Origin of the sequence: Paractinoplanes rhizophilus (assembly GCF_042664765.1) — a bacterium.
Classification (GTDB): Bacteria; Actinomycetota; Actinomycetes; order Mycobacteriales; family Micromonosporaceae; genus Actinoplanes; species Actinoplanes rhizophilus.
This window is the reverse complement of the sequence record NZ_JBHTBJ010000016.1, coordinates 1-111677: the sequence shown is the minus strand read 5'-3', so window position 1 is coordinate 111677 and position 111677 is coordinate 1. Positions and strand designations below refer to the sequence as shown.

Below are 111677 nucleotides of genomic sequence, written 5' to 3'. Positions count from 1 at the left end.
GCCCCACGACGGATCGGGCGGAACGGCGGCACCCTGGTCACCCCAGGGGTCGGCCGGTTCGCCATAGGACTCGTCGGAGTTCCCGTGCTTCCATGGCGGGCCGGAATGAGGGCCGTTCTGCGACATGGGGGATTTCCTCCCGATGCGGTTTGCGCTGCCTGCCACCGTAGCGTGCGGGGGTGACACAAACCCGTACGGAATCGCCGCCGTTGTCGGCAACACGACCCGCGCGGCGTGCCGCCGACCGATACCGTCCACGGTCGTGTCACCACTCCTCGTGATCTTCGCGGCGGCGTTCGGCGCCGCTTCCGCCGCGTTTCTTCCCCGGCTCGCCCACCGGCTCGCCGTCGGCTACGCCGACGAGCCTCGAAGCGCCTGCGCGGTTTGCTCACGGCCGTTCAACCCGGGCATTTCCGGATGGGTACGGGTCGGAGCACCGTGTTCCTGTTCGGGTGGCTACGCGTGGACGGTTCTGTCGGGCGCGACGGCCGGCGGGGCGCTGGCCGTGGTGATCGGGCCGTCGCCGTTGCTCCCGGCGTATCTGGTGGCCGTCGTGCCGGGAGTGCTGCTCGCGGCGATCGACCTGCGGTGCCTGCGCCTGCCCGATCGGTTGGTCGGGCTCGTCGCGGTGACGGCGGTGCCGTTGGCCGTGCTGCGACCGGCGAGGATCGGGCCCGCGCTGGTGGCGGCGGGAGCCGTGCTGACCGCGTACGCAATCTTGGCTGGTCTCGGCGGTCTTGGGCTCGGCGACCTGAAGCTCGCCGCGGTGCTCGCCCTCATCCTGGGTTTCGCCGGCTGGCCGGCGGTGATCGCCGGCGTGCTCGCGCCACACCTGATCAATGGGCCGATCGCGCTGTTCCTGCTGGTCACGCGGCGCCGGACGGTGCTGCCGTTCGGTCCGGCGCTGCTGGCCGGGGCACTGATCGGGCTTACAGCAGCCTGAGCTGCCGGTCCTTCGGGCGGGCCGGGACGGTGTCGCCCAGGCGCTCGAACAGGCCCGAGTCGATCGCGTCGAGGAACGGCGTGGCGCTCTGCTCGCGCTCGCTGCCGTGCCGGAACCGCCGCGCCGCATGGCTGAGATAGAGGCGGTCCTGTGCGCGGGTCAGGCCGACGAAGAACAGGCGGCGCTCCTCGGCGATCTCGTCGTCGGCCGGGGCGCTGCCCGGCCAGCGCAGCGGCAGCAGGCCGTCCTCGCAGCCCACCAGGAAGACGACCGGGAACTCCAGGCCCTTGGCCGCGTGCAGGGTGAGCAGGTTGACCGCCTCGGCCCGCGGATCCAGCGCGTCCACCTCGGCGCCGGTCTCGATCTCCTGCAGCAGGCCCGGCATGTCGTCGCCCAGGCGATGGGCCAGCGGCATGAGCAGGTCGGCGGCGGTCCAGATGTCCTCGGGGTCGAGCTGCTCGGCGTCCAGGGTCGGCGCGGCGAACCGCTGGGCCAGCACCTGGGCGGCCAGCTTGACCCGGGCGGCGAGCGAGCCGCCGAGGCCGCCGGCGTGCCGCAGCTCGCGGGCGATGACCTGCACGCCGGCGCGGTCGCGAAGGCGGTTGTGCGAGCGTTTCTGCACCGGGACGCCGGCCCGGGACAGCGCCTCGACGATCGGCCCGGACTGGGCGTCGGTGCGGTAGAGCACCGCGATGTCCGAAAAGGACAGGTTGCCGGCGGCGGCCGACCGGGAGTCGACGCGGCCCGAGTCCAGCGAGCGGTGCGACAGGCCACCGACCAGCTCGTCGATCGTGCGGACCACGAAGTCGGCCTCGTCGGCGACGCTTCCGGCCGGGTAGCGGCCGACCAGCGGGGACTCGGGGTCCAGCCGGGCGGGGTCGAGGCGGCGGCCGCTGACCAGGGTCGACGGCGCGATGGCCTGGACGGCGGCGGCGAGGATCGGGGCGCTCGAGCGGTAATTGCGGGTCAGGCGGACCAGCCGGGCGTCGACGAAGTCCTCGTTGAAGCGCAGGAAGTACTTCACGTCGGCGCCGCGGAACGAGTAGATCGCCTGGTCGGGGTCGCCGATCGCGCACAGGTTGCCGTCGGCCGGGCTGAGCAGCCGGAGCAGCTCGTACTGAACCTCGTCGACGTCCTGATACTCGTCCACGAAGATCCACTGCCACTGCTTGCGGTACTTCTCGACCAGCGCCGGCTCGTCCCTGAGGAGGTCGACCGGCATCGTGATCAGGTCGTCGAGATCCACCAGGTCCTGCTGGCGGAGCAATTTCTTGTACGCCAGGTCGTCCGCGCCGGCGTATTCGCGGGCTTCCTTCTGTTCCTTGTCGTCGGCGATGCGCCAGTGGGGGCCGAGGCCGGCTGCCTTGGCGTTCTCCTTGAGGATGGTCAGGCCGATCGAGTGGAACGTGCCCACCGTGATGTCGTCGGCGCCGTCGCCCATCAGGGCGTCGAGACGTTCCTTCAGCTCGGCGGCGGCGCGCCGGGTGAAGGTGATGGCGAGGCATCGGTGCGGAAAGACGCCCATCTCGGCGCAAAGGTAGGCGATGCGGTGGGTCAGGGTGCGGGTCTTGCCTGTTCCCGGGCCGGCCACGATGAGGAGGGGACCACCCGGCGCGCTGGCCGCTACTCGTTGCATGGCGTCGAGGCGGTCGAGGAGGCCGGTACCCACCTCTTCCATGCCGGCGAGCATGGGCTCGAATGGCTCGTGCGGGCTGGCGGGCACGGCGAGCGGCGGTGGCGGAGCCACATTCTTCGGCTCTTTGGCCGATTTAACGGCCTTTTTCGGGAGGGCCTTTTCCGGCTTCCGCTGCTGCGGGACGTCGAACATGGCGAGGTCGAACAGCGCCTCGGTCTGCGGTGCCCTGTTCCGCAGCTCGCCCGGTTCGAAGAGGGTGATGACGCCGTACTCGCCGTCGTAGCCGGGGATGCGGCGGACGTCGCCGCGCCGCAGCCGGCCGATCGCCTCCTCGAGCTCGTCGCCGCCCGCCTGCCCGATCTCGTCGAGCGGCACCTTGCGGAGGATGTCCAGCTCGGCCCCGAGCGTCGCGACCAGGTGGTTGAGCTGCGCCTCCACCGTCTTCGACTTCGGGCCGACGCCGTTGATCTCGCCGAGGATCTCGTGCAGCTGGATGAGATGCTCGACGTGGCCGTCGTTGCGGTGGCCGAGCGGCCGGTCGGCCAGGTCCTCGACCCGGCTCAGCACGCCCACGGTCAGCGGCTTGCCGCACTCGGGGCAGCGGCCGCCGGCCTCGCGGGTGCGCCGCGGCTCCCAGTTGACCCCGCAGGCCCGGTGGCCGTCGGCGTGGTACTTGCCCTCCTCCGGGAAGAACTCGAGGGTTCCGGCTATGCCGAGGCCATCTTTGACCTTCTGGTAGTCGGGCTCGCCGGTGAACAGGGTCGCCTCGCGGGCCAGCGCGGCCGGGGAGTGCGCGTCCGAGTTCGAGACCAGGCGGTATCGGTCCAGGCTGGACACCCGCCAGTTCATCTCGGGGTCGGAGGACAGGCCGGTCTCCACGGCGGTGACGTGTTCGGCGAGATCGGCGTAGCAGTCCGCGATCGCGTCGAAGCCCGATTTCGAGCCGAGCGCCGAGAACCACGGCGTCCAGATGTGCGCCGGAATCAGATATCCGCCGGCTTCCAGGGCGATCTCCAGCAGGTCGCGGGAGTCGAGGCCGAGGATCGGCCGGCCGTCGGCGGTGAGGTTGCCGATGCGGCCCAGCGCGGTGTTGAACCGTCCCGCCGCCGCGAAGTCCGGCATGTAGATGAGGTGGTGCACCTTGCGGGTGCGGTCGTCCCGCTTGTAGATCGTCGAGATCTCGACGCTGAGCATGAACTTCGCTGCCTCGGTCGCCTGGAGCGAGCCGGGCAGGCGCTTGGTGACCTCGTCCTCGTCGTTGTACCGGAAGAGGCCGGCACCGTCCTCGGCCAGGCTGTCCCGCAGGTGGTCGAACCACGCCGGGTGGGTGAAGTCGCCGGTGCCCAGCAGCGCTATTCCCTTGCGGCGCGCCCACCAGGCCAGGTTGGGCAGCGTCAGGTCGCGGCTGCAGGCGCGCGAGAACCGGGAGTGGATGTGCAGATCCGCGACGTATGTGTCCGCGGCGACCGAGGACCCTGCGTTGTCCGAGGGCACGCGCTGCATCCTGTCATGCCCTCCGGTTCCACTACCAATCGCCACGCTCGGACAAACTTACGGATCTTGATGCCTGGGTTTCACATCGCCCGCAATTCGACGACGGTTACTTGCGGCGGTGCGCCGACCCGCACTGGCGGGCCCCAGAAGCCGGCGCCGTTGGTCACGTAGACCGGCACGCCGTCCACGTTCCCGTAGCCGGAGACCACCGGTTGGTCCAGCTTGACCAGCAAATTGAACGGTGCCATCTGGCCGCCGTGCGTGTGCCCGGAAAGCTGCAGATCGACCCCGAACGGGGCGGCGTCGCGCGCGGCGGCGGGCTGGTGGGCCATCAGGACGACCGGTCGCGAGGCATCCCGGTCGCCGAGGGCCTTGGCGAAGTCGGGGCCGTCGTCGAACGGGGCGCCGCCGAGGTCGTTGACGCCGGCCAGGTCGAGGCCGTCGATCTCGACGCGCTCGTTGCGCAGCGGGCGGAGGCCCAGCCGCGTGACCTCCTCGATCCACGGCTCGTATCCCGAGTAGTACTCGTGGTTCCCGGTCACGAAATACGCCCCATGCCGCGACTCGATGTCGGCCAGCGGTGTCGCGAACCGCCCCAGCTCCGCCACGGTCCCGTCAACCAGATCCCCGACGACGCACACGATGTCCGCCTGCACCGAATTGATCAGGTCGACGATCCGGCCCACGTGCCGGGTGCCGGTCAGCGGGCCGAGGTGGATGTCGGAGACGACGGCCAGGCGGAGGCCGTCCATCGTGCGCGGGAGTTTCGCCATCGGCATGCTCCAGCGGTCGAGCTGGGGTGGGCCGAGAGCCGTCCGGACCCCGTAGCCGGTGATGCCGGCGGCGGTGAGGCCCGCGAAGATCGCCGCGCCGCGGGCGAGAAGCAACCGCCGCTCGATGCCTGCTTTCTCGTCCGGTTCCTCTGCGGCTGGTGTTTCCGTTCTGGCCGGCGCGCCCGCTCCGGCCGGCTCGAGCACTTTGGTCTTCGCCGAGGACCGCCACCACAGCCGGATGGCTGCTCGGGGAATCTCCAGCATGGCCAGCGTCACCAGCAGGTAGAACATCAGCGCCAGCCAGAGATAGCCCGGCCAGGCGAGCCACTCGGCGTGCCCGGTCCGGGTCCCGATCAGCGTCGCCGGCACCAGCAGGGCCAGGACGACGGCGAGGATCGCGCCCACCCGCCGGGCCCTTCCGGGCCGCAGCGGATCCCGGGCGAGCCGCTTCCAGAGATAGAAATGGATCAGGCCGATCACCACGAAGATCAGCCCCACGAAGACGAGCAAGGGTCAGCCGCCCGCGAACGGTGGCAGCACGTCGACCGTCACCCCGGCCGGAAGCGGCCCCTGCCGGTCGTGACAGCTGAGCCCGTCGACCAGAAAGCTCGCCGACTTGAGCACCAGCCCCAGCCGCTCCCCGTGACGTTCGGTGAGCAGCTCGATGAGATGTTCCAGCGACGCCGCCTCGGCCGCCTCGGACGACACGCCGCCCACCGCGGCGCGCGCTCCCGCGAAGTAGCGCACGGTAATCACGTCAGCCCCCGATCGCCGACATCGGTCGCGCCGGCTGCAGGAAGCTCGGATCGTCGATCCCGTGCCCCGCCCGCTTGCCCCGCATCGCCGCCCGCCACGCCTCGGCGATCTCCGCGTCCGACCCGCCCGAGCGCAGCAGCTTGCGGAGATCGCTTTCCTCGGTGGCGAACAGGCAGTTGCGGATCTGCCCGTCCGCGGTCAGCCGGGTGCGGTCGCAGTCACCGCAGAACGGCCTGGTCACGCTGCCGATGACCCCCACCCGGGCCGGCTCGCCGGCGGCGTCGACGTGTCCCGGCACCAGCCAGGTCTCGGCCGGGGCGGTTCCACGTGAAACGGGGTCGGGCCGCAAGCCGAACGGCGCCAGCGCGGCCAGGATCTCCTCGGCGGTCACCATCGTGTGCCGGTCCCACTGATGCTGAGCGTCGAGCGGCATCTGCTCGATGAACCGCAGTTGATACCCGTAGGTCAGCGCGAACTTCATCAGCTGCGGCGCCTCGTCCTCATTGATGCCCCGCATCAGCACCGTGTTGATTTTCACCGGCGTCAGCCCGGCCGCGGCCGCCGCCTCGAGCCCGCGCAACACGTCATCCAGCCGATCCCGGCGGGTCAGCTCCTTGAACCGATCGGCGTCGAGCGTGTCCAGCGAGACGTTGACCCGGTCGAGGCCCGCCTCCTTGAGCGCTCCGGCGATCTTTTCGAGCCCGATGCCGTTGGTCGTCAGCTTCAGCGAGGGCCGCGGGGTCAGTCGGGCCGCCGCCCCCACTATGCCGAGCAGCCCGCGCCGCAGCAGCGGCTCGCCGCCCGTGAACCGCACCTCACGAATCCCGAGCTCCGCCACCCCGATGCGGATGAGCCGACCCACCTCGTCGTCGGTGAGCTGCTCATCACGCGGGAGCCAGGCCAGCCCCTCGGCGGGCATGCAGTAGCTGCAGCGCAGATTGCATCGATCGGTGAGCGACACCCGAAGATCGGTTGCCACCCGCCCAAATCGGTCAACGAGGCCAGTCACCAGCGACTCCCCGTCGCCCAGCCCGACCTCGTCGCATCTGCCACCCTCCGAATCTAGCCGTTCCCGAGCCGACCTGCCGCAGCGGTTTTCGCCCAGTGGACGATCGTCACTCCCGTCGTGGTCGGAATTGGTTTGATCGGGTGGGGCGGCGTTGGCAGGGTCGGAGCATGGCGACGTTCGAAGAGCTGCTGGCCGAGGGCCGCTCGGCTCCGGTCGAGGGATGGGATTTCTCCTGGTTCGCGGGCCGCGCCACCGAGCAGCGGCCATCCTGGGGCTACGCCCGCCTCATGGGTGCCCGCATGGCGCGGGCCGACCGGGCGCTCGACCTCCAGACCGGCGGCGGCGAGGTGCTGGCGTCCATCCCCCGCGCCCCGCGGACGCTCGTCGCCACCGAGGGCTGGCCGCCCAACGCCGAGCTGGCCCGCCGGCGCCTGGCCCCGCTGGGCGGCCGCGTGGTCGAGGCCGGCGAGGACGACGACCTGCCGTTCCCCGACGGTTCGTTCGACCTGGTGGTCAGCCGCCACCCGGTGACGGTTCACTGGTCCGAGATCGCGCGGGTGCTGGCTCCCGGCGGCACCTATCTGTCGCAGCAGGTGGGCGCCGGTTCGCTCCGCGAGCTGATCGACTTCATGATGGGCCCCCAGCCGATCGGCGACGCCCGAGCCCCCGAACGAGCCCGCCGAGAAGCCACATCCGCCGGCCTGACCGTGACAGACCTCCGCAGCGAGGCCCTCCGTATCGAGTTCTTCGACGTAGCGGCCGTCATCGTCTTCCTCCGAAAGGTCATCTGGACGGTCCCCAGCTTCACCGTCGACGCCTACCGCCCCCGCCTCGAAGCCCTCCACACCCAGATCGAATCCACCGGGCCGTTCGTGGCCCACTCCCAGCGGTTCCTGATCGAGGCCCACAAGCCGTCCTAGCCGGGCCGCTGGGCCGTCGGTCGCGGACGGCCCTGAGTTGCAGGTCGCCGGGGCGCTGCGGCGGGTGGTGGCTGATGCGGTTGGGTACTCCCTTCCTCGTACCTCATGTGGGTTAAGTGATCGCCCGCAGTGCCGCCTCCGCGGCCGTGACCACCGCGTTTCGGTAGGCGGCGCCGAAGGCGGCGGTGTGCACCAGCAGCAGGTGCAGCTGGTGGAGCGGGATGCGGGAGCGCCAGCCGTCCGCGAGAGGGTGGGCCTCGTGGTAGGCGGCCAGGATGCGCTCCAGGTGCGGGGCGCCGCCGAAGAGGGCCAGCTCGGCCAGATCTGTTTCGCGGTGGGCGCCCTGAGCGGCCGGGTCTATGAGGTAGGCGCGGGTGGGGGACCAGAGGATGTTGCCGGGCCAGAGGTCGCCGTGGGTGCGGCTCGGGGGCTCGGGGTCGCGGTATTGGGTCAAGGCGGTCAGGACATCGTCGACGAGCGCGGCGTCGGCGGAGGTCAGGGCGGCTCGGTCGACGGAGAGTTTGAGGTAGGGGAGCAGGCGGTAGGTCGCGAACCATGGGGGCCACGGGCCGGCGGACTCGGTGTTGTCCAGGGGGAGCGGGCCGATGAAGCCGCGCCACGGCGCGCCGAAGGAGGGGGCGCCGGAGCGGTGCAGGGCGGCCAGGTCTCGCCCGAGGCGATCGGCGGAGCCGGGGGTGGGGTCGGCGTGGTCGACCCAGGCGGTGGCGAGGAGCTGGGGGAGGGCGACGAAGAGCTCGGGTACGGGTGCTCCGGCCTCCGCGAGCCATCGCAGGCCAGCGGCCTCGGCCTCGAAGAATCCGGCGGGGGGATCGCCGGCGGGCCAGGTCTTGGCGAAGAGGGAGGTGCCGTCGTCAAGCGTGAGCCGGCTCGCCTTGGCGACGCTGCCTCCGCCCACCGGAGTCTCGCGGATGCGCTGGTGGGTGAGAAATGTCGGGAGATGCTCGGGGTGCGCGCGTAAGTACGCCTGGTCCACGGGCTTATCTTCCACTTCGGCTTACGGACGTCCGGAATCGGAGTCAAAATGTCGGCATGAGCCCTGTCACAGTCCGTTCGTACCGTCCGAGTGACCACTCCGCGGGTCGTCGACTGTGGGCCGACCTCACCAACCAGCACAACCGGATGTACGGAGAGCCCACCGTCGACGGGGGCGAAGGGTTCGAGGAGTACCTCACTCGGCTCGATCTCTGCGGGCTGTGGGTCGCCGATCATGCCGACGACGGGGTGATCGGGCTGGTGGGTCTGACCATCCGTGGGCGGACCGGCGTCGTCGAGCCGATCGTGGTGGCCGTCTCTCATCGGCACAAGGGGGTCGGCCGCAAGCTGCTGCGGCACGTCGCCACCGAGGCGCGTAAGCGCAACATGACGGCCCTGACGGTCTCGCCGGCCTCGCGGAACGTGGACGCCATCCGCAGTCTGCATGCGGCGGGGTATGACGTGGTGTCGTCCATCGAGCTCACCCTCGATCTTGAGCGGAACCCTCATGAATGGCAGGAGGAGGGGTTGGAGCTGCACGATATGCAGTTCCGTTCCTAGATCGAGCAGGTTTTTCGGCGCCTGTGGATAACCCCGCGGGAGCGAATCAAGGGTTCGGTTATCCACAGGCGGGAGCGTTGGCACTCGCGCGGAGCGCCGGCGAGGCCACCATCTCGGGCATGAACCAGCACTGCTCGATCACCGCATCCACCCCGGCCGAGGCCGTCGCCGTGGCGCCCTACCTTCTGGGGTTCCATCCCACCGACAGCTTCGTCGTGCTCGGCCTGATCGGTCACACGGTCGATTTCGCCGTGCGCTATGACCTGCCGCCGCCGGGGCCGGTCGACTTCGACGAGACGGCGGTGCTGATCGCGAGGCAGGGTGTCGAGCGGGTGCTGCTTCTCGGCTATGGCTCGCCGAGGCGGGTCACATCGGCGGTGCTCCAGGCCGGCTATTCGTTGCGGGTGGCCGGGGTGCGGATCGCCGATGTGATCCGGGTGGCGGACGGGCGGTGGTGGTCCTATCTCGGCGGCCCGGCGGACGGCACACCGTGTGCGCCCGGTCTCGCCGCCGAGGCCGTCTTCCAGGGCATGGTCGCCCTGCCCGACCGGAAGGCGCTGGTGGCCAAGGTGGCGCCGGTCGAGGGCGAGGCCCGCGAGCGGGTGACGGCCGCCACCGGGCGGGCGCGGGCGCGGGCCACCGACCTGGCGGCCGGCGATCTGAAGGCCGGCCGGTCCGGGTCGTGGATGCGCCGGGCCGGGCGGGAGGCGGTGCGGCAGGCGGAGACGGCGGCTCGGGCGGGGCGTGCGCTCGGCCCCGATCAGGTCGCCTGGCTGGGGGTGCTGCTGGTCAACCAGGTGGTGCTCGACTATGCGATCGATCGGTCGGGTCCGGAGTTGTGGCGGCTTCGACTGTGGAACGAGGTGACCCGCTGGGTGGATCCGTCGCTGGCGGCGGGGCCGGCGTGTCTGCTCGCGTTCGCGGCCTGGCAGGCGGGGGACGGGTCGCTGGCGCGGGTCGCGGTGGATCGGGCGTTGCGGGAGGACGTGGGCCATCGGCTGGCGGGGACGCTCGATCGGCTGCTGGCGGCGGGGATCCGGCCGCGTCCGCTGGAACGGCTCGTGCCGAGGCCGGCGCCGCAGGGACGGTCGGCGCGATCCGAAGGCCCGGACGGCGCCGGGGCGGGCGCAGGAACCGATGTGGGTGCTGCGAGAGGGCGGAGCAAGAGGCCGGGGACCGGCGACGGGCGGCGTAGCGGCGGCCGCGGCACCCGGCGGCGGTCGCTCTGAGGGGTGGGGAGGCGGGCTTCGCTCAGACGGTGACGCGCTCCGCGGCGGTGTAGACGTTCATGGTCTCGCCGCGGAGGAAGCCGACCAGCGTCATGCCCGCCTCCTCGGCGAGCGAAGCGGCCAGCGTGCTCGGGGCTGACACGGCCGCGAGCATCGGGATGCCGGCCATCCACGCCTTCTGCGCCAGCTCGAAACTCGCCCGCCCGGACACCAGCAGCACGTGTCCGGCCAGCGGCAGCCGCCCCTCGCGCGCGGCCCAGCCGATCACCTTGTCGACCGCGTTGTGCCGGCCGACGTCCTCCCGCAGCGCCACCAGCTCGCCGTCGGCGGTGAAGAGGCCGGCCGCGTGCAGACCGCCGGTGCGGTCGAAGGTGCGCTGCGCCGCCCGCAGCCGGTCGGGCAACGCCGCGAGCACGCTGGCCGGCACCGAAAGGGGGTCACCCGCCACGTCGAACACCGACCTGGTGCGCACCGCGTCGATGCTCGCCTTCCCGCAGACGCCGCACGAGCTGGTGGTGTAGAAGTTCCGGCTCGGATCGGTCACCGGCGGAGGCACCGCCTCGCCGAGCACCACGTCGACCACGTTGTACGTGTTCGGCGCGTCCGTTCCCGCACACAGCTGGGCGGTCACCACGTCGTCGGCTGACGTGATGATGCCCTCGCTGAGCAGGAAACCCATGGCGAGGTCGATGTCGTGTCCCGGCGTTCGCATGGTCACCGCGAGCGGCCGCTTGCGCACCCGGATCTCGAGGGGCTCCTCGGCCGCGAGCTCGTCCGGCCGGCGCCGGGGCTCCCCCGCCGCGAGGTTGATCTTCAAGACCGGTCGCCGGGTGGTGGTGCGAGCCATGACGGAAGCCTATGCCCGCGTCCGGGAAACGGCTCAGGGCCGATGGTGACCGTCAAGCGCGAACGGAGCGCCGGGTAGTGATCTTCGACCGCGAAGTGAGCGCGCGGTCACGCTCGACACGTGCTCGGGATACGGTACGTACGTGGGAGGGTTTGCGGCGGTGGTGCTGGCCGGTGGTGCGGCACGGCGGATGGGCGGCGCGGACAAGCCGACGCTGCCCGTCGGTGGTCAGTCCATGCTGACCCGCGTGCTGGCCGCGGTGCATGACGCCGATCCGCGCATCGTCGTCGGCCCGGTGCCGGCCGATCTCCCGGTGCCCGTCCACTCGACCCGGGAGGAGCCGCCCGGCAGCGGCCCGGTGGCGGCGACCTCGGCCGGGCTCGCGCTCGTGCCGGCGGACGTGACCTTCACCGCGCTGCTCGCCGCCGACCTGCCGCTGCTGACCGGCGAGGCGATCGACGTGCTGCGGCTGACCGCCGAGTCCGCGCCGATGCAGGGCGCGGTCTACCGCGACGCCGAGGGTCGTCGGCAGATGCTGTGCGGGGTGTGGCGCACCAAGGCGCTGCGCGAGGCGGTCGACCGCCTCGAGGAGAGCCGTGGCGACCTGCGCGGCGCGTCGGTCCGCGAGCTCATGGACTTCCTGCGCGTGGCCGAGGTGTCCTGGCGCCGCCCAGGCCCGCCACCGTGGTTCGACTGCGACACCGACGACGACCTGCGCGCGGCGGAGGAGTGGGCCCGATGAGCCGCCAACAAGCAAGGCGGAGAGTAGCCCGATGACCGACGACGAGCTGCTCAAAGCTTGGGTCGAGGTGGCCGGCCGCGAGCTCGGCCTGGACCCCGCCGAGGTGCCCACCAACGCCGTCCTCGACCTCGCCCGCGACGTGGCGCGCGGTGTGGTCCGGCCGGGCGCGCCGGTCACGGCGTACCTCATGGGGTTGGCCGTGGGCCGCGGCGCGGATCCCGCCGACGTGGCCGATCGTCTCACCGAGCTGGCGCTGTCTTGGCCGACACCGGCCCCCGGATGACGCTCGATAGGGTGACGGGGACGGAGGTGCGATCATGACGGCAAACAGCCCCGCGGGCGAGCCGAACGACAACATCCTGCTCGACGAGCCGAGCACGGCCGACCTGCGGGCCAAGGTGACCGAGGCCTGGCGGGAGTTCGCCGGCGCCCTCGCCGGACTGCTGCCGACGCTCGCGCCGGGCGCGCACATCGACATGACGCTCGACCCGACCGCGTCGGGCACCGGCATGGCGGTCTACTCGGTGAGCATCCGGGTGCTGCCCGAGGGCGTCGTCGAGGCGCTCGCGGTCGGCAACGCCGGCCTTCCCGAGGGATACCGGATGGATCGCGCCGCGGTCGCCGATCTGGTCGCTCTGGGCTGGTCGCCGCCGGGCGTGCTGCCCGGCTCCGGCGACTCGTTCGGCCTGCGCTCCAGCCAGGACAAGGCGAACAGCCTGGCCACCATCATCTCCCGCACGCTGCGCGACGTTTACGGCGCGCCGCACCCGGCCTTCCTGGTCTACCTCGTGCACGACGAGGACGACGAGCCGATCGAGGCCGCTCCCCTGGCCACGGCCCGGCACGAGCCCGGCATCGGCGAGGTGCTCGACCTCGACGACCTCGACGCCGACGGCGAGTTGTCGGCGGCGCTGGCCTCGGCGGCCGAGGACGTGCCGCTGGAGGAGAGGGTGCGCACGGTGGTCGCCACGATGACGAAGACCGAGGTGGACCAGCTCCAGGTCGACACCGACGGCGACATCGGCATCCGGGCCGGTTCGGCCATGGTGTTCGTCCGGGTTCGCGACAATCCGCCGCTGGTGGACGTCTTCTCGCCGGTCCTCACCGAGGTCGAACCAACGGAGGAGCTCTACGTCAAGCTCTCCGAGCTGACCAACCGCATGCCGATCGGCCGCCTCTACTGCGCACAGGACACGGTCTGGGCGTCTATCCCGGTCTTCGGCCGCAACTTCCAGGCCACCCACCTCATGCTCGCGGTGCAGGTGATGACCGGCCTCGCCGACGAGCTCGACGACCGGCTGCACGGCGAGTTCGGCGGCAAGCGCTTCTTCGGCGAGGGCGACAAGCCGGTGCCGGCCAAGCAGAGCACCGACGATCACCGCACCGGCATGTACCTCTAGGTCAACGGCAACCACCCGATCCGCTCCAAGGTGGACAGGTTCGCCACCCCGAGGCCGGAGTCGCCGAGCGTCCAGAGCTGATCGCCGATCACCAGCGAGCGGCGGACCGGCTCGCCGGCCAGGTTGCCGGCCGCCCGGATTGTTCCGTTCTGCACGTGTACGGCCACGGCGCCGTTGGCCTTTCCGTTGACCGGCACCACCAGCAGCCGCGTCGCGGGCCACCAGAGCAGCGCGTGCGGGTCGAACTCCACCTCCGATGTGGAGTCGGCCACGACGTGCTGGGCGAGTCGCCGCGGCTGGGCCGGATCTTCGACGTCGAAGAGCGAGATCAACAGTCCTTCGCGTACGCCTTCAGCACTGGCTTCCTGGCCCACGCCGACCACGAGATCGTCCCCGACCGGCTGCAGGTGCGCCGAATAGCCCGTGATCTTCAGCTCGCCGGCGACGGCGGGCCGGGCCGGGTTCGACAGGTCGAGCGTGTACAGCGGATCGACCTGACGGAAGGTCACCACGTATCCGCGATCCCCGATGAACCGTACGGCGTAGATCCGCTCCCCCTTCCCGAGCCCCGTCACCTTGCCGATCTCCTGGAGCTTCCCGCCGCGCTGCTCGAGAACCCGTACCGCGGACTCCCGCTCCGCAAGGTCGGTCGTCGCCACTCGCAGGCGACCGTCCCATTCGGACAGCGAGTACTGGTTGAGCAGCCGGCCGGGCACCGCGCCGCTCGCCTCGAACACCGGCTTGCCCGCCGCCGGCAGCGCGAACTTGAAGATCTCGGTGTCCGGGGCGCTCCTTCCGCCGATGGCGTCAATTCGCCAGCGCTGGTCGTTCGCGATGTAGAGGCTGGTCGGCGTGCCGTACACGATGTCACCGTCGGCCACGACCGACACCGGGCTCCCGTCGGTCAGCGCCGGCGCCGTCAGGTCGAAGGTGAGCACGGTCAGCATCGCGGATCCCGTGAACGAATCCGGCCGGCTCACCGCGCCGCAGTCGGTCCGCCCCTCGGTCGTCGTCCCGCTCGTGGTGACCTCCCACGTCGGCAGCCAGGCGTCGACCTTCGCGCGGTTCACCACCCGCTTGTTCCGCTGGAGCCGGCTCTTGTCGTCACCGTCGACGTACGGGAAATCCAGTTTCGTCGCGGTGCTCAGCACGACCCGGGCCACATTGCCGGTCTGCCGCGCGTCGACCAGCCGGCCGTCGCCGCGGTACCGGCTGATGATCCTCGGCGGGCCGGACAGGTCGACGAGGATCACGCCGGCCCCCATGCTCGGGTACGCCAACCGGGACGTCTTCCTCTCGCTGTAGCCCAGCACCAGCGCGCGATCGCCGGAGAGCAGCAGCTGGGCGCCGCCGTGCAGGCCGAGCGCGAGCCGGCCGGTCTCGCGGCGGCCGACGGCGTCGATCACGTGCAGCGTGCCGCCGCTGATCGTGACGATCCGGCGCCCGTCGGTCTTCACGATGTCCGGCTCGTCGGCGCCCGCCTCGTGCACGTTGGTCCCGGAGTACGCCGGCGCCGCGGCGGGCGGCGCGGCCGCGGCGTCCACGGCGCCCGCGCCTGCCATGTCCCGGGCCGCGTAAGCCGCCTCGGGCACGGCGCCGGGCAGGCCGTACGGGGTCAGCCCGCGCAACGTCGCGGCCCGCAGCTCCTTGAGCAGCTGATCGCACGAGTCGAAGGCGACGAGCTTGATGGGCGGAGCCGGAACGGGACTCCGCGCGGGCGGGGGAGTCGGCCTTTCCGCGGCGGACGTGCAGCCGGCGAGCGGCAACACCGAGAACATGACGCAGAGCCAGAGACGACGGCGCATGAGCGGTTGGACGACCTCCGCCCCAGGCCGGTTCCCTACGTCGGCGCCGGGACCACGGTCGGGGTCTCGACCAGCCGGGAGAGCACGATCATGCTGTGCGTCGAGGTCACGAACGGCTCGGCCCGCAGCCGCTCGAGGGCCTGTTCGAGGTGCGCGATGTCGGCGGCGCGCAGGTGCACGAGCGCGTCCGCCTGCCCGGAGACCGTGTACGCCCCGACGACCTCGGGATGCCGCCGGGTCGCCACGGTGATCTGGGCCGGCGTGGTGCGCCCGGTGCAGTACAGCTCGACGAACGCCTCGGTGGTCCAGCCGACGGCGGCCGGGTCGATCACCGCGGTGAATCCCTTGATGACCCCGATCGATCGAAGGCGGTCGACGCGCCGCTTCACCGCGGGCGCGGACAACGCGACCTTTGACCCGATCTCGGCGTACGACGCGCGAGCGTCCGCCACCAGCAGCGCAACGATTCGCTGGTCGACCGCGTCCATCTGCAACGATTCACCTCCAACACACAAGATTTCTCGCTGTTTCGTGCACCGAAGCCTACCTACGCTCTTCCTCATGAGCGACACGGAGCGCATGCCGCGAGTCAGGACATATCTGATGTGTCCGCCCGAGCACTTCACCGTCGAGTACGCCATCAACCCGTGGATGGACACCACTGTCCCGGTCGATGCCGCGCTCGCGGGGAAGCAGTGGGAGCTGCTGCGCACCACCCTGATCGACCTCGGGCACACCGTGCACGTTCTCGACCCGGTCGAGGGCCTGCCCGACATGGTCTACGCGGCCAACGGCGCCTTCTCGGTCGATGGCCGCGTCTACGGCGCCCGGTTCCGCCATCCCCAGCGCTCCGCCGAGGCGGCCGCGCACCGCGAGTTCTACACCGGGTGGCAGTTCATCGAGCCCGAGCACGTCAACGAGGGCGAGGGCGACTTCGCTTACCTGCCCGGCGCGTACGGCGGCGTGATCCTGGCCGGCCATGGCTTCCGCACCGAGCTGCCGGCGCACGCCGAGGCCCAGGAGGCCCTCGGCCGCCCGGTCATCTCGCTCCGCCTGGTCGATCCGGCCTTCTACCACCTCGACACGGCCCTGGCCGCGCTCGACGACCACAACATCACCTACTACCCCGAGGCGTTCTCGCCCTCGGCGCGGCGGGTGCTGGCTCAGCTCTTCCCGGACGCGGTGATCGCCGACCGGGCCGACGCCGAGGCCTTCGGGCTCAACCTGGTCAGCGACGGCCGGCATGTGATCCTCAACACCGAGGCCACCGCCATGGGCGAAAAGGTGCGTGCCGCGGGCTACACCCCGGTGCACGTGGAGCTCGCCGAGCTCAAGCGGGGCGGCGGCAGCGTCAAGTGCGCGGTGGCCGAGCTACGCGCCTGACGCCGGGTGCGGGAAGATGGACCGTATGACCGACGACAATCGCACCCCGGAGAACCAGCAGGACGGATCCGTCATCGTGGTCGGGCCCGACGGGCGTCCGATGGGCACGGTCGAACCCGACGGTTCGCTGACCCCCGAGGAGCCGGGCAACCTGATCGAGCAGCCGGCCAAGGTCATGCGGATCGGCAGCATGATCAAGCAGCTCCTCGAGGAGGTGCGGGCCGCGCCCCTCGACGAGGCGAGCCGCGGCCGGCTCCGCGAGATCCACCAGCGGTCGATCACCGAGCTCGAGGACGGTCTCGCGCCCGAGCTGCGCGAGGAGCTGGAGCGCCTGTCGCTGCCGTTCGAGGGCGACACCCCGCCCAGCGAGGCCGAGCTGCGCATCGCCCAGGCGCAGCTGGTGGGCTGGCTCGAGGGCCTTTTCCACGGCATCCAGGCGGCGCTGGTCGCGCAGCAGATGGCGGCCCGGCTCCAGCTCGAGCAGATGCGCGGCGGCGGTGGCCGTCCGGCGCTGCCGATGGGCCCCGGCGCCTTCGGACCGGGCCTGCCCGGCCAGCCGGGGCAGGGCCAGGGCGGTCCCGAGGGCCGCACCGGCCAGTACCTCTGAGGCCCGAGCGGCACTTCGCAAGCCCGAGGCCGGAGAGCTGAGCCGAGCCCGTACCCCTAAAGTCCGAAGACGGTCCGTAAGTGAACCGCCACCCCGTCCTCGTCGTTCGTGCGGCCGATCTCGTCGGCCACCGCGCGGACGGCGGGATGGGCATTGCCCATCGCCACCGAGTGCCCGGCCCAGGTCAGCAGCGGGATGTCGTTCGGCATGTCGCCGAAGGCGATCACCTCGCTCGCCTCGATGCCCTGCCGTTCGCAGAGCCAGGCCAGCCCGGCCGCCTTGGTCACGCCGGTCGCCGAGATCTCCACCAGCGCGCTCTTCGACGAGTGGGTCGTCTCGGCCACCCCGGCCAGGGTCTGGCTGATCAGTTCGAAGAACGGGCCCGGCTCGTGGTTGGCCGAGCGGGCCAGCAGCTTCACCGCCGGCACCGAGGTCAGCTCCTCGGGGGTGGAGAGCACGCGTACGTTGTCGTTGTCCGCCTCCCAGCGGACCGGCCACGTCTCCTCGTACCAGAATTTGCGACCGTCCTCGACCTCCACGGCCAGCGCGACGTCGGGCACCGCCTCGCGCAACCGCTTGCTCACGTCGAGCAGCAGGTCGACCGAGAGCGGATCGGTCCGCAGGATCGTGTCGGTGTCCGGGTCGTAGACGACCGCGCCGTTGGCGCAGACCGCCGGGACCGGCTGCGGCATCTGGTCGTAGAGCTGCCGGAGCCAGCGAACCGGTCGCCCGGTCACGAGCACGAGCGGCACGGGCAGGGCATGGATGACGTCGAGCGTGAGCTTGCCGAGCGTGCCGTCGTCACGGATCAGCGTGCCGTCGATGTCGCTGGCGACAAGGCGATAGGGGAGCTGAGTCGACCCGCGGCGGAAAACCGATGCCAAACCGTTCATTACCTCGACAGTAACTTGTCGAGGTAGACGGCCACCCCGTCCTCGTCGTTGGACAGCGTCACCTCGTCGGCCACCGCCATCAGCGCCGGGTGCGCGTTGGCCACGGCGACGCGACTCCACCCGGCCCAGGCGAACATCGGCAGGTCATTGGGCATGTCGCCGAAGACCAGCACGTCCTGCGGGTCGACGCCGACCGACTCGGCGACCACCGCGAGCCCGGTGCCCTTGTTCACATTGGCCGGGCAGATCTCCACGTAGTCCAGGCCGGCCTGGGTGACCGATGCCACATCCGGCGGCACGATCCGGCGGGCCACCTCGAGCAACTCGTCGACGTGGTAGTCGAAGGAGCGGGCGAACGCCTTGATCACGTCGCCGGTGAGGCACGTGGCGCGGGGCCGCCGCTCGACCACCACCGGATAGCGCCAGGTGGGGTCGTAGTCGCCCCACAGCGGCGCGTCGTCGTGCTCGAGCGCCTCCACCATCACCGACAGTCGGCCCACCTCGACCTCGAGGCGGGTCAGCACATCGGCGAGCATCGGCCCGGGCAGCCGCGACCGCAGCAGGTAGGACGACTCGGTCTGGTCGAGGACCCAGCCGCCCTGGGCGAGGACGAGGAAGTCGGCGACCCGGATGTCGTTCCGCGTGAGCGACGTCAGGCGCGGGCCGCGCCCGGTGGCGCCCACGATCCGGATGCCGGCGGCCCGGACCCGATCGAGGACCTCGTGGGTGTACGCGGACACCGTGTCGTCGTTGCGCACGAGGGTGCCGTCGAGATCCGTCGCGATCAGCTTGGGGAGTCCAGGCTTGACCATCGATACCTCCGAGGGTGGGGCTTACCCCCGCGGAGGGCGGAAGGAAAACGGTACACCCGCGCAACTACCAGCGGCTATGACTTCTGGTGACCGGCGGATGTATTACCCGTTAGCGCGAGGGTTCCAGGACGTCCCGGCCACCGAGGTATGGCTGAAGGGCCTTGGGCACGCGCACCGAGCCGTCCGGTTGCTGGTGGTTCTCCAGGATCGGAATCAGCCAGCGGGTGGTGGCGAGCGTCCCGTTCAGCGTGGCGGCGGTCTGCGGCTTGCCGTCCTCGTCCCGGTATCGGATGTTGAGCCGGCGGGCCTGGAACGTCGTGCAGTTCGACGTCGAGGTGACCTCGCGGTAGCGGCCCTGCGACGGCACCCACGCCTCGCAGTCGTACTTCCGCGACGCGCTCGACCCGAGGTCACCGGCCGCCACGTCGATCACCCGGTAGGGAATCTCGACCTTGGCGAGCATCTCCTCCTCCATCGCGAGCAGCCGCAGGTGCTCGTCGCCGGCGTCCTCGGGCTTGCAGAACGAGAACATCTCCACCTTGTCGAACTGGTGCACCCGCAGGATGCCGCGCACGTCCTTGCCGTACGACCCCGCCTCCCGGCGGTAGCACGACGACCATCCGGCGAAGCGTTCCGGTCCCGCCGCGAGATCCAAGATCTCATTTGAGTGGTACGCCGCCAGCGCGACTTCCGACGTTCCCACGAGATACAGGTCGTCGGCCTCGAGCCGGTAGACCTCGCTCGCGTGCGCGCCGAGGAAGCCGGTGCCCTCCATCGACTCGGGCTTGACGAGGGTCGGGGTGATCGACGGGATGAAGCCGTGCTCGACCGCCTGGGCGATCGCCATCTGCAGCAGGCCGAGCTGCAGCAGCGCGCCCACCCCGGTCAGGAAGTAGAAGCGCGAGCCCGACACCTTGGCGCCGCGCTCGGTGTCGATCGCCCGCAGGCCCTCGCCGATCTCGAGGTGATCCTTCGGGTCGGCGATCTCGGGGCGGTCGCCGACCTCGCGCAGCACGACGAAGTCGTCCTCCCCGCCGGCGGGAACGCCGTCCTGCACTACGTTGGGCACCGCGAGATGGGCCGCGCGCAGCGCCTCGTTGGCCGTGCTCGCCGCCGACTCGGCCGCCTTGACCTCGGCCGCGAGCTCCTTGGTGCGGGCCAGCAGCGCCGCGCGCTCGTCGGGCGACGCCTTCGGGATGCGCTTGCTCAACGAATTCTGCTCGGACCGGAGGGCCTCGAAGCGCTGGGTCGCGGCCCGGCGCTCCTCGTCGGCGCGCAGCAGGTCGTCCACCGCCTCGGTGGGCTCGCCGCGCAGTCGCTGGCTGGCGCGGATCAGCTCGGGGTCCTCGCGGAGCAGACGCAGGTCAATCACGGTGAGGAGCCTACCGGCGGGCCGGGGCCTTCTTCACCCGGATATGCCTCGGCGTCCCGAAGGGCCGGGCTTGTCGCGGTCGTCCCCCAGCGAGGTGAACGGCTTGGCCGGCCCGACCGTCAGCTCGAGTGGCTGGTCGGCCGGGCGCTCCTCGGCGCGCGCGGCCGGTGGGCGGCGCCACCGCCAGGCCGACTCGTCGCCTCCGGCCAGCGCGTCGGCCGCGGTGAAGGCGGCCGGAGCGGGCTGATGCCGGTCGGCGAGGTAGAGGGCGGCCATCGCCAGCAACACCCCGATCACCGCGCACCACAGGCCCCGCCCGTACGCGAACTGCACTTGATCTTGATCGAACTGGAGCTTGTAGAGATCGGGGAGCGGTCGGCTCTGACTGCCCAGGGACGCGGCGGTCGCGAAGAGCAGGCCCAACATCGTGCCGGCGACGCTCATGCCGGTCAGCCGGGCCCAGCGCCGGCCCGCGGCCGGGCCGAACATGGTCAGCACGACCGCGCACACCAGCGGGAAGAGGCCGACCAGGTAACCGGTGCCGAGGGCGCCGAGGTCGGTGACGTCGGTCGCGATCGGATGGGCGCCGACCTCGCCGCCGAACTCCTCGGAGTCCACCGTGGTGATCTGCCACTCGGAGATCAGCGAGGCGAGCACCGCGACCGCGCCGAGAACGGCCGCCAGCGGCACGGTGCGGCGGTCGGTGAGCAGCGATCGGCCGAGGCCGGCCGGGCTCCAGCGACGCCGCGCCGGGCGCGCGTCGCCGCCGAACTCGACCACGTCGTCGGCGGGCGGAGCGGCGGGTGGCAGATCGAGGTCGATCTGCCGATGCTCGGGGGGCATGTGACCCATGATGACCGGTGCCCGGTCGCCCGGCCAGCGGCCGTCCGATGGACTAGCGTTCAGAACATGCCTATTCGCACTGCTACGGCCCGCTGGGAAGGGAACCTCACCGAGGGTTCCGGCACGATGACGACCGGCAAGGGCGGCTACCAGGGGAATTACTCGTTCAAGTCGCGCTTCGAGGAGGGCGAGGGGACGAACCCCGAGGAGCTGATCGCCGCCGCGCACTCCGGGTGCTTCTCGATGGCGTTCTCGAAGGGCCTCGCGGACGCCGGATTCACCCCGACCTCCGTCGAGACCGTCGCGAAGGTCCACCTCGACAAGACCGACGCCGGCTTCGGCGTGACCCGCATCGACCTCGAGACCGTGGGCAACGTCCCCGGCATCGACGACGCCACCTTCCAGAAGATCGCCGAGGGCGCCAAGGAGAACTGCCCGATCTCCCGGCTGCTCTCCCCCGGCGCCCAGATCACGCTGAGCGCCAAGCTCGCCTGATCGGCGCCGCCCGACGGCCGATGCGGCCGGGACTCGACCGCCCCGACCGCATCGGCTCACCCGGCTGTGCCCCGATGTGGGCACAATGGTCGGCGTGCCGGTCGAGATGAGTCGTGAACGCTTCGAGGAGCTCGTCGGCGAGGCGCTCGACGAGGTCCCGATCGAGCTGCTGTCGATGATGAACAACGTGGTGGTGCTCGTCGAGGACGCGCCGCCGGACGGCAGCGACGACCTGCTCGGCCTCTACGAGGGCACGTCGCTGACCGATCGCGGGTGGGACTACGCCGGCGTGCTGCCCGACCGCATCACGATCTACCGGCTGCCGACCCTGCGCATCTGCGAGACCGAGACCGACGTGATCGACGAGGTCGCCATCACGGTGGTGCACGAGATCGCCCACCACTTCGGTATCGACGACCACCGTCTGCACGAGCTGGGTTGGAGTTAGGTCCTACCCTGAGATCAAATTCTTCAGGAGGACATGTCATGCGCAGCGAACTTTTTTCGGCTGAGAACCTCGAGAAGGAGTCGGCCCAGCCCGGTCTTCGGCTGCAGAACTCCAAGCTGCTCAAGGCCGAGCTGAACGGCGAGTTCATGGCCCGGCAGGGCGCGATGGTCGCCTACCAGGGCAACGTCCAATTCGAGGCGCTCGGGTCCGGCGGTCTGGGCAAGTTCATCAAGCAGAAGCTCACCGGCGAGGGCGTGCCGCTGATGCGGGTGCGCGGCCAGGGCGACGTGTTCCTCGCCGACCGGGCCGCCGACGTCCACCTCATCGACCTCGAGCAGGGCGACGCGCTCTCCATCAACGGGACGAACGTCCTCGCCTTCGACTCGACCCTGCAGTACGACGTCAAGATGGTCGGCGGCGCCGGGATGATGTCGAACGCCGGCCTGTTCAACTGCGTCTTCACCGGGTACGGCCGGATCGCCGTGACCACCAAGGGCACGCCCGTGGTGCTCAGCGTCGACCAGCCCACGTACGTGGACCCGCAGGCCGCGATCTGCTGGTCGGCCAACCTGCAGACCGGCTACCACCGCGCCGAGCAGCTCGGCCTGGGCACCCTGCTGGGCCGCACCACCGGCGAGCGCTACACGATGAGCTTCGCCGGCCAGGGCTTCGTCGTCGTGCAGCCCTCCGAGGAGTTCCTCGGCGGCGGCATCGGTGGCGCCGGCGCGGGCCAGCAGTCCGGCCAGAGCGGCGGCCTCCTCGGCAACATCCTCGGAAATTGATGTAGGTAGCTCAGGGGACTGCCCGCAATTGCCCGCGGAGCGAAGCGGAGCCAGCCAGCTCAGTTGCCAGAGCGGAGGCGCGCTAGCCAGGCGGCCGAGTCGGCGAAGTCGGCGTCGGTGAGGCCGGGCACCGACGGCGGCGGGTCCTCCCGGTGCAGGCGGTGGCGGGGGTAGCTGCCGAGGAAGCGGACATCGGCGCAGATGCGGCGCAGCCCCCGCAAGGCCTCGCCCATCCGGGTCTCGGCGACGTGGCCGGTGCAGTCGAGGAAGAAGACGTACGTCCCCAGCTGCTCGCCGGTCGGGCGGGACTCGATGCGGGATAGGTTGATGCCGCGCACCGCGAGCTCGGTGAGCACCGCCAGCAGCGCGCCCACCTGGTCGTGCCGGATCGAGACGGCCAGCGAGGTGACGTCGTCACCGGTCGGCTCGCCCACCGGGCCGGGCCGGCTGAGCAGCGCGAACCGGGTCACCGCGTCGGCGTGGTCGGCCACCTTGTCGGCCAGCACGGTCAGGTTGTTGCGCGGCACCCCGATCGGCGCGCACAGGGCCGCGTCGTGCTCCCCGGCGGCGGCGCTGATCGCGGCGGCGGCGTTGGACAGCACGTCGACCACCACCGCGTCCGGCAAGTGCGCCAGCAGCCAGTTGCGGCACTGGGCCGAGGCCTGCGGGTGCGCGGCCACCGTGCGGATCGAGGCGAGCGGGATGAGCTGCCGGGCGGCCAGCACGAACTCGACCGGGATCACCACCTCGCGGGTGATCACCAGTGGGCTGCCGGTGACCAGCTCGTCGAGGGTGACCGGGACGGCGCCGCCCACCGAGTTCTCCAGCGGGACGAGGGCCGCGTCGGCGTCGCCCGCGCGCACCGCCTCGAGCGCCTCGGGGACGCTGCGCGCGGGCGTGCGCACCCCGCGCTCGGCGGCGGGCAGGGTGCGGAGGGCGGCCTCGGTGAAGGTGCCCTCCGGACCGAGGTAGACGAAGCGTGACGGCGGCGTTCCCGGCATGCGGGCAGTCTAGCGAGCGGGCCCGTCAGCTCCCGCAGGCCAGCACGCGAATGCCCGGCGGCGCGGTGGTCAGCACGCGGTTGGTGCACACGTACGAGCCGACCGCGACCGGCGTCAGCGTGGTGTCCTTGCCGGTGGCCACGACCGCCAACGGCTCGAGCTGATCGTCGTTCGAGCCGGCCACCTTGACCATGGTGAACGACCACTCGCCCGAGCAGTAGGGCCCGGAGTCGACCTGGAGCTTCACCTTCGGGATCCCGTTCATGTCCTTGATCATCGCCAGGATCTGGGCGCCGGTGGGTGAGCCGGTGCAGCGCGCCGCGTGCGACGGAGTGGGCGACGGGGAGGCGGTCGTCGCCGGTGGCGTATACGGAGGGTACGTATAGCCCGGGTATGTATAGGTCGGGTAGGTATAAGCCGGGTATGTCGGGTAGGCGCCGAGGGTGGGAGTCGTGGCCGGCGTGGGGCCGGTCGTGGCCGGGGGCAGCCCGGGCAGGGCCGAAGGCGGCAACGACAGCGGGGCCGCGCTCGGGCTGGCGAGCGGCGGCGACTTGAGCGGCGGCTGTGGTGGGGTGCCACAGGCGCTCAACAGCGTCAGGGCGCCGACGAGAACGCCCAGGGGGATGAGGCGCGTGCGGGGGAACACGCCGCACATGGTAGGCGCGCCCGGGGTCAGGAGGCGATGCGGTGGCCGGCGGCCAGCAGCGTGCCGACCGCCTCCGACAGGCGCACCGCGGGCACCAGCAGGTAGTCGGTCGAGTACGTGGAAAAGGTCACGATGTTGACCCGGGCGTCGGCGAGCGGCCCGATCAGCGAGGCGAGTACCCCGAACAGCGCCAGCTCGACCTGACTGGCCACCCGCAGGCATCGCCAGGCCGTGTCGGCCACCGCGCCGTCCGGCACCCGGTCGGCCGGGCAGATGATCGACAGTTCGTCGGGGGCCCAGCTCAGCGAGATGACGCTCTTCTCGTCGGGACCCGCGGCCAGCGAAGCCGGAATCGGCGAACCGGCCGGCAGCCGGCACACCGCGTACTCCTCCGGTAGCAGATCTAGATCGAGCATGAGGGCAGACTACGTTTCGAGATCAGTCCTTGCCCAACCCCTGGAGGTGCGGTTATCGCCACACCCGCGAAATCAGCGCACCGAGGCGAAGAAAGTCAGCGAGCCGGCCACGCGCTCGCCGAGCAGCAGGGGCGTGGTGATCGCGTCGACGGTCAGCGGGGGCTCGCCGGGGGCGGGCATCGTGCGCAGCAGGCCGCGGGCCAGCCGCTCGCTGCGGATCGCCAGCAGCGGCGGGATCTTTTCCACGTCGGTCTCGTCGAGCTCGCCGGCGCCGGCGGTGAAGTCGATGAGCCGCAGGGCCGAGCCGAGCGGCTGCCCGATCACCTCGGCCGGCTTGCCCAGGCCGAACAGCTCGCAGCACGAGGCCGACACCGCCAGGATCGTGGTGGCGGTGTCGATCACCAGACAGGGCTCGGCGGCCTCGGCCACCGCGGATGTCCACCGGTCGAGACCCGTCATGAACTCGGCCTCGGCCGGTGTGCGCGCCTGGGGCACGAACGCTCCCGACAGGGAGAGCTCGACGTGTGCCACCCGGTCCTCCTCGCTCCTTCGGTTCGGCGGGCGACGCCGCCGCGTCAGCGGCGGCGGCCCGTCGAGTACACCGGAAGGAACGTTACCGGCGTGCTGTCCGCTTGTCAGCGGCCGTTTGTCCGTCGGGGTGCCAGCGGTAGTCGCCGGCCGGGCGATAGGGCGCGTTCGCCCAGGTCCCGGGATGGTTGGCGACGGCCGAGAGCTTGCTGGCGGTGGCCGGCGAGATGCGCGCGCCACCCGCGATGAGCAGGCGGTCGAGCTCCTTGTCGGTCGAGACCAGGACCTCCTTGGGGAGGCCGTGCACGCTGATCACACCGTTGCCGACGAAGGTCAGCACGGGGGTCACCGGCACGGTCAGGCCGACGGCGGCGGACAGCGCCTTGCCGGCGCGGCGGGCCTCACGGCGAGCCTCCGCGATGTACTGCGGACGCTTGCCGTTGATCTGCACGACATCGCCGGCGATCAGCACGCGGGCGCGGCCGTGGTCGGCCACCGTCACGGCGTAGACGCCGCCGGGGCCGATGGCGAGGAAGCCGGCTCGGTCGTCGGCGAGGTCGGGCTCGTAATAGCCCTGCGCGTCGGTACGCGGCCAGTCGACGATGTGCCAGTTGGGGCCCAGCCGATCGAGTCGGGTCAGCGCGCGGTTTCCGGCTGCCTCGAGACGGCGGGCGTCTCGTTCGGCGCGTCGGCGGCGGGCCCAATCGGCGGGCGAAGTGCGAGACGTGTCAATAGCGGTCGAGGCCGCCGGTCGGCGCCCTATCGCGGGGGGCGCCTTGACGGGTACGGGCAGAGCAGGGCGCGGGAAGACAGTCACTGCGACCTCCGGCAAAAGGTCTCTTCGGGCTCTCTAGTCACTACCGTACGTGCTCGCCCCCACACGGAAGCAAGACATCGAGGTGAAAGAGAGGCGAGTGAGTGGGGATGAATCGGACATTCATGCACCGCGACTTCTTGCGGATGGTGCATCTTGCGTCGTCTCCCCGGTTCGGCAGCTTCACGCACAAAGTTAGCCTCACCTTCGCTCTCGTGCACCGATGTCCCATGATCTAGTCAGAACGTCATCGGTCAAACGCGAGGAGTACCGAGATGGTTCCCTACGTCGACAGTGAGGTGAGCCCGCTCCGGACCGTCCTGCTCCACCGGCCCGGAGCCGAACTTGCCCGCCTGACACCTCGCAACAACGACTCCCTGCTCTTCGACGGCATCCCCTGGGTGGGGCGCGCGCAGGAGGAGCACGACGTCTTCGCGTCGGCGCTGCGCGAGCGCGGGGTCGAGGTGCTCTACCTCGGCGATCTGCTGTCCGAAACGCTGACCATCCCCGAGGCGCGGGACGAGCTCACCCAGGCGGTGCTCGACGACCGCCGGCTCGGCGACACCCTGCGCGCGGGGGTCCGGAGCTACCTCGCCGACCAGGACCCGAGCCGGCTCGCCGAGGTGCTGATGGCTGGCCTCGCGCACGGCGAGCTCAAGCCGGGGCCGCGCGGGCTCGTGTACGAGCTCATGGATCCCCATGACTTCGTGATCGACCCGCTGCCCAACCTGCTGTTCACCCGCGACTCCTCGGTCTGGGTGCGCGACCGGGTGGCCGTCACCAGCCTCGCCATGCCGGCCCGCGCCCGCGAGACCACCCTCACCAGGGCGATCTACCGCTACCACCCGCGCTTCGCCGGGGTCGAGCTGCTGTACGACCCGGCGCTCGAGCATGTGGAGGGCGGGGACGTGCTGGTGCTGGCCCCCGACGTGCTGGCCATCGGGGTCGGCGAGCGCACCACTCCGGCCGGGGCCGAGCGCCTCGCCCGGCGGGTCTTCGAGGCGGGCGCGGTCCGCACGATCCTGGTGGTGCCGATCGCTCAGGAGCGGGCCACCATGCATCTCGACACGGTTTGCACGATGGTCGACGTCGACGCCGTCGTGATGTACCCGAACGCGGCCGACTCGCTGCGGGCGTACACGGTCATTGCCGACGCCGACGGTGAGCCGCTCGCCGGACCGCCCCGCCCGTTCCTCGAGGCCGCCGCCGATGCCATGGGCATCGAGCGGCTGCGCACCATCGAGACCGGCCTCGACCCGGTCACCGCCGAACGCGAGCAGTGGGACGACGGCAACAACACCCTCGCGATCGCCCCGCGGCTCTGCGTCGCCTACGAGCGCAACGTCGAGACGAACGCCCAGCTGGAACGCGCCGGCATCGAGGTCGTCCGGATCAGCGGCAGCGAGCTCGGCAGCGGCCGCGGCGGCCCGCGGTGCATGAGCTGCCCGGTCGAGCGCGCACCGCTCAGCTGACGAGCACGTGCGAGACGATCAGCTCAGGCACGGGGAGGCCGGAGCGGTCCAGCCGATCGCCGGTGAACCGCTCCGTGCGCATCAGCGCAAGGTGAGCTGGCGGCCGATCAGGCCCTGCTTGGCGCGGCGGGCGTCGGCGTCGAGCGGGCCGGTTTCGGCCAGCGTGTCGGCGTAGCGCTTGGCGAAGTCGGCGAGCGGCGCCTCCCAGTCGGCGGCCTCGGGCTCGCCCGGGATGTCCCAGACCGGCACCAGCAGGCCGTGCGCGCGGAACATGCCGGCGAACTTGGTGTTCTCGCCCAGCCGCAGGTCGCCGGCGGCGGAGAGCCGCGCCAGGGCGTCCAGCGCCTGGTCCTCGGCCTCGGGGAGTACCCAGCGCACGTGCCCCTTGTCGGGCGCCACGCGGCACCAGTACGCGGCGCGGGCGGCCGACAGGCGCACGGTCGGGTAGATCGAGGCGTTCGCCCGCTCGAGGGACGCCTTCACGGTCGGGTCCTCGGCCTGGTCGGCGTCGAGCCAGTACTCGAAGCCCTCCTGCATGGTCACGTCGAGCGGGCCGTCGTCCAGGATGTCCTGCAGGCGCGGGCCCTCGCCGGGCAGCGCGGGGACGGACACGGTGTCGCCGGGCTCGGTGCGCAGCGCGCTGAGGATCGCCACCGCCAGGTCGCGGGAGACGTCGCCGGACTGCACGTGCCGCTGGAGGCCGATGAACACCCGGCCGTCCGTGCGGGTCATCGCGGGCCACGCCATCGGCAGGACCGTCGACAGGGTGACCGGGCGGTCGCCGTACTCCTCGACGATCTCGGGCTTGAGGGTCAGCGGCGCCGAGGCGGCGGGGACCAGCTCGCGCAGGGCGATCCACTCCGGCTCGTCGGCCAGGCCCTCGAACGGCCGGGCGACGAAGATGTCGCGCACCTTCTCGCGCTTGGGTGCGGTTTGGCGTTGGTTGCGGCGCTTGCTCACGGCGAGACAGCCTAGGCGCTGCGTCGCGAATCGGGCCACTCAGGCGCGCGCAAGCCGGCACTCAGGCGTGCCGCAAGTCGGTGCTCAGGCGCGCGCGAGCCGTACCTCGGCGGTTGTCCCGCCGCCCTCGCGCGGCCGCAGCGAGACCCAGCCCTGCTGGCGCTCCACCAACCGGCGTACGAGATAGAGCCCCAGCCCGGCCCCGGGATGCCGCCGCCGGTCGTCCGCCTCGGCCTGCCAATACCGCTCGAACGCCCGCTCGACGTGCTCGGGCCGGATGCCGATGCCCCGGTCGGACACCCGGAAGCGCAGCGTCTCGCCGTCGGCCCCGGCGCACAGCTCGATCGGGGAGTCGGCCGGCGAGTTCTTCTCGGCATTGGTGGCGAGCTCGGTGAGGATGGTGGCGATCGACTCCCGCTCGCCGTACGCCTTCGGCAGCTCGGCCGGCAGGTTGCCCATCACGATCCGGCGGCGCAGATCCGCCGGCAGCTCCTCCACGGCGTTGCGCAGCGTCTCGGGCAGGTCGAACGGCCCGGCCGTGCCGCCGCCGACCTCGCCGTCGTCGCTGGTGGCCGACAACAGGCGGTCGACCAGCCGGGCCAGCTCGCCGGAACGGGCGCCGATGACGCGTACGGCCTCCTGGCGACCCTGCTCGCCGAGCGACTCCCAATGGTTGGCGAGCGTGTCCGCGTAGCCCTTGATCACGGTGACCGGGGTGCGCAGCTCGTGGCTGGTCACCGCGAGCCAGAGGTCGCGACTTTCCTGGCGCCGGGTCTGGTCGGGGTCGCGCGGCTGGTTCGCGTAGATGTGCCCGAGGTAGCCCGCGAGCAGCTCCAGCACCTCTTCCTGCGACTTGTCCGATGTGCCGGGCAGGTAGACGTGCAGTGAGCCGCCCTCGCTGCGGGCGCCCAGGACGCGGTGGATGTCGCCGCCCGCCACCTGCGTCGCGAAGATCTCGTTGAGCGCGCTGAGCGGGAGCGGATTGCCGGCGACCCGGCGCCCGACCGCCCGGACGCAGGCGCCGCTGGCGGCGACCACGCGGCCGTGATCGGCGGCGTACTCGACGAAGCCCGCGCCGTCCGCGCCCAGCACCTCCTGGGCGAGGTGGACGATGCGCTCCACCAGGGGCAGCCCCACCTCGCCGGCGTTGAGCCGATCCAGGATCGCGATCTGACCACGGGTCAGCGCGGCGTAGTCGGGACGCTCCGGCATGTCTGCGAGTCTGCCTCGCTTCCTCGGTTTTGGGCAGATGGTTGCCTGCGGATCTTGGCGCGATTCACCGTACCGTGTGGTTCGTCACATCTCGGCCAGTCGTTCCAGCACGAACTTGGGCCGATCGGTGATCACGCCGTCCACCTGGTGCTCGAGCACCATCTCGAGATCGGCGGGGCGGTTCACGGTCCAGACGTACACCTGATGGCCGGCCTGTTTGATCGACGGCACCAGGGTGGGCCGGAGGCGGACCAGGCCGACGCCGGGCCCGGCGATGCGCGCGCCGAACGGCAGCCGCCCGCGTCCCACCCCGGGCGGCGGGATCTCCAGCAGGTAGACCGTCGGCACCTCGGGGGCCTGGGCGCGGATGCGGCGCAGGGCGAGCGCGGCGAACGACATCACCGTGACGTGCACCCGCTCGTCGGGCAGGCGGTGCCGGCGGAGCGTCTCGACGAGCTTGCGCTCCACCTCGGCGCCGTACCGTGACGGATGCTTCGTCTCGATGAGTAGCCGCACCGGGCGGCCGCGATCACGCAGCGCTTCCAGCAGCCGGTCGAGCGTGAGCAGCCGGCTCAGGTCGGGCAGCTCCTCGTCGGCGGGGTAGCCCGGGTGCCAGGAGCCGAAGTTCAGCTCGTCGAGCTGCGCGAGGGTCTTGGTGCTGACCAGGCCGCGGCCGTTGCTCGTCCGGTTGAGCCGGCGGTCGTGCACGCAGACGAGGTGCCCGTCGCGGGTGAGCCGCACGTCGCACTCGAGCCCGTCGGCGCCCTCGTCGATCGCCCGGAGGTAGGCCCCGAGGGTGTGCTCGGGAAGCGCGTCCGCGCCGCCGCGGTGCGCGAAGACCAGTGGCCTTTTCATAGAACTTGAGCGGGTTTCCCGTTCTCGCTGACGACCTCGCGCCCGGCGGCGGCCCAAACCTGCATGCCGCCGTCGAGGTTGCGCACGTTGTCCCAGCCGTTGCCCATCAGATACGACACCACCTGGCCGGAGCGCCCGCCGGAGCGGCAGACCACGACGACCTCCTGGTCGGTGGGGATCTCGGCCATCCGGGCCGGGACCTCCATCATCGGCAGGTGGTGGGCGCCGGGGGCGTGGCCGGCCTCCCACTCGTCGGGCTCGCGCACATCCAGGACGTATGCGCCGGGGGCGACCTCGTTGGGGGTCACGCTGGGAACCTGTGGTCCGAACACGGCATCCAGCTTACGAGGTCGGTTTCTTGAGGTTCGCCGCCATCCACTCGCTCATCTTGTCGTCCGCCACCGCCTTGTAGAGGGCGATCGCCTTCTCCCGGTCGGAGACCACGACCGACTGGCCGGAGATGGTCTCGCTGCCCTTGTTGGGGCTGGTGATGAAGGTGAGGTTGCTGCCGCGGATGCTGCGCAGGTCGACGGCCATGTCGCTGAGCGAGAAATCCTGGTCGACGGTGACCGCGGCGGTGACCGACTTGAGGAAGTTGTCGAGCTTGCCGGGGTTCGTGACCGTGCCGGTGCTCGCCGCCTTGTCCATCAGGGCCTTGAGGAACTCCTGCTGGTGCCGCACGCGGTCGAAGTCGCCGCGGGGGAACTGGTACCGCTGGCGCACCCAGTCCAGCGCCTGCGCGCCGTCCATGTGCATCATGCCCTTGGTGAATACGCGGTGCGGCTTGTGGATCGACTTGATGGTCTTGTCCACGTACAGGTCGACGCCGCCGAGCGCGTCGGTGACCTCCTTGAAGCCGCCGAAGTCGATCGCCATGACGTGATCGATCTTCACGTCGGTGAGGCACTCGACCGTGTGCACGGCCCGCGGGAGCCCGCCGAAGGCGAACGAGGCGTTGATCTTGGCGCGGCTGCCGTCGCCGCACGCCGCGCTGTTGCTCTTGGGGACGACCACCCACAGGTCACGCGGGATCGACACCAGCTGGGCCGATTTGTGGTCGGCCGGCACGTGCATGAGGATCAGCGTGTCGGCGCGCCAGGCGTTGGCCTCGTCCTCCTTGGCGTCGGGATCACGCGAGTCGCTGCCCACGAGCAGGATGTTCAGCGCACCCTCGACCGCCTTGGCCGGCCGGTCGCCGGTGAGCCCCGAGAACGCGTTGGTGCGCTTGAGATCGTTGTCCAGGCCGTTGGCGTAGCCGTACAGCGAGATGCCGGCGATCACCGCGATGATCAGCACGGCCAGGCCGCCGAGAAGGGCGATGCGGCCCCAGCGTGGCTTCAGCCGGGGCCGCTTCGCGGGTGGCGGACCGTATGGGGGTGGTGGGTTCACCGAGGCTCGTCCGACGGTCGTAGACATGGAGTCCAGGTTACGGAGCGTCGGCCAATCCGCCGGGTCATCCACTCCCGTTCGGCACAAACGGGGGAGTAATCCGCCTAGTGCGCTCCGTAGCCGGTCAGCGACCGGACCTCGAGCTCGGCGTACTTCTCGGTGTCGTCCTCCTTCGAGATGATCGTGCCGATGTAGCCGCAGAGGAAGCCGATCGGGATCGAGAGGATGCCCGGGTTCGACAGCGGGAACCAGTGCCAGTCGCTGTCCGGGAACATCGCGGTCGGGCTGCCCGAGACGACCGGCGAGAAGAAGACCAGCACCACGGCCGAGATGAGGCCGCCGTAGATGGCCCACATCGCGCCGGAGGTGTTGAACCGCTTCCAGAACAGGCTGTAGAGAATCGCCGGCAGGTTGCCCGAGGCGGCCACGGCGAACGCCAGCGCCACCAGGAACGCCACGTTCAGGCTCTGCGCGAAGATCGACAGCACGATCGCGACGGCGCCGATGACCAGGGCGGAGATCCGGGCGACCCGCACCTCGTCCCGCTCGGAGGCGTTGCCGCGGCGGATCACGTTGGCGTAGAAGTCGTGCGCCACGCTCGACGAGGACGCCAGCGTCAGGCCGGCCACCACCGCGAGGATCGTGGCGAACGCGACCGCCGCGATGATCGCCAGCAGCACCGCGCCGCCGGTCTCACCGCCCAGGTAGTCGATGCCCAGCGCCTGCGCCAACTGCGGCGCCGCGGTGTTGCCGGCCTTGTCCTGCGCGGTGATCGCCTTGCCGCCCACCAGGGCCGCCGCGCCGAAGCCGAGGGCCAGGGTGAACAGGTAGAACGTGCCGATGATGCCGATCGCCCAGATCACGCTCTTGCGGGCGATCCGGCTCGTCGGCACCGTGTAGAAGCGGGTCAGGATGTGCGGCAGGCCGGCCGTGCCCAGCACCAGCGCGATGCCCAGCGAGATCAGGTCCATCTTGCTGTAGAACGTCTTCGCCGCGTCCGCCGTCTCGACGCCGTAGCGCAGGCCCGGTTCGAGGAACGCGGAGCCCTTGCCGGACTGGGTCGCGGCGTCCCCGAGCAGGGACGACAGGTTGAACTTGTAGTGCCACAGCACCAGGAACGTCATCACCAGCGCGCCGAGCATCAGCATGAACGCCTTGACGATCTGCACGTAGGTGGTGCCCTTCATGCCGCCGACCACCACGTAGATGATCATCAGGGCGCCGACCAGGATGATGGTGGCGACCTTGGCGGTGTCGGCGTCCATGCCGAGGAACGTCTGGCCCGGCTTGATGCCCAGCAGCAGCGAGACCAGCGCGCCCGCGCCGACCATCTGGGCGATCAGGTAGAAGATCGACACGACCACCGTGGAGAGGCTCGCGGCCGAGCGCACCGGACGCTGGCGCATCCGGAACGCCAGCACGTCGGCCATCGTGTACCGGCCCGAGTTGCGCAGGAACTCGGCGACCAGCAGCAGCGCCACCAGCCAGGCCACCAGGAAGCCGATCGAGTAGAGGAAGCCGTCGTAGCCGTACAGCGCGATCAGGCCGGCGATGCCCAGGAAGGACGCCGCCGACATGTAGTCGCCGCCGATCGCCATGCCGTTCTGGAAGCCGGAGAACTGCCGGCCGCCGGCGTAGAAGTCGGTGGCCGTCTTGGTCTGGCGGCTGGCCCAGATCGTGATGCCCAGGGTGATGGCCACGAAGACCAGGAACAGCGTGATGGTCAGCCCACGGGAGGTGGAGGTCGAGGCCTCGGCGGCCAGCAGGTGCGACTGCATCACTCAGCACCCTCTTCCAGCTTGTTGCGGATGCTGTCGGCGATCGGGTCGAGCTGGCGGTTGGCGTACCGCGCGTAGTACCAGGCGATCAGGAACGTCGAGACGAACTGCAACAGGCCGAAGATCAGGGCAATGTTGATGTTGCCGACGACCTTGGTGCTCATGAAGCCGCGTGCGTACGCGGAGAGGAATACGTAGAGCAGGTACCAGAGGAAGAACGCAACCGTCATCGGGAAGATGAACTTGCGCAGCTTGGTGCGGAGTCGCTGGAAATCCTCGGACCGCTGGACGGCCTGGTATCTCTCGGTGGAGGACTCGGAAGGCACTTCTGTCGTCACCGGGATTCACCACCTTCGTGGGGATGGGCATTTCCGGCAACGTACGAAGCCGCGGTTCCCGGTGCAGGCGCCCGGTCGGACCCTGCGCCGAGTGGCGGTCTGACTGCGCCGAATAGGTCAGCGGTCGATGTATCGGCCCCGGTAGTGGATCAGCGGCGCGGTGTCCCGAGCGAAGGAGATCGCTTCGATGATGCCCTCGACCAGCAGCGCCCAGCCGCACTCCCGGCTGCTCGCCAGCCGGCAGCCCGCCCACGCGCCGTCGGCGGCGAGCACCGGACCGTACGGCGTGGAGACCCACTCGCCGGCGGCGAAGAGCCCGCCCGGCGCCGGCATCAGCCCGGCGAAACGGTCGGCGAGCTGCCGGTCCTCCGGCCCCAGCGGCATAATGGCGAAATATCCGGACTCGTCGATGGAGTCCCAGAGGTCGCTCTCGGCGTCGATCAGCCCGAGCACCCGTCCCGGATCACCGTCCGCGACGAGCATCGACGACACGGTCAGCCCCTGCGGGCCCGGCGCCGTCCAGAGCGTGACCGGCGCCGCCAGCCGCCCGCGCAACCGCCGCACCGGGGACCGCTCGTCCTCCGGGGTGGCGAAGGGATCGCTCGAGTGAATCCGGCCGCCGGGCGCGTCAGCTGTCACGGTCATCATTCTGGCGCAGTGCCTGGTCGAGATCCGCGTCCGGCGGGTTGGTGATCATCTGGGGGCCGGTGCCGCGGGCGGCCAGCCGATCGGCCGGGTTGATCAGGTTGCATCGCTGCAGCGACAGGCAGCCGCAGCCGATGCACCCGGTGAGCTGGTCGCGCAGCCGCTGCATGAGCCGGATGCGCTCCTCCAGCTTGCCGCGCCAGCGGGCGGACAGCCGGGCCCAGTCCGCCTTGGTCGGCGTCCTGCCCTCCGGCAGCTCCGACAAGGCCTCGCGGATCTCGTCCAGCGACACCCCGACCTGCTGAGTGATCTTGATAAAGGCGACCCGCCGCAACTCGGAACGCAGGTAGCGCCGCTGGTTGCCGGTGGTCCGGGTGGAGCGGATCAAACCCTCGCGCTCGTAGTAGCGCAGTGCGGACGGCGCCACGCCGCTGCGTGCCGCGAGGTCGCCGATGGCTAGCGTCTTCTCCATCACAGGCCTTGAGTTGAAGTGCACTTTAAGTTGCAGCCTATCCGCATGACCGCGACAGCACTTCCCGCCGATGCGCTGCCGAGCCTGATCGCGCGCATGACCGGGGACGAGAAGCACGCGCCCAGCTCGTACTCGACGCTCGACGTGCTCTGGGTGCTCTACGACCGCATCCTGCGGATCGATCCGGCCGCGCCGGACGAGCCGGACCGCGACCGCTTCCTGCTCTCCAAGGGCCACGGCCCGGCCGCCTACTACGCCGTGCTGGCGCAGAAGGGATTTTTCCCGCTCGAGTGGCTCGACACCATGGCCGACTGGGACAGCCCGCTCGGCAATCACCCCGACCGGAAGAACATCCCGGGCGTCGAGATCGGCACCGGCTCGCTGGGCCACGGCCTGGGAATCGGCGTCGGCGTGGCGCTCGGCCTGCGGGCCCAGGGCTACACCGGCTCGCGGGTCTTCGTCCTCCTCGGCGACGCCGAGCTCGACGAGGGCTCGAACCACGAGGCGATCGCCTACGCCGCCGCCACCCACCTGCCGATGACCGCGATCGTGATCGACAACCGGTCCGCGACGCACGGCTGGCCGGGCGGGATCGCCGCGCGCTTCCCCGGCTGGATCACCGCGGTCGTCGACGGCCGGGATCAGGAGCAGATCGAGCACGCCCTGGCCCGCCGCCACCCCGACCGGCCGAACCTGGTCGTCGCCACCGTCGAACCGAAGTGGGGCTGAGCACGATGATGCGGGAAACGTTCGTCGCCACCACCACCGAGCTGCTGGCCGAGGACCCGCGCACCGCGCTCGTGCTCGCCGACATCTCGGCCGACGCGTTCCAGCCGGCCATGCGCCGGCACCCCGACCGGGTCCTGAACGTGGGCATCCGCGAGCAGTTGATGACCGGGGTCGCCGGCGGGCTCGCGCTCACCGGCCTGCGCCCGTTCGTGCACTCGTACGCCCCGTTCGTGGTCGACCGGGCCTACGAGCAGATCAAGCTCGACCTCGGCCACCAGGACGCCGGCGCGGTGCTGGTCAGCATCGGCGCCTCCTACGACGGTGCCGCCTCGGGCTACACACACCAGTCCCCGGGCGACGTCGAGCTCCTCGACACGCTCGAGGGGTGGACCGTGCACGTCCCCGGCCATCGCGACGAGGTGCCACCGCTGCTGCGGGAAGCGGCCCGCCATGACGACCGCGTCTACGTCCGGCTCTCGCTTCAAGAAAATCAGCACGCGTACGCCGACAGCACGCGTCTGTGCGTCATCCGGCGAGGCGGTCCCCTGATCGTGGCGGTCGGCCCGATGCTCGACCCGGTCCTGGAGGCGACCCGCGACCTGGACGTGACCGTGGCGTACACGAACACGCCGCGCCCGCTCGACGCCGAGGGCCTGCGCGCCCTGGCCGAGGGCGAGGTCGTGATGGTCGAGCCGTACCTGAGCGGCACCTCGGCCCGCCAGGTCGCCGAGGCGCTCGGCGGCCGCCCGCATCGGGTGCTGCACCTGGGCGTCGGCCGCGAGGAGGTGCGCCGCTACGGATCGTGGCAGGACCACGCGCGGGCGCACGGCCTCGACGCGGCCGGCCTGCGCGGCCCGATCAGCGAGTTCCTGTGGTGACCGTCAGGCGGCGATCGCCGGGCGCGGTGTGCGGAACACGTGCTGGAGCAGCGCGTCGAGGTGCCACACCGCCTCCGGCTCGGCGACCCGCAGCCGGAACCGCTCGCGGACCCCGTCCACCGCCGTGGCCGCCACCTCGACGGCCGTGCGGGTCAGGTCGGGGCTCCAGGTCACGTTGCTCAGGTGCCGCAGGTTGGCGTTGAGGTGCAGCCGCAGCCGGTGCAAGACCTTCGTCTCCTGGGTGACGACCAGCCGGCGGTAGGTGAGCAGCAGCAGGTACTCGCCGGCCATCGGCGCCTCGGGGCGGGAGCAGCGGCTGACCAGCACGGTGGTGTCGTCCGGCTCGACACACCGGCGGAAGATCGGCATGTGTCGGCTCACGGTCGGGATGGCCACGCCGGCTTCGGCGGCGGCGGGCAAGAACGTACGGGAGAACACGTCCATGTCGCGTTCAACGGCGGCCCCCACCGGCAGGCATCGGCCATCACCCGATGAATGTCGAATTACAGCACCTCGACAAATGTTGCGTCGCCCATTCCGCCTGCCATAGTTGTCCGGTGCAGTGGCGCATCCGGCCGGTCCTGCCGGTCACCAAGCTGATGGGCGCGGTCGCGGTGGTGGTGCTCGCAGTCGCGTTCGCGGGTCGTGACCCGATCCGCTGGGCCATCGCCGGGGTCGCGGCGATCGCGCTCTCGCTGTGGGCGCTGCGCGACCTGATCGCGCCGGTCCGCCTGGCGGCGGACACCACGGGCGTCACGGTGGTCGCGGGATTCGCCCGCCGCCGGCGTCTGTCATGGTCGGAGATCGATCGCGTACGGGTCGACCGCCGCACCCACCGGGGATTGCGCAGCGAGGTCCTCGAGCTCGACACGGGCGACGCGATCTACCTGCTCAGCGCCAACGACCTGGGCGCCCTCCCCGAGGACGTGGCCACCGCGCTGGCCGACCTGCGCTCCGGCTCACCGGCCTGAACGGCTTTTGTCACTCGCCGATGTGGATGATCTTGGCGACGCTGGGCACGCCCTTCGCGTCGAGCGCGAAGAGCATCCAGTTGCCCGGGATCGCGACGCCGTTGTCGGCCGGGATGGTCAGCGTGTAGGCGCCGTCGTTGCCGGTGGACGGCGCCAGCGACAGGCGGCGCTGGTCGGTGTCGACGGTGTGGGTCGCGGTGCCCATGCGGACGATCGAGAAGGCCGTGACCGCGCGGTCGGTGGTGACCGTGACCTTGCCGCCGTTGGCGACCGTCGCGTCCGAGATGCTGGTGATCGACGGGCGAGAGGCGGCGGTGCCGTCCGCGTTGAGCAGGTACGGCGGGGTGAAGGTCTGCCCGTCGAAGTGGTTGGCGGCGCAGCCGGGGCCGCAGAGGCCGCCGCCGGCGCTGAAGACCCGGCCGTCCGGCAGCAGCAGCGCGATGCTGTGGTAATTCCTCGGGACGGCCATCGAGGCCATCGTCGTGAACTGCTCGCTGACCGGGTCCCACAGCTCGGCGCTGAGCACCGCGGTGTTGTCCGAGAACGGCACCGCGAAGTTCTCGCCGCCCACCACCAGGACCTTGCCGTCCGGCAGCACCACGCTGTTCTGGAAGCTGCGGGTGTTCGCCATCGACCCGACGGCCCGGCTGCTCACCGTGCGGTCGGCGTTGATGGTGATCACCCGCGCGTCGGCGGTGGCCTCCGACTGCTCGTAGCTCGGTGCGCCGCCCAGCGTGAGGATCTTGCCGGTGTCGTACATGACGGCGCTGCCGTTCATGGCGTCGTCGCCGCCGCGGGTGCCGGCCGACTCGGTCGAGCCGTCGCCGTCCACCGAGTACCAGTTCATCTTCTTGCTCGGGCCGGCCTGCAGCACCTTGTTGCCCGACCACGCGAACAGCCAGGCGTGGTTGTCCTTGCGGTAGTCGCCGAGCTGGTTGGCGTCGGCGGTGAGCATCGGGGTCACGTCGGCGCCGGGCAGCGCGCGCCAGCCGGAGCCGGCCGACCAGACCTCGCCGCCCTTGTGGCCGACGCCGTCGGTGCCGCCGACCGGGCCGCTCCACGAGCCGCCGATGGTGAAGATCTGGCCGTTGCCGAGGGTGACGCTGGACTGGTAACCGCGGCCCACCGTCATGTCGGCGCCCGCGGTCCACGCGTCCGTGGCCGGGTCGTAGATGCTGGTTTTCTTGTTGGTGTTGCCGCCGGTGACGACCACCCGGCCGTCCGGCAGCACCGAGATGCCGGGGCAGAACATGTCGTGCCCGGTCTCGGTGACCTCGCGCTGGGTGACCACGCCGGTGGCCGGGTCGTAGGTGGCGGTCATGGTCAGGGTGTGCACGCTCGGGTCGGCGTTCGAGAAGGCGTCCGGCTTGTACGCCGACCAGGTCAGCACCTTGCCGTTGGGCAGCAGCGCCGCCGCGACCGGGACCAGCGGGAACCCGACCGGCGCGCTCCACATGCCGCGCTTGGGGGCGACCGAGCCGCTCGCGCCGAGCACGTCGAGCTCGGCGACCGAGGTCCAGGGGCCGCGGTTGCCGGCCTCGCTGGTCGCGATCAGCCGTACGTACTTCGCGTCGACCGGCGGGAAGACGACGGTCTGCAGGGCCGCGCTGTCGGCGAACTTGCCGTCGCCGATGCGGGTGGTCCAGGTGGCGCCGTCCAGCGAGGTCTGGATCTTGTAGGTGCCGATCCGGCCGTTCTTGGAGGCCGACGGGCGCGGCATCATCCACATGCCGCCGACCGCCTGGACCTTGCCCATGTTGATGGTGAGCATGTGCGGCAGCGGCTTGGCCGGCGCCGGGGTGTACTGGCTGTGGTAGAAGGTCGCGTACGGGCCGTCGATCGCGCGGATGGCCCGGCCGTCCTCGTTCTTGGTCTCCTGCGAGTCGGCGCTGATCGTCCAGCCGGTGCGGCTCAGCGTCGGGTTGGCCCGGCCTAGCACGTTGATCTCGGCGGCGCTCGTCCACGGGCCGCGGTTGCCGGCCTCGGTCAGCGCGGTCAGCCGCACGTGGCGCGCGATCTGCGGGGCGAACGTGACCGACTGCGCGGTCCGCTTGGTGGAGCTGAAGCTCCCGGTGGCGACCACCGGAGACCAGACCGTGTTGTTGACGCTGGTCTCGACCCGGTACTTGCCGATCATGCCGTTCGGCGAGGTGTCCTGGCGCGGCAGATAACTCAGGCCGGAGACCAGGTTGATCTTGTGCATGTCGATGGTGATCCAGTGCGGCAGCGGCTTGGGCGGGTTCGAGCTCCAGGCCGAGTGCCAGAACGACTTGGTGTTGCCGTCGATCGCGTTGATCGCCGCGGCCGGCTGCTTGGCGGTCTCCTGGCTGTCGGCGGTGACGGTCCATCCCGTACGCGGCAGGGCCGGGTCGGTGCCGCCGAGCAGGTTGATCTCCGCGGCGGAGACCCAGTTGACCCGGCCGCCGGCCTCGCCGATCGCGGTCAGCCGTACGAAGCGCGTCACCACCGTGCTGACGGTGATCGTCTTGACCACCTCGTCGTCGGCGAACGTGCCGGTGGCGACGTTCGCGCTCCAGGTGGTGCCGTTGTCGCTGATCTGCACGGAGTACTGGCCGATGCGGCCGTTCGCGCCGGCGGAGGGGCGGTAGGTGAGGCCGCTGAGCGCGATCCGGTTGCGCGTGTCGATCGTGATGGTGCGCGGCAGGCCGGCCGCGCTCTTCCACGAGGTGTCCGGGTCGTTGTCCAGCACGTTGGAGGCGGGGGACTGGGCGGTCGGGTCGGTCGCGGTCCAGCCGGTGCGGGGCAGGGGCGCGGCCGTGGTCACCGCGACCGGCACCGCTTCGGCCTCGGGCCGGATGTGGCCGGCGTGCGGGCCGTCGGCCGCGCCGGTGGGTGGCGCCTCGGCGCTGCCCGACTGCTGCTGGTGGAGCACCACGGCGGTTCCGGTGAGGACACACAGGACGGCCGTCGCCGCGGCTCGGGACCAGTGGTGGCCGCGCAGGTGCATGCTTGTTCCCCCATGAGGATTTCCGCCGGAGCGGACACACTCAACGTGGAACCGTCGATCAAGAACATCGACCCGGCGACATGAGAAATCCGCCGTGCGGCCTAGTTACGGCGGCCTCTGCGGTCGATATGGTGTCGCATCCGATCGGGACGTTGTTCTCGGCGTTGAACAAATCGGATTTGTCGGGCGGGGGATGTGACCGTGTCCGCCCGCTCGGCCAGGAATGCCGGTTACGCCGTATTTCATGGAAAGGGGTGACGATTTGGTCACGAGGACGGCATCATCGGCGACGCCGATCGGCCGGTCGCCGCGTGGTCGGGGTCGGCTTCCGCCGCCGCGGGTCGGTCCGCTCTTGCCGCCGCCCGTCGATCGGCTCTTGCCGCCGTGGATCGGTCGGCTCTTGGCGGTCCCGGAGTGCCCGGTGGTGGGGGTCACGTGGGACGGGACCGCCGTGCTGATCCGTCCCGATGGGCATGCGGCCTGGGTGGAGGCGATGAGCGAGGACGCACTTCGGGAGGCGATCGACCGCTGGTGCCCGGCCAGCTTTAACGAGTAAGTTCGACGAGTGACGACCACCGAACTCGACCTTCCCCGGATCGAGCGGGCCAAAGTCGCGGTCGCCGTCTCCTTCGTGAGCAACGGGCTCGCCTTCGCCGGCTGGCTGGCCCGCGCCCCCGCCGTCCGCGACGACCTGCACCTGTCGGCGGCCGGCTTCGGGCTGCTGCTGCTCTGCATCTCGGGCGCCGCGATCGTGTCGATCCCGCTGGCCGGCCCGGTCGTGCAGCGGCTCGGCCCGGCCCGCACGATCATGGTCGCCAGCAGCGCCATGGTGCTCGGCCTGGCCGGCCTCGGCACCGGCACGCTGACCGGCTCGGTCCCGGTCGCCGCGGCCGGCCTGATGCTGGTCGGCGCCGGCAACAGCGCGTGGGACGTCTCGATGAACGTCGAGGGCGCCGATGTCGAGCGCCGCCTCGGCCGCACGATCATGCCGCGCTTCCACGCCGGCTTCAGCCTGGGCACGGTGCTCGGCGCCGGCGCGAGCGCGCTGGCGGCGGCCGCCGGCCTGCCGATCTGGGCGCAGCTCTATCTCACCGCGGCGCTCACGGCCGCCGTGGCGGTCCCGACCGTACGCGCCTTCCTGCCGCACACCCCGCCCGCCGCTTCCTCGTCGGGCGGAGTCAGCGTGAGCCAGGCCTGGCGCGAGCCCCGCACCATCCTGATCGGCCTGATCATGCTGGGCTTCGGCTTCACCGAGGGCACCGCCAACGACTGGTTCGCGATCAGCCTGGTCGACGGCTACGGCGCGAGCGAGACGGTAGGCGCGATCGGCTACGGCAGCTTCGTCACCGCAATGACCTTGTCCCGCCTCTTCGGCGGCGCCGCCATCGAGCGCTGGGGCCGGGTCCGCGTCCTCCGGGTGACCGTCGCCTGCGGCCTGGCCGGCCTGCTGCTGGTGGTGGCCGGCATTGCCGTCCCGCTGGCGTTACTGGGTGGCCTCCTCTGGGGCGCCGGCGCCTCGCTGGGCTTCCCGGTCGGCATGAGCGCCGCCGCCGACGACCCCACCCGCGCCGCCATCCGGGTCTCGGTGGCCGGCTCGATCGGCTACGCCGCCTTCCTGGCCGGCCCGCCGCTGATCGGCGTCCTGGCCCAGCACCTCGGCGTCCTGCAGGCCCTGCTCTGCGTCCTGGGCGCCCTCCTGATCGGCCTGCTGGCATCGGGCGCCGCCAAGCCGCTGCCCACGCGCTGACCCCCGCCGCCCACGTTGATAACTTCCAGCCCACCCCGAGCGCCAAGTCATCAACGATGAGTTGGGGTGCATTGCGCGCGCTAAGTCATCAACGATGAGTTGGGGGTGCACTGGCCGCGCTAAGTCATAAACGATGAGTTGGGGTGCGCTGCGCGCGCTAAGTCATCAACGATGAGTTGCGGAGTGCTGTGAGCGCTTAGTCATCAACGATGAGTTGGGGTGGGCTGCGCGCGGCAAGTCATCAATGGTGAGTTGGGGTGGGGTCCGCGCGGCAAGGTATCAAGGCTCGCGGGGGCGGGGTGGGAGGCTGTCAGGCGAGGATCGCGGCAGTGCGGACGGCGGCCGCTATCAGCAGGAGCAGGAAGAAGGCGCCACTGCCCGCGGCCTGCACGAACGTTCGGCGCTTCGCCGGGGCGTACGCGATGATGAACGCCACTATCGCACCCGCCACCAGACCGCCCAGGTGGCCCGCCACCGAGATGTTCGGCACCGTGAAGGTGAACAGCAGGTTTATCACCAACAGCGGAATCAGCGCGCTGATGTCGAGCTTCAGCCGGCGATTGACGATGATCGCCGCGGCGAAGAGACCGAAGACGGCGGTCGAGGCGCCGGCGGCCGGCTGGTTGGGCGCGGTGAAGACGTAGGCCGCCACGTTGCCGCCCAGGCCGGCCAGCACGTAGAGGCCGATGAATCGGAGCGGGCCCAGCCGGGACTCCAGGTAGCGGCCCAGCTGCCAGAGCACCCACATGTTGAGCAGCAGGTGCAGCACGCCGTAGTGCAGGAACATGGCGGTGAAGAGCCGCCACCACTCGCCGGCGGCGATGCCGTGGACCTCGCCGCCGATCGTGTACGACGCGTAGCCGAGGACCTCGCCCCAGCGTGTCACCGCGGTCTGGGCGCCGAGCAGGCCGAACCACCCGCCGGAGCCGCCGATCGCCCGGGCGCCGCCGACGATGGCCGACAGGATCATCACGGCGACGTTGATGCCGATCAGGGTGCGCGTCGCATATCCAGCGTGGCCGGCGCGACTGCCCCCGAAGGCCGTCCGCGCCGGACGCTGAGTGCGCTTTCCCTCCGCGACGCACTCGGGGCACTGGTGGCCGACCGACGCCTCGTGCATGCAGTCGGGACAGATCGGCCGGTCGCACCGGGTGCAGCGGATGTAAGTCTCCCGCGACGGATGGCGGTAGCAGACCGGTGCCGTCGAGGGAGCCTCACTCATGCATCAAAGGTACTTGGTGCTGCCTCAGTCGTTCACACGCTCGATTTCCACACGCTCGACGACCACGTCCTCGACCGGGCGGTCGCCGGCGGCGGTCTTCGTGGCGGCGATCGAGTCGACGACCTTGGCGGACGCCTCGTCGGCCACCTGGCCGAAGATCGTGTGCCGGCGGTTGAGGTGCGGCGTCGGCGCGACCGTGATGAAGAACTGCGAGCCGTTGGTGCCGGGGCCCGCGTTCGCCATGGCCAGCAGGTACGGCCGGTCGAACGACAGCTGCGGGTGGAACTCGTCGGCGAACTTGAAGCCCGGGCCGCCCCGGCCGGTGCCGGTCGGGTCGCCCATCTGGATCATGAAGCCGGCGATCACGCGGTGCGAGATCGTGCCGTCGAAGTAGGGCTTGCCCTTGCCGGGCTGGCCGGTGCGCGGGTCGACGTAGTCCTTGCTGCCCTCCGCGAGCTCCACGAAGTTGCGCACGGTCGCCGGGGCGTGGTCCGGGAAGAGCTGGAGCCGGATCGGGCCGTGGTTGGTGTGCAGGGTGGCGTAAAGCTTCTCGGCCACGGGTACTCCTGTCTGTGTCGCGGTCGCCCCTGGCGTACCTCGAAGGGGCGATGGGACAGTTTCTTTTGTAGTTCGGATCCTCCCCCATGTGTCTGATCCGGCCACGCCGGGGTACCAGTTGAGGGCACCATGACGGTGGGAGAGAACCACAGGAGGTGGGCACTGGTGTTCGCAACGATGCGCCGCAAGAGCCGGAGCCGGCGGATGAAGAACGAGCTCGGCCAGAGCGTTGACCACTTCAAGCGCGCGGCATCGCTCGCGGCTCAGGAGACCAGCGCGACCGTGGGCCCCCGGGTGGCCGCCGCGGTCGACAAGACGCGCCCCGCGGCCGTGAAGGCCAAGGACGCCGCGTCGAGCAGCTGGGACAGCGCTCTCGCCACGATCACGCCGCTGGTCACCGCCGCGACCGACAACGCGCGGCAGGGTGGCAAGGTCAGCAAGCGGCAGGCCAAGAAGGCCGCGAAGATGAACAAGAAGCAGGCGAAGCAGCTGCGCAAGAAGGTGGGCAAGCGGTCCGACAAGCGCCGCGGCTCGCGCATGCTGGGTTATGCGCTGATCGGCAGCGCCGTCGGCCTGGGCGCGGCCTACATGGCCAAGCGCCGTCGGGCCAGCCAGTGGGACGAGTACGACCCGGCCGCCCCGGCCAGCTCGTCGACGCAGGTCGATGGCGCGGACGACGCGGCGTTCGAGCCGGCCGAGCCCACGGCGTACACGTCGCCGAACGGAACGGTGCCGGACACGGCGCCGCAAACCCCTCGGTAACAGCGGCACGACCATCGGGCGGGCACCCCCACGGGTGACCCGCCCGCTGGCGTGCGCACATCACTGCGCGTCGGCCGGGCCGGCGGGCCGTGACCGACGGACGTGATCAGATTACTGTGCGTCGGCCTGGCGGGCGCGGGCCGGGTCGAGCGACGGGCCGCGGGGGAGCATCGCCACCAGCTCGGACGGGATCTGGGCCGGCTTGACCCCGGGGTACCCCAGCTTGGTGATCAGCGACCGGTTGGCGAGCGGGAAGCTCTGCCCGGTGTCGGTGACGATGCTCACCGTGCCGGTGCCGGCGGGCGCGCTCGGCGAGGCCGCCGCCGTGGCGAGGACGCCCTTGCCGCGCGCGATGTGCACGTAGTCGGCCAGCACGGCGTTGGGCGGGGCGGTGCCGGCCTTGACCCCGACGCCGGACGGCACGGTCGGGTCGATCCGCAGCCCGTCGCCGGATTTCGCGTCCACCGGCAGGGTCATGCAGGCCTGGGCAGGCGTCGAGTCGTGCAGCTTGGGCACGGTGACCGGCAGGCCGTTGGGGTCGCCCTCGTCGCTGATCCGCTTCTTGGACGGCGGCAGCTGGAAGAACGCGTTACCGATCGCCTGCGGCTTTTCCACGCCGGGATTGGCCTGCATGAGTCGGGCCTGCATGTCGGTGAGAGCGGCGGCGCCGTCGGCGAGGATCACCGCGAACTGCTGACCGGAGTCGGTGACCAGATCGCCGACCTGGAAGCCGTCGATCGCGGAGGTGCCGCCCACCTCCGGGATTTCCGGGGCGACCAGGTCGTGCGCGAGCGGGACCGCGTTGGCCCAGGCGGTGGCGACCGTCCAGGGCTCCTTCGACGCCCAGCCGAGCACGCGCAGCGTCGCGACCAGCTCGTCGGCCGGGATCGGATACCGCTTGTTGCCGAAGACCAGCGCGCTGCTGCCCTGCGGATCGCGGATGAGCAGGGCCTCTCCGGTCTTGGCCGCGACCGTGCCGTCGGTGAGCTTGTCGCCGATCAGCAGCGTGCTGCGCGGCGTGTTCTCGTCGCCGCGGTTGTCGGTGCAGATCGACCACCGCTCGGTGAGCAGCGCGCCCTTGGCCGGCAGCGAGTCGGGCGCGTCAGGGATGCCGAGCGGGGCGCCGAGCGGCACGGAGGCCAGCTTGTCCGACGAGATGCTCTTGAGCTCGGGCGCCTCGGCGTTGGCGAGCAGCAGGCCGGAGGCGTAGTTGAGCACCGGGTGGAGGTTTTTGTCGGACTCCAGGTAGACGAACCGGGCGCCGGTGCCCTTTTCCTGGAACACCACGTTGGGGTTGCGCGGATCCACATTGCTGTGTCCGGTGAGGAGGCCGTAGATCGCCGCGCCGCCCACGGCGAGGCTCGCGATCAGCAGGCTGACCAGGGCCGTCGTGCCGGCCCGGCGCAGCGGCGAGCGCGACGGGTCGGGGTCGTGCGTGACCAGCGCGGCTACCACCCGCTGAAGCGAGTACTGGTACGAATGCAGCTGGTCCTGACGCGACGGCACCCTGTCACTCTAGGGCTCGGCGTCGATGTCCAGGGGGCACCCCTACAGCCAGCCGTTGCGGCGGAACGCCCGGTAGAGCACAAAGGAAATCAGCAGGATGATCGCCCACCACGCCGGATAGCCGTACAACCAGTCCAATTCGGGCATGTGCGTGAAGTTCATCCCGTAGATGCCGGCGCCCGCGGCCCAGACCGTGGCGATGCCGGCCCACGCGGCGATCTTGCGCATGTCGTTGTTCTGGTCGACGGTCACCTGGGCGAGTCGCGCCTGGAGGATCGAATTGAGCAGGTCGTCGTAGGAGGAGACCTGCTCGACCGTACGCGTCAAGTGGTCTTGGACGTCACGGAAGTACTTGCCGATCCGCTTGGGCACGATCGCCACGATCGTGGCGAGTGGCCGCTGCAGCGGCACGACGGCCCGGCGGAACTCCACCAGTTCCCGCTTCATCTGGTAGATGGCCTGGATCGGGCTGGCCGCGCCGCGTGAGAAGACGCCTTCCTCGATGATGTCGAGGTCGGCCTCGACCTGGTCGGCGACCAGCAGGTAGTGGTCGACCACCCGGTCGGTCACCGCGTACGCCACCGCCCAGGGCCCCTGCTCGAGCAGGTCGGCCCGGCCGTTCTCGAGGTCGGCGCGGACCGAGCCCAGCTCGGACGCGTCACCGTGGCGCACGGTGATCACGAACTGCTCGCCCACGAAGATCATCATCTGGCCGGTCTCGACCACCTGGGACGTCTCGGTGATCTCGCTGTGCGGCACGTACCGCGCGGTGCGCATGACCAGGAAGTGCACCGCGCCGAAGTTCTCCAGCTTGGGGCGCTGCTCGGCCTTGACCGCGTCCTCGACGGCCAGCTCGTGCAGCCCGTACGTCTGCGCGATCGCCGTCATCTCGGCCTCGCCGGGCTCGTGCAGGCCCAGCCAGACGAAGCCGTCCTCGTGCGAGCAGGCCTCGCGCAGCGCCTCGTCGGGGGAGAACTCGCCGGCCAGCCGCTTGCCGGTCACGTAGACGCCACAGTCGACCACCGAACTGGCGGTCGTGCGGGTGCGGGTGCCGTCCAGATGATCGCCCGGGGTGGCGAAGATGCGGTTCATCGCGCGCCGGGGCGCGGCGAACGCCCGGGACAGCGGCTTGTTCCGGCTCCACGTGCCGGGCTCGCGCTCGCTCATGACAGACCTCCCCACACACACCGCCCGACGGGCCCGCAGCAGGCTAGCTCACGTCACAGGGCGCGCCGGACGGGATCGGGCGAACCCGTCCGGCGTGGCGAGACCCGGACGCTACGCGCGCACTTCGTCGATGGCCGCCGCCAGGCGCCGGACACCCTCGTCGATCTGGTCGGCCGTTACCGCGGAGAACGCCAGGCGAACCGAGCTCTTCCCGCCGTCGAGCAGGAAGTCCGTCCCCTTGACAATAGCCACGCCCTTCTTCATCGCGGCCGGGAAGAGCTTGTCGACGTCCACGTCCTCGGGCAGATCGACCCAGAGGAAGTACCCGCCGTCGGGCTCGGTGAAGGTGGCGCCGGGGATGTGCTTGCGCAGCGAGTCGGCGAGGACCGAGGCGCGCTCGGCCAGGGCCGTGCGGACCGTCTGGATCGAGCGGTCGATGTCGCCCGAGACGCAGAACTGGTGGACGATCGCCTCGGACACCATGCCGGGCGAGATGTAGAGGTTGGTGGCCTTCTTGGCGATCGCGTCGATCAGCGCGGCCGGGCCGACCAGGTAGCCCACGCGCACGCCCGGGCATACCGTCTTGGTGAAGCTGGAGGCGTGGACCACGACGTTGTCAGAGTCCATCGAGAGCATCGAGGGCAGGGCGTCGCCGCGGAACCGGATGTCCACGTACGGGTCGTCCTCGAAGATCGTGAAGCCGTGCTCGACGGCCAGCGCCAGCAGGTCGCGACGCTTCTGCTCGGAGAGCGTGATGCCGGCCGGGTTCTGGTAGTTGGGAATGATGTGCGCGAGCTTGGGGCGGACGCCGGACTCGAGCAGGGCGCGCAGCTCGTCGGTGTCGATGCCGTCCTCGCGCAGCGTGACCTGGTGCACCTTGGCGCCGAGGTTTTGCAGGCTGAGCAGCGTGCGGTCGTAGGTCGGCTTCTCCACGATCACGGTGTCGCCGGGCTGCACGAGGTGGTTGAAGAGGAACGCGTCGGCCTGCAGCGACCCGTTCGTCACGATGACCTGGTCGGCGGAGACGCTGTGCTTCTTCGCGATCCACTCACGCAACGGGACATAGCCGACAGAGGTGCCGTAAGCGGTCACGCCGGCCGGGTCGGCGTCGAAGGCACGCGCGGCGGCGGCCTTGAGGCCCTCGACGTCGATGATGTCCAGCGACGGAGCGCCACGGGCGAAGGAGATCAGCTGCTCAGCGGTCATGGCAACCAGCTTACGAGCAGCCGCCATGCTATTTTCGCGCGCCTCCGCCCGGTAAACGGCCAGGAAGCGAGAGGTTATCCTCGCGGGGCACATCCCTTGACCACGAGGAGCTACTCCATGATCGGACTCGTACTCGCCGCCGGAGCCGGCCGACGGCTGCGTCCGTACACGGACACGCTGCCCAAGGCACTTGTCCCGGTGGACGGCGAAACCACGATCATGGATATCTCGCTGCGCAATCTGGCCGCGGCCGGGCTCACCGACGTGACGATCGTGGTGGGCTATCGCGCCGGCGCGGTCGAGGAACGGGTGCCCGGGTTCCAGGAGAAGTACGGCGTCAAGATCAGCCTGGTGCACAACGGCAAGGCCGAGGAGTGGAACAACGCGTACTCCCTCTGGCTCGCGCGGGACCACTTCGCCCAGGGCGCGTTGATGGTCAACGGCGACACCGTGCATCCGGTGAGCGTCGAGCACACCCTGCTGGCCGATCGCGGTCCGAGCATCCTGCTGGCCATCGACAATCTGAAGAAGCTGGCCGACGAGGAGATGAAGACCGTCTTCGACGAGTCCGGACAGCTCACCAAGATCACGAAGCTGATGGATCCCGCCGAGGCGTTCGGCGAGTACATCGGCGCCAACATCATCGAGCCGTCGACCGCCGGAAAGCTCGCCGACGCCCTCAAGACCACCTGGAAACGCGACCCCAACCTCTACTACGAGGACGGCTTCCAGGAGTTCGCCAACCGCGGCGGCGAGGTCCGGGCGTCGACCATCGGCGAGGTCAGCTGGGTCGAGGTCGACAACCACGACGACCTGGCCAAGGCGCGGGACATCGCATGCCGCTACTAGCCCGCACCATCCAGACGCCGCTGCACTTCGACGTCCGCCGCGGCGCGGTCGCCGACCTCGCCCGCATCCTGGCCGACGGCCGGATCTCGGCGGGCGGTGACGTCGCGGTCGTCGTCGGCCCGGGCCTGGGCGAGCAGGTGGTCAACCTGATCCGCCCGAATCTCGGCTCGGCCGACGTCTACACCACTGCGGGCGGCACCCTCGACGCCGCGCTCGAGCTCGCCGCGAAGCTGCGCGCCCGCAACTACGACGCGGTGGTCGGCATCGGCGGCGGCACCACGATCGACACCGCGAAATACGCGGCCAACCGCTGGGGCCTGCCGATGATCTCGGTGGCGACCAGCCTCGCCAACGACGGCATCGGCTCGCCGGTGGCCAGCCTGATCAACGACGGGATCAAGGGCTCCTACGGCGTCCACATCCCGTTCGGCGTGATCGTCGACCTCGACTTCGTCGACAACGGGTCCGAGCGGGTCAACCGGGGCGGCATCGGCGACGTGATCAGCAACATCAGCGCGCTGGCCGACTGGGAGCTCGCCCGCGAGGTGCGCGGCGAGCCGGTGGACGGCCTGGCCGCGTCGCTGGCCCGGATGGGCGCCGAGGCGATGCTGAGCATGCCGGGCGACATGAGCGACGACGCGTTCGTCACCGTGCTCGCCGAGTCGCTGATCTCCAGCGGCCTCGCCATGGCGGTCTGCGGTAGCAGCCGCCCGGCCAGCGGCGGCTGCCACGAGATCATGCACGCCATCGACTCGCTCTTCCCGGGCACCGGTTCGCACGGCGAGCTGGCCGGGCTCGGCGCGCTGTTCTGCACGTTCCTGCGCGGCGACGAGCGCCGCTTCGCCCAGATGGCCGACTGCCTCGCCCGGCATCAGCTGCCGCGCCTTCCGGAGGACGTGGGCCTGACCGGCGAGCAGTTCGTCGAGGCCGTCTCGTTCGCGCCGCGCACCCGGCCCGACCGCTACACGATCCTGGAGCACCTGGCCATGGCACCCGCACAGATCAGCGGAAAGGTGGCGGAATATGCCGAAGCCATCGCCGACCGCTGACTCCGGCCACGGCCCGGTCGGACCCACGCCCGCGCCGGGTGGTGGGCCCGAGCCGTCGGCGTCCCCTGCGCCCGCTGCGGCTTCCGGTGCGCCCACCGCGGCCGACTATTACGCGGTGAACCGGGGCGGCGGGCTCTTCAGCGAGGCGCTCAGCCAGCGGATCGGCGCCCGGATCGCGGTCGGCGCGCACAAGCGCCGCATCGTGCCCACGGTGCTGACCGTGGTCAACCTCGGCCTCGGATGCCTGGTCTCGTTCGTGGTGATCGCCGCCGCCGGCCCGGTGGCCGACGGCGAGATCTGGGCCTGGCCGATCGGCTTGCTCGCGCTGCTCGGCTGGCAGTTGGCGTACGCGTTCGACTGCGCCGACGGTCAGCTGGCCCGGGTCACCCGCCAGGCCAGCACGGCCGGCGGCCGCCTCGACGTGCTCTGCGACGTCGCGGTGCAGATCTCGCTGGTCTCGGCGCTGGCCGCCACGGCGAAGGCCCAGGTGCCCGACACCCCGGCCTGGCTGCTGGCCGCGTTCGCCGGCACCTGGATGGTCAACCTGGTCACCTCGGTCATGCAGGGCGGCGAGCAGGCCGCCAGCATGGTGACCAGCCGGTCGTTGCCGGTCCGGCTGGTCAAGCTGGTCCGTGATTACGGCGCGGTGATCGCCCTGGCCGGTGTGGTGTTGACTGTCGCGCCACAGTGGACCATTTGGTTCGTGGGGTTGTTCACCCTCGTCAACGCGGGGTTCTTGGCGGCCAGTGTGGTGTTTTCGGCGCGGCAGGCGCTGCGGGGCTGAGCTGGCTGGCGCTGAGCTGGCTGGCGCTGAGCTGGCTGGCGTCGCCTCCGGCGCCGCGGGCAATCGCCCCTGCTCAACAGCGGGGCGATTGCGCGTGTCCCCTGGGTGGGGGTTCACGCAAATTTGGGGTTTTGTACCGGGCTGGAACCGGAGGCGCGGCGGGGGCTGGGCCGGGTTAGACGCGTACCGGGATGGCTGCGGAGGCGCCTAGGACGGTGCCCTTGGCGTCCAAGGCCTCTGCTACCACGTATTCGGGGGTGCCCTGGATCGTGAGGCGGGTTTCGAAGCCTGTTCGGGGGGCCTCGATGGGGGCGTTGGCCAAGGCGCCGGGCTGGGTGCCGGAGCGGGCTCGCCACTTGGCGACCTTTGTGGTGCCGTTCCAGCTGGCGCTGACGACGACGTTGCCGCTCTCGATGTGCAGGCCCAGAGCGGGCTGGTCGAGGGGCACGCCGGTCCAGTCGGTCTTGTAGGCGCGGTAGGACTGGTTGTCCTGGGGGAGGTGGCCGGCCAGCCGGACGGTGCCGTCGGCGTTGTGCTCGGTGAAGTGGGGCATCTGCCCCCAGCCGATGAACGAGCCGCCGTCGGCCAGCTCGCGGAAGCTGCCCTGGGTGGGGGCCGAGAGCTTGTCGGGGTGCACGAACTCGGCCACGAACCGCGCCGTGCGGGCGGCCTCGTCCACCTTCATCACCAGACCGCGGGAGTAGTCGCGGTCCTTGGTGATCCCGGCGCCGTTGTCGAAGACGCTGTAGGTGCCGTCGCGCCGCTGGCGGAAGTCGTGCTGCCAGGAGAACTTGGCATTCTCGTCGATCGTGAAGTCGGATTTCTTGCCCCCGAGGCGCCACATGATCTCGCCCGAGGTCTTATTGATCTTGTACGACGTCCAGGTGTGCCGCGCCGAGATGATGATGTTGCCGTCGGCCGCCAGCCCCACCGAGTTGGCGTGGAAGTAGTCGTACGGCAGGTGGGCCGATTCGCCCTGCGGCAGTGGCGCGTACGACTCGTCCAGTCCGACGTGCTCGCTCGCCCGCCACTGGAACAGCAGCTTGCCGGTCGCGATGTCGACCTCCTGGATCACGCCGTCGTGCAGCACCCCGTCCGGGGGGCCGCCCTGGGCGGTCAGGTCGTGCGGCACCGGGTCGTACACCCAGAACAGCGCCGTGTCCTGCGGGGTGATCACGAAGTCGTGCTGGTCGGCCTGCTCGGAGCCGGCCGCCCGCACCCGGGTGATCTCCCGGTACGACCGGTCGGCGAGCACGAACTCGCCCTGGCCGACGCCCTGCCCGCCGGTGCCGCCGATGGTCCCCTCCCACCAGGTGAGGACCGGCTGATCGCGATAGCGCTGGACCTTGAAGTCGATCGCCACGGTGGCCGGGTCGGGCACCTTTTTGAACCAGACCGGCGAGCCCTTCTCGTCGACCATCAGCGTGCCCCACAGGCCGCTGCCCGCGGCGGGGCTGAGGCAGATGTAGCCGCCGACTGTGCCGTTCGCCGCGGTCGTGATCGTGACGTCGGGCAGGGTGCGGAGGTCGGGGCGGGAGCGGTACTTGGGCGGGCCGGCCTGCGCGGCCTCGGTCGCGCCGGCGGTCTCGTCGGTCGCGGCGGAGCCGTTGTCGTGGCCCAGGGCGTAGCCGAGCCCGCCGCCGACCACGCCGGTGAGGGCGGCCCCGCCCACGCCGAGCAGCAAATTCCTTCGAGAGACGCGGGAAGATTCCGTCACGGGTCCACCTTTCCCTTCCCCGGCCAAGATCTATCTCGGCGTATGGTCAAAATCCGCTGTGATTTCCCGGTAGATGTCCACGAGCTGGGCGGTGAGCACGTCCGGGTGGAAGTCGCGCAGGTAGCGCGCGCGGGCCGACTTCGCGCGCGCGGCGGCCTCGTCGCGGGCGATCGGCAGGGCCGCGGCCAGCGCCGCCGGCTCGGGCTCCACCAGCCAGCCGGCCTCGTCGCCGATCAGGTACGGGATGCCGCCCACCGCGGTGCCCAGCACCGGCCGGCCGTTCGCCATCGCCTCGAGGATCACCGTGGGCAGCACGTCGTTCCAGGTCGGGGGCGCGATCACCACGGCCGACGCGCGCCGCAGCTCGGTCATCTGCTCGCGGTCGAGCACGCCGAGGTACGTGACGTCGTTCCGCTCGGCCGCCGCCCGCTCGGCCAGCGGCCGCAGCTCGCCGTCGCCGGCGATGCGCAGCGGGCCCAGCGCGCCGTCGGGGTGCCGCCGCCACGCGTCCAGCAGCAGCGCCAGCCCCTTCTCGGGGGACAGGCGGGCGCCGTACGCGAAACCCTCACCCACCGCGGAGGGCTCGCCCGGATCGGGAAGTCCGTTGGGTTTTACGGTGATCCGCTCGTCGGGGATGCCGTAGTCCCGCAGGTGCGCGGCGATCCGGTCGGTCAGCGCGATGAACCGGTCGACCGAGCGCCAGGTGGGCCGGTGCACCGCGAGCGTGGTGGCCATCAGCGCGCTCTGTGCCGCCGAGCCGCGATAGCAGCGGTGCTGGATCGCCGGCCAGCCCAGCAGCTTGCCGCGGCAGTCCTGGCAGTTGTGGCCGTCCCGGAAGTACAGGCCGGAGGAGCAGACCTGGCGGTAGTTGTGCACCGTCTGCACCACCGGGACGCCGTGCGCGTGCGCCGTGCGGATCACCCAAGGCGACAGCAGCGGGTAGGGGTTGTGCAGGTGCAGCACATCCGGCCGGTCGGCCGCGAGGAGACGCGAAAGGTCCTGCTGCGCGGCCCGGCCGTAGATGGGAGACAACGGCAAAAGCGCTTTCTGTACGGCCGGGAGCTCGCCGATCGAGTCGGAGCTGCGCTGGAACGGCAGCACCTCGACCCCGGCCGCGCGCAGCTGCGCGATCTCGGTGTCCACGATGACGTTCTCGCCGGAGGGGATGGCTTCCCGATACCGGTTGTGCGCGACGACCACCTTCACGGCAGGAAACGCTACCTTTGAGGGCGTGCCCGAACTCCCCGAGGTCGAGGCGCTCGCGGCCTATCTGCGTGAGCGCGCGGTCGGCCACACCGTGCAGCGCTTCGAGGTGTCCTCGTTCAGCGCGCTGAAGACGTACGATCCGCCCGCCTCCGCCGTCGCCGGGATGCCGGTCCGCGACGCCGGCCGGCACGGAAAGTTCCTGGATATCGGCCTGGGGGATGATTTGCACCTGGTCGTTCACCTCGCGCGGGCCGGTTGGTTGCACTACCGCGACTCGTTCAAGTCGCCGGCCCCGCTCAAGCCGGGTAGCGGGCCGATCGCGCTGCGGATGCGGCTCGACGACGGCTCCGGCTTCGACCTGACCGAGGCCGGCACCCAGAAGTCGCTGGCGGCCTACCTGGTGCGCGACCCGGCCGAGGTGCCCGGGGTGTCCCGGCTCGGCCCCGACGCGCTGGCGGTGACCGAGCCGGAGTTCGCCGAGCGTATTCGGTCGCGGAACGGCCAGATCAAGGGTGTGCTCGTCGATCAGGAGGTGCTGGCCGGCATCGGCAACGCGTACTCCGACGAGATCCTGCACGTGGCCAAGATGTCTCCCTTCGCGCTCACCGGCAAGATCACCGACGAGCAGATGCACGCTCTGTACACGGCGATGCGCGAGGTCGAGACCGACGCGGTGGCCCGTTCGGTCGGCCAGAAGGCGGCCGAGCTCAAGGGGGAGAAGCGGGCCGGCATGCGGGTGCACGCGCGTACCGGCCTGCCTTGCCCGGTCTGTGGCGATACGGTGCGTGAGGTGTCCTTCGCCGACAAGAGCCTGCAGTACTGCGCCACGTGCCAGACCGGCGGCAAACCCCTGGCAGACCGCCGTCTCTCCAAGCTGATTCGATGACGCTCTCGCTTACCGTGCGTGTCTGAGCAACTCGGAGTGGTATAGCCGACCCGACGTACGCTCGCGTACCCGGTTTCCATCGGTATAGTGGCCCGGTCCCAGGCAACCTTCGCGGTGCGGCCGGGCGACGGTCACGGCGGCCGAGACCCGAAGGATCGTGGCGGTGCGTAATCTTTTCCGGATGCGGGAGGACGTAGGCGACGTGACGACAAGCCTGCATCGCCCGGTTACCGACAGCAGCCGGAGCAAACCCGTGCCGTACGACAGCTTCGAGTGGCAGCAGGAGCAGCCGCCGAGCAATGGCGTACCCCGATCAGCGTGGAACCGGACCCACAAGCGCCTGTCGCGCTGGCACCGGCCGTACACGATGGTCCTGGTCCTTTTGGATTTGATCTCCATCCTGTCGGCGAGCTATCTCGCCGCGACCTTCCTGGAGAAGGCGAAGACCGGGTTCCGCAACCGCGACTGGCTCTTCCTGCACGACGCGCAGCTGTTCTACTTCTTCGCCTACGTGGTGCTGCCGCTCGGCTGGCTGATCCTGCTCTGGGCCAACGGCACCTACGACCGGCGCTACCTGGGCCTGGGCAGCGAGGAGTTCAAGCGCGTCGTGCGCTGCTCGGTCACGGTCGTGGCGTGCGTGTCGCTGCTCGCGTTCGCCACCAAGACCCAGCTCTCCCGGGGCACGGTCGCCCTGGTCTCGGTGAGCGCGGTGCTGTTCCTGCTGCTCGGGCGGGTGCTGGCCCGTCAGGTGCTGCATTTCGCCCGCCGCCGCACCGGGCACGGCGCGCATCGGATGATCCTGGTCGGCACGCTGCCCGAGGCGCTCGAGGTCTACACGGCGGTCACCCGCAGCCCGGCGGCCGGCCTGATCCCGGTCGCCATCCACCTGACCGACGGCTTCGCGGCCGCCCGCGGCATCGAGACCCCGGTCCCGGTGTACGCGGCGCGGGACGTGCTCTCGCTGGTGCGCGAGGTGGGCGCCGACACGATCGCGGTCTGCGGCTCGGCCAGCGCCGAGCCCGGCGAGCTGCGCCGGCTGGCCTGGCAGCTCGAGGGCACCGGCGTCGACCTGGTGGTGGCGCCGCAGCTCACCGACATCGCCGGCCCCCGGGTGCACATCCGCCCGATCGAGGGCCTGCCGCTGCTGCACGTCGAGGAGCCGACCCTCTCGGGCCCCGGCTGGCTGGTGAAAAACCTGCTCGACCGGGTGGCCGCCGGCCTCGGCCTGCTCCTGCTCAGCCCGTTCCTGCTGTTCATCGCGCTCGGCATCCGCATCTCCGACCGCGGCCCGGTCTTCTACCGGCAGGCCCGGGTCGGCCACGAGGGCCGCACGTTCCGGGTGTGGAAGTTCCGCACCATGTACGTGGACGCCGAGGAGCGCAAGGCGACGCTGGAGGAGCTCAACGAGTCCGACGGCATGATGTTCAAGATGAAGCAGGATCCCCGGATCTTCTCGTTCGGCGCCAAGCTGCGCGCCACCTCGATGGACGAGCTGCCGCAGCTGATCAACGTGCTCAAGGGCGAGATGTCGCTGGTCGGTCCGCGCCCGCTGCCCGCGGAAGACGGCGACTATCTCGGCGACGTCCGGCGGCGCCTGCTGGTGCGGCCCGGCATGACCGGCCTGTGGCAGGTGTCCGGCCGTTCCGACCTGTCGTGGGACGAGGCGGTCCGCCTCGACCTGTACTACGTCGACAACTGGTCGCTGACGTACGACCTGGGCATCCTCTGGCGCACCATCTGGGTGGTCCTGAAGCGCAAGGGCGCTTACTAGCCTGACCGGCTCCGCTTCGCTCCGCTGGGCAATCGCCCCTTCAAGGCCGATCGCGGGCAGTTCCGGCTACCGTGTTCCCAGCAATACGGGGCTTACTATCTGGCGCATGGCCGGGCAGGTGGGGAGCGCTCTCGCCGTCATCGCGGTGCTCGCCGGGCTCGGCGCCGCGGTGATGGCCGTCCTTCGGCTGCGCGCCCGCCGGGGCATCGCCACCGCCATGCAGCGGGCCACCTACGACGTCCTGCACACCGCGGCGCTCGCCGCCGAACCCCTGCGCGGCGGGCTCACCACGGCCACCGCCGGCAAGGCCATCCGGCACCTGCGCTCGCTCGTCGGCGCGGTCGGCCTGGCCATCGACGACGGCGAGCGGTGCCTCGCCTTCGACGGCAGCGGCAGCCACCACGGCGCCCAGCTCACCGGCGCGGCCCGCCGGGCGCTGACCACCCACCGGTCGGTCGTGCTCGCGGCCGGCGACCTGCCCTGCGACCGAGTCGACTGCATGGTGCGCGGCGCGGTCGTGGCGCCGCTGGCCGGCCCCGACGGTCGCGCGACCGCCGCACTGGTCGCGATCGCCGACGACCAGCCGGTGCCCGGCCTCGTGCAGGCCACCGCCGAGGCCGCCCGCTGGGCCGGGTCGCAGATCGCGCTGGCCGAGCTGGACTCGTCCCGCGAGCGGCTCGCCCGCGCCGAAGTGCGCGCGCTGCGGGCGCAGATCAGCCCGCACTTCATCTACAACGCGCTCACCGCGATCGCGTCGTTCGTGCGGACCGACCCCGAGCGGGCCCGCGAGCTGATCCTCGAGTTCGCCGAGTTCACCCGCTACTCGTTCCGGGCGCACGGCGAATTCACCACGCTCGCCGAGGAGCTGCGCTCGATCGACCGCTACCTGACCATCGAGCGGGCCCGCTTCGGCGACCGCCTCCAGGTGCGCCTGCAGATCGCGCCCGAGGTGCTTCCGGTGGGCCTGCCCTTTCTTTGCCTGCAGCCGCTCGTCGAGAACGCCGTGCGCCACGGACTGTCCCGCAAGCCGGGCGTCGGTATGGTGAGCATCGAAGCTCGGGACGCGGGTGCCGAGTGCCACATCACGGTCGAGGACGACGGCGTCGGGATGGACCCGTCGGTCTTCGCCCCCGGCGGGCCGGAAACCGACGACGGCCAGCACGTCGGCCTCACCAACGTGGACGAGCGGTTGCGCTCGGTCTTCGGCGATCACTTCGGGTTGGTGGTGGAAACCGCGCCGGGAGCGGGTACGAGGGTGAGCATGCGGGTGCCGAAATTCCATCCGGAGGTACGAGCATGAGCGGTCGCTGCGTTGCGAAGGCCGGGTCGACGTGAGCCTGGTTGTCCTGGCAGTGGACGACGAGCCGCCCGCGCTCGACGAGTTGGCCTACCTGCTGAACGCGGACGGCCGGGTCGCGCACGTGCACCGGGCCGGCGACGCCACCGAGGCGCTGCGGGTGCTGCGCGACACCGAGGTGGACGCGGTGTTCCTGGACATCCGCATGCCGGGCCTCGACGGCATGGAGCTGGCCCGCATCCTGCGGCGGTTCGCCCGCCCGCCGGCCATCGTCTTCGTGACCGCGTACGACGACGGCGCGGTGGACGCTTTCGACCTCGGCGTGACCGACTACGTGCGCAAGCCCGTACGGGCCGAGCGGCTCGGCGAGTCGCTGCGCCGGGTTTCCGGCACGCGGCTGCTGCCGGCCCCGGCTCCGGCCGCCCCGACGGACGAGCCGGCGATCCCGGTCGAGCTGGCCGGCACCACCCGGATGCTGCCGCGCTCGTCGGTGCGGTGGGTGGAGGCGCAGGGCGATTACGCGCGGCTGCACACCGCGGACGCGTCGCATCTGGTGCGGGTCTCGCTGGCGACGCTGGCCGAGCGGTGGGCGGATGCGGGGTTCGTGCGGATCCATCGGTCATATCTGGTGCAGATCCGGCTGATCGCCGAGCTGCGCCTGACCGGGTCGGGCTACGTGGTGGCGGTCGACGGGGTCGAGCTGCCGGTGAGCCGGCGGCACACGCGTGAGCTGAAGGACAAGCTGATCAGGGCAGCCAAGCACGACTGGACCCGCTGACGAACGCGCCACGCGGGCCCAAACCGTCACTGCCTACGGCTGCTGAACGGCCTCAGCGCCCGCGGGCTCGGTTGACGCGGGCGCCGCGCAGAGGCCGTACGCGTGGGTGTGGGTTTCTCGGCTCGGGCAGGCGGCGCCAGCCCGGGCGGTCGGGTGGGACGGTGGTCAGCGCGCCGGCGGCCAGCAGGGCCATGCCGTGGGCGTGACGGTGCATCTTCACGTCAAGATCTCCCCGTAGATATTGAACGACCGAGCACGCTACCGGATCTCCGCCGCCGCCGTGGGGTGGCGGCCGTCACGTACGTCCACAGCGTTGTCCACAGGCTCACAGGTTTCTCCACAGAGTTATCCACAGGCAGCCCGGCGGCGGGTGGCATCTCCACAGGTCGTTCACAAACTCGCCGCCCGGTCTGCACGGGTGATCTCTAGGCTCCTCGACCGAAAGGCCGGCCGGTGCGCCACGGGGGCGCACCGGCGGCTTGCCCGCCCCGGGTTAGATGCTGGTGGGGGCAATGCGGGAGGTGGCGGGCGTGGACACAGGGCAGCGGCGGGTGCTCGTCGTGGAGGACGAGCGGACCATCGCCGACGCCGTGATGGCTCGGCTGCGGGCCGAAGGGTTCGCGGTGGAGGTGGCGGTGGACGGCCCGTCGGCGGTGGACGCCGCGCGCCGGGTGCAGCCGGACGCGATCGTGCTCGACGTGATGCTTCCCGGGTTCGACGGGCTCGAGGTATGCCGCCGCATCCAGGCCGAGCGGCCGGTGCCGATCCTCATGCTCACCGCCCGCGACGACGAGACCGACCTGCTGGTCGGGCTGGCGGTCGGCGCGGACGACTACATGGCCAAGCCGTTCTCGATGCGGGAGCTGGCCGCCCGGGTGCACGCGCTGCTGCGGCGGGCGGCCAAGAGCACGCCGGCGCCGGCCGCGCCGCCCACGCTGCGGTTCGGCGACCTCGAGATCAATCAGGCCGAGCGGCGGGTGCTGCGCGGCGGGATCGAGGCGCACCTGACCCCGACCGAGTTCGACCTGCTCGTGCACCTGGCCGCCCACCCGCGGACGGTGCTGCCGCGGGAGCGGCTGCTCGCCGACGTGTGGGGGTGGGCGGACGCGTCCGGCACCCGGACGGTGGACAGCCACATCAAGGGGCTGCGCCGCAAGCTCGGGCCCGACCTGATCCGCACCGTGCACGGCGTCGGGTACGCCCTGGAGGTGCAGAGGTGATCCGGCTTCCGCTGCCCCGGCCGCTCGATCCGGTGCGGTCCATCAAAATCAAGATCGGCATGATCCTGATCGGGGCCGGGGCGGCCGGCATGGCCTGGTTCACCCTGTGGCTCGGCTGGTTCCCGCTCTGGACCTCGGTCACCGCGATCGTCGTCGCGCTGACCACGCTGCAGTTCCTCGCGCACGGCATGACCTCACCGCTGCGCGAGATGACCGCGGCCGCGGGGGCGATGGCGCGCGGCGACTACAGCCGGCGGGTGCGGGCCACCTCGCGCGACGAGGTGGGCCAGCTGGCCGAGGCGTTCAACCGGATGGCGGCCGACCTGCAGGCGGCCGACCACCAGCGGCGCGAGCTCATCGCGAACGTCTCGCACGAATTGCGTACGCCGATCACGGCACTGCAGGGTCTGCTGGAGAACATCGTCGACGGGGTGGCCGGCGCCGATCCTGAGATGATGCAGACCGCGCTCACCCAGACCGAGCGCCTGGGCCGCCTGGTCACCGAGCTGCTCGACCTGTCGCGGGTGGAAGCCGGCGTGACCCCGCTGGTCCGTACCCCGATCGACGTGCCCACGTTCCTCGACGACGTGGTCGCGGAGGCCCGGGTCAACGCGGCCGGCGCGGGCCGCGAGGTGCTTTTCGAGATCCGCACGCCGGCCGTGGTCGTGCCGGGCGACCGGGAGCGGCTGCACCAGGTCTTCGCCAACCTGCTGGACAACGCGGCCCGGCACAGTCCGCCCGGCGGCACCGTGCTGGTGCGCGCCGAGCGCCGCGACAACCATCTGCTGCTCGCGGTGGCCGACCACGGCGACGGCATCCCGCCGGCCGAGCGGGAGCGGGTCTTCGAGCGCTTCACCCGCGGCGAGCGCTCGGCCAGCGGCGGCACCGGGCTGGGCCTGGCGATCGCCCGCTGGGTGGTCCAACTGCACCGCGGCACGATCGCCGTGGTCGACCCCGGCCGCGACCGCCGCGGCTGCCACATCCACGTGACCCTTCCGCTTCAGGCGGCCTGACCGCCGACGCCGCCCTCTTCCCAGCACGACCACCCGGAACGGGTCCGTGCATTTCACTCATGCCCGAAATATGGAGGTATGCCCATGGACAACCCGCCGAGAGTCGAGGCCTACGACCCGCGCCGACCGGCCCGGCCCACCGGACCGGCCACATTGGTGCCGCCGGACCCAACGCCGCCGAACGCAGCGCCGCCGAACCGGCCACCGGTCCATCCCTCGGCGATCCACGGGCCCTGGCCGTCCCTCGCACCCTGGGCCCGGTACTGGCCGGATGCGGGTCGCCCGGCCGGCGCCGTCACCGTCGTCGCGATCGTGGCGGCGGCCTCGGTCGCCGCGCTCAGCCTGCCGCTCGACCGGGCCGGGGCCGGCTGGCCGATCACCGCACTGGCCGCCACCGCGGCGCTGATCGTCGCCCGCGCCGTCCCGGTCCGGCCGCTCCCCGGCGCGCCGGCGCCGCTGGTGGTCCGCCCGCCGGTCCGGGCCGGCTGGGACAGGTACGCGTGGGGCGCCGCCACCGTGGCCCTGCTCGCGGTCGGCGCCGTCCGCTCGGCCGGGTGGCTGTTCCTCCTCTGCCTCGCGACCGCCACGCTCACCGGCGCGCTCGCCCTCACCGGCGGCCGCTCGCTGCGCGGTATCGCGGTCGGCTACACGATGCCGGTCGTCGCCGCGTTCCGCTCGGTGCCCTGGCTGCGGCAAGGCGCGACTCGGCTGCGCCGCCCATCCGGGACCGGTGCGAACGTACGGGTCGCGACCACCATCGCGGTATCGATCGCGCTGCTCGCCGTCTTCGGCGCGCTGTTCGCCTCGGCCGACGCCGCGTTCGCCGATGCGCTCTCGCGGCTGACCCCGAGCATCGGCGTTCCCACGACGGTCCGGTGGATCTTCGTCTTCGGCGTCGCGCTGCTCACCCTCGGCGGCGCCGCGTTCCTGCGCGCCGGCCCGCCCGACCTGTCCCCGCTCGACGCCACCGAGGGCCGCAAGGTCAATCGCTTCGAGTGGGCCGTGCCGCTCGGCCTGCTGGTGCTGCTTTTCGCCTGCTTCGTCGCGGTGCAGTTGACCGTGCTGTTCGGCGGCAACCGGCACGTGCTGCGGACCGAGGGACTGACGTACGCCGCCTACGCGCGCGGCGGATTCTGGCAGCTTGCCTTCGTCACCGGCCTGACCCTCGTGGTGCTGGCCGGCACGGTCCGCTGGGCGCCCCGCGCGACCCCCGCCGACCGGTTGCTGATCCGGGTCATCCTCGGCGCGCTCGCGGCCCTCACCCTGGTCATCGTCGGCTCGGCGCTGTTCCGGATGAACCTGTACGCCGACACGTACGGCCTCACCCGGCTGCGGTTGCTGGTGGCCTGCTGCGAGGGATGGTTCGGCCTGGTCCTGCTGCTGGTGCTGGCCGCGGGCGTACGGATGAGGGCCCGCTGGCTGCCGCGGGTCGCCATCGCCGCGGGGGTGCTGGCGCTGCTCGGTCTTGCCGCCGCCAACCCGGACCGGCTGATCGCGGAGCACAACATCAAGCAGAGCCGCACGGTCGACCTCGCCTACCTGGGCACGCTGTCCCCGGACGCGGCGCCGGGCCTGGACGGTCTCGACCCGGCACGGCGCGCCTGCGTGCTCGGCCGGATGAGCATCCCGCTCCGCCTGCACCCGGACGACTGGCGCGGCTGGAACCTGGGGCGCGAGCGAGCCCGCGAGATCATCGCAGAAAGTCCGCGAGGCAACTGCTATTGACGTTGCCGCCACCGCGCAACTCCGCTCCGGCCCTCGCCGGTCGAGCAGAGCCGCCGCGATACCGGCCGATCAGATAGGTTCACCTCACGGCAGGCGAGCCCGCTCCTCCCTCAAGTCGTTCTACTAATCGCCACACGCCGGTAGAGGGGTTCGAACCAGGCGCGCTGCCGTTTCGCGCGTGCCAATCGTCCAATGCGGCAGCGTTTCGGAGCGCTGTCCCGCGCAAGCCGTTCAGCTGCGTGCAGTCGAGGCTTTTCTCATAGCCTTTCATCTTTCCGCGCAGAATAGTCTTCAGCCGCGCGGCAGTAACGTGCTTTCGGCAACCGTCGAAGTGTAGCGCCGGCCAAAGCTCGAAGCACGGGTTGGAAATCGCCATGTTGATGTGGGATCGTGCGGCGAACCGCACTGTCTCGGCGAGGCGCGCATGCTCGTCTACGTCGCACACGCACCACACCGAGTCATACCGGAGATTTACGTCGCCATCGCGAGTCGCGATGCGAGCCGCCTCGTCCCGGCGCCTTGAGGCTTCGCGCACTAGACGAAGCGGGTCGCCTCGCTCCTTGGCTATCTCAGAAGGAAGCGTTGGCGCACCGTACGATTGCCCCGGCGACGCACCAAGTATTCGGCGCGACTGGGTCTACGCGGAGGCACGATCACCGCCGTAGTTGTGTTTTATAGCTGCGATAGCGAGATCTCTGTCAACGAAGGGGACCCCGCCGTATCGACCTTGGAGGTAACCCCGCTCTAGATTTTCCGCCTTGCGCGGTTTGAAGTCAGTAAGAGGATAAAGCCGGGTAGCACTGTCGCTTCCCTTCTCCGTCAGCCAAACTTCGTCGCGCCGAAGCGGTGAGTCCCCTAGCAGAGCGCCCATCAGAGATGGATCATGTGTATTGAAAATCAGCTGAGCGCCGTTGCGGTTCAGCTGAGGATCATGGAAGAAGCGCACAACTTCGCTGGTTAGCTTGGGGTGAAGGCTGGCGTCGAGCTCATCGACGACGAGGGTCTGCCCGCTCTCGAGAGCTGAAAGCATCGGTCCGATCAGCCCGAGCCAGGCGCGCGTCCCATCCGATTCATCATTTATGCTGAGATAGGACACTCTATTTCCTTCAACGCGATGCTGAAACTGAGTTTCTTGGGAGATCTCATTCCAGTCGACTTCCTCGAAAGTCTGCTCCGGATTGATGGCTCTCATCACGTTCGTAACGCGAACCCTAGTCTCCTCGTCCACCTCGTGATCGACGAAGCGGACGTCTTCGATGCCCAAATCGGCGGACCGCAAGAGGTCGAGAACCTTACGCTTGGAGGGATCCTCCTTGGCTAGCGCAAGCGTCGCTCTGATGCGGATCTGCCGGTCGTCGAAGGTTGCGCGGACGAAGTGATTGTCGAACCACTCGGCCACTGGCGTGAGCTGTTGATGATTGTTCGCGGCTGCCGCTGAGAGAAAGAGACTGTTAGGGCGGGTGAGGTCAGCGATCACCGTTGGACGCCCGCGCAGCGCACGCCCGAACCGAAAAACCACCTCGCGGCTCTCGTCCCGTTCGAAAATCAATCGAGGGCGATTCTTTGGGAAGGAATACAGCCATTCTTCCAGGATCTTTTGATGGTCGAACCGAAAACCGTACTGATAACGCTCGCCCTCAACCAGAATGTCGGCGTCGAACATTGTAGGCTGCCCGTCGTAGGGCTCTACAAAGAATGGCGAATACGGCACGCGGGCGTTCGGCTTCCATTTCTGGTGAGAACTCAGCACCATAGCGGACATCTGCCACATAGCCCGTAGAACGGTTGTCTTGCCGGATGCGTTGGAGCCGAAGATGCCAGCCACCGTACCCACTCTGAGTTCGGCGGCTCCAGGCATCTCGACAGTTGCGTGATCGGTTTCCGCCCAGCTCGGCACCACCATCGACAGCTCGGCCTCGTCCCTGAGCGATCGAAAGTTCTCGACTCGGAAGGAAATCAGCATGTCGTCTCCACCCCTGCGCGCGCAGGTTCACCACGCCGCACTCGCACTGCACCCTCGCTGTGTTCCGTGCGCAAAGTATGCACGGGAAGGCCTGAGCGTGCACGATCATTGTCGGTTGTCCGTCTAGCCGGCCGGGGACCGCGAACCCGTTCGGCAAGCCGTGGCCATGCAACTCCGGTTCAAAGTGAGCCGGCCGGCGATGACACGCGGCCCGGCCGACGAGCTGTTCGCCGGCAATGCGCAGGTGGCATGCGTTGAGCTATTGACATCCCGGCCAGGGTCGGAAGACTCCGGACATGGGCGGGGACGGATCACCGGAGCGTACGCGGGTGGTGCTGGGGGAGATCGCCGCCCGGCGCCGCCCGACCGACCGCACCCGGGCCGACCTCGCGGAACAGACGCCCGTCGGTGAGGCGCTGGTCAAGGGGCTGGTCCGCGCCCAGCTCGCGTTGGCCCTGCGGCTCGCGCTGGTGGTGGTTACCGGGCTGGGCGCGTTGCCGCTGCTGTTCGTGGCCGCGCCCGGGGTCGCCTCGGTGAAGGTGCTCGGGGTCAATCTTCCCTGGGTCCTGCTCGGCGTGCTGTCGTTCCCCTTCCTGGTCGGCGTCGGCTGGGCCTACGTGCGCTGGGCCGAACGCAACGAGCAGGACTTCATCGCGCTGATCCGGAAGCCGGAGCAGTGAACCCGTACGTCGTGCCGGGCCTGGTCCTGGTGGTGCTGGTGACGGTCGGCATCGGCGCGTACGGGCTGCGCTTCGCCCGCACCACCTCGGACTTCCTGGTCGCCTCCCGCTCGGTGAGCCCGTCCTGGAACGCGGCCGCGATCAGCGGCGAGTACCTGTCGGCGGCGTCGTTCCTGGGCGTGGCCGGGCTGATCCTGCGCTACGGCGTCGACGTGCTGTGGTATCCGGTCGGGTTCGCGGCCGGATATCTGGCGTTGCTGCTGTTCGTGGCCGCGCCGCTGCGCCGGTCGGGCGCGTTCACCCTGCCGGACTTCTGCGAGGTGCGGCTGCGCTCGACCACGCTGCGCCGGCTGGCCAGCGTGTTCGTCGTGTTCATCGGCTGCCTCTACTTGGTGCCGCAGTTGCAGGGCGCGGGGCTGACGTTCACGACGGTCACCGGTGGCTCGTACGTGTGGGGCGCGCTGCTGGTCGGCGTGGTCGTCACCGCGAACGTGGCGCTGGGCGGGATGCGGGCGATCACGTTCGTGCAGGCGTTCCAGTACTGGCTCAAGCTGACCGCATTGGCCGTACCCGTGATCTTTTTGGCCCTGCAGTGGCAGTCGGACGGCCGCCCGGCCGTCACCCCACCCGCCGGCGCCGTCTTTCCGGCCGCCACCTCGGTCGTCGTCGAGCAGGACGCGGAGATCGACGGCGTCGAGGTCGCCAAGGGCACGGAACTGCATTTCGACGAGGGCGACCCGGTGCCGCGGGTCAGCACGGTCGACGCCCATTTCGGGCCGGAGTGGCTGCTGCCGGGCGGCGACCGGACCCTGTTCGCGACGTACTCGCTGATCCTCGCGACCTTCCTCGGCACGATGGGGTTGCCGCATGTGCTGGTCCGCTTCTATACCAACCCGGACGGCGCCTCGGCGCGAAGAACGACGCTGGTCGTGCTGGCGCTGGTGGGCCTGTTCTACCTGCTCCCGACGCTGTACGGGGTGCTCGGCCGGGTCTATACGCCGCAGTTGCTGATGACCGGGCGCACCGACGCGGTGGTGCTGACGCTGCCCGAGGCGGCGCTGGGCGGCGGGCATCTCGGCCGGCTGCTCGGCGCGCTGGTCACCGCGGGCGCGCTCGCCGCTTTCCTCTCCACCTCGTCGGGCCTGCTCACCAGCGTGGCCGGGGTGGTCTTCACCGACGTGCTGCGGGCCGGGCGCGGCGGCTCGGTGCGCGACTTCCGGGTGGCGACGCTGCTGGCCGCGATCGTGCCGGTCACGCTGTCGCTCTACGTCTCCAACATGGACGTTTCCCGCGTGGTGGGGCTGGCGTTCGCGGTGGCGGCGTCGAGTTTCTGCCCGCTGCTGGTGCTGGGCATCTGGTGGCGCGGCCTGACCGACCTGGGCGCGGCCGCGGGCATCGTGATCGGGGGCGGGGCGGCGATGGGGGCGGTGCTGATCACCGTGCTCGGGCCGCCGCTGACCGGATGGCCGGCCCAGCTGATCGGGCAGCCGGCGGCCTGGACGGTGCCGCTGGCGTTCCTGGTGATGGTGGCCGGGTCGCTGCTGACCAGTCGCCGGGTGCCGCACGACATCGGCGCCACCATGCTGCGGCTGCATGCTCCCGAATCGCTCCGCATTTAAGGATGTTTAAGGTCAACCCCCGATCCTTCGCGTACGGGCGCCGCGTACTTCCCGGCAACCACCGAGCAAAGGAGCGGGTTCATGAGGCGGTACCGGCGGAACAACATGTCCGGGCGTACGCGGAAGCTGGTGATCGGCGGGGTGGCGCTGGCGATCGCCGGCGGGGCCTTCGCGATCAGCACCGGAGTGAGCAGCGCCGGCGAGAACTGTGTCGGGCTCGACCAGGCGCTCCGGCAGAACCTGCAGTTCATCGCGGGGCAGCGGGCGAACCCGGACGCGCTCTCGGACGCGCGGATCGCGAACCGCCAGGCGGTGGTCGACCTGATCAACCAGCGCCGGCAGGTCGCGGGCTGCAACGCGAACGTGGCCGCCGAGGTGCCCGGCGCGGCGGCTCCGGCGGCTCCGGCCGCGCCGGCCAAACCGCCGGCTTCGGGAAACGGAAATGCCGGAAATGCCGGTAACGCGGGCGAGGTCGTCTGCAAGGGCTCGACCGTCACGCTCTCCGGCGAGGCCGGAGCGCCGTTCGCGTCCAGCGGCACCTTCCCGATCGGCACGATCCTCAAGGTGACGAATCTGGACAACAACAAGAGCATCACGGTCAAGGTGGCGACGCCGTCGGGCAGCTGCGTGCTGCTCAACAACGCGGCGTTCGAGCAGGTCCGCGAGCCGGGCAAGTTCCTGATCCGCCGGGCCGTGATCGAAAAGGTGGGGTGACGGGCTGGCCGGCCCCCGTTACCGTCGGGTCATGACGGTGCCGACGCAACGGACGGACGAGCAGGTCGCGGCCATGTCACTGCGCGGGCTGGTCAAACGGTTCGACGCCAAGCTCGCGGTCTCCGGGGTCAGTCTCGACGTGCCGGCCGGTTCCTTCTACGGCCTGCTCGGCCCCAATGGGGCCGGCAAGACCACGACGTTGTCGATGGCCGTCGGCCTCTTGCGGCCCGATGAGGGTCGCGCTTTCCTGCTGGGGTACGACGTCTGGGCGGATCCCGCGGCGGCCAAGGCCCGTCTCGGGGTCCTGCCCGACGGCGTACGCCTCTTCGACCGGCTCACCGGGCCCGAGCTGCTGGCGTATCACGGGCTGCTGCGCGGCATGGACGCGGCGACCGTCGACCAGCGCGCCCGGGAGCTGCTCGACGTGCTCGAGCTCGGCGTCGGCAACCGCACGCTGGTCGTCGACTACTCGGCCGGCATGAAGAAGAAGATCGGCCTGGCCTGCGCGCTGCTGCACGGGCCGCGCCTGCTGGTGCTGGACGAGCCGTTCGAGGCCGTCGACCCGGTCTCGGCCGCGCTGATCCGCGACATCCTGCAGCGCTTCGTCGCCGGGGGCGGCACCGTGGTCTTCTCCAGCCACGTCATGGAGGTGGTCGAGCGCCTCTGCGACCACGTGGCGATCCTCTCCGACGGCGTGCTCCGGCGGCACGGCACGCTGGCCGAGGTGCGCGGCGACCGCTCGCTGGAAGAGGTGTTCGTGCAGGTCGTCGGCGGCCGGGTGGCCACCGGTTCGGAGCTGGCGTGGCTGTGACCGCGGCGCCTGGCATCGGGCCGTTCGTCCGGCTCAAGCTGCGGCTGATCGCCAACGGGCTGCGCGGGCGCCCCGCCCGGGTGGCCATGTTCGTGGTCGGCGTGCTGTTCTCCGGCTTCTTCGCGGTCGCCGGCTACGCGATCTTCGCCATCCCCGGCGTGGCCGACGACCCGCACGCGGCCGGCATCCTGCTGCCGCTCGGCGGCACGGTCATCGTGCTGGGCTGGCTGTTCCTGCCGCTGGTCTTCTTCGGCGTCGACGAGTCGCTCGACCCGGCCCGCTTCGCGCTGCTTCCGCTGCGCCGCCGCACGCTGGTCCGGGGCATGTTCGCCGCCGCGCTGGTCGGCCTGCCCGCGGTGGCCACGCTGGTCGCCACGGCCGGCATGGTGCAGACCGCGGCCCAGCTAGGTGGGCCGGTCGCGGCGCTCGGCCAGCTCGCCGGCATCGTGTGCGGACTCCTGCTCTGCGTCGCGGTGAGCCGGTCGGTCACCAGCGCGTTCGCCACGGCGCTGCGCTCGCGCCGGTCCCGCGACCTGGCCGCGATCGCGCTCGCGCTGCTCGCGGCGGCGCTCGGTCCGCTGCAGCTGGCGGTGCTCGCCGGCGCCGAACGCGCGGACTGGGACACCGTGGCGACGGTCGCCGACGTGATCGGTTGGACGCCGCTCGGGTCCCCGTACACCATCGGTCTGGAAATCGCCGCGGGGCGTGCGTGGGCCGCCCCGCTGAAGTTGCTGATCGCCCTGGCCGCCATCGGCGGCCTCCTGTGGTGGTGGAGCGCGACCCTCGAGAACGCCATGCTCGGCACGGCCGCCGAAGGCGGACGGCGCGCCACCGGCACCGACCGGACGCCCGTCGACCTGCTGTTGGTCCGGCGGCTGCCGCGTTCCCGGTTCGGCGCGCTCGTCTCCCGCGAGATGCGGTACTGGTGGCGCGAGACCCGGCGGCGGGCCAGCCTGCTCACGTTCTCGATGGTCGCCCTGTTCCTGCCGGTCAGCCTCACGATCGGCTCGGGCTCACCCGGGAGCATGGTCATCTTCGTCGGCGCGCTGGCCGCGCTCGCGCTGGCCAACCAGTTCGGTTTCGACGGCAGCGCCTACGCCACGAACATCACCGCCGGCGTCCCCGGCCGCGTCGAGATCAACTCGCGGGCCGCGGCGCACGCCATCTACACGATCCCGCTGCTCGTCGTGGTTGCGGTGCTGGTCGGTGCGCTGTCCGCTTCGCCGGGCCGGATTCCGGGCACGTTCGGCCTGCTGATTGCGGCCTATGGCGTGGGGCTCGGGCTGGTGCTGCCGGTGTCGGTGCGGGCCGCGTACGCCTTCCCGGCGTCGACGAACCCGTTCGCGATGTCGTCAGGCGGCGGACCGGCGAAGGGCCTGCTCACCTTCGGGGTGCTCTTCGGTGCCGTGCTGGTCAGCCTGCCGCTGCAGATCGTGGCGCTGGCACTCGGGCCGGTGTGGTTGTGGATCGGGCTGCCGGTGGGCATCGCGTACGGTGCGGCGGCCTTTCTCATCGGCTCGGGGATCGCGGCCGATCTGGTGGACAAGAGGGCGCCCGAGCTGCTCGCGGCGGTGTCCCCTCAGCGCTGACCCTTCGTCATGTCGAGGATGCAGATGGCGTTGCCGAACGGATCCTCGAGCACGGCACACCAGCCGATGGCGATCTCGAACGGCGCTTTTCTCACCGCGTGCTGCCACTCCCGGGTCGCCGCCCGGACGTCGTCGACCAGGTAGTGGGTTTCGTACTCGAGGTCGGTGGTGTGCAGCACAACCTCGGCGTCGGTTTCTGGCATGCCGAGGCCGACCGACGTCTCGTCCCGCCAGATCTCGCGGAGGCCGAGCGTGCCGGTATAGAACGCGGCCCCGGCGTCCAGGTCGTCGACCCGGACCATGACGCAGTCAATCTTGCGCAGCACGACCCCCATCTCCCCATCTTCCCGTCGACCGCAAGGTCTTTCAGCGCGCGTTCAGGCCCGGTGGGCGAGGATGGGCTTTTCCGATCCTCCGGAGGCGGCCCATGCGCGTCCTCGTCGTCGACGACGAGAAGAGGCTGGTCCGGTCCCTGCGGGCCGGGCTGGCGGCGGAGGGGTTCGCGGTCGACGTGGCGCACGACGGCGTGGACGGGCTCTGGCTGGCCCGGGAGAACACGTACGACGCGATCGTGCTCGACCTGATGCTTCCGGGGATCAACGGGTACCGGATCTGCGCGACGCTGCGGGCCGAGAAGGACTGGACGCCGATCCTGATGCTGACCGCGAAGGACGGCGAATGGGACCAGGTGGAGGGGCTCGACACCGGCGCCGACGACTACCTGACCAAGCCGTACTCGTTCCCGGTGCTGGTAGCTCGGCTGCGCGCGATCGCGCGGCGCGGCGCCCGCGAGCGCCCCACCCAGCTCGAGGTGGGTGACCTGCGGCTGGATCCGGCGGCCCGGCGGGTCTGGCGCGGCGACGCCGAGATCGAGCTGACTGCGCGGGAGTTCTCGCTGCTCGCCTTCCTGGCCCGGCACCATGGCGACGTGGTCTCGAAACGGCAGATTCTGGACGCGGTGTGGGACACCGACTTCGACGGCGACCCGAACATCGTGGAGGTCTACGTCCGGCACCTCCGCAACAAGATCGACCGCCCGTACGGCCGGGAGTCGATCCAGACCCTGCGCGGCGCCGGGTACCGGCTGGGCAGCGACGGTGGCTGAGGGCCGCGCCTCGGTGCGGCTGCGCACCACCGCCGTCGCGGTGCTGGTGGTCGCGGTCGCCCTGGTCGCCGGCGCGGCCGTGCTCGTGGCGCTGATGCGCGAATCGCTGCGCGACGGGCTGGCGAGCACCGCCGAGCAACGTGCCGCCGCGCTGGCCGAGCAGATCGAGACGTCCGGGCTGCCGCCCGCCGAACCGGCCGACGCCGACGACGACACCGATCTGGTCTGGCAGGTCTTCGACGAAAGCGGTGCCGTCGTACGCTCCTCGGCGCCGCTTCGCGAGCCGCTGCCGCTCGACGGCGCGGAGACGGTGCGACCGTCCGGCGCCGACCACCCGTACGCGGTGGCAACCGAGGACGCCGGCGAGCACACCGTCTCGGTGGCCGTCTCCCTCGAGGAGGTCGACGACTCGACGGCGGCCCTCGCGACCCCGCTGCTGGCCGGCCTGCCGCTGGTGCTCCTGCTGGTCGGCGCGACGACCTGGGTGGTGACCGGGCGGGCGCTGGCCCCGGTGGAACGCATCCGGCGCGAGGTCGAGGAGATCACCGGCGACCGGCTCGACCGGCGGGTGCCCGAGCCGCCGTCCCGCGACGAGATCCACCGGCTCGCGCGCACCATGAACCGGATGCTGGCCCGGCTGGAGGGGGCGCGCGCGAGCCAGCAGCAGTTCGTCGCCGACGCCTCGCACGAGCTGCGGTCGCCGCTGGCCAGCCTGCGGCAGGCGGCCGAGGTGACCCGCGACCACCCCGAGGCGCTGCCGGAGGGGGAACTGGCCGAGGCGGTGCTGGAGGAGACGGCTCGCCTGCAGCGGCTGGTCGAGCAACTGCTCCTGCTGACCCGGGCCGACGGCGCGGCCGGGACGCCCCGGCCGCACGATGTGGACCTCGACGACCTGGCCCTGACCGAGGCGCGCCGGGCCGGCCGCCCCGGGCTGCGGGTCGACACGTCCGGCATCGGCGCCGGCCGGGTCCGGGGCGAGCCGACCACCCTCGCCCAGGTGGTGCGCAACCTGGTCGACAACGCCGCCCGGCACGCCGGCGGCACGGTAGCGGTGGCGGTGCGCGAGGCCGGTGGCGCGGTGGAGCTCATCGTCGAGGACGACGGCGCCGGCATTCCGGAGGACCAGCGGGACCGGGTCTTCGAACGATTCGTCCGGCTCGACGAGGCCCGCGCTCGCGACGCCGGTGGCAGCGGCCTCGGCCTGGCGATCGTGCGGAAGATCGTCACCGCGCACGGCGGCACGGTCGAGGTGACGTCGTCGGCGCTGGGCGGTGCGCGGTTCGTCGTACGGCTGCCTGGCTGAACGCGTTTTCAGGCGGATTCAGGCGAGGTTCAGCGCCGCCGGCGCAGGGTGTGGGCAGTCCGATCCCGTACCAGAAAGGCCACCCATCATGCGGAAGCTTCGCACCAAGCGCGTCATCATCCCGGCCGCGGTCTTCGTCGCCGCCCTCGGCGCCGGCAGCGTCGCGTGGGCCACCTCGGCCGGCGCCGACATCGGCGGCGGCATCGGCGGCGACGAGCGTGACCGGGTCGCCGGCGCCGCCACCCAGGCCGTGCCCGGCACCGTACAGGAGGTCGAGACCAGCGACGACCGCGGCGAGGCCTACGAGGTCGAGATTCGCAGGCCGGATGGGGTCGAGGTGGAGGTGGTGCTGGACAAGGACCTCAAGGTGATCGCTCAGGAGCCCTCTTCCGCCGTCGCGGCCTCTTCGTCCGCCGCCGCCTCTTCCTCCTCCGCCGCCTCTTCCTCCTCCGCCGGCTCTGACGACCGCGTGTTGACCGCCGCTGAGCGGGCGTCGGCGTCGCGGGCAGCCCTGGACGCGGTCGGCGGCGGCACGGTCACCGACGTGGAGGCCGACGACGATGCGGCGTACGAGGTCGAGGTGCGCGCCGCCGACAACACCGAGTGGGACGTCGACCTGGATGAGGGCTTCAACGTCCTGCGCAAGACCGCGGACTGATCCCGGCCGCCCTTTCCTCCGGGCCGGCGCCTTCGCAGCGTGACGTCCGAATCCCGCCAGCATCGGGGGCCGGCCGCGCCGCAGAGTGGGGAGCGGAAATGGAGGCGACGATGACCATTTTGACGACGATGTCCAGCGATTGGGTCACCGACCTCGAGGCATACGGCAGCGCACTCACCGGCCCGATCCTCACGCCCGCGCAATGCCGCGAGATCTCCGCCATGTACGACGACCCGGACCGCTTCCGGACCACTGTGGACATGGCCCGGCATCGGTTCGGATCCGGGCAGTACCGCTACTTCACCCACGACTTGCCCGACGTGGTGCGGCAGCTGCGGGAGTCGTTCTATCCGCAGCTGCTGCCCATCGCCCGGGACTGGGCGGCCAAGCTCGGCAGGCCCGCACCCTGGCCGGACGGCCTGGACGAGTGGCTGCGGCTGTGCCACCAGGCCGGCCAGTCGAAGTCCGCGCAGATCCTGCTGCGCTACCGACCCGGCGACTGGAACGCCCTGCACCGCGACGTTTTCGGCGACATGCTCTTCCCGCTCCAGGTCGTCATCGGCCTCGACGCGCCCGGCACCGACTACACCGGCGGCGAGTTCCTGATGACCGAGCAGCGGGCCCGGGCCCAATCCCGCGGCCACGCCACCACCTTGCCGCAGGGCCACGGCCTGGTGTTCACCACCCGAGACCGCCCGGTGCCAACGAAGCGAGGCTGGTCGAACGCGCCCATGCGGCACGGCGTGAGCACGATCCGCTCCGGGCGGCGCCACACCCTCGGCCTGGTCTTCCACGACGCCGCGTGAGCCCAGTTCGGCCGCCTGATGGCGTATCGACGACCCGGCGTGACCGGACCGCCCGCAGCGACCGGCGCTGGTAGCGCACGGCTACGGCGTCGGCGTGGCGTCCGGGGTCACCGCGGTGTTCAAAAGACCCATGAACACCGAGAAAAACAGGAACAGGGCGGGGATGACGCACACGTAGCCAAGGACCAGGCCAGCGACGGCCTGGCCGCGGCCGGATCGGGTGCCGTCCTTAGTTTGGCCGAGCGCTACGTGGCCGAAGATCACGGCGAGGATGCAAGGGATTCCGAGGAGGCACCAGCCGCCGAGGACGCCCAGGATCCCGAGGATCAGGCTCGCGGTGGCCGATCCGGACGCAGGCGCCTGCTGGGTGACGATGATTTGCTGCGCGTAGGCCGGCTGGGCCTGGTAGGCGTGCGGGTACGGGCCTGGGCTGTACGGCGCCGGCACTGGAGGCTGCGGCTGATACGGCTGCTGCTGGTAGGGGTCCTGCGGCGGGTAGGTCATCGCGGCTATCCCTCTTCGGTGACGGGCCATCACAGGGTGGTCGACGATTCGGGCGCTGTCGATCACCTAATCGGCGACCCTTCAACCGTGCGAGCGCTAGGCGATGTATCGCGTCGTGCTTGGATCCGCACCGCCTCGATGATGTCTTGGAGGGTTTCGAGCTCACGTTCAAGCCGGTCCCGGATGGCGAACGTAGCTTCGACCCTATCCGGGTGATCCTCGGACAACGTGCGTAGAAGTTCGTTGCTCTGTAACGCGGCATGGAGCGCGTCGGGCCAACCGGACAGTGCATGACGGAACCCAGGGGTTGCAGTCAACTCGGTGAGTGCGTCAAGCCGGGCCTGTTCCTTTTCATCCGCGAAAGAGTCGTCAAACGAGCGTTCGTCATTGATGGCTCGCCGTAGCTCGTCCCTCGCGCGAGCCATCCAAGTCAGGATCTCCAAGTACGCTTCGCGCCGTCTGCCCTGCTCAGCGTTGACAGCATCTCGCTCTGCCTTGCGACGATCCAGTAGGAACGTTGTCGTCAGCGTCGTTCCCGAGCCCAACAGAGCACCGAGTAGAGCTGCTACCGGGGCTGCCCACCACGGCCCCTGACCAGCTACGGCTGCGAGATTCATGGCGGCACGTTACTCGGCCGACGACGCTGCCTGGAGGCGCCCTTCACCGAGCGGGTCACGGCGACTTGGTTGGATCGAGTCGAATGCGAGGCTCGGCGGCTCCTGATGTTCCGGTTCCGCCTCTGGGGTGTCTTCGGTGGCGGTACTTCCCTGCTGTACAACCGCCCTTGCCCTTCGGCAGCGTGGTTTACAGGACTTCCGGAGCTTGTCGTCGCCCCCAAGGCTTTCCAATATCGCTGGAGTGACCCGACTGCGCTAGTGGGAAGCAGTCCGCCGCCGGCGGCGGCCGAGACGTGGTGCAGAACGCCGTTGGGTCACTTGAGCTTTGGCTTCACAACCCAGCGACGCTCGCGGATTCTCAGCCTGCGGGCGAGAAGGTGGCATGCCGCCAAGGGGAACGTGCTGACCGCTACAGTTCAACTACCCTAGCAAGGTGGCTGCGATGTCCGGAATGTCAAGGCTACAGCTTGTGACGAGGTCACGGGCTGTACTCTGCCTGCGCGACACATCCTCTCAACTTCGGCGAGTGAACCAATGAGTACTGGCTACGAGGACGCAAAGGCAGCGCTTGACCAGTTGATCAACTGGTACGGCGAACATGCCGATGACTTGGATCGTAATGAGGACACCACGCGACTTCACCTCGTGGATACCCTTATCAAGGATGTTCTTGGTTGGCCGGTCGAGGAAATTGCCACCGAAGTCCTGTATGACGGTAAGTATGTCGATTATTGTCTGGGTCGTCCGGCAACGCGGATAATTGTAGAGGCTAAACGCGAAAGCGCCCAATTTAGCCTACCGATCGCCATTACGTCGTTGCTTCATCGGATACCTTCTCTAACGGACAATCCGACAGGTGGCAAGGAGCTGAAGGCGGCTCTTCAGCAGGTTGCAGGCTATTGCGCAACACGTGGTGTGCAAATGGCTGCAGTTTGTAACGGGACTCAAATCGTCGCGTTCTTGGGAGTCCGAACGGACGGGACGCCTCCATTGGAAGGTTCGGCGCTCGTCTTCACCAGCTTGTCGGCGATGCGGGAGAATTTCCATCTGCTCTGGCACAATCTCTCGCGTGCTGGAGTCGAAGCTCGAAATCTTCATGTCACCCTTCGGGATGAGGAAACACCCTCGGCTCCACCTCCATTGGCATCCAATATTCCTCACTACCCTGGCCACAAGCGTCGCAATGATATCCAGACCGGGCTTCAGATCTTGGCGGATCTGTTCCTTGAGGACATCACCAGAGATCCATCGCTGCAAGAGGAGTTTCTCAAGGAGACGTATGCAACTAGTGGGGCGCTGTCGCAATATGCCCTGGTTAGTAAAACGATTCTCGAGAACCGCTACTCATTGCTGCACGAGCCCGGTGTCGACCTGGAAACAGAGCCCGTAATGGCCAAGGCCAAGGGCATGAAGTCGGAGGTCAATCCTAAGCTCCGCGAGGACATAATTGCTTCGAGCGTGAGCCGTAGGCCGATCATCCTGTTGGGCGACGTCGGTGTAGGCAAGACGATGTTTATACGACGCCTCATTCATGTGGATGCCAAAGAGGTGTTCGACCAGTCATACGTTGGCTATGTCGACTTTGGCTCTTCGGCTACGCTCACGACGGACTTGGGCGAGTTCGTCATCGCCGAGATCGAGCAACAGCTCCTCGACAACTACAGCTTCGACATCAGGGAACGCGGCTTCGTGGAAGCGGTTTACCACAAGGAACTTCGCCGCTTTGATGGGACAATCTACGGAGAACTCAAGGAATTCGATCTGATTGGATACCGTCGGGAACGGCTCAGTTTCCTCGGTGGCCTCCTGGAGGATCGTGAAGCTCACCTTCGGGCTGCACTCAACCACATCCGTGCAACTACGCGTCGTCAGGTCGTTATATTCCTCGACAATATCGATCAGTGGGATTCCGAGTTTCAGGAGCGTGTATTCCTGATGGCGGAAACGCTGGCACAGACGTGGCCCGCAACGGTGTTCGTTTCTCTCCGTCCGGACACTTTCTATCGTAGCCGAGCTGAGGGTACTCTCGCGGCGTATCAGCCGCGCGCATTTACAATCGCGCCACCCCGTGTTGATGTTGTTCTCAAGCGGCGGCTGGAGTTTGCATTGAAGCAACTTCGCGATACCGCGCGGCTGTCCAGCTTCCCGGCCGGTGTGACTATCTCGTCGGATTCGCTTACGGCCTACCTTGAAGTTTTGCTAGAGAATTTCGAGAACAACGAGCGTCTAGTCTCTCTTGTTGATAACCTCTCTGCCGGCAACGCGCGGCGCGCCCTAGAGTTTGTGTCTCGCTTCATCGGAAGTGGACATGTGGACACAAGGAAGATTCTTGGCATCTACGAGAGAGAGGGCGACTACACAATTGCTCTGCACGAGTTCCTTCGTGCAATCATCTACGGCGATGCGGAGCATTACGACCCGGACGTCTCCCCGATCGCTAATATGTTTGGTATATCGCAACCCGACGGGCGTGAACATTTCCTGCTGGGAATTCTTGTTGCGCACGTCGAGTCGGCGGGAGATCGGAAGGGGACTGAAGGGTTCGTCCCGACCGATGATGTATACAACTTCGCGCAAAAGTGTGGGTTTAGTCCGGACCAGATTGCCTGGGCGCTCAACCGGGCGGCAAAGAAGGGGCTGATCGAACGGTCGCCGCGTGGGCGAAGCGCCGGCTCTCATGAGAACCTTCGCGTCACGTCAGCTGGTGTCTATACAGCGCGGATGCTTATCCACATGTTTGCGTATGTTGACGCTGTTGTTGTGGATACACCCATCGTTGACCCCAATTATCGCAAGCTGATAACCGCGGTACATGATGTCTCGGAAAGGCTTCGGCGAGCGGATCTCTTTAGGGTCTATCTCGATCGTCAATGGAGGGTTCTCAGTACCGCTACTGAGGATCTGCCCTTCAAATGGGACGAACACAGTCGCCGCCTTAGAAACGATATTGACACGGTAAGGCGCAAGAATCAGTAGCCGGCCGCATCGGGCGTTCTGCCGTCCCGTCAGTTTGAAGACGTACAGAAACTGTCCGGTTCGACGCCGCATGTCGGGCAGGGCTGGGGCAGCGACAGTGAGGCTGTACGGGAAGATCGCGAGCTGAAGCACCGTGCGAAAACGGCCGTACGTCCCGTTCCCGCACCGCCGATGCTGGTTCGGGCGCTTCGCTGGCACATCGCTGCGCACGGGCACGCGCCGGACGGCCGGTTCTTCGTGACACAGGGATACGGCAACGGCCCCGTGTCGAAGGAGACGTACTCGCGAGTCTGGCGAGCTGCGCGGCGGGACGGGCTCACCCTGGCGCAGTGCAGATCGCCGCTGGCGAAGCGACCGTACGACCTGCGGCACGCCGCCGTCTCGCTCTGGCTCAACGAGGGCGTTCCGGCAACCCAGGTCGCCGAGTGGGCGGGTCATAGCGTTCACGTGCTGCTCAAGGTCTACGCCAAGTGCATCGAGGGACAGGACGAGGCGGCTCGCCGTCGCATCGAAGCGGCGTTGGGTGAACCGGAACGGCCTGAGGAACTCCCACATGGGTAAGGGATAGCCGTTCCTGTCATATGGCATCCCTAACGTGACGCTATGAGCTATAACCCTCACCGCCAAGCGGCCCTCGCCGTAGCAGACAGCTGGATGGAAGATCCCGAACTCCGCAAGCGGATCGCTTACGCATATAAGCTCACGCGTGCTCAAGATCCCGATCGAGTCACGGTGATCGACATGTTCGGGCAACCACATCGCGGATGGGATGCTGGTCAGCTCTTCGCACTTGCGTGCCTCGACCACCTGCTCGTCTCAGGCAGGCTCTACGTCGCGGAGCACCCACTCGGCAGCGCTCCACTAGGTGACAAACATCGTGAGGCAAATCAGGCTGCGTTAGCTGAGTACCTGGATCCCGACTCGCTCGCCACCGTTGATGTCACGCAGCGCGGTGCGGAGTACGACGGACTGCTGACCTGGAGGAAGCCGATACCCGGATCCGGGGCATCAGGCGTTGTGGAGATCCCTCCGGATGAAGCCCCTTTAGAGATCGGCGGGACGGATGCCAGCACTACGTGCTTGCATCTCTGCCGTTACGGGGTGACTTCACGATGGCCTTACCGGCAGAAGACGCTCTGGACCCTCGCCCTTCAGGACAGGGAAGAGATCCGTTCCGTGAGGACCGGACAGGTGGAAACAGAGGACCCCGTCATCGACGGTCTAGCCCAGTTCATGAATAACGTCTGGTGGGGATGGCACAACGTGGGGCCAGCCACTCGAATGCGCGGCCTGGCGATCGGCGCTCCGTCTGCATGACGGTCGCACAACGCTCGGACATCTCGCCATCTGTTGGCCAGCCGGCCCGCCAGCCAACGCCGACGCTTGCCCCGTCGGCAGGCCGGGCCCGTGCCGCGCCTGCGGGCGCCTCGAAGTGGAGATAGGCCGATTGGTCAGCCGAGAGTGAGCAAACCCGCTGTCTAGCAGCAAGTACGGCAGGCTTGCGGGTCAGGTCCTTGCCGCCTGCAGAGTCACGCTCGTGGTCGCGTTATGGTCGCGATGAGTGAGATCAAGCGGCTCGTGGTGAGAACGAACAAGACCACGCGCTGGTATGTGCGAATCCCCGGCGACCGATGCTTGTCCAGGTCAGCCGGGGTTCCCGCTGTTCATGATGGTGCGGAGGGCGTGGGATTCGAACCCACGATGAGTTTCCCCATACCGGTTTTCAAGACCGGCGCCATCGGCCACTAGGCGAGCCCTCCCGGTGCTGCGCTCCCAGTCTGCCAGACCGGATCATCCGCGCTGGGCGCGACCTCTTGACCGAAACTTGTATTAAGTCGTCAAGACGGCGTTGACCAGCGTAAACACGCCTCCAGCGACGACGCCGGCCCATTGACAAGGCATCGATGCGGGTGTTTATTGTTCAGCGTCCTTACCAATCCCGGCCAAGGCCCCCACCTCCGGCAAGGGAGATCCCCGCATGTCCATCCCCAAAATCCCCAAGGTTCCCAAGAGATGGGTCGCGCTGTCGGCGTTGACCCTGGTCGGCAGCGTCCTGATGGCCCCGGCGGCGTATGCGGCCGGCGAGACGGTCAATGTCTATCTGACCACTACCAGCGACTCCGGCGGGCGAGCCGTCACCCGCGGGCTCCAGCAACAGGCGCCGATCGCGTTCGCGGGCGGCAGCGGCGGTGGCGCGAACCAGACGATCACCGTCAACGAGAACACGACGTACCAGCAGTTCGAGGGTGCGGGCGCGTCGATGACGGACACGGCGGCCTTCGACATCAAGGGCAGTGGCGCGCTGTCGGCCGCGGCGCAAAACGACGTCATGACCAAGCTGTTCAGCAACGGCGCGGGCATCGGGGTCAGCGCGCTGCGCAACGTCATCGGGTCGTCCGATCTGGCGCAGAACAGCTACTCGTACGACAACACCTGCTGCGACGTGAACGACTTCTCATTGTCGCGGGACGCCGACATCATGGCGCTCACCAAGCAGGCGTACGGATTGAATCCCTCGATGTTCGTCATGGCCTCGCCCTGGTCGGCACCGCCGTGGATGAAGGACAACAACGCCTACAGCCAGGGCTACCTGCAGTCGCAGTTCTACCCGGCCTACGCCCAGTACTTCGTGAAGTACATCCAGGGGTATCAGGCGCAGGGCGTGCCGATCCGGTACGTGACCGAGCAGAACGAGCCCACCTGTTGCGGCGGCTATCCGTCGATGCAGTGGAACACCTCGGGACTCCAGTATTTCGCCAAGACCAACCTGTTGCCGGCCCTGCAGAACGCGGGACTGAGCACCAAGTTGCTGGTCGGGGACTGGAACTTCGACACGTACGCGTCATGGGTTGCGCCTTTGGTGGCCGACACGGCGATCCGAAACCATCCGAACTTCGGCGGCATCGCCTGGCACGACTACGCGGGCTCGCCGTCGACCGCGACCACGGTGCACAACCAGTACCCGTCGGTGAACGCCTACATGACCGAGCACTCCGGCGGCACCTGGGTGTCGAACCAGCAGGCCGAGGACATGGGCGACCTGATCGACTACTTCCGCAACTGGGGTCGTAGCTGGACGAAATGGTCGCTGGCGGTGGACGAGGCGATGGGTCCGCACAACGGTGGCTGCGGCACCTGCACCGGGCTGGTCACGGTGCACCGCAACGACGGCCGGCGCGGGCAGGTCGACTACACGGTCGAGTACTACACGATGGGGCACCTCACAAAATTCGTGAAACCCGGCGCCGTACGGATCGACTCCAGCGCCAACGCGACGGTGCCGAACGTCGCCTTCCGCAACAGCGACGGCTCGAAGGCGCTGATCGCCTACAACACCAGCGGGTCGACCCAGTCGATCAGGGTGAACTGGGGTGGCCAGTCCTTCACCTACTCCCTGCCGACGAAGACGTCCGCGACCTTCACGTGGAGTGGAACGCAGTCGTCCGGGGGCTCGGGCGGAACGGGCACGATCACCGGGCTCGGCGGCAAGTGCCTCGACGTCACCGATGGCTCGACGGCGAACGGCAACCAGCCGCAGATGTGGGACTGCACCTCGAACAACGCCAACCAGCGGTGGACGGTCGGCACTGACGGCACCGTGCGCGGCCTCGGGAAATGCCTCGACGTGGCGAACAACTCCACGTCGGACGGTGGGGTCGTGCACCTGTGGGACTGCTTCTCGACGGTCGCCACCCAGAAGTGGACCGCCTCCGGCGGCGCCCTGATCAACTCCACGTCCGGCAAGTGCCTGGACGTCAAGGACAACAACACCGCCAACGGGGCGAAGCTGCAGATCTGGAGCTGCACCGGCGCCGCCAACCAGAGATGGACGGTCCCGGCATGAAGCGAATCATTGCCCTCGCGGCGGGCGCCGCGGTCGTGGCGACCATGGGCATCCTCGGCGTCACCAACGCGTCGGCGGCCAGCGCCGGCACGCTCGTGAGTTCCCTCAACGGCAAGTGCCTCGACCTCACCGACGGCTCGACGGCGAACGGCAACCAGCCGCAGCTGTGGACCTGCTACGCCGGGTCGACCAACCAGATCTGGACCCTCGCCGACAACGGCTCGGTGCAGATCAAGGGCAAATGCCTCGACGTCGCGAACAACTCCGCGGCGGACGGCGCGGTCGTGCACATGTGGGACTGCTACGACACGGTGGCCACCCAGAAGTGGCGGCTGTCCGGCGGTTCGCTGATCAACTCGAACGGCAAGTGCCTGGACGTCAAGGACCGCAACACGGCCGACGGCGCCAAGCTGCAGCTGTGGTCCTGCACCGGCGGCTCCAACCAGAAGTGGACCTTCGGCGGAACCACGACGCCGCCGCCCACCGGCAACGGGCCGGGGGCCAAGGCCGTGGCGCCGTACTACTACACCGGCTGGGGCAACCCGCCCAACCTGACCACGGTCACCCAGGCGACCGGCGTCAAGTGGTTCACCATGGCGTTCATGCTGAACAGCGGCAACTGCGACCCGAAGTGGGACGGCGGCCGGGCGCTGACCGGCGGCCAGGACCAGGCCGCGATCAACACCATCCGGGCCAACGGCGGCGATGTGGTCATCTCGTTCGGCGGGGCCTCCGGCCCCTGGCTCGAGCATTACTGCTCGAGCGCGTCGGCACTGGCCGCGGCCTATCAAAAGGTCATCAACGCGTACGGGTTGAAGGCCATCGACATCGACATCGAGGGCACGCCGTACAACACCCCGGCCGACCAGCAGAAGACGGTCGACGCGTTGAAGACCATCCGGGCCAACAACCCGGGCATCACCATCTACATCACGCTCGGCAGCGGCACGTCGGGGCCGGACTCCTCGCTGATCAACCGGGCGGCCGGGGCCGGTCTGGTGGTCGACGGCTGGGGCATCATGACCTTCGACTGGGGCAACACCAGCGGTAACCAGGGCGCATTGACCATTCAGGCCGCGGACGGGCTGAAGAACAGGCTCAAGACGGCGTACGGGTGGTCGGACGCGGACGCGTACCGGCACGTGGGCATCTCGTCGATGAACGGCATCACCGACGAGCACGCGACGGTCACCCTCGCGGACATGCAGGCCATTACCGCGTACGCCCAGCAGCACACGATCGCGCGTCTGACGTTCTGGTCGCTCAACCGGGACCGGCAATGCCCCGCGGGGTACCCGAACGACGACACCTGCAGCGGGGTGGCGCAGTCGGCGTACCAGTACACGAAGATCATCGGCGCCTACAAGGGCTGATCTTCCCTGGTCGGTGGCTCGCGAGCGGTGGTGGGTGCCGCTCGCGGGCCTCCCTCGTTTCTCGGCGGCTGCGTGCTTCTCGCGGATACCCCGCTTTTCGCCCGACCGCTCGGGTTTTGTCACACCCCTCGGGCAAGCTGGTGCCATGCAGGCGATCGTGATCGAAGACAAGCGGCTGGTGCTGCGCGAGGTGCCCGACCCGGTGGCCGGCGAGGGCGAGGTGGTCGTCGACGTGACGGCCGCCGGGGTCAACCGGGCCGACGTGTCCCAGCGACAGGGGTTCTATCCGCCCCCGCCGGGCGCGTCGGAATATCCCGGGCTCGAGTGCGCCGGCGTGATCAGCTCGGTGGGCCCCGGAGTGGCCGGCCACCACGTGGGCGCCCGCGTGGCGGCGCTGCTGGCCGGTGGCGGTTATGCGGAAAAGGTGGCGGTGCCGGCCGGTCAGCTGCTGCCGGTGCCGACCGGGCTGTCGCTGCAGGAGTCGGCGGCGCTGCCCGAGGTCTCCTGCACGGTGTGGTCCAACGTCGTCGGCATCGCCCGCCTGCACAAGGGCGAGACCCTGCTGGTGCACGGCGGCGGGAGCGGCATCGGCACGTTCGCGATCCAGCTCGGCAAGGCGCTCGGGGCGACGGTGGTGGCCACGGCCCGTGCGTCGAAGCACGATCGGCTGCGCGCGCTCGGCGCCGACCACGTCATCGATTACACAACCGACGACTTCGTGGCGGCCACCAGGGATTTCACCGGCGGCCGCGGCGCCGACGTGGTGCTCGACATCATCGGCGCGAAATATCTGGCCCGTAACGTCGAGGTGCTCGCGCCCGACGGCCGGATCACGGTGATCGGCATGCAGGGCGGCCGCAAGGGCGAGCTCGACCTCGGCATGCTGATGGGTAAGCGCGGGCGCATCTCGGCGACCGGCTTGCGGGCCCGGGCGCTCGACGACAAGGCGCGCATCGTGGCGGGCGTCAGCCGCGAGGTCTGGCCGCTGGTCGAGGCCGGCGCCATCAAACCGATCATCCACACCACTCTGCCGCTGGCGGCGGCGCAGGAGGCGCACGACCTGATGGAGTCCAGCGACCACCTCGGCAAGATCCTGCTCCTGCCGTGAGGTGAACGTAGCACCTCCGTTGTCCGGAGAGGTGGCTTATGCGGGTATAGGTCCGATATATGCCGTGCGCGTCGGCGCCGCGGATGGGGTCGCCACCCGGCCGAGTCGTCCTTTCGTGCGTCGCCCGGGTCGGCGACACGCCCGAAGTGGGTGGCAATTTTTAAATCGAAAGTCGGCTATTTACAGCTCAAAACGCATTCCTTTCCGCGACGGCGTCGGGGTGATTGTGCGAATTCGGCCGCGAGAGAATCGGGTTGTGTGTTGGCATGGTCGACGGAAATGACGAGTTGTCCGGGTTCCCATTGCCGTCCATCGACGGGCGGTGCGGGCGCGACTGAACGTTATGCCGTGCTGTTGGGATTCGCGCGAGTGCCCCGGGCCGATTTCGGAGGCAACGCTGCACCGTCCGTCCGCGTGCCGGGCGCTGACCGCCGGCGCCATTGCGCTGGCCGTCGTCACGCCGGCCCTAGATACCGTCGAACAGGCCAATGCCGCCCAGCCGGCCAACCCGCACACCAGTGAACCGTCGAGCCGGGCCGCCCGGGCCGACGACGTCGCCCGGCTTGACCCCGAGTCGGCCTTCGCCACCCGGGCCCAGCTCGCCGAGCGCGCCTCCCGAGCGACCCGGACAAGGGCTGCCGGGGCGGCGACGGCAGCCGGGGCAACGGCAGCCGGATTGGCAGGGGCCGCTGGGCTGGAAGGGGCCGCGGGGTTGGCCGGAGCCGCCGGGTTCCCCGAGGCGGCTGCGGCGGCGGGGGCCGCCGGGGCGGTGAGCTCGACGAACCCGGCCGGGCCTGGGCTGCGGCGTGCCGGGGGCCGTGCTTCCGGCGTACGCGTCAATGTCGCACCGGCCTCTGGGCGCGCCACCCGCATCACCACCCGCGCGGCTCGCGTCGCCCGGCCGGACGCACAGCGTCAGGTGCGGCGGTTGGCCAAGATCAGGAAGGCCCGGGTCGCCCGGCTCGTCACCCGCCGCGGCGCCGCGCCCCGGGCCCAGCGCATGCGGCTCGGCAACATGACGGCGGTGATCGCCTACGCCCGCTCGCAGGTCGGCAAGACCTACGTGAGCGGCGGGGAGGGGCCGGGCGGCTTCGACTGCTCCGGCTTCACCAAGAGCGCCTATGCCCGGATCGGCATCCGCCTCCCGCACTCCTCCACCGCCCAGGCCGCCCGCGCCCGCCGCATCTCGCGCAGCCAGGCCCGGCCCGGCGATCTGGTGGTCGGCCCGGGACACGTCGGCATCTACATGGGCCGGGGGATGATGATCGATGCGGGCAACCGGCGCACCGGAGTGGTGTATCGCAAACTCTATTCCGGGCTTCGGGTGGAACGCCTGTAAATGCTTTGATCGATGTCGCGACAGCCATGGACAATCGCGCGCATGATTGCTGATCAATGGCCGCTGTTCGGTCTGGTGTTGCGTACTCCCCGCCTCGAATTGCGGCTGCCGGACCTCGACCGTCTCGCCGAGTTGGCCGAGTTGGCCAAGGGCGGCGTGCACGATCCGGCGGTGCAGCCGTTCCTCGCGGAATGGACCGATGCGGCGCCGGAACGGGTCGCCGCAAGCGTTCTGCAGTGGAGTTGGAGCACGTGGGCGAGATGGCAGCCGGAAAGCTGGTCGCTCGGCCTGGTGGTGATCGCCGACGGCCGGGTGGTGGGCACGCAGGGCATCGAGGCCAACCGGTTCGCCACCCTGCGTGAGGTCAGCACCGGATCCTGGCTGGGCCGGGCCGAGCAGGGGAAGGGCTACGGCACCGAGATGCGCGCCGCGGTGCTCGAGCTGGCCTTTACCGGGCTGGGCGCGCTGTTCGCGAGGTCGGAGGCGTTCGAGGACAACCACGCGTCGTACGCGGTGTCCCGCAAGCTCGGCTACGCCGACGACGGCATCTCACGGCACGTGATCCGCGGCGCGCCGCTGGCCAGCCGTCGCCTGCGGCTGGACCGCGCCGGGTGGGAGGCGGCCCGCACGATCCCGGTGACGATCGACGGGCTCGAGCCCTGTCTGCCGATGTTCGGCCGGTGAGGAGTCGGCGGCGCCGGGGCGGCTTGGCGTGAGCGGGTTCCGGACACAGCAGTCGGCACCCGCCGGGCGGCAGGTGCCGACTTGCTGACCGCGCGTTCGGCGATCTATCGCCACCGGGCGCGGGGATCTCCGCCGCACGCACCCGATCGGATGTCGGACAGAAGCATCGCCCTGTAGTCACCGACGTCTACGCACCGCGTGTGCGGCTCCCCGATCGGGTGATGCGGGGCTGCCCGCCGACGTTCAGGCGAACCGGTTACTCTCGGCTTGGTTTGGGAAAGCGGAGAAGGTTTTCACCATCTCGCCGGAGGACATCGTTATGAGTCTCGACCGCCCGGTTGCCCCGGATCCGTACGACCTGTTGCCGCCGGTCCCGTCCTTCACGGTGACCAGCACGGACATGACGGACGGACAGCCGCTCGACGACATGTTCACGCACCCGAGCGTGGGCGGAAAGAATGTGTCACCCCAGCTGTCCTGGTCCGGCTTCCCGGCCGAGACCCGCGGCTTCGTGGTGACGTGCTTCGACCCCGACGCGCCGACCGGCAGCGGCTTCTGGCACTGGCTGGTCGTCAACCTGCCGGCCACCGTCACCGAGCTCGAGCGCGGCGTCGACCCGCTGCCCGGCGGCGCGTTCTGCGTGCGCAACGACTACGGCGAGCGCAACTACGGCGGGTCGGCCCCGCCGCCCGGCGACCGCCCGCATCGGTACGTGTTCGCGGTGCACGCGCTCGACGTGGACAAGCTCGAGGTCGGCCCGGACGCCTCCCCGGCGTACGTCGGCTTCAACCTCGCCTTCCACACACTGGCCCGCGCCACCATCCGCCCGACCTACCAGGTCAAGGGCTGAGACTGGTCAAGGGCTGAGACCCAGCGACGCCGAAGGCCGCCGGGCAACCGGCGGCCTTCGTTTGTCCCGCGTTGGAAGGGTGTCGTCAGGCCGGCGTTCGCGCCACCACGAAGACGGACTGGCCGAACGGCGGCTTCACGATCTGCTCGGCGAACTTGGTCACCGGGAGCACGAGCGAGTCGTACACCTTGACCATCGGGCCCTCCTTGGGCGCCAGCTTGAAGATGCTGGTCGCGCCGTAGTACCCGATCAGGCCGAGCGCGTTGGCGTAGTGCAGCTTCTCGATCTTGAGACCGGCCTCGGTCATCGCCGCGCGCATCGACTTCTTGGTGTACCGGCGGATGTGGCCGGTGGCGATGTCGACCTGGCTCATCGCGAACATGAACGCCGGCACGATCAGGATGATCCGGCCACCCGGCCGAACCAGCTCGGCCATGCTGCGCAGCGCCCCGACGTGGTCCTCGATGTGCTCCAGCACGTTGTACGACACGGCGGCGCTGTACTCGCCGGACGCGTCGGTGGCCGGCAGGAGCATCTGCCGGACGTCGATGTTCGGGTGGTTGGCCATGCGCTCCTTGAGCTGCACGAGCCGGTCGGGGTCGGCTTCGGTCGCCGTGAACCGCGGAAGGTGCTCAGCCCACTCGATCGCGTAGTCCCCGAGACCGCTGCCGATCTCGATCGGGTTGTCTCCCAGGTACGGAAGCGCGAGCTCGACGAACCACCGGCGGTGGTTCACGGCCGTGGCGAGGCCCTCGAGCACTTCGGACTGGATCCGCTGGTCTCCAGTGATGTCTGCCATAAGTAAGGTTCCCTCGTCTTGCCGATCGAAGCTGACAGCGGGACCGAACGAGTTAACCATCCGTGGCCCGGAACCGAAAGTTGAGGGGCTGGGGCCCGCGCATTATTTGCCTGATTGAGACATAGGTGAGCTGGGTACAGGGGGTGGTTGGCGCACATGTGGGCCGACCTGCCGATGCCCGGAATACAACGTTCATATCGGCTCGATCACGCATGGCCTGCTCGACACAACACCGTTACCAACCTCGGTTAGGCTCGCCGATGCTATGACGATTACGGGTATTGACTCCACAGGCCAGTCGGCCGGCGGGAACGTTCTCCCGCCCCGTCAGGTGGCCGCCACCCAGGACCTGGACGCGGAGCTGCTGGCGCTGGACACGGCGGTGGGGACGGCGCCGCCGACCACACCCGTACCCGATATCGAGGCCGCCCCTGAGCAGCAGCGGGAGCCCTCGCGCCGCCTCCGGGTGTGGCGCCGGCTCAACTGGCGGGACGTTCTTGCGGTAGCGACTTTCGTCGCTGTAGCGCTCTACCTGACCATGCCGCTCTGGCTCAATCTTGATCATGGCTCGGCCGACGATCCGCAGGATCAGGCTTTCTTTGAGTGGATGCTCGCGCATGGCGCGAGAGTCATCACCGATGGCGCCTATCCGTTCTTCTCCGATCGCATGAATTACCCCGATGGGGTGAACATGATGGCCAACACCTCGGTGTTGGCCGTTTCACTGCCGATGACGCCGGTGACCCTGCTCTTCGGTCCGCATGTGGCGTTCAACGTATTTCTCACTCTGGCGTTGGCACTCACCGGTATCTCGTGGTATTTCGTGCTCTCCCGGCAGGTGCTTTCCCGGAACAAAGCGGGTTCCCGGCTCGCGGCCTGGGTGGGCGCTCTCTTCTGCACATTCGCGCCGAGCATGGTGTCGCACGCCGGCGGCCACCCGAACATCGTCTCGCAATTCCTGGTGCCGCTGATCATCTGGCGCACGCTGCGGCTCCGCGAGCCCGGGCGCGCGCTGCGCAACGGGTTCATCCTGGCCGGCCTGCTGGTCTGGCAGGCGTTCATCAACCTCGAGATCCTGTTCATGACCGCGGTTGGCCTGGGCGTCTTCTGCACCGTCATGGCGATCGCCCGCCGCAAGCAGCACCGCGGCGAGGCCCGCGCTTTCCTGCGCGGCCTGCTCGTCGCCGCCGCGGCCAGTCTCGCCGTGCTTGCCTATCCGCTGTCCGTTCAGTTCTTCGGGCCGCAGAGCTATCACGGCCTGCCGCAGTTCGTGCGAAACTTCGGCGCGGACCTCGGCTCGTTCACCGCCTATTCGAGTCGTTCGGTCGCCGGAAACTCGGTCGTGGCCGAGCGCCTCGCCCAGAATCCGCAGGAAGAGAACGCATTCTTCGGCTGGGGACTGGTCATTCTGTTCTTCGGCCTGATCGTCTGGATGCGGCGTTCGGTCGCGGTTGTCGCACTCGGCGGGGTGGCACTCCTGTACGCCGCGATGTCGCTCGGGCCGCGAATTTTCCTCAACGGGATCAATACCGGTGTTCCGGGCATCTGGGCGGTTCTGCACAGCGTTCCGGTGCTCAACTCGGCCGTGCCGACCCGGTGGGCCATGGCCATCGCGCCGGCCGTCGGCATCCTGCTCGCGCTCGGCGTCCGGCGCGCCTTCGACCTCGTCAAGGCGCAGCCGTCCGCCCGCGGCCCGGTCCGGGTGGCGATGATCACAGCGGTCGCGATGGCGTTGGTGCCGCTGGTGCCGACCCCGCTCAAGACCGCGCCGATCGAGCCGACCCCGGCGTTCGTCACGTCCGGCGCCTGGAAGCAGTACGTCGACGACAACCACACCGTCGTCACGCTGCCGCTGCCCGACTCGGGCTACCCCGACCCGCTGCGGTGGAGCGCGTCGACCGGGCAGGACATGCGCATCGCCGGGGCGTACGCGCTGCTGCCCAACGAGAACCCGCTGAACCCGAACGACCGCACGGCGCTGTTCTCGCCGCCGTGGCGGCCGACCAGCGGGCTGATGGCGTCGATCAAGCAGGGCAACCCGATCCCCGAGATCACCGACACCCGCCGCGAGATGACCCTCGCCGACCTGCGCTACTGGCGGGCGGGCGTGATCCTGCTCACCCCGCAGATCCGCGACATCGAGATGCTGCGGGTCATGTCCGACCTGCTGGGCTTCGAGCCCACCTGGACGGGCGGCGCCTGGGTGTGGGACGTGCGCCAGCTGGTCGACGACCCGAACGCGGTGCTCACCGGCCCCGACATCCCGTGAGGCGTGGGCGGTCGAGCGACCGCCCCACGCCGTTGTCCCGGCCCGTCGGCCGTCGCGCGTCGCGCGCCTCCATGCGCGCCTCGCCGGCGACGATCCACGGGCCTCGCGTAGCGCCGCAGCGCTCGCGGCCATGCGGGAGGCGGTCACAAACCGGCGCGACTTCTCCACAACCTCGCCATCAGCCGGCCACGATCGTGTGTTTGCGTGGACCGATGACCGATCAGATCACCTACATGGACGTTGCCGCGGCCACGCCGGTCGGCCTCGACTACAAGCGACGATCGCTGGCGGCGCTCGACGTCCGCCCCGGTCAGACGGTGGTCGACATCGGCTGCGGGCCCGGCACCGACCTCGGCCGCCTCGCCGAAGCGGTCGGGCCCGGCGGGCTGGTGATCGGCATCGACCGCGACCCGCCGATGCTGGCGGAGGCACGCCGCCGCGGTCGTGGTGGCGGGGCCCGCGGTCATGGTGGCGAGGCCCGCGTTCGTGAGGGCGACGCCGGCCGGGGTGAGGGCGACGTCCGCCTTTGTGAGGGTGACATCCACGCGCTTCCGCTGGCCGGCGCCTCGGTCGACCGGGCGCGTGCCGATCGGCTGCTCCAGCATGTGACCGACCCGCAGGCCGCTATCGCCGAGGTGCGGCGGGTGCTGCGGCCGGGCGGTCTGTTCGGGATGGCCGAGCCCGACTGGGACACCCTCGCGGTGTCCGACGACGATCCGGGCGTCAGCCGGGCGTGGTCGCGCTTCGTGGCCGGGCGGGTGCGTAACCCGACGATCGGGCGTGAGCTGCCGCGGTTGTGCGCCCGCGCCGGGTTGCGGGTGTATTCGGTCGAGGCGGTGGCCGTGGTCTTCCGTGATTTCGACACGGCCGATCGGATCCTCGGCCTGCGCCGCAACACCGAGAGGGCGGTCCAGGCGGGCGCGTTGCTTGCGGCCGTTGGCGATGCATGGGTACGCCGTCAGCAGAGCGGCCCAGTCTTGGCCGGCTTCACCTGTTACCTGGTCACCGCCGCTCGCTGAACGTCATCCCGAGTCGGGGTCGTGGCTGCTGATCTTGCGAACCCACCGGCCCCACCCTCGTTGGGTGGGCCGAGTAAAGCAGCCAGGGCCGACATTTCCGTGCCGTTGTCCACAGGCCGCGCCGTGCGCCCGCGACGCCCAGGGCTCAGCCCGCCGCGCCACCGCTCCCGAAGCCCGGGCGCGGCGCGTCCACTGTGCTCGCCTTCACGCGTGTGGCCGCCGCCCGCCCTGCCCTGCCCGCCGTGCCCGCCGCCCTGCCCTGCCTGCCCTGCCTGCCCTGCCCGCACTGCCCTGCCCGCCGTGCCCGCCCTGCCCGCCCTGCCCGCACAGCCCTGCCCTGCCCGCCCGCGTCGGGCTCGGCGAATGGTCACTTGATCGTTATCGGGTCGTGTCCGGGGGATGGTTAGCGTCGGTGAGCAGGGGGAATGTCAACGGCCCTCGATGATCTTTGGGGGAGGATCACATGACCGCCGTGGCGGAAACGGATGTTTTGCGGGGGCGCAAGGCAAGAATCCGGCAAAGGGAACTGCTCCTGACTCTGGAGCAGTGGGGGCCGGCGTATCGGAACGTGGCGGGCGAGCGTCTGCACTACGTGTTCGAGATCGCCGAGGCCACCGAGGAGGAACGAGCCTGGCTGCGGGAGCACATCGCCAAGAACGGGATGCCGGAGTCGGGGCGTAGCGCCGAGGAGATGCGGGCGGCGGGCGGGCGTGCGAACGCGTCGGCCAGTGCGGCGTTTCTCGCCGGCGACTACGAGCGGGCCCGGGATCTGATCGACGAGGCGCGTGCCTACGGTGCGCTCTTCGAGGCGGAATGGGAGCGGCTGCACGAGTTCATCTCGACCAAGCTGTCGGGGGCGGGCGACCCCTCCGGAGTGGACGACGTGTCCGGGGTGGGGAGTGCGCCGGCGGCCGGTGTCGAGAAGGGGAGTCGCGCCGAGTGAGCGGGGGTCTCGGTCAGCGTTCGCACCGGGCGACGTCGGGCAAGTAGCGGCACGACGAAGCGCCGCCCACCGCGGGAGTGCGGTGGGCGGCGCTTGCGGCGGGTGAGCTCAGCTGAGAGTTATGCCGCTGTAGTAGTGCCGGAGAATCGTCTGATAGCTGTTGCCGGCGTTCGCGAGGTCACGCGAGCCGTACTGCGACATCCAGTTGCCGTCGACCCAGGCGCCGCAGGCGGTCGTGGTCGAGCAGTAGTGCGCCTGCAGGATGTTGCCGCTGCGGGTCATCCGCGCCGACCAGGTGGCGTCGACCGCGGACGAGGTGGACGAGAGGGCCGACGACGGCTTGTAGACCTGGTCGGCCGTGTCGTCCCGGACGTCGTAGCAGAGCCCGCCCGAGGTCTTGCGGGTCGAATGCAGCGCCCAGTACCAGGCGTAGCTCTTGACCGCCATGGCGCCGGCCCGCAACGAGGCGGACGGCCAGCTGCTGATCCACTCGTTCGGCAGGACGTTCTTGACGTACGTCTTGAAGTCGACCCGGTCGACGCGCCCGAGGCTGACCCGGTAGACCAGGATCGTGCTCGGGAGCTTGCTGTTGGTGCCGTCGGTGCGGCAACCCGTCGGCGCCGACGACAACAGCTCGTGCGAGGCGTTGTTGTTCTTCAGCGTGGCGTTGAGGTTGCCCTTCGCCCCGGGCGCGAAGTCCTGGCTCGCCCCGGCGTTGTTGCTGTTGTAGTAGACCCGCACGGTCTTGCTAGTGCGGTTCCACACCGAGGCGGCGTTGTTCTTGACGCACACGCCCTGGCCGTTGCCGGCGCCCTTGAACTCGTAGCAGGTCGGCTGGGTGGTGCCGTAGTCGTCCACCGAGTCGGTGAAGTCGGAGACCGAACCCGCCTCGTTGCTGTTGTAGTAGTAGCAGAACTCGCCACTGTCGCAGGTGCCGTCCCGGCCGGCCGCCGAGGCTGCCCCCGGCGCCACCGTCACGCCGACGAGCACCGTGACCGCGACGGCGAGAATGCCCAGCATCTTGCTCCGCATCGCGGTCACCAGCCGCTCGGGACGTACGCCCAGCCCAGGTAGTCCGACCGCTGCCGGAACGTGTTGGTCTGGTAGACGCTCGGCCCGGTGCTGATGGCGCTGTTGCCGCCGATCGAGAGCATCACGTGCCCGGCCGACGTGGTGGAGGTGAAGAACACCGCCGTACCGGCCGGCGGCACCGAACCGGTGTGGATGCGCCCGTTGTTCTTCTGCCACTGGTAGTGCGCGGTCGCCGTGGCGAACCGGCCGCTGGTGCCGAACGCCCGTTCGACGAACAGCTCGCACTGGTTGTTCCAGTCGGTGTGCCCGAGCCGGGCCTTGGCGAACGCGACCGCCGAGGAGGCGCGCGAATCGGCCGGGAAGCTGCCACCGCTGGAGCCGCCGATGTCGTGGGAAGCGTTGTTGTTCTTCAACGTGGCGTTGAGGTTGCCCTTGGCGCCGGCCGCGAAGGACTGGCTCGCGCCGCCGAAGTTGCTGTTGTAATACACCACCACGGTCTTGCTGGTGCGGTTCCACACCGAGGCGGCGTTGTTCTTGATGCACAGGCCCTGGCCGTTGCCGGCGCCCTTGAACTCGTAGCAGGTCGGCTGAGTGGTGCCGTAGTCGTCGACCGACTCGGTGAAGTCGGAGACCGAGCCGGCCTCGCCGCTGTTGTAGTAGTAGCAGAACTCGCCGCTGTCGCAGGTCCCGTTGCGGCCGGCGGCCGAGGCCGGCGAGGCGACGCTCAGGACGGACGTGGTCAGGGCCAGCGCGATGCCGGCGACGGCGACGTTCTTGCGCAGATGCAGCATGGTGTCCTCTTCGGTCGGTGGTGCTCGGAGGGATGGGCGGCGCGGGTCAGTGCCCGCGCTGGTATTGCTCCCAGGTGCGGATCGGGACCTTGGGTCCGTCGTCCGCGCCCCGGTTGGCCAGGCCGTTCAGACCGAGGTAGTAGTCGCCGGTCTGGTGCTGGGCCTGGCTGGACAGGTCGGTGTCGCTGATCGCGGCGGCGTGGATGTGCCAGGGCCAGTCGCCCTGGCTCGGGTCGCGCACCCAGGCGGCGAAGCCCACCTGGCGCAGGGCCCGAGCCACGGCGGTCCGCTTGGCGGCGGTCATGCCGGCGACCGAGATGTCGACCACGCCGCCGCCGTCGTGCGTGCCGGCCGACGTCGGGTCGCCCCCGGGGTTGTAGGACCCCTGCTCGAGGGTGAGGGGGTAGCCGAGCAGGCGTTCGGCGGCGGTGAGCATCGCCTGGGTACGGGCGTCCACCACGTACCCGGAACGCTGAACCTTCGCGCCGGGGCCGATGGTGTTGCTGACCGTGAACCGGTTGTGCCCGAGCTTGGTCAGCGACGTCACGCCGGGGAGCCCGTTGGCGGCAAGGCCGGAGTAACCGAGCGAGCTCTGGTAGGCGGCATACGCGGCGATGGTCGTGGTGCCGAAATAGCCGTCCACCCACTGCGGGTCCAGCAGGTTCAGGTCCTCGAGGGCCTGTTCGACGGCGAGGACCGAGTCCTTCGCGCCCGGGGTCAGGGTGTGATCGGCCCGCCGGGGGTCGATCTGGGCGGCCAGGACGGTGGCTTCCATGTTCACGACGACCGGCGCGGTCGTGACGCCGGAGGTCGCGGCGCCGGAGGTCCCGGCCCAAGCGTGGGCCGGAACGCCGACGGCCATGCAGAGTGCGGCCAGGCCGGTGGCTAGCAGGGGACGGCGCATGGTCGATCCTTCGCGTTGGTGGTGCGTCCCGTTCGGAACGGACACCACCTTGCGAGAGGAGATCCGCTGTTCGGTACCCCGGATGACCTGTCAGATCTGTAAGACGGCCACTGACCTCTGTGGATGCGGTGTTGTCAGGTGCGGTGTTGTCAGGTCAGTGGGTGACGTTGACGAGGAAGTAGACCGGCCGGCGACTGGGGAAGTACGGCCGGCCCTGCTCGTCGACCATCTTCCAGCTGACCCAGCACCGCCCGGGCCGGCCCGGCGCGACCACCGGAACGCTGATCATCACCTGCTCGCCGGGCAACGTGTCGCCGATCTCCACGCGGCTGGGAACCTGGCAGCCGTCGGTGTCCCCGGGCTGGGCCGGCGCCAGGTAGCGGTGGTGCCAGCCGACCGTTCCGACGTTGGCGATCGCCCAGACCTTCACGAAATGAGCGTTCACCTTCACCTTGGTGCCGTCCGGGATGGTGACGTCGCCGACGAACCGGCTCGCGTCCCCGGGGACCAGCGCGTCGGACGACTCGGCCGATGGGCCGGACGAAGGTACGGGCGGAGCCGCGGCCGCGCCGGGATCCTGCCGCTCGTCGCCCCGGCTGGTGAAGCTCACGACCGCGACGATCGCCACCACCGTGGCCGCGGCCAGCCACGGCCACCACCGCCGCCGCGCGACCGTGATGATGCTCGGAGCGGGCGCTGTCGCCGCCACCTGCAGCGCCTGCGAGGGTGCCGGCACAAACTCCGACGGGGTGACGACGGTCGGCGCGCTGTCCACAGCGTCCGGTGCGGGGTGCGCCGCGCCCGGTTCGGGGTCCGCTGCGTCCGGCTTTGTGGTGCCGCGCTGAGCCGCCTGCCACCGGAGCCGCCATGCGGCCTCGTCCGCCCCGCATGCCCGGACGAACTCGCGCGTCGTCTCCCAGGACGGAAACCGGGTGCCGGCGGCAGCCTCGTGCAACGTGGTGTGCGAGATCCGGCCGGATCGCCCGGCCATCTTGCGGAACGACGGATCGCCCACCCCGGCGCGCAGGGCGCGCAGCTGTTCGGCGAAGCACGCGGCTGCCGTGACCTGCAGTTTTGTCTCGGTGGCGGCGCGCTGTGCTTCCATCCATCCCCCTGTCGGACACCGTTGTCAGGCCTGTCAGAGGCTATCGAAGGGCGTCAACGCCAATCAACGTGGCGGCGCCACCGGCCGGGACAGCCCGGCGGCCGCGCGCGGAGGGTGACCAACGACGGCGCGTGGCGCCGCGGCGAGTGCCTTGGCGAACTCGTACGCGTCAGGGGTTTTGTTTGATGCAGCAGCCGCGGCAAACCTTGGGCTGAGGCAGCGTGAATGCCAGGCAGCAGGTTTTGCGCTGGACATCGAGCTTGCCGGCGGCGTCCGGGACGAGCTCGATGAGGTCTTCGACGCCGAGCGCGTGCAGGAGGCGGCCGATCGTCTCGGCGGATGGGCCGGGGAGGACGTCGGCGCTGCGCAGGACGCCGTAGGCGACGCCCGACGCGAGGGAGCCCAGCAGGGTGCGCTTGCCGAGCCGGACGCGGTCGTGGATGGCGTCGAGCAGCGGCGTGAGATGGTCGTCGAGCAGGCTGCGGCGCAGCTCGGCCAGCAGGGCGTCCTCATCGGCGACCACGCGGACCTGCGGAAGGCCGGAAAGCGCCAGCGGGTCGTGCGGAAGGACCGCGACCGGGATGGCGGGGTGCAGGCCCAGGGTGACCAGCGGACGCGGATCGCGGAAGTGCATGAGCACGTTCGCGCCGGTCAGCAGCGGGATGCGGCGGGCCGAGGCATAACCCAGCACGGCGGGCAGGGCCAGCCAATAGGTGTACGCCTTCCAGGCCAGCGCGGCGGCGGCGTGCGGCTGGGCCGTCCAGCGGGCGCCGGCGGACTCGAGGAGCAGGTCGAGCGCGTCGCCGGCCAGCAGCGACGTGGGCCGCCAGGCCGCCGGGTCGGTAACCACCAGGTCGGGGGCGAGGCCGGGGATCTCGGTGCTGGTGCCGAACATCGCCGTCAGGGTGGCGGTGATCGGGGACAGCGGGCGGGCCTCGAGGGTGGTGGTCATCACGGACGGCAACCGGTCCGCGGCGACGCATCGATCCCTGCCACCGCTCTCACCTCGCCATACCTCGCCGACACCAACCCTGTGCCCGGGCCTCCAAGACGACCCACCGTACACCTCTAAGGCTAGCCTAACCAACGCGGCGGCCCGATCTTTCGGGCTAATACCCACGGCGAGGGTTGCCTAACTACGCGTTGACGCGTTGCCGGATTCGTCAAGGTATCTGTCGGCTACGCGCTACTAGCACCTTGCGGACACGAGGGGCGGTGACACTTAAATTCTCGTCGCGAAGGGGACATCGATGATGACCACCTCGCCCGTCGAGCGGGCCGCTGACCAATTTGTGACGGCGCTGGCGCACTGGCGGGTCGAGCGCGGGATGAGCAAGAAGCAGCTCGCCGCCCGGATGGGCTTCGATCCCTCCTATGTGAGCCATGTCGAGGGGCGGCGACATAAGCCAACCGAGGACTTCGCCCGCCGGGCCGAAGCAGTCCTCGGCGCCGGTGGGATCATCTGGCAGCGCTTCCAGGAATACGACGAGCTGCGGCACGCGCGAGGAACGACATTGCACCGCGATCCGCCCGTGCCGGTGCAGTGGCTGCCGCCGGGCACCGGGCTCATCATCGAGCAGGAGGTCGCCGAGCTCCGGTACGAGGACGGGTCGTACCGCTGCCGGGTGCGCCGCAACCTCTACAACGCCGGCGCCGAGCCGGTCACGCGGTACCTCGTGAAGATCGCCGTCGACCGCTACCCGCACGACCCGTCCGGCTCCAACCGCCACCACCGTGACCACCCGCTGACCTTCGAGGAGATGGCGCTCACCGCCGTGGCCGGCGAGGCCGACGCCACCGAGGCGATGCAGTGGCAGGTCAAGCTCGACCGGGACGCGGCCAAGGAGGTGTGGCTGCTCTTCGCCAACGAGAAGGGGCAGTTCCCGCTCTACCCCGGCGAGCGGACGGTGATCGAGTACGCGTACACGGTCGGCATCGAGAAGTGGGGGCAGTGGTTCCAGCGCGCGATCCGGCTGCCGACCCGCCGCCTGACCGTGCGGCTGGACTTCCCGACCGGGTTCGACCCGCAGGTCTGGGGAGTGGAGACGTCGCTCGCCGCCGAGGTGCCGGTGCGGACCCCGCTCGAGCGGCTCGACTCGCACGACCGGGCGATCTTCGAGTGGTCGACCGAGTCGCCGCAGCTCAACGCCCGGTACCGGCTGGAGTGGCGGTTCCGCGGGGTGGGCGCTCCGTCGTACGCGGAATTCGCCCCCGCCCGGCTGAACGGCCGCCCCCGGGCGTCGCGGCAGTTGCGCGGCATCGGCATCGTGCAGCGCGGCTCCGACCTGCTGCGGCAGCGGGCCCGGCATTTCCAGCTGCCGCGCGAGGGAGCTTCGGCGCGCGAGGCGGTCAACGCGCTGCTCGCGGCGCTGGGACGCCTCGCCGAGCTGCACGACTTCGACCACGGCGTCGGGCTGTCCGCGCCGCAGCTCGGCCGGTCGGTGGCGGCCGCGGTGGTGCGCCTGGGCTCGGCGCCGCTGATCCTGCTCAACCCGCGGGTGGTGGGCGAGTCGACCGAGCGCGACGAGCAGTACGAGGGGTGTCTGTCGTTCTTCGACTACCGCGGGCTGGTGCGTCGCCCGGTGCGGATCGAGGTGGAGCACGCCCGCTACGACGGCGCCCGCGTGATCACGTCGTTCGACGGCGCGATGGCGCGGCTCGTGGGGCACGAGATCGACCACTTGGAGGGGCGGCTCTACGTGGACCGGATGGACGCCGAGTCGCACCTGGTGCCGGTCGCCGTGTACCAGCAGACCATCAAGTCATATCCGTGAAGCTGTCGTATTTTATGCGGATTGAGGGGACCTGAAGCTCCGAGAGCGTCTTGAGGGTCGACCGCACCATCGGGCCCGAGCCCGAGACGAAGAAGTCGTGGTCGCTCCACGGACCGTAGCGGGCCACCACGTCGGAGATGTGGCCCTGCTCGCCCGGAAACGTGGGGTCGTTGCTGCACGCGGGCACCACCGACAGCCACGGATAGCGGGCGGCCAGCCGGTTCAGGTCGGCCAGGTCGTAGAGATCGTCCCGGTTCCGGGCCCCGAAGAAGACATGCACCCAGCGGGTCCGGTTGTAGCGGGTCAGCTCCTCCAGCAGCGACTTGACCGGGGCCAGCCCGGTGCCGCCGGCCACGAACACCGCGTCCCGCGTCGAGCGCCGGTCCAGGTTCATGGTGCCCATCGGCGCGGCCAGCTTGATCATGTCGCCGATCGCGACGCGGCGCACCAGCGCGCTGGACACCCAGCCGGCGCCCACCGCCCGCACGTGGAACTCGAGGGTGTTGTCGCGGCGCGGCGCGTTCGCCACCGAGTAGGTGCGCCAGAGCCGCGGCTGGTACTTCGGGCACTCGAGGCTGAGGTACTGGCCGGCGCGGAACTCCAGCGGCTGCAGCGGCTGGACGGTGAAGACGGCGATGTCCTGCGAGCGGCGCTCGTGCGCCACCACCTCGGCGTACCAGTAGGGCGGGTTGGGGTCGGCGTCGGCGCCCGCCATCATCCGGGAGGCGATCACGGCGTACGCGTCGGCCCACGCCTGGTCGTACTCGATACCCCACTGCTCGCCCGCGTACGTCCGCATCGCCTCGATCAGGGCGCCCCCCACCACCTCGTAGTGTTCCGGTTCCACGTGGAACTTGCGGTGATCGCGTCCGAGCCCTCGCAGGTAGTCGTCGAACTTCTCCGGGTCGTCCATCGTCTGCACCGCGGTCACGATCGCGTGGAGCAGGCGCGACCGTTGCATGTCCATGTGCACCGGGAACAGCTCCCGGAGATCCGGATAGGACAGGAACATCCGGGCGTAGAAATACCCGGCGACCTTGTCAAGATGCTCCTCGACGAGGCTCCAGCTCTCCTTGAGCAAGCGTGCGAGGTCTCCCATGACCTCAGGGTGGTCACGTCAGTCGCCGATGCGACGCACGAAAAGTGCGACTCGTCTCAGTCTGCGGCGCGTCGCTTGCCCGGATAGGTCCGTTTATGCTTACGCCAGAGGTCTCTTGTCGGGCTCCTAGGGTCTGCGCGTGCGGTCAGACGGCGGCTGGGCCACGCCGCAGCCCGTCTCCGGCTTCGACACAGACCCTAGTGTGTTCGCGTGACTCTTGATCGAGTTGTGCCCGGGCGTCGCGTCCTCACCACCGAGATCGTCATCGTGCTGCTGCTGTCGCTCGGCCAGTCGGCGATCTACGCGGTGGTGTCGCTGGCCGCCAAGCTGACCGCGGGCAAGCCGCTGTCGCAGCAGGCGGCGGTCCTCAACGCGTCGCAGTCGCCGCGGCCGTACCTGGACCTCACGTACCAGCTGCTCGGGATCTTCTTCGACCTGGTGCCGGTGGCGCTGGCGATCTATCTGCTGGCCCGCGATCGCATCAACGTGCGGCAGACCCTCGGCCTCACGGCCGGACGACCGGGCTTCGACGTGGGCTGGGGCGCGTTGCTGGCCGCCGGCATCGGGATTCCCGGGCTGCTTTTGGTGTACGTGGCCCAGGTGCTCGGCCTGAACGCCCGCATTATCCCGGCGGCCCTGAATCCGGTCTGGTGGGCCGTGCCGGTGCTGATCCTGTCCGCCATCCAGAACGCGGTGCTCGAAGAGGTGATCGTCGTCGGGTACCTGATCACCCGGCTGAGGTCGATGTCGCTGCCGCTCGGGTGGATCGTGGTCGCGTCGGCGGTGCTGCGGGGTTCGTACCACCTGTACCAGGGGTTCGGCGCGTTCGTGGGGAACGCGGTGATGGGGGTGGTGTTCGCGCTGTTCTTCCTCCGCTTCAAGCGCGTGTTGCCGTTGATCGTGGCGCACAGCCTGCTGGACATCACGGCGTTCGTGGGATACCAGCTGTTGCCGCATTCCTGGCTGACCTGGGTCTAGCGCCGCTGATTTGCGCCGCTGATTTGCGCCGTTGGCCTGGGCTGCTGGCTTGCGCCATTGGCCTGGGTTCAGCGGCGGTAGTAGGCCTCTGCCCGGGAGGCCACGGCCTGGGTCGAGGCGGTGCTGGTGAGGACGGCGGCGAGCAGGCTGGTGCCCGGGAAGTAGCGGTTCACCAGGCGCAGGGCGGCCCAGCCGCCGGTCTGGACGGCGACCATGCGACCTAGCCGCCAGACGGCGGCGCGGAGGCCCCCGTCTTCGTGCGCCCGTTCGCTGTCTTGGGCTTCGCTGTCCTGCGCTTTGTCGTCCTGCGCTTTGCCGTCCTGCGCGTTGCTGTCCAGCGCTTTGCCGTCCTGCGCGTTGCTGTCCTGCGCTTTGCCGTCCTGTGCTTTGCCGTCCGGGGCTTTGCCGTGCCGGCGGGCGGCTTCGAGGGCGGCCTCGGCGTCGGACCTGGTGGGGTGGACGCGAGTGATGAGCAGCAGGTCGGCGGCGCGGCGCGGATCGGTGGGGTCCAGGCCGTACGCCGCGGCCAGGTGCAGGATCAGCTCGGCGTGCGTGATCGCGGCGGTGCCCAGCAGGGTGATCGGGGCGTACGTCCCGGCCACCGCGCCGAAGACGCTCCCGAGGCCGCCGAAGCGGGTGAACTGCTGTTTCGCCAGCCGGGCCAGGGCTTGGGCGGACGCGGTGGGGTAGGCGTCCCGGGTCTTGGCCGCCCAGGACTGCGCCCTCGGCCCGATGGTTTGGACCGCGGCCAAGGCGAGGAGCTCGGGGGCGTGGCCCGGGTCGGCTATCAGTCTGGACCAGGGATCGGATGTTTGCGGCTCTTCGATCCGGTTCCGTGCCGGCTGAGCGGTTTGCGGAGTGGCGGGGGTGACTTTCTTCGCCGGTGCGGCCTTCGTCGGGGCGACGGCGGTCTCGAGCGGCTTTGTGGCTGTGGCGTTCTCGGCGGAGGCTGCCCTCTCGGCCGGGGCTGCCTTCTTAGCGAGGGCCGCCTTCTTAGCGGGGGCCGCCTTCTTGGCCGGGATCGCCTTCTTGGCCGGGGGGCGCTTGGCCGGCTTTGCGGGCTGGTCGGCTGCCGGGGCCTTCTTGGCCGCTGACGCGCCCTGGGCTGCCGGCGCCTCTTCCGCTGGCGGTGCCGTGTTGGCTGCTGGCGTCTTGTCGGCTGTCGGGGTGGGCTCGGGGTCTTTCGCGGGGACTCGCTCGGCCGCTTGGCCGGCGGTGGCCTGGGCGGGGATCTCCGGGCCCTCGGGCGTCGGCCGTGCCTTGCGGGGCGCCGCCTTGCGGGGAGACTCGTCCGCTGAGCGCCGAGGCGTACGGGATGGTCGTTTTTGCGGAGAACGGCCGGAAACTTCGGCAGATGCCGGACCCTCGTCGGGGTGATTCTCGGCAATGGGCGCCTGAAACATGACCGCCGGCGCCGCCTTGGCGGCACGGCGCGGCGCCGGAGCAGGCGGCTTTTCCTCCGCTTTGGGCGGCGCGGGCGCGCTGAACGCGGGCCGCGCGGAACGACCGCGACGCTCGGTGGGCGGCTTCTCCTCCATGGGGTGGCAGCCTAGTCGCATAACCGGCGTTTCACCTGCTCGAATCAGTTGCCGCGCGCGAGGGGGCCAACCTCTTTGTGTGGCCCTGACCGGGTCCGGTATCCTCAAGCGTCGGCAGCTTGCGGGCTGCCGTGGAGACTTCGCCTAGTCTGGTCTATGGCGCCGCACTGCTAATGCGGTTGGGGTTTTAAAGCCCCTCCCGGGTTCGAATCCCGGAGTCTCCGCGTGTAAGGCCGGTGTGTATGCTGGCGGAGCACTGAGCGCCCGTAGCTCAATGGATAGAGCATCTGACTACGGATCAGAAGGTTAGGGGTTCGAGTCCCTTCGGGCGCGCCAGATCAGAAGGCCGTCACCAGCGGAAACGTGGGTGGCGGCCTTTCTCGTTCCCGGTTTTGATGGCGTGTTTCCCGGCCTTTGGCGTGTGGTGCTCCGATGGTGCTCCGGGGCGCTGTCCGGACTGGTGCTGACCAGGCCTTATACGTCCTTGAGAGCGCGGCCCGCGAACGACTTGACCGTTCCGGAGAGTGGAGCGACTGTTCGTGCACCCGACCGGGATCCCGGTCGGCATCGTGGCGAATGGTTCGCGAGTCGGGGCCCGCTGTGGCAGCGTCGCCGGACCTCCCGCGGATAGGGAGGCCCGGCGCGTGGCGCTTCTCGATAGCTCCCGGCTGTTCTCGAATCTACGATCGGTGCAGGAGGTGGGAACGATGACGCGGGCAGAGCGGGCACCGTCGGGTTCGCGATACGCCGATCAGCGGCACTATGCCGTGCCGGCGAGGTTGAGCGATTTGCGCGGCCCTCGCGGTGGGATGGTGACCCTCGACCGTTCGTTGGACTGGTCCGGCGATGCCACCTACGACCTGGACGACGCCGGGGACCTCCAGCTCATGTATCAGACCGTTCTGAACCAGGCGGCAACCGCAGAAGACTTGAGTCGATGGCTCGACGGTGATCTCCTGCGACGGTTGTGGCCGAACCTCTGGCTCCCTGCCCGCTTACGGGCGCTGTGGCAGTCACGCTTCCCGGAACTGGCCGCGCCACCTCGGGCGCTGGCCGGCTAGCGTGGATCCCGGCCTGCTCAAGCTGGCGGAACTCGGGCTTCGGGTAGCCGGTCGGTATGGCTTCGCCCTGGCCGGCGGCTACGCCGTCCAGGCTCACGGCATCCTCGATCGTCCGAGCGAGGACATCGATCTGTTCACCGCTTGGGAACGCCGCGACGACTTCGCGGCGGCCGTCGACGCAGTGGTTGACGCGTACCGCGCTGCTGGTTATGCCGTTGCTGTGACGCAGCAGTTCGACACCTTCGCCCGGCTCGCAGTAACCGACCAAGCCTTGCCGGAAAAGCCCTACAAGGTCGAGTTGGCCGCAAACTGGCGCGCATTGCCACCGGTGATCATGGACGTCGGTCCGGTTCTGCACGTCGACGACGTCGTCGCTGGGAAGATGTCAGCCTTGTTTACCCGGGCAGAGCCGCGTGACTTCCTGGATGTCGACGCAGCCGTAGTGTCCGGCCGTTTCACGCGCGAGCAGCTCCTCGACCTTGCGGAGCAGGCAGATGCGGGCTTCGACCGCACAGTCCTCGCTGAACTTTTCGAGATGCTGCCGCGATACCCGGATCGGCGCTTCATCGCTTACGGCGCCGACCCGGACCACATCGCCGCGATGCGGGAGCGCTTTGCGCGGTGGCGCGACGAGCTCCTCGCTCGTCAGGAGTAGCCCGATCTTGGGCTCCTCGTGAACCTCGGATCGATGCAGGAGGTGGCCCGGATGACCGGCGCAGGATGCGCACTAATGAATTCTCGACGTGGTGACCAGCGGCACTCCGCCGCGCCGGCGTACCTGTTCGATCTTCGCGGTCCTTCTGGCTCGGACAAACCAGGAAGTGCCACATGAGCGCCGAAGCCGTGGGCGCACACATGCCGACGCAGATCACGCTGGATGATCTCGCGGCCATGGCGGCGGCCGATGAGAACCATCGCTACGAGCTCAGCCCCGAGGGAGTGCTAACGGTCGAACCTCCCGCGGATGCTGATCGCGCCCTGCTGGTATCCCGCTTGTTCGCCTGGTTCTTGACCAACGGCTACGGAGGCGAACAAGTGGTCGCGGATTGCGGCATCGATGTCGGCGGCGGACGCGTTCCGGATCTGACGGTGTGGGCGAAGGGTCTACCCCCGCGTCCCACCCGGTCCAGCTATGCCGGAACGGACGGGCTGCTGCTCGCCATCGAGGTGGTTTCCAAGGGCGCCGAAATCGTGGACCGAGTCATCAAGAAGGCTGAGTACGCCAAGGCCGGCATCCCCCGCTATTGGGTCATCGAGCGCGACAGTATCACTACCGTGCACCGGCACACCCTCGACCGGGCCACCGGCGAGTACGAACCCGACCCGGCCGGCCCCCAACTGATCGCCTGGCTGCTGACGACCTCTCCAGATATCGACTGAGCATCAGCACCGTTGGAGGGATGTCGCCCGGTAGCTTCTCGGTCGGGGTCGGCGGCTCTTCGCGCGACGCTATCGACGGAGGAATTCGGTGGCGCGGTTGTAGAGAACGTCGAAGGTCTCCTCCGGGTCCAGAGCCTGGGCCACGGTGCGCACGCGCGTACGTTGATCTTCGTGCGCCTGCCCAGTAAGAGTCGGGCACGCGCCGGATCAAGGCGTCCAGGAGGTCTCCCGGATAGAAGTCACCCTCGGCAAGCGGATCCTGCTCGACCTGGTCGAGCGCCAGCGGGACGAGGGTGTTCGAGTCCCTTCGGGCGCGCAAACCAGAAGGCCGTGACCAGGTAGGACGTGGGTCACGGCCTTCTTGTGTCCCACAATTGAGCCCAACCTTCCCACGTGTGGGACTGTTGATGCTCGGCTGTTTCGGGATGTCCGTCCGCGGGTGCTGGATCCGCCGCCGCCGGCCGTCTTGCCGGAGCCCGCACGCCGCCGAAGCGGCTCGCCCGGCTGCAGGCTACCTGACGGGACGGGCAGCGGTGACGAGATGGCTCTCGGCCGGGAACAGCAGGCCGTCGTCGTCGAGGCGGTCGGCCAGGGTCTCCTCGAGATCGCCGATCATGGCTTGACGGGTTCGGAGACTCAGCTGACGCAACGCTGGGGCAAGCGGGGAGGCGGCGGCCTGCTGGGCGAAGAATTCCGCCACGGATGGGAATCGAGCACTGATCACGCAGGTGGTACGGCGGCCGGGCGCGAAGCCACTAGCCGTGAGCAGCGCGCGGACACGGCGGGGGTCACTCAGCCGGAACGGCGCGCGCATCAGGTCGCCGGGCCCGCCGTGCCGGTCCAGGACGGTCGCGAGTGCGGCGAAGCCGGGTGAGCGGGAGATGTCGCACCACAGGGCGAGCGTGAGCCGGCCACCCGGCGCGAGGACCCGGCACAGCTCGCGCAGCGCGGCGGCCGGATCGGTCGCGAACTGCAGGCCCTGTTGGCAGAACGCCACATCGAAGCTGTGGTCGGCGAACGGCAGCGCGGCCGCGTCGCCCGGCACCCAGCGCACCCGGGAGTCCAGGCACGCCGCCAGTTCCAGCATGGCCGGGTTCTTGTCCAGGCCGGTCGTGGCGGCGGCGGTGGCGGCGGCACTACGCGCGACGATGCCGGTGCCGCACGCCACGTCGAGGACCCGCCGGCCCGGTACCGGGCCGGCGGCCGCGAGCAGTGCCTCGGCCAGCGGTGCGAACAGCACGGGTACGAGGTAGCGCTCGTACGCTTTCGGGTCCATGACTTCTCCTCAGCGGTGCGACGCGTACAGCGCCCGCTCGATGTCGGCGTACGTCCGCAGCACGTCCGGGTCGAGGAACGGCCGGGACTGCGTGTAGACGGCTCCGGTGATCCCGGCGGCCGGGTCCACCCAGAAGTAGGTGTTGAACATGCCGGCCCAGCCGCCACTGCCGGCGGACCGCAGGCCCGGCCGGTCCTCGGTGGTCAACTGCAGCCCCCAGCCCCACTTCAGGCCCGGACCGGCGAGGTAGTCGCAACTCGCCACCGGGTCGGCGGTACGGATCACGGCCGGGAACCAGAGGTCGCCGATCTGGTTGGTGAACGCCTCCCGTACCGATGACGGTGAGAGAACCGCCGCGCCCGCCAGGGACCCTTCGCCGAGCAGCATGCGCTGTACCTGCAGGAAGTCGCGGGGCGTGGAGTAGAGGCCGTGGCCGCCCGACCAGTACCCGGGCCGTGGATCCCAGTCGATGTCGGTGGCGACCCAGCCGCCACCGGGCGTCCTGTCGTGCACGGGCACGGTGCGTAGTCGCTGGTCTTCGGTACGGACGAAGGTCGTGGACTTCATGTCGAGCGGCGTGAAGACGTGCTCGGTCAGGTAGTCGTCCAAAGACTGGCCGGCGGCGGCTTCCACGACCTTGCCGAGCCAGTCGGTGTTGATGCCGTATTCGAACCGGGTGCCCGGGTCGGCGACCATCGGGGTGGTGAAGACGTCGCCGCCGCCGGTGGCCTTCTGCCAGCGGTTGATGGCGGCGTTCCAGAACCCGTACGTCAGGCCCGTGGTGTGCGTGACCAACTGCCTGACCGTCGCGCGCGTTGCGGGCGCCCGCAGGACTGGTTCACCGTTCTGGAAGCCGTCGAGCACCGGTACGCCGGCGAACTCAGGGCAATAGGCCTCGACCGGTGCGTCGAAGTCGAGGGTGCCGCGTTGCCGCTGCTGAAGGGCGGCCACGGTGCAGATCACCTTGGTCATGGACGCGATCCGGAAGATGCTGTCGGCGGTGACCGGGTCGCTGCCGCCCGCCGCCCGGGGCCCGGCCGCCCCCTCGTAGATCTCGCCGTTCCCATCGGCGGCCAACGCAACCACGGCCGGGACCGCGCCGCTGGTCACGGCCGCCAGCAGGACGGCATCGATAACCGACTTCACCGGGCCGCCTCCTCCGGCGTGCGGGGAGCCCAGAACTCCAGGGCGATGTCGTCGGGGTCGCGGAACGACAGACCCGCACCGAGGCCGTCCTCGGCGATGCCGCCGTGCGGCAGGCCGAGTCCGTCCAAATGTGCCTCGAGCTGGTCCAGCTCGTCGCGATCACGACAGCGGAAGCCGATGTGGTCGAGGCCGGGACGGTATTCGTCGAACCGATCGGAGCCGTCCGTGGCGGCGTGGGTGTGCAGGGCGAGGACGTCGCCGCTCGGCAACACGAACACGGTGTGGTGGAAGCCCTTGTGGTGGCCGGGGAGCGCCGGGACATCCTCGTCGATGACGGGCTCGGTGCCCAGCAGCCGCCGGTACCAGGGCCGGCTCACGGCCAGGTCGGTGACGGTGAGCGCCACGTGGTGCACAGCGGCGGGAAACGTGGTCATCGGAACTCCTCCAGTGGTCGGGGCGACGCGGTAGTCCGATGTTCGCTGCCGCCCGGCCCGGCCCGCGTCGGGAGGATCACCCGTTCCGTGGCCGCCCGGCTACGGAGACAACCGCGCGGAATACCCAGCCAACTGGGCGCGCCGCCGGCAGCCTGTTTTGGCGAGCAGACCGGCCACGTGCTTCTCGACCGTGCGGGGCGAGACGTGCAGGCGTGCGCCGACCTCCTGGTTGGTCAGGCCCTCGGCGAGCAACGCCAGCACCTCGGCCTCTCGGCTGGTCACGCCCAGCGCCCGAAGCTTCGCCGGCACCCTCGGGTCGCCCCGGCCGGGCCGGGGAACCGGAATTCCGACCCGGCGCAACAGCTCACGGCACGCGGCCGCGACCACCTGATCGCCGCGGGCGGCGAAGTAGGCGGCCGCCTCCCGCAGCCAGGGCACCGGGTCACCCCAGCCGTCGGCCAGCGCCGCCTCGGCGACCGATCGACGGGCGTACTGCCGGTACCAGGCGACCAGCGGACCCATCTCCCCGTCGGCGGCGGCGAACGCGGCCGTGGCCGCCGCGTGGTGTCCGGTCCGGCCGAGCAGGACCGCCTCGGCGTAGCCGAGCAGCGTGGCCACCACCCGGTGCCGGGTCGCGCCGGACTCGCGCACCCGATCGGTCTCCGCCCGGGCGGCGTCGTCGTCATCGGAGACCGCCAGCAGCAGCACCCGCAAGCCGAGGAACGGCGGGGCGATGGTGGCCGGTGACCGTTGCAGCAGCCGGGCACCGGTGGCCATCTCGGTCAGTGCCCGCGCGCGGTTCTCCGCCAGCAACGAGGCAGTTGCCCGGCAATGGCCCCAGGCGCTGCCGTGTACGTCCAGGTCGTCGGGGGCCAGGGTCAATGCCTCCCGCAGGCCGGCCTCCATGTCGCCGGTGCGACCCAATTGGGCGTACGCCGCGGACTGCAGGATCAGCGCCATCGGCAGGGTGGCCAGCCGAAGCCGCCGGGACATCCCGGCGCTGTCACGCGCGGACGCCAGCCCCTCCTCGGGCCGGAACTGCTTGACCAGCCCGGCGGCGATCTGCAGGTCCAGAGTGGCCACCAGCGCCAGAGCGCCGACCTCGACCGCCAGCTGGCGTGCCTGCCGGAGCCGGTCGACGCTCTCGGTGCGCAGTTGGTCGACCGTACCGAGTTCGTGCAGCGCACGCAGTCGCCACAACTGAAGACCGTGGGCGGTGGCGACGGCAAGCTCGCGGGCGAACGCCGCCTCCGCCGCCGGCAGGTCCCGCTGGCGGGCGACCCGGCCGCGCACCTCCAGCGCCTCACATGCGACCGCAGGCAGCCCGTTCCGCTCCGCCACGCTCAGCGCGGCCGAGGCCAGCCGGTCGGCCTCGCCCAGCCGAGCCTGCCCCAGGGCGACCTGGGCGCCGAGCGCATCGACGACGGCCGCCGTCCCGGCCCGCTGATCGGCGGGCACGTCCGGGATGGCCGCCAGATGATCCGCGGCGACCCGCCAGCGGCCGGCGGCCACCGCGGCGCGGGCCAGCCGTAGGTGCAGGTCGGCGCGGACCGGCAGGTGGCGTGATGCCGCATCCAGTCCGGCCAGCAGCGTCTTGCCCAGCTCGAACGCCTGATCCACCTGGCCGGACTGAGCCAGCGCGTCGGTGAGCGCGATGTCGATGGGCGCCGCCAGCGCCGGGTCGCCGGACGCGAGCCGTCGAGCCCGGTGCAGCGTCTCCTGCGCCGTGGCCAGGGCGCCTGCGGTGACGGCCCGCCGTCCGGCCGTCAAACACAATCGCGCGGCCCGGGTCCGGTCGCCGGCCGCCTCGGCGAGGTCGGCCGCCAGCTCACACCACGCTCCCGCCAGGTCCGGGTGAGCCTGGTCCACCGCCTGCAACAGCCGCCCGGCGAGGTCCGCTCGTTCCGGCGCGACCATGTCGCCCAGCACCGTCTCGCGGGTCAGCGCATGCCGGAACCGGAAGTCGTCGTCCTCGGCGGTCACCAGCTGCGCCTCGACCGACCGGCGCAGGGCGGTCACCACCTCAGCGTGGTCCAGCCCGGTGACGGTCGGTAGCAGCGACCACTCGAAGCGCCGGCCGAGCAATGCGGCGGCGTGCAGCACGCTGCGGGCGTACGGTGGCAGGGCGGCCATCCGCCGGCCGACTGCGTCGGCGAACGTGGGCGGTACCCGCCGGTCCAGCGGGCCACGTGTAGTCCAGTGGCCGTCGTGCTCGACCAGCGCTCCACGGGCCACCAGTCCGGCGAGCAGCTCCTCGATCAGAAAGGGCAGGCCGTCGGCGTGCGCGCCGAGGAAGGTCTCGACCGCAGCCGGCAACGCCGGGGTGGACAGGCAGGCCCGAGCCAAGTCGAGGGTCGCCTCGTCATCCAGTCGCGCCAGCTCGACCGCCCGCGCCGCGCGACGCCCGACCAGCGAGTCGACCAGATTCCGCCCCGCGCCGCCCTCCTCCGCACGGAGGGTGGCCAGACAGACGAGGCCTTCCGTGGCCAGGTTGTCCGCCAGATACTCCAGAATCGACAGCGACTCGCTGTCGGTCCAATGCAGGTCCTCGAGGACGAGCAGACACCCTCGCTCCTCGCCGACGAAGCGGAGCAGACGCAACAGCGCTTCGCCGATCACCACCGGGGACCTCCCGCCAGGGATCGGCTCAGCGGGAAGCCACTCCGGCACCAGCGGGCCGAGCGCGGGGCGAATCGATCGCAGCTCCGCCAGATCCTGCCCGCCGGATCGGCGCAGCCAGCCCATCACGGCCTCGGCCAGCGGCCGGAACGGCAACGCGGCCCCACCGGCTACGGCCCGGCCGGTAAGAACCGGAAGCCCGCGAGCGGCGGCCACCTGCGCCACTTCGCGCACCAGCCGGGACTTGCCGACTCCGGCCTCACCGGTCACGACGAAGGCGCCACCGTCGCCCTCGGCGGCGCGGTCGAGCCCATCGAGCAGGACCTGAAACTCATCGTCCCGCCCTACGAGCACAGGACATAGCACCTGGCGCACACCAACATTATCGGCGGGTCCCGGCTCGCGCGCAGTCGGCCGTGAGGTCGCTGGCGGACTTCATCCCGCCACGGCCCGGGCGGGGCGTAGCCCGCGCAAACGAACACCGGCGCGGGACGTGGTGGCCCGCGCCTGGGGAACGCCGCGGCGAGTCGCCTCGGAAAAGCGTTGACGAATGTGCGGCAAATGAGCTGATCTCAGCGACGCATAAGTATTGATTGGTACGACACGGACGAAGGGTGTCGAATCCGGCGGTGCTGGAATCGGACGTGGGGCCCTCGGTAGGTAGTTCTCACCACAAGATCACCCACACG

110 protein-coding genes and 3 tRNA genes (1 of these 113 running past the window's edge) are annotated in these 111677 nt (G+C 69.9%); 57 read left to right on the top strand and 56 right to left on the bottom strand.

All coding sequences use genetic code 11. The features are described 5' to 3' along the window. Positions 1 to 126, bottom strand: partial view of an LppU/SCO3897 family protein gene (locus tag ACFQS1_RS22270; RefSeq protein ID WP_378971391.1) — the start only. Its footprint begins 498 nt before the window's first position; 126 of the gene's 624 nt are visible here — the first part of the coding sequence; the start codon lies at positions 124 to 126; the stop codon falls past the left edge of the window. A 136-nt stretch (positions 127 to 262) separates the two neighbouring features. Between ACFQS1_RS22270 and ACFQS1_RS22265 the strand changes: the two genes are divergently transcribed. Further along, the gene (locus ACFQS1_RS22265; RefSeq protein WP_378971389.1) at positions 263 to 943 is read left to right on the top strand and encodes a prepilin peptidase; all 681 of its coding nucleotides are present in this window, start codon (positions 263 to 265) and stop codon (positions 941 to 943) included. Here ACFQS1_RS22265 and ACFQS1_RS22260 read toward each other — a convergent pair. From ACFQS1_RS22260 to moaA, 4 genes are all read right to left on the bottom strand, one after another. Beyond that, positions 930 to 4082, bottom strand: coding sequence for a UvrD-helicase domain-containing protein (locus ACFQS1_RS22260; protein ID WP_417629330.1), 3153 nt, complete (start codon positions 4080 to 4082; stop codon positions 930 to 932). The genes ACFQS1_RS22265 and ACFQS1_RS22260 overlap by 14 nt on opposite strands. Positions 4083 to 4153: 71 nt before the next feature. Continuing rightward, positions 4154 to 5356 (bottom strand): metallophosphoesterase, encoded by a 1203-nt coding sequence (locus ACFQS1_RS22255; protein WP_378971384.1) that lies wholly within the window; start codon positions 5354 to 5356, stop codon positions 4154 to 4156. A gap of 3 nt (positions 5357 to 5359) precedes the next feature. Next, positions 5360 to 5602: a MoaD/ThiS family protein gene (locus ACFQS1_RS22250; protein ID WP_378971382.1), complete on the bottom strand. Its 243-nt coding sequence runs from the start codon at positions 5600 to 5602 to the stop codon at positions 5360 to 5362. 1 nt (position 5603) lies between these two features. Beyond that, a complete protein-coding gene (gene moaA, locus ACFQS1_RS22245; RefSeq protein ID WP_378971500.1) occupies positions 5604 to 6632 on the bottom strand; it encodes a GTP 3',8-cyclase MoaA in 1029 nt (342 codons plus the stop codon). A 146-nt stretch (positions 6633 to 6778) separates the two neighbouring features. On the opposite strand from moaA, the gene ACFQS1_RS22240 reads away from it, so the two are divergent. Then, positions 6779 to 7531, top strand: coding sequence for a class I SAM-dependent methyltransferase (locus tag ACFQS1_RS22240; protein WP_378971380.1), 753 nt, complete (start codon positions 6779 to 6781; stop codon positions 7529 to 7531). 112 nt (positions 7532 to 7643) lie between these two features. Here ACFQS1_RS22240 and ACFQS1_RS22235 read toward each other — a convergent pair whose 3' ends face one another. After that, complete coding sequence (locus tag ACFQS1_RS22235; RefSeq protein WP_378971378.1) at positions 7644 to 8525, bottom strand: fructosamine kinase family protein; 882 nt, start codon at positions 8523 to 8525, stop codon at positions 7644 to 7646. 56 nt (positions 8526 to 8581) lie between these two features. On the opposite strand from ACFQS1_RS22235, the gene ACFQS1_RS22230 reads away from it, so the two are divergent. Together ACFQS1_RS22230 and ACFQS1_RS22225 are read left to right on the top strand one after the other, a co-directional pair. Then, positions 8582 to 9085, top strand: a complete 504-nt coding sequence (locus ACFQS1_RS22230) for a GNAT family N-acetyltransferase (protein ID WP_378971375.1) — start codon at positions 8582 to 8584, stop codon at positions 9083 to 9085. Between the two features lie 77 nt (positions 9086 to 9162). Next, positions 9163 to 10314 carry a DUF4192 domain-containing protein gene (locus tag ACFQS1_RS22225; RefSeq protein ID WP_378971373.1) on the top strand — a complete coding sequence of 384 codons (1152 nt, stop codon included), beginning with the start codon at positions 9163 to 9165 and terminating at the stop codon, positions 10312 to 10314. A gap of 22 nt (positions 10315 to 10336) precedes the next feature. On the opposite strand, the gene fdhD is transcribed toward ACFQS1_RS22225, so the two are convergent. After that, positions 10337 to 11161 carry a formate dehydrogenase accessory sulfurtransferase FdhD gene (gene fdhD / locus ACFQS1_RS22220; protein WP_378971371.1) on the bottom strand — a complete coding sequence of 275 codons (825 nt, stop codon included), beginning with the start codon at positions 11159 to 11161 and terminating at the stop codon, positions 10337 to 10339. A 190-nt stretch (positions 11162 to 11351) separates the two neighbouring features. Here fdhD and mobA point away from each other — a divergent pair, with 190 nt between their 5' ends. From mobA to ACFQS1_RS22205, 3 genes are read left to right on the top strand one after another with little or no spacing between them, the layout of a single operon-like run. Further along, entirely contained in the window at positions 11352 to 11903 is a 552-nt protein-coding gene (gene mobA / locus ACFQS1_RS22215; protein WP_378971498.1) for a molybdenum cofactor guanylyltransferase, read from the top strand. Between the two features lie 31 nt (positions 11904 to 11934). Continuing rightward, the gene (locus tag ACFQS1_RS22210; RefSeq protein ID WP_378971369.1) at positions 11935 to 12186 is read left to right on the top strand and encodes a DUF6457 domain-containing protein; all 252 of its coding nucleotides are present in this window, start codon (positions 11935 to 11937) and stop codon (positions 12184 to 12186) included. A gap of 34 nt (positions 12187 to 12220) precedes the next feature. Next, complete coding sequence (locus ACFQS1_RS22205) at positions 12221 to 13303, top strand: T3SS (YopN, CesT) and YbjN peptide-binding chaperone 1 (protein ID WP_378971367.1); 1083 nt, start codon at positions 12221 to 12223, stop codon at positions 13301 to 13303. Here ACFQS1_RS22205 and ACFQS1_RS22200 read toward each other — a convergent pair. Both ACFQS1_RS22200 and ACFQS1_RS22195 read right to left on the bottom strand, forming a co-directional pair. Further along, on the bottom strand, positions 13300 to 15108 hold the full coding sequence (locus tag ACFQS1_RS22200; protein ID WP_378971365.1) for a beta-propeller domain-containing protein: 1809 nt from the start codon (positions 15106 to 15108) through the stop codon (positions 13300 to 13302). The two genes, ACFQS1_RS22205 and ACFQS1_RS22200, sit on opposite strands and share 4 nt — an antisense overlap. A gap of 35 nt (positions 15109 to 15143) precedes the next feature. Then, the gene (locus ACFQS1_RS22195) at positions 15144 to 15602 is read right to left on the bottom strand and encodes an Lrp/AsnC family transcriptional regulator (protein ID WP_378971362.1); all 459 of its coding nucleotides are present in this window, start codon (positions 15600 to 15602) and stop codon (positions 15144 to 15146) included. 67 nt (positions 15603 to 15669) lie between these two features. On the opposite strand from ACFQS1_RS22195, the gene ddaH reads away from it, so the two are divergent. Further along, on the top strand, positions 15670 to 16491 hold the full coding sequence (gene ddaH, locus ACFQS1_RS22190; RefSeq protein WP_378971360.1) for a dimethylargininase: 822 nt from the start codon (positions 15670 to 15672) through the stop codon (positions 16489 to 16491). 25 nt (positions 16492 to 16516) lie between these two features. Further along, positions 16517 to 17098: a bacterial proteasome activator family protein gene (locus tag ACFQS1_RS22185; RefSeq protein ID WP_378971358.1), complete on the top strand. Its 582-nt coding sequence runs from the start codon at positions 16517 to 16519 to the stop codon at positions 17096 to 17098. A 56-nt stretch (positions 17099 to 17154) separates the two neighbouring features. Here the strand turns inward: ACFQS1_RS22185 and ACFQS1_RS22180 are convergent, their stop codons facing one another. The 4 genes from ACFQS1_RS22180 to ACFQS1_RS22165 form a co-directional block, all read right to left on the bottom strand. Continuing rightward, positions 17155 to 17991, bottom strand: coding sequence for an HAD family hydrolase (locus ACFQS1_RS22180; protein ID WP_378971355.1), 837 nt, complete (start codon positions 17989 to 17991; stop codon positions 17155 to 17157). After that, a complete protein-coding gene (locus tag ACFQS1_RS22175) occupies positions 17991 to 18803 on the bottom strand; it encodes an HAD-IIB family hydrolase (protein WP_378971353.1) in 813 nt (270 codons plus the stop codon). Before ACFQS1_RS22175 ends, ACFQS1_RS22180 begins: the two co-directional genes overlap by 1 nt. Before the next feature lie 109 nt (positions 18804 to 18912). Then, entirely contained in the window at positions 18913 to 20175 is a 1263-nt protein-coding gene (gene serS / locus ACFQS1_RS22170) for a serine--tRNA ligase (RefSeq protein WP_378971350.1), read from the bottom strand. A gap of 33 nt (positions 20176 to 20208) precedes the next feature. After that, on the bottom strand, positions 20209 to 21018 hold the full coding sequence (locus tag ACFQS1_RS22165) for a hypothetical protein (protein WP_378971347.1): 810 nt from the start codon (positions 21016 to 21018) through the stop codon (positions 20209 to 20211). Between the two features lie 66 nt (positions 21019 to 21084). Between ACFQS1_RS22165 and ACFQS1_RS22160 the strand changes: the two genes are divergently transcribed. The 3 genes from ACFQS1_RS22160 (at position 21085) to ACFQS1_RS22150 (ending at position 22743) form a co-directional block, all read left to right on the top strand. Next, positions 21085 to 21513 carry an OsmC family protein gene (locus tag ACFQS1_RS22160; protein ID WP_378971344.1) on the top strand — a complete coding sequence of 143 codons (429 nt, stop codon included), beginning with the start codon at positions 21085 to 21087 and terminating at the stop codon, positions 21511 to 21513. Between the two features lie 85 nt (positions 21514 to 21598). After that, the gene (locus tag ACFQS1_RS22155) at positions 21599 to 21961 is read left to right on the top strand and encodes a metallopeptidase family protein (protein ID WP_378971342.1); all 363 of its coding nucleotides are present in this window, start codon (positions 21599 to 21601) and stop codon (positions 21959 to 21961) included. Between the two features lie 38 nt (positions 21962 to 21999). Next, the gene (locus ACFQS1_RS22150) at positions 22000 to 22743 is read left to right on the top strand and encodes an AIM24 family protein (RefSeq protein ID WP_378971339.1); all 744 of its coding nucleotides are present in this window, start codon (positions 22000 to 22002) and stop codon (positions 22741 to 22743) included. Between the two features lie 59 nt (positions 22744 to 22802). Here ACFQS1_RS22150 and pheA read toward each other — a convergent pair whose 3' ends face one another. From pheA to ACFQS1_RS22125, 5 genes are all read right to left on the bottom strand, one after another. Beyond that, positions 22803 to 23744 carry a prephenate dehydratase gene (gene pheA, locus ACFQS1_RS22145; protein ID WP_378971337.1) on the bottom strand — a complete coding sequence of 314 codons (942 nt, stop codon included), beginning with the start codon at positions 23742 to 23744 and terminating at the stop codon, positions 22803 to 22805. A 25-nt stretch (positions 23745 to 23769) separates the two neighbouring features. Then, the gene (locus ACFQS1_RS22140; RefSeq protein ID WP_378971335.1) at positions 23770 to 24390 is read right to left on the bottom strand and encodes a hypothetical protein; all 621 of its coding nucleotides are present in this window, start codon (positions 24388 to 24390) and stop codon (positions 23770 to 23772) included. 26 nt (positions 24391 to 24416) lie between these two features. Then, positions 24417 to 24806, bottom strand: coding sequence for an ACT domain-containing protein (locus ACFQS1_RS22135; protein WP_378971333.1), 390 nt, complete (start codon positions 24804 to 24806; stop codon positions 24417 to 24419). Positions 24807 to 24878: 72 nt separating this feature from the next. Then, positions 24879 to 25337 (bottom strand): PAS domain-containing protein, encoded by a 459-nt coding sequence (locus ACFQS1_RS22130; protein WP_378971331.1) that lies wholly within the window; start codon positions 25335 to 25337, stop codon positions 24879 to 24881. Positions 25338 to 25419: 82 nt separating this feature from the next. Next, positions 25420 to 26097 (bottom strand): hypothetical protein, encoded by a 678-nt coding sequence (locus ACFQS1_RS22125; protein ID WP_378971496.1) that lies wholly within the window; start codon positions 26095 to 26097, stop codon positions 25420 to 25422. Between the two features lie 326 nt (positions 26098 to 26423). Between ACFQS1_RS22125 and ACFQS1_RS22120 the strand changes: the two genes are divergently transcribed. Then, entirely contained in the window at positions 26424 to 27620 is a 1197-nt protein-coding gene (locus tag ACFQS1_RS22120) for an arginine deiminase (protein ID WP_378971328.1), read from the top strand. An 81-nt stretch (positions 27621 to 27701) separates the two neighbouring features. Here the strand turns inward: ACFQS1_RS22120 and ACFQS1_RS22115 are convergent, their stop codons facing one another. From ACFQS1_RS22115 to soxR, 9 genes are all read right to left on the bottom strand, one after another. Beyond that, positions 27702 to 28580 carry a DUF5926 family protein gene (locus tag ACFQS1_RS22115; RefSeq protein ID WP_378971326.1) on the bottom strand — a complete coding sequence of 293 codons (879 nt, stop codon included), beginning with the start codon at positions 28578 to 28580 and terminating at the stop codon, positions 27702 to 27704. Positions 28581 to 28664: 84 nt separating this feature from the next. Continuing rightward, the gene (locus tag ACFQS1_RS22110) at positions 28665 to 29792 is read right to left on the bottom strand and encodes a sensor histidine kinase (protein WP_378971324.1); all 1128 of its coding nucleotides are present in this window, start codon (positions 29790 to 29792) and stop codon (positions 28665 to 28667) included. Between the two features lie 84 nt (positions 29793 to 29876). Continuing rightward, positions 29877 to 30647, bottom strand: coding sequence for a glycerophosphodiester phosphodiesterase (locus ACFQS1_RS22105; protein WP_378971321.1), 771 nt, complete (start codon positions 30645 to 30647; stop codon positions 29877 to 29879). Continuing rightward, positions 30644 to 30979, bottom strand: coding sequence for a rhodanese-like domain-containing protein (locus ACFQS1_RS22100; protein WP_378971319.1), 336 nt, complete (start codon positions 30977 to 30979; stop codon positions 30644 to 30646). The genes ACFQS1_RS22105 and ACFQS1_RS22100 overlap by 4 nt, the downstream gene beginning before the upstream one ends. Positions 30980 to 30989: 10 nt before the next feature. Further along, entirely contained in the window at positions 30990 to 32063 is a 1074-nt protein-coding gene (locus tag ACFQS1_RS22095) for an LCP family protein (protein WP_378971317.1), read from the bottom strand. Positions 32064 to 32140: 77 nt separating this feature from the next. Further along, positions 32141 to 33814: a solute symporter family protein gene (locus ACFQS1_RS22090; RefSeq protein WP_378971315.1), complete on the bottom strand. Its 1674-nt coding sequence runs from the start codon at positions 33812 to 33814 to the stop codon at positions 32141 to 32143. Continuing rightward, positions 33814 to 34152 carry a DUF485 domain-containing protein gene (locus tag ACFQS1_RS22085; RefSeq protein ID WP_378971313.1) on the bottom strand — a complete coding sequence of 113 codons (339 nt, stop codon included), beginning with the start codon at positions 34150 to 34152 and terminating at the stop codon, positions 33814 to 33816. Before ACFQS1_RS22085 ends, ACFQS1_RS22090 begins: the two co-directional genes overlap by 1 nt. 117 nt (positions 34153 to 34269) lie before the next feature. Next, positions 34270 to 34797 (bottom strand): flavin reductase family protein, encoded by a 528-nt coding sequence (locus ACFQS1_RS22080; protein ID WP_378971311.1) that lies wholly within the window; start codon positions 34795 to 34797, stop codon positions 34270 to 34272. After that, positions 34781 to 35269 carry a redox-sensitive transcriptional activator SoxR gene (gene soxR / locus ACFQS1_RS22075; RefSeq protein WP_378971308.1) on the bottom strand — a complete coding sequence of 163 codons (489 nt, stop codon included), beginning with the start codon at positions 35267 to 35269 and terminating at the stop codon, positions 34781 to 34783. Before soxR ends, ACFQS1_RS22080 begins: the two co-directional genes overlap by 17 nt. 45 nt (positions 35270 to 35314) lie before the next feature. Here soxR and ACFQS1_RS22070 point away from each other — a divergent pair, with 45 nt between their 5' ends. Both ACFQS1_RS22070 and ACFQS1_RS22065 read left to right on the top strand, forming a co-directional pair. Then, entirely contained in the window at positions 35315 to 35998 is a 684-nt protein-coding gene (locus ACFQS1_RS22070) for a thiamine pyrophosphate-dependent enzyme (protein ID WP_378971306.1), read from the top strand. Positions 35999 to 36006: 8 nt separating this feature from the next. Next, on the top strand, positions 36007 to 36876 hold the full coding sequence (locus tag ACFQS1_RS22065; protein WP_378971494.1) for a transketolase family protein: 870 nt from the start codon (positions 36007 to 36009) through the stop codon (positions 36874 to 36876). A 3-nt stretch (positions 36877 to 36879) separates the two neighbouring features. Here the strand turns inward: ACFQS1_RS22065 and ACFQS1_RS22060 are convergent, their stop codons facing one another. Then, a complete protein-coding gene (locus tag ACFQS1_RS22060; RefSeq protein ID WP_378971304.1) occupies positions 36880 to 37320 on the bottom strand; it encodes a hypothetical protein in 441 nt (146 codons plus the stop codon). A 113-nt stretch (positions 37321 to 37433) separates the two neighbouring features. On the opposite strand from ACFQS1_RS22060, the gene ACFQS1_RS22055 reads away from it, so the two are divergent. Continuing rightward, entirely contained in the window at positions 37434 to 37847 is a 414-nt protein-coding gene (locus tag ACFQS1_RS22055; protein WP_378971302.1) for a PH domain-containing protein, read from the top strand. Positions 37848 to 37857: 10 nt separating this feature from the next. Here the strand turns inward: ACFQS1_RS22055 and ACFQS1_RS22050 are convergent, their stop codons facing one another. Then, positions 37858 to 40815 carry a discoidin domain-containing protein gene (locus ACFQS1_RS22050; protein WP_378971300.1) on the bottom strand — a complete coding sequence of 986 codons (2958 nt, stop codon included), beginning with the start codon at positions 40813 to 40815 and terminating at the stop codon, positions 37858 to 37860. A gap of 223 nt (positions 40816 to 41038) precedes the next feature. Between ACFQS1_RS22050 and ACFQS1_RS22045 the strand changes: the two genes are divergently transcribed. Both ACFQS1_RS22045 and ACFQS1_RS22040 read left to right on the top strand, forming a co-directional pair. Next, the gene (locus ACFQS1_RS22045) at positions 41039 to 41371 is read left to right on the top strand and encodes an aromatic-ring hydroxylase C-terminal domain-containing protein (protein WP_378971298.1); all 333 of its coding nucleotides are present in this window, start codon (positions 41039 to 41041) and stop codon (positions 41369 to 41371) included. Between the two features lie 9 nt (positions 41372 to 41380). Then, entirely contained in the window at positions 41381 to 42562 is a 1182-nt protein-coding gene (locus tag ACFQS1_RS22040; RefSeq protein WP_378971296.1) for an MFS transporter, read from the top strand. A gap of 310 nt (positions 42563 to 42872) precedes the next feature. Here ACFQS1_RS22040 and ACFQS1_RS22035 read toward each other — a convergent pair whose 3' ends face one another. Then, on the bottom strand, positions 42873 to 43784 hold the full coding sequence (locus ACFQS1_RS22035) for a rhomboid family intramembrane serine protease (RefSeq protein WP_378971294.1): 912 nt from the start codon (positions 43782 to 43784) through the stop codon (positions 42873 to 42875). A 24-nt stretch (positions 43785 to 43808) separates the two neighbouring features. Continuing rightward, a complete protein-coding gene (locus ACFQS1_RS22030; protein WP_378971292.1) occupies positions 43809 to 44342 on the bottom strand; it encodes a peptidylprolyl isomerase in 534 nt (177 codons plus the stop codon). 165 nt (positions 44343 to 44507) lie between these two features. Between ACFQS1_RS22030 and ACFQS1_RS22025 the strand changes: the two genes are divergently transcribed. After that, positions 44508 to 45104 carry a hypothetical protein gene (locus tag ACFQS1_RS22025; RefSeq protein WP_378971290.1) on the top strand — a complete coding sequence of 199 codons (597 nt, stop codon included), beginning with the start codon at positions 44508 to 44510 and terminating at the stop codon, positions 45102 to 45104. 111 nt (positions 45105 to 45215) lie between these two features. Here the strand turns inward: ACFQS1_RS22025 and eccB are convergent, their stop codons facing one another. From eccB to ACFQS1_RS22010, 3 genes are all read right to left on the bottom strand, one after another. After that, complete coding sequence (eccB, locus tag ACFQS1_RS22020; RefSeq protein ID WP_378971288.1) at positions 45216 to 46610, bottom strand: type VII secretion protein EccB; 1395 nt, start codon at positions 46608 to 46610, stop codon at positions 45216 to 45218. Between the two features lie 42 nt (positions 46611 to 46652). Continuing rightward, entirely contained in the window at positions 46653 to 47777 is a 1125-nt protein-coding gene (locus ACFQS1_RS22015; protein ID WP_378971286.1) for a magnesium and cobalt transport protein CorA, read from the bottom strand. 111 nt (positions 47778 to 47888) lie between these two features. Next, positions 47889 to 48983 (bottom strand): aminotransferase-like domain-containing protein, encoded by a 1095-nt coding sequence (locus ACFQS1_RS22010; RefSeq protein WP_378971284.1) that lies wholly within the window; start codon positions 48981 to 48983, stop codon positions 47889 to 47891. 117 nt (positions 48984 to 49100) lie between these two features. Between ACFQS1_RS22010 and ACFQS1_RS22005 the strand changes: the two genes are divergently transcribed. Genes ACFQS1_RS22005 through ACFQS1_RS21995 form a run of 3 tightly spaced genes read left to right on the top strand, consistent with a single transcriptional unit; the run spans position 49101 to position 51665 of the window. Further along, positions 49101 to 49832, top strand: coding sequence for a phosphocholine cytidylyltransferase family protein (locus ACFQS1_RS22005; RefSeq protein WP_378971282.1), 732 nt, complete (start codon positions 49101 to 49103; stop codon positions 49830 to 49832). Beyond that, positions 49820 to 50881 carry an iron-containing alcohol dehydrogenase family protein gene (locus tag ACFQS1_RS22000; protein WP_378971280.1) on the top strand — a complete coding sequence of 354 codons (1062 nt, stop codon included), beginning with the start codon at positions 49820 to 49822 and terminating at the stop codon, positions 50879 to 50881. The genes ACFQS1_RS22005 and ACFQS1_RS22000 overlap by 13 nt, the downstream gene beginning before the upstream one ends. Then, positions 50856 to 51665 carry a CDP-alcohol phosphatidyltransferase family protein gene (locus ACFQS1_RS21995; protein ID WP_378971278.1) on the top strand — a complete coding sequence of 270 codons (810 nt, stop codon included), beginning with the start codon at positions 50856 to 50858 and terminating at the stop codon, positions 51663 to 51665. Before ACFQS1_RS22000 ends, ACFQS1_RS21995 begins: the two co-directional genes overlap by 26 nt. A gap of 175 nt (positions 51666 to 51840) precedes the next feature. Here ACFQS1_RS21995 and ACFQS1_RS21990 read toward each other — a convergent pair whose 3' ends face one another. After that, positions 51841 to 53382, bottom strand: a complete 1542-nt coding sequence (locus tag ACFQS1_RS21990; RefSeq protein WP_378971276.1) for an arylsulfotransferase family protein — start codon at positions 53380 to 53382, stop codon at positions 51841 to 51843. Positions 53383 to 53412: 30 nt separating this feature from the next. Beyond that, the gene (locus tag ACFQS1_RS21985; RefSeq protein WP_378971273.1) at positions 53413 to 54588 is read right to left on the bottom strand and encodes a glycosyltransferase family 4 protein; all 1176 of its coding nucleotides are present in this window, start codon (positions 54586 to 54588) and stop codon (positions 53413 to 53415) included. A gap of 25 nt (positions 54589 to 54613) precedes the next feature. On the opposite strand from ACFQS1_RS21985, the gene ACFQS1_RS21980 reads away from it, so the two are divergent. The 4 genes from ACFQS1_RS21980 to ACFQS1_RS21965 all read left to right on the top strand — a co-directional run bounded on the left by ACFQS1_RS21980 (position 54614) and on the right by ACFQS1_RS21965 (position 59320). Next, positions 54614 to 55474, top strand: coding sequence for an Fpg/Nei family DNA glycosylase (locus ACFQS1_RS21980; RefSeq protein ID WP_378971270.1), 861 nt, complete (start codon positions 54614 to 54616; stop codon positions 55472 to 55474). Positions 55475 to 55655: 181 nt separating this feature from the next. After that, positions 55656 to 57245, top strand: a complete 1590-nt coding sequence (locus ACFQS1_RS21975) for a sugar transferase (protein ID WP_378971268.1) — start codon at positions 55656 to 55658, stop codon at positions 57243 to 57245. A 106-nt stretch (positions 57246 to 57351) separates the two neighbouring features. Further along, positions 57352 to 58545 carry a sensor histidine kinase gene (locus tag ACFQS1_RS21970; protein ID WP_378971265.1) on the top strand — a complete coding sequence of 398 codons (1194 nt, stop codon included), beginning with the start codon at positions 57352 to 57354 and terminating at the stop codon, positions 58543 to 58545. Between the two features lie 31 nt (positions 58546 to 58576). Next, positions 58577 to 59320 (top strand): LytR/AlgR family response regulator transcription factor, encoded by a 744-nt coding sequence (locus tag ACFQS1_RS21965; protein ID WP_378971263.1) that lies wholly within the window; start codon positions 58577 to 58579, stop codon positions 59318 to 59320. Between the two features lie 52 nt (positions 59321 to 59372). Here ACFQS1_RS21965 and ACFQS1_RS21960 read toward each other — a convergent pair whose 3' ends face one another. Next, positions 59373 to 59540: a hypothetical protein gene (locus ACFQS1_RS21960; protein ID WP_378971261.1), complete on the bottom strand. Its 168-nt coding sequence runs from the start codon at positions 59538 to 59540 to the stop codon at positions 59373 to 59375. A gap of 310 nt (positions 59541 to 59850) precedes the next feature. Here ACFQS1_RS21960 and ACFQS1_RS21955 point away from each other — a divergent pair, with 310 nt between their 5' ends. The 3 genes from ACFQS1_RS21955 to ACFQS1_RS21945 all read left to right on the top strand — a co-directional run bounded on the left by ACFQS1_RS21955 (position 59851) and on the right by ACFQS1_RS21945 (position 63278). After that, a complete protein-coding gene (locus ACFQS1_RS21955; RefSeq protein ID WP_378971259.1) occupies positions 59851 to 60540 on the top strand; it encodes a response regulator transcription factor in 690 nt (229 codons plus the stop codon). Next, positions 60537 to 61553 carry a sensor histidine kinase gene (locus ACFQS1_RS21950; protein ID WP_378971257.1) on the top strand — a complete coding sequence of 339 codons (1017 nt, stop codon included), beginning with the start codon at positions 60537 to 60539 and terminating at the stop codon, positions 61551 to 61553. Before ACFQS1_RS21955 ends, ACFQS1_RS21950 begins: the two co-directional genes overlap by 4 nt. An 84-nt stretch (positions 61554 to 61637) precedes the next feature. Beyond that, entirely contained in the window at positions 61638 to 63278 is a 1641-nt protein-coding gene (locus tag ACFQS1_RS21945; RefSeq protein ID WP_378971254.1) for a DUF4153 domain-containing protein, read from the top strand. Positions 63279 to 63357: 79 nt separating this feature from the next. Here the strand turns inward: ACFQS1_RS21945 and ACFQS1_RS21940 are convergent, their stop codons facing one another. Further along, positions 63358 to 63846 (bottom strand): RloB family protein, encoded by a 489-nt coding sequence (locus ACFQS1_RS21940; RefSeq protein ID WP_378971492.1) that lies wholly within the window; start codon positions 63844 to 63846, stop codon positions 63358 to 63360. 69 nt (positions 63847 to 63915) lie between these two features. Beyond that, positions 63916 to 65241: an AAA family ATPase gene (locus tag ACFQS1_RS21935; protein WP_378971252.1), complete on the bottom strand. Its 1326-nt coding sequence runs from the start codon at positions 65239 to 65241 to the stop codon at positions 63916 to 63918. 296 nt (positions 65242 to 65537) lie between these two features. Here ACFQS1_RS21935 and ACFQS1_RS21930 point away from each other — a divergent pair, with 296 nt between their 5' ends. From ACFQS1_RS21930 to ACFQS1_RS21910, 5 genes are all read left to right on the top strand, one after another. Further along, positions 65538 to 65921, top strand: a complete 384-nt coding sequence (locus ACFQS1_RS21930; protein WP_378971249.1) for a DUF485 domain-containing protein — start codon at positions 65538 to 65540, stop codon at positions 65919 to 65921. Further along, positions 65918 to 67540: a sodium/solute symporter gene (locus ACFQS1_RS21925; protein ID WP_378971247.1), complete on the top strand. Its 1623-nt coding sequence runs from the start codon at positions 65918 to 65920 to the stop codon at positions 67538 to 67540. The genes ACFQS1_RS21930 and ACFQS1_RS21925 overlap by 4 nt, the downstream gene beginning before the upstream one ends. Before the next feature lie 81 nt (positions 67541 to 67621). Beyond that, positions 67622 to 68254, top strand: coding sequence for a hypothetical protein (locus ACFQS1_RS21920; RefSeq protein ID WP_378971245.1), 633 nt, complete (start codon positions 67622 to 67624; stop codon positions 68252 to 68254). Positions 68255 to 68285: 31 nt separating this feature from the next. Then, complete coding sequence (locus ACFQS1_RS21915; RefSeq protein ID WP_378971243.1) at positions 68286 to 69065, top strand: ABC transporter ATP-binding protein; 780 nt, start codon at positions 68286 to 68288, stop codon at positions 69063 to 69065. After that, positions 69056 to 70654, top strand: a complete 1599-nt coding sequence (locus ACFQS1_RS21910; protein WP_378971241.1) for an ABC transporter permease — start codon at positions 69056 to 69058, stop codon at positions 70652 to 70654. Before ACFQS1_RS21915 ends, ACFQS1_RS21910 begins: the two co-directional genes overlap by 10 nt. Here the strand turns inward: ACFQS1_RS21910 and ACFQS1_RS21905 are convergent. Then, the gene (locus tag ACFQS1_RS21905) at positions 70645 to 70980 is read right to left on the bottom strand and encodes a VOC family protein (RefSeq protein ID WP_378971239.1); all 336 of its coding nucleotides are present in this window, start codon (positions 70978 to 70980) and stop codon (positions 70645 to 70647) included. The two genes, ACFQS1_RS21910 and ACFQS1_RS21905, sit on opposite strands and share 10 nt — an antisense overlap. A gap of 101 nt (positions 70981 to 71081) precedes the next feature. On the opposite strand from ACFQS1_RS21905, the gene ACFQS1_RS21900 reads away from it, so the two are divergent. From ACFQS1_RS21900 to ACFQS1_RS21885, 4 genes are all read left to right on the top strand, one after another. Then, on the top strand, positions 71082 to 71759 hold the full coding sequence (locus ACFQS1_RS21900; RefSeq protein WP_378971236.1) for a response regulator transcription factor: 678 nt from the start codon (positions 71082 to 71084) through the stop codon (positions 71757 to 71759). Next, a complete protein-coding gene (locus tag ACFQS1_RS21895) occupies positions 71752 to 73062 on the top strand; it encodes a sensor histidine kinase (RefSeq protein ID WP_378971234.1) in 1311 nt (436 codons plus the stop codon). Before ACFQS1_RS21900 ends, ACFQS1_RS21895 begins: the two co-directional genes overlap by 8 nt. A gap of 88 nt (positions 73063 to 73150) precedes the next feature. Then, entirely contained in the window at positions 73151 to 73720 is a 570-nt protein-coding gene (locus ACFQS1_RS21890; RefSeq protein WP_378971231.1) for a PepSY domain-containing protein, read from the top strand. Between the two features lie 110 nt (positions 73721 to 73830). Next, positions 73831 to 74526 carry a 2OG-Fe(II) oxygenase gene (locus tag ACFQS1_RS21885; protein WP_378971229.1) on the top strand — a complete coding sequence of 232 codons (696 nt, stop codon included), beginning with the start codon at positions 73831 to 73833 and terminating at the stop codon, positions 74524 to 74526. An 81-nt stretch (positions 74527 to 74607) separates the two neighbouring features. Here the strand turns inward: ACFQS1_RS21885 and ACFQS1_RS21880 are convergent, their stop codons facing one another. Together ACFQS1_RS21880 and ACFQS1_RS21875 are read right to left on the bottom strand one after the other, a co-directional pair. After that, on the bottom strand, positions 74608 to 75030 hold the full coding sequence (locus tag ACFQS1_RS21880; RefSeq protein WP_378971227.1) for a DUF4190 domain-containing protein: 423 nt from the start codon (positions 75028 to 75030) through the stop codon (positions 74608 to 74610). A gap of 62 nt (positions 75031 to 75092) precedes the next feature. Further along, the gene (locus tag ACFQS1_RS21875) at positions 75093 to 75647 is read right to left on the bottom strand and encodes a hypothetical protein (protein WP_378971225.1); all 555 of its coding nucleotides are present in this window, start codon (positions 75645 to 75647) and stop codon (positions 75093 to 75095) included. Between the two features lie 534 nt (positions 75648 to 76181). Between ACFQS1_RS21875 and ACFQS1_RS21870 the strand changes: the two genes are divergently transcribed. The 3 genes from ACFQS1_RS21870 to ACFQS1_RS21860 all read left to right on the top strand — a co-directional run bounded on the left by ACFQS1_RS21870 (position 76182) and on the right by ACFQS1_RS21860 (position 79940). Continuing rightward, positions 76182 to 78623, top strand: coding sequence for a hypothetical protein (locus tag ACFQS1_RS21870; protein WP_378971222.1), 2442 nt, complete (start codon positions 76182 to 76184; stop codon positions 78621 to 78623). Between the two features lie 171 nt (positions 78624 to 78794). Then, entirely contained in the window at positions 78795 to 79184 is a 390-nt protein-coding gene (locus ACFQS1_RS21865; protein WP_378971220.1) for a hypothetical protein, read from the top strand. A gap of 42 nt (positions 79185 to 79226) precedes the next feature. After that, complete coding sequence (locus tag ACFQS1_RS21860) at positions 79227 to 79940, top strand: hypothetical protein (RefSeq protein WP_378971218.1); 714 nt, start codon at positions 79227 to 79229, stop codon at positions 79938 to 79940. Positions 79941 to 80298: 358 nt separating this feature from the next. Here the strand turns inward: ACFQS1_RS21860 and ACFQS1_RS21855 are convergent. Next, positions 80299 to 80383 (bottom strand) — tRNA-Ser (locus ACFQS1_RS21855). Positions 80384 to 80601: 218 nt separating this feature from the next. Here ACFQS1_RS21855 and ACFQS1_RS21850 point away from each other — a divergent pair. The 6 genes from ACFQS1_RS21850 to ACFQS1_RS21825 all read left to right on the top strand — a co-directional run bounded on the left by ACFQS1_RS21850 (position 80602) and on the right by ACFQS1_RS21825 (position 87821). Further along, on the top strand, positions 80602 to 82467 hold the full coding sequence (locus ACFQS1_RS21850) for a ricin-type beta-trefoil lectin domain protein (protein WP_378971215.1): 1866 nt from the start codon (positions 80602 to 80604) through the stop codon (positions 82465 to 82467). Beyond that, the gene (locus tag ACFQS1_RS21845; protein ID WP_378971212.1) at positions 82464 to 83840 is read left to right on the top strand and encodes a ricin-type beta-trefoil lectin domain protein; all 1377 of its coding nucleotides are present in this window, start codon (positions 82464 to 82466) and stop codon (positions 83838 to 83840) included. The genes ACFQS1_RS21850 and ACFQS1_RS21845 overlap by 4 nt, the downstream gene beginning before the upstream one ends. A gap of 145 nt (positions 83841 to 83985) precedes the next feature. Further along, positions 83986 to 84948 carry an NAD(P)H-quinone oxidoreductase gene (locus tag ACFQS1_RS21840; protein WP_378971210.1) on the top strand — a complete coding sequence of 321 codons (963 nt, stop codon included), beginning with the start codon at positions 83986 to 83988 and terminating at the stop codon, positions 84946 to 84948. A 322-nt stretch (positions 84949 to 85270) separates the two neighbouring features. Continuing rightward, the gene (locus tag ACFQS1_RS21835) at positions 85271 to 86287 is read left to right on the top strand and encodes a C40 family peptidase (RefSeq protein ID WP_378971208.1); all 1017 of its coding nucleotides are present in this window, start codon (positions 85271 to 85273) and stop codon (positions 86285 to 86287) included. Positions 86288 to 86329: 42 nt separating this feature from the next. Continuing rightward, positions 86330 to 86971, top strand: a complete 642-nt coding sequence (locus tag ACFQS1_RS21830; protein ID WP_378971206.1) for a GNAT family N-acetyltransferase — start codon at positions 86330 to 86332, stop codon at positions 86969 to 86971. A 319-nt stretch (positions 86972 to 87290) separates the two neighbouring features. Next, positions 87291 to 87821, top strand: coding sequence for a YbhB/YbcL family Raf kinase inhibitor-like protein (locus ACFQS1_RS21825; protein WP_378971204.1), 531 nt, complete (start codon positions 87291 to 87293; stop codon positions 87819 to 87821). A gap of 85 nt (positions 87822 to 87906) precedes the next feature. Here the strand turns inward: ACFQS1_RS21825 and ACFQS1_RS21820 are convergent, their stop codons facing one another. Beyond that, on the bottom strand, positions 87907 to 88620 hold the full coding sequence (locus tag ACFQS1_RS21820; RefSeq protein ID WP_378971201.1) for a class I SAM-dependent methyltransferase: 714 nt from the start codon (positions 88618 to 88620) through the stop codon (positions 87907 to 87909). Between the two features lie 370 nt (positions 88621 to 88990). Between ACFQS1_RS21820 and ACFQS1_RS21815 the strand changes: the two genes are divergently transcribed. The 3 genes from ACFQS1_RS21815 (at position 88991) to ACFQS1_RS21805 (ending at position 92851) form a co-directional block, all read left to right on the top strand. Continuing rightward, on the top strand, positions 88991 to 90889 hold the full coding sequence (locus tag ACFQS1_RS21815) for a DUF6311 domain-containing protein (protein ID WP_378971490.1): 1899 nt from the start codon (positions 88991 to 88993) through the stop codon (positions 90887 to 90889). Positions 90890 to 91101: 212 nt separating this feature from the next. Next, positions 91102 to 91908, top strand: a complete 807-nt coding sequence (locus ACFQS1_RS21810) for a methyltransferase domain-containing protein (RefSeq protein ID WP_378971199.1) — start codon at positions 91102 to 91104, stop codon at positions 91906 to 91908. Positions 91909 to 92371: 463 nt separating this feature from the next. Then, the gene (locus ACFQS1_RS21805; RefSeq protein ID WP_378971197.1) at positions 92372 to 92851 is read left to right on the top strand and encodes a hypothetical protein; all 480 of its coding nucleotides are present in this window, start codon (positions 92372 to 92374) and stop codon (positions 92849 to 92851) included. Between the two features lie 108 nt (positions 92852 to 92959). Here ACFQS1_RS21805 and ACFQS1_RS21800 read toward each other — a convergent pair whose 3' ends face one another. The 5 genes from ACFQS1_RS21800 to ACFQS1_RS21780 form a co-directional block, all read right to left on the bottom strand. Further along, positions 92960 to 93883, bottom strand: a complete 924-nt coding sequence (locus ACFQS1_RS21800; RefSeq protein WP_378971195.1) for a SpoIID/LytB domain-containing protein — start codon at positions 93881 to 93883, stop codon at positions 92960 to 92962. A gap of 5 nt (positions 93884 to 93888) precedes the next feature. Further along, positions 93889 to 94674 (bottom strand): peptidase inhibitor family I36 protein, encoded by a 786-nt coding sequence (locus ACFQS1_RS21795; RefSeq protein WP_378971193.1) that lies wholly within the window; start codon positions 94672 to 94674, stop codon positions 93889 to 93891. Positions 94675 to 94720: 46 nt separating this feature from the next. Next, positions 94721 to 95578, bottom strand: coding sequence for a peptidoglycan-binding domain-containing protein (locus tag ACFQS1_RS21790; RefSeq protein WP_378971191.1), 858 nt, complete (start codon positions 95576 to 95578; stop codon positions 94721 to 94723). A 154-nt stretch (positions 95579 to 95732) separates the two neighbouring features. Beyond that, positions 95733 to 96683 carry an NBR1-Ig-like domain-containing protein gene (locus tag ACFQS1_RS21785; protein WP_378971189.1) on the bottom strand — a complete coding sequence of 317 codons (951 nt, stop codon included), beginning with the start codon at positions 96681 to 96683 and terminating at the stop codon, positions 95733 to 95735. 169 nt (positions 96684 to 96852) lie between these two features. Further along, positions 96853 to 97635, bottom strand: coding sequence for a hypothetical protein (locus ACFQS1_RS21780; protein ID WP_378971186.1), 783 nt, complete (start codon positions 97633 to 97635; stop codon positions 96853 to 96855). A gap of 301 nt (positions 97636 to 97936) precedes the next feature. Between ACFQS1_RS21780 and ACFQS1_RS21775 the strand changes: the two genes are divergently transcribed. Continuing rightward, positions 97937 to 99457, top strand: a complete 1521-nt coding sequence (locus tag ACFQS1_RS21775; RefSeq protein WP_378971488.1) for a peptide deformylase — start codon at positions 97937 to 97939, stop codon at positions 99455 to 99457. On the opposite strand, the gene ACFQS1_RS21770 is transcribed toward ACFQS1_RS21775, so the two are convergent. Beyond that, positions 99441 to 100556: a globin domain-containing protein gene (locus tag ACFQS1_RS21770; RefSeq protein ID WP_378971184.1), complete on the bottom strand. Its 1116-nt coding sequence runs from the start codon at positions 100554 to 100556 to the stop codon at positions 99441 to 99443. The genes ACFQS1_RS21775 and ACFQS1_RS21770 overlap by 17 nt on opposite strands. 210 nt (positions 100557 to 100766) lie before the next feature. Between ACFQS1_RS21770 and ACFQS1_RS21765 the strand changes: the two genes are divergently transcribed. Continuing rightward, positions 100767 to 101534, top strand: a complete 768-nt coding sequence (locus ACFQS1_RS21765; protein ID WP_378971182.1) for a CPBP family intramembrane glutamic endopeptidase — start codon at positions 100767 to 100769, stop codon at positions 101532 to 101534. Between the two features lie 68 nt (positions 101535 to 101602). Here the strand turns inward: ACFQS1_RS21765 and ACFQS1_RS21760 are convergent, their stop codons facing one another. Beyond that, on the bottom strand, positions 101603 to 102286 hold the full coding sequence (locus ACFQS1_RS21760) for a hypothetical protein (protein WP_378971179.1): 684 nt from the start codon (positions 102284 to 102286) through the stop codon (positions 101603 to 101605). A 919-nt stretch (positions 102287 to 103205) separates the two neighbouring features. Here ACFQS1_RS21760 and ACFQS1_RS21755 point away from each other — a divergent pair. The 5 genes from ACFQS1_RS21755 to ACFQS1_RS21735 all read left to right on the top strand — a co-directional run bounded on the left by ACFQS1_RS21755 (position 103206) and on the right by ACFQS1_RS21735 (position 105513). Then, positions 103206 to 103296: transfer RNA gene (locus ACFQS1_RS21755), tRNA-Ser, on the top strand. A 36-nt stretch (positions 103297 to 103332) separates the two neighbouring features. Beyond that, positions 103333 to 103408, top strand: a tRNA-Arg gene (locus ACFQS1_RS21750). A gap of 308 nt (positions 103409 to 103716) precedes the next feature. Then, positions 103717 to 104133, top strand: coding sequence for a hypothetical protein (locus ACFQS1_RS21745; RefSeq protein WP_378971177.1), 417 nt, complete (start codon positions 103717 to 103719; stop codon positions 104131 to 104133). A 1-nt stretch (position 104134) separates the two neighbouring features. Beyond that, a complete protein-coding gene (locus ACFQS1_RS21740; RefSeq protein WP_378971175.1) occupies positions 104135 to 104788 on the top strand; it encodes a nucleotidyl transferase AbiEii/AbiGii toxin family protein in 654 nt (217 codons plus the stop codon). A gap of 173 nt (positions 104789 to 104961) precedes the next feature. Then, a complete protein-coding gene (locus ACFQS1_RS21735; protein WP_378971173.1) occupies positions 104962 to 105513 on the top strand; it encodes a Uma2 family endonuclease in 552 nt (183 codons plus the stop codon). Here the strand turns inward: ACFQS1_RS21735 and ACFQS1_RS21730 are convergent. From ACFQS1_RS21730 to ACFQS1_RS21710, 5 genes are all read right to left on the bottom strand, one after another. After that, the gene (locus ACFQS1_RS21730; protein WP_378971170.1) at positions 105404 to 105832 is read right to left on the bottom strand and encodes a contact-dependent growth inhibition system immunity protein; all 429 of its coding nucleotides are present in this window, start codon (positions 105830 to 105832) and stop codon (positions 105404 to 105406) included. The genes ACFQS1_RS21735 and ACFQS1_RS21730 overlap by 110 nt on opposite strands. A gap of 192 nt (positions 105833 to 106024) precedes the next feature. Further along, the gene (locus ACFQS1_RS21725; protein ID WP_378971168.1) at positions 106025 to 106789 is read right to left on the bottom strand and encodes a class I SAM-dependent methyltransferase; all 765 of its coding nucleotides are present in this window, start codon (positions 106787 to 106789) and stop codon (positions 106025 to 106027) included. Positions 106790 to 106798: 9 nt separating this feature from the next. Next, the gene (locus ACFQS1_RS21720) at positions 106799 to 107935 is read right to left on the bottom strand and encodes a serine hydrolase domain-containing protein (protein ID WP_378971166.1); all 1137 of its coding nucleotides are present in this window, start codon (positions 107933 to 107935) and stop codon (positions 106799 to 106801) included. Beyond that, positions 107932 to 108369 (bottom strand): VOC family protein, encoded by a 438-nt coding sequence (locus ACFQS1_RS21715; protein WP_378971163.1) that lies wholly within the window; start codon positions 108367 to 108369, stop codon positions 107932 to 107934. The genes ACFQS1_RS21720 and ACFQS1_RS21715 overlap by 4 nt, the downstream gene beginning before the upstream one ends. Before the next feature lie 99 nt (positions 108370 to 108468). Continuing rightward, complete coding sequence (locus tag ACFQS1_RS21710) at positions 108469 to 111342, bottom strand: ATP-binding protein (RefSeq protein ID WP_378971161.1); 2874 nt, start codon at positions 111340 to 111342, stop codon at positions 108469 to 108471. Between the last annotated feature and the right edge of the window lie 335 nt (positions 111343 to 111677).

Coding starts and splice junctions, on each gene's coding strand:
- ACFQS1_RS22260 (WP_417629330.1), bottom strand. CDS start 4,082: ATGCAGCGCGTGCCCTCGGACAACGCAGGGTCCTCGGTCGCCGCGGAC.
- ACFQS1_RS22240 (WP_378971380.1), top strand. CDS start 6,779: ATGGCGACGTTCGAAGAGCTGCTGGCCGAGGGCCGCTCGGCTCCGGTC.
- ACFQS1_RS22230 (WP_378971375.1), top strand. CDS start 8,582: ATGAGCCCTGTCACAGTCCGTTCGTACCGTCCGAGTGACCACTCCGCG.
- fdhD (WP_378971371.1), bottom strand. CDS start 11,161: ATGGCTCGCACCACCACCCGGCGACCGGTCTTGAAGATCAACCTCGCG.
- mobA (WP_378971498.1), top strand. CDS start 11,352: ATGGGCGGCGCGGACAAGCCGACGCTGCCCGTCGGTGGTCAGTCCATG.
- ACFQS1_RS22210 (WP_378971369.1), top strand. CDS start 11,935: ATGACCGACGACGAGCTGCTCAAAGCTTGGGTCGAGGTGGCCGGCCGC.
- ACFQS1_RS22205 (WP_378971367.1), top strand. CDS start 12,221: ATGACGGCAAACAGCCCCGCGGGCGAGCCGAACGACAACATCCTGCTC.
- ACFQS1_RS22200 (WP_378971365.1), bottom strand. CDS start 15,108: ATGCGCCGTCGTCTCTGGCTCTGCGTCATGTTCTCGGTGTTGCCGCTC.
- ddaH (WP_378971360.1), top strand. CDS start 15,670: ATGAGCGACACGGAGCGCATGCCGCGAGTCAGGACATATCTGATGTGT.
- ACFQS1_RS22185 (WP_378971358.1), top strand. CDS start 16,517: ATGACCGACGACAATCGCACCCCGGAGAACCAGCAGGACGGATCCGTC.
- ACFQS1_RS22180 (WP_378971355.1), bottom strand. CDS start 17,991: ATGAACGGTTTGGCATCGGTTTTCCGCCGCGGGTCGACTCAGCTCCCC.
- ACFQS1_RS22175 (WP_378971353.1), bottom strand. CDS start 18,803: ATGGTCAAGCCTGGACTCCCCAAGCTGATCGCGACGGATCTCGACGGC.
- ACFQS1_RS22165 (WP_378971347.1), bottom strand. CDS start 21,018: ATGCCCCCCGAGCATCGGCAGATCGACCTCGATCTGCCACCCGCCGCT.
- ACFQS1_RS22160 (WP_378971344.1), top strand. CDS start 21,085: ATGCCTATTCGCACTGCTACGGCCCGCTGGGAAGGGAACCTCACCGAG.
- ACFQS1_RS22155 (WP_378971342.1), top strand. CDS start 21,599: ATGGTCGGCGTGCCGGTCGAGATGAGTCGTGAACGCTTCGAGGAGCTC.
- ACFQS1_RS22150 (WP_378971339.1), top strand. CDS start 22,000: ATGCGCAGCGAACTTTTTTCGGCTGAGAACCTCGAGAAGGAGTCGGCC.
- pheA (WP_378971337.1), bottom strand. CDS start 23,744: ATGCCGGGAACGCCGCCGTCACGCTTCGTCTACCTCGGTCCGGAGGGC.
- ACFQS1_RS22135 (WP_378971333.1), bottom strand. CDS start 24,806: ATGCTCGATCTAGATCTGCTACCGGAGGAGTACGCGGTGTGCCGGCTG.
- ACFQS1_RS22120 (WP_378971328.1), top strand. CDS start 26,424: ATGGTTCCCTACGTCGACAGTGAGGTGAGCCCGCTCCGGACCGTCCTG.
- ACFQS1_RS22110 (WP_378971324.1), bottom strand. CDS start 29,792: ATGCCGGAGCGTCCCGACTACGCCGCGCTGACCCGTGGTCAGATCGCG.
- ACFQS1_RS22105 (WP_378971321.1), bottom strand. CDS start 30,647: ATGAAAAGGCCACTGGTCTTCGCGCACCGCGGCGGCGCGGACGCGCTT.
- ACFQS1_RS22095 (WP_378971317.1), bottom strand. CDS start 32,063: ATGTCTACGACCGTCGGACGAGCCTCGGTGAACCCACCACCCCCATAC.
- ACFQS1_RS22090 (WP_378971315.1), bottom strand. CDS start 33,814: ATGCAGTCGCACCTGCTGGCCGCCGAGGCCTCGACCTCCACCTCCCGT.
- ACFQS1_RS22080 (WP_378971311.1), bottom strand. CDS start 34,797: ATGACCGTGACAGCTGACGCGCCCGGCGGCCGGATTCACTCGAGCGAT.
- soxR (WP_378971308.1), bottom strand. CDS start 35,269: ATGGAGAAGACGCTAGCCATCGGCGACCTCGCGGCACGCAGCGGCGTG.
- ACFQS1_RS22070 (WP_378971306.1), top strand. CDS start 35,315: ATGACCGCGACAGCACTTCCCGCCGATGCGCTGCCGAGCCTGATCGCG.
- ACFQS1_RS22065 (WP_378971494.1), top strand. CDS start 36,007: ATGCGGGAAACGTTCGTCGCCACCACCACCGAGCTGCTGGCCGAGGAC.
- ACFQS1_RS22060 (WP_378971304.1), bottom strand. CDS start 37,320: ATGGACGTGTTCTCCCGTACGTTCTTGCCCGCCGCCGCCGAAGCCGGC.
- ACFQS1_RS22050 (WP_378971300.1), bottom strand. CDS start 40,815: ATGCACCTGCGCGGCCACCACTGGTCCCGAGCCGCGGCGACGGCCGTC.
- ACFQS1_RS22045 (WP_378971298.1), top strand. CDS start 41,039: ATGCCGGTTACGCCGTATTTCATGGAAAGGGGTGACGATTTGGTCACG.
- ACFQS1_RS22035 (WP_378971294.1), bottom strand. CDS start 43,784: ATGAGTGAGGCTCCCTCGACGGCACCGGTCTGCTACCGCCATCCGTCG.
- ACFQS1_RS22015 (WP_378971286.1), bottom strand. CDS start 47,777: ATGAGCGAGCGCGAGCCCGGCACGTGGAGCCGGAACAAGCCGCTGTCC.
- ACFQS1_RS22010 (WP_378971284.1), bottom strand. CDS start 48,983: ATGACCGCTGAGCAGCTGATCTCCTTCGCCCGTGGCGCTCCGTCGCTG.
- ACFQS1_RS22005 (WP_378971282.1), top strand. CDS start 49,101: ATGATCGGACTCGTACTCGCCGCCGGAGCCGGCCGACGGCTGCGTCCG.
- ACFQS1_RS22000 (WP_378971280.1), top strand. CDS start 49,820: ATGCCGCTACTAGCCCGCACCATCCAGACGCCGCTGCACTTCGACGTC.
- ACFQS1_RS21995 (WP_378971278.1), top strand. CDS start 50,856: ATGCCGAAGCCATCGCCGACCGCTGACTCCGGCCACGGCCCGGTCGGA.
- ACFQS1_RS21975 (WP_378971268.1), top strand. CDS start 55,656: ATGCGGGAGGACGTAGGCGACGTGACGACAAGCCTGCATCGCCCGGTT.
- ACFQS1_RS21970 (WP_378971265.1), top strand. CDS start 57,352: ATGGCCGGGCAGGTGGGGAGCGCTCTCGCCGTCATCGCGGTGCTCGCC.
- ACFQS1_RS21945 (WP_378971254.1), top strand. CDS start 61,638: ATGGACAACCCGCCGAGAGTCGAGGCCTACGACCCGCGCCGACCGGCC.
- ACFQS1_RS21935 (WP_378971252.1), bottom strand. CDS start 65,241: ATGCTGATTTCCTTCCGAGTCGAGAACTTTCGATCGCTCAGGGACGAG.
- ACFQS1_RS21930 (WP_378971249.1), top strand. CDS start 65,538: ATGGGCGGGGACGGATCACCGGAGCGTACGCGGGTGGTGCTGGGGGAG.
- ACFQS1_RS21920 (WP_378971245.1), top strand. CDS start 67,622: ATGAGGCGGTACCGGCGGAACAACATGTCCGGGCGTACGCGGAAGCTG.
- ACFQS1_RS21915 (WP_378971243.1), top strand. CDS start 68,286: ATGACGGTGCCGACGCAACGGACGGACGAGCAGGTCGCGGCCATGTCA.
- ACFQS1_RS21900 (WP_378971236.1), top strand. CDS start 71,082: ATGCGCGTCCTCGTCGTCGACGACGAGAAGAGGCTGGTCCGGTCCCTG.
- ACFQS1_RS21890 (WP_378971231.1), top strand. CDS start 73,151: ATGCGGAAGCTTCGCACCAAGCGCGTCATCATCCCGGCCGCGGTCTTC.
- ACFQS1_RS21885 (WP_378971229.1), top strand. CDS start 73,831: ATGACCATTTTGACGACGATGTCCAGCGATTGGGTCACCGACCTCGAG.
- ACFQS1_RS21880 (WP_378971227.1), bottom strand. CDS start 75,030: ATGACCTACCCGCCGCAGGACCCCTACCAGCAGCAGCCGTATCAGCCG.
- ACFQS1_RS21875 (WP_378971225.1), bottom strand. CDS start 75,647: ATGAATCTCGCAGCCGTAGCTGGTCAGGGGCCGTGGTGGGCAGCCCCG.
- ACFQS1_RS21870 (WP_378971222.1), top strand. CDS start 76,182: ATGAGTACTGGCTACGAGGACGCAAAGGCAGCGCTTGACCAGTTGATC.
- ACFQS1_RS21865 (WP_378971220.1), top strand. CDS start 78,795: ATGCTGGTTCGGGCGCTTCGCTGGCACATCGCTGCGCACGGGCACGCG.
- ACFQS1_RS21860 (WP_378971218.1), top strand. CDS start 79,227: ATGAGCTATAACCCTCACCGCCAAGCGGCCCTCGCCGTAGCAGACAGC.
- ACFQS1_RS21850 (WP_378971215.1), top strand. CDS start 80,602: ATGTCCATCCCCAAAATCCCCAAGGTTCCCAAGAGATGGGTCGCGCTG.
- ACFQS1_RS21845 (WP_378971212.1), top strand. CDS start 82,464: ATGAAGCGAATCATTGCCCTCGCGGCGGGCGCCGCGGTCGTGGCGACC.
- ACFQS1_RS21840 (WP_378971210.1), top strand. CDS start 83,986: ATGCAGGCGATCGTGATCGAAGACAAGCGGCTGGTGCTGCGCGAGGTG.
- ACFQS1_RS21830 (WP_378971206.1), top strand. CDS start 86,330: ATGATTGCTGATCAATGGCCGCTGTTCGGTCTGGTGTTGCGTACTCCC.
- ACFQS1_RS21825 (WP_378971204.1), top strand. CDS start 87,291: ATGAGTCTCGACCGCCCGGTTGCCCCGGATCCGTACGACCTGTTGCCG.
- ACFQS1_RS21820 (WP_378971201.1), bottom strand. CDS start 88,620: ATGGCAGACATCACTGGAGACCAGCGGATCCAGTCCGAAGTGCTCGAG.
- ACFQS1_RS21810 (WP_378971199.1), top strand. CDS start 91,102: ATGACCGATCAGATCACCTACATGGACGTTGCCGCGGCCACGCCGGTC.
- ACFQS1_RS21805 (WP_378971197.1), top strand. CDS start 92,372: ATGACCGCCGTGGCGGAAACGGATGTTTTGCGGGGGCGCAAGGCAAGA.
- ACFQS1_RS21800 (WP_378971195.1), bottom strand. CDS start 93,883: ATGCGGAGCAAGATGCTGGGCATTCTCGCCGTCGCGGTCACGGTGCTC.
- ACFQS1_RS21795 (WP_378971193.1), bottom strand. CDS start 94,674: ATGCTGCATCTGCGCAAGAACGTCGCCGTCGCCGGCATCGCGCTGGCC.
- ACFQS1_RS21790 (WP_378971191.1), bottom strand. CDS start 95,578: ATGCGCCGTCCCCTGCTAGCCACCGGCCTGGCCGCACTCTGCATGGCC.
- ACFQS1_RS21785 (WP_378971189.1), bottom strand. CDS start 96,683: ATGGAAGCACAGCGCGCCGCCACCGAGACAAAACTGCAGGTCACGGCA.
- ACFQS1_RS21780 (WP_378971186.1), bottom strand. CDS start 97,635: ATGACCACCACCCTCGAGGCCCGCCCGCTGTCCCCGATCACCGCCACC.
- ACFQS1_RS21775 (WP_378971488.1), top strand. CDS start 97,937: ATGACCACCTCGCCCGTCGAGCGGGCCGCTGACCAATTTGTGACGGCG.
- ACFQS1_RS21770 (WP_378971184.1), bottom strand. CDS start 100,556: ATGGGAGACCTCGCACGCTTGCTCAAGGAGAGCTGGAGCCTCGTCGAG.
- ACFQS1_RS21735 (WP_378971173.1), top strand. CDS start 104,962: ATGAGCGCCGAAGCCGTGGGCGCACACATGCCGACGCAGATCACGCTG.
- ACFQS1_RS21725 (WP_378971168.1), bottom strand. CDS start 106,789: ATGGACCCGAAAGCGTACGAGCGCTACCTCGTACCCGTGCTGTTCGCA.
- ACFQS1_RS21715 (WP_378971163.1), bottom strand. CDS start 108,369: ATGACCACGTTTCCCGCCGCTGTGCACCACGTGGCGCTCACCGTCACC.